Below are 115,343 nucleotides of genomic sequence, written 5' to 3'. Positions count from 1 at the left end.
TCGGCAATGGTCCGATCGTCGAACTGCCGTTGTTCGGCACTTCCAACAGCCGCGACGCCGCCGGGCGCGTGCTTGGTTTTGTGATCGATCCGTTTGGCAGCAACAGCGATACCGTGGACACGCTGTCCACTATCAGCACGGTCGGCGGCTTCGTCGATGGCCGCGCAGAAGCCTTACCGCTGACCGACAGCCTGCAAAAACTGCCGGACTACTACAGCGCGTTACGCAACGTGGTCGCCGAGCATCGTGCCGCCTACGTGGCGGATGGCAAACAAGGCTCGCCGACGAACACCAAAACACAATGCACAGGAGCACCGGCCGATGGTTTCTGAAGGCAATAGCCTGATTCTGCAGCAACGGGTCATCCAGCAGGACCCGGCCACTCTGCACTGTCGGGAAATTACCCTGCGCCTGTCAGCGGACTGTCGCCATCTGGTGCTCAGCCGCTACACCGAACACTATGGCCCGGCGCTGGTGCGGTGGATCGAGCGTAGCCACACGGTGTCGGTGGCAGAGCTGTTTCGCTGGCTCGTGGCCAATGGCGAGACGGACGTAATGAAGGCGGACAGCGAGCTGTTGCCTTGACTGTCAGATTCGAGCCACTTGCATTTCATTGACCTCAGCTGCGTTATCATCCCGCGCTTCTCTGTTCCAAAAACCCGGATGTCCATGTCTTTGCCGCTGCCTGACGATCATCAATCCCTGCCCCCTGTCCTGGTCGGGCCGCTGTTGCGGCGTCTGGAGCCCACACGGCTGGTGATGTGGCTGGTGGGGTCGCGGGCGTTGACGATGACGTTGCGTCTGCAAGATCGCGACGCCATCCACCTCGACGCGAGTCAGTGCACGGTCATTGCGGTGGGCACCCAGGCCTTTGTTCATTTGATCGATGTGTCGCTGGACGCCGCCCTGCCCTGCGACACGTTAATCGAATACGACCTGCTGATTGACGACGCTGGCACAGGCATCGCCGATTGGGCCCCGCACTTGCTGTACGGCGACGCCCGTTGCCCAAATTTCGTCCTGCGTAAACGGGCCGATCACCTGTTGCACGGTTCCTGCCGCAAACCTCACCATCCGGCCCCGGACGGTTTGCTGTGCGTCGATCGTTTGCTGGAGGCCGAGCCGGACGCACACAAACGTCCGGCGCTGTTGATGATGAGCGGCGATCAGGTTTATGCCGACGATGTCGCGGGGCCGATGCTGCGAGCCATCCATGCCTTGATCAAACGGCTTGGGCTGTTCGAAGAGCACCTCGAAGGCGCGGTGGTCAGCGACAGCGCCAAACTCTACGAGCACCCCGCCAGCTACTACCATCGTGCGGATTTGTTACCGGCGCTGGAGAGCAACGAAACCCTGCGCGAGCGATTTTTCGGCGGGGCGCGTAAGCCGATTTTCACCAGCAGCAGTGCCGACAACCATCTGGTGACGTTCGCCGAAGTCATGGCCATGTACCTGCTGGTCTGGTCGCCAATACCCTGGACATTGATCGCCCCGCAACCACCGGCACTGACACCTGCAAGACGCGAGCGTTATGCGCTTGAGCAGACGCGCATCGATGGCTTCAAGGCCGGGCTGGGAGGTGTCGCCCGAGCGCTCGCGCACCTGCCGTGCCTGATGATTTTTGATGATCACGATATTACCGATGACTGGAATCTTTCCGCGCAATGGGAGGAAACGGCCTACGGCCATCCGTTCTCCAGGCGCATCATCGGCAACGCACTGATTGCTTACATGCTGTGCCAGGGCTGGGGCAACAACCCGGACGCGTTCGGCGCTGTGCTGAAGAAGGCCGGCGGATTGAGCGCGACCGGGCATGACCGCTACCTCGACAGTGACATTCAGGACGGGTTGATTGACGAGCTGCTGAGATTTCAGAACTGGCATTACGTGCTGCCCACTAGCCCGGCCATCGTCGTGTTAGACACCCGCACTCGGCGCTGGCGCAGCGAGATGAACCTCAAACAGCCATCGGGTCTGCTGGACTGGGAAGCCCTCAGCGAACTGCAACAGGAACTGCTCGATCACCCTTCGGCCATCATCGTTTCGCCGGCTCCGATCTTCGGCGTCAAACTGATCGAAACCGTGCAGCGCGTTTTCAGTTGGTGCGGTTATCCCCTGCTGGTGGACGCCGAAAACTGGATGGCCCATCGCGGCGCGGCCCAGGTGATCCTGAACATTTTCCGACACTCGCGCACGCCCGGTAACTACGTGGTGCTGTCGGGCGATGTGCATTATTCCTTCGTCTACGAAGTACTGATCCGACACCGCAAGGCTGGCCCGCGCATCTGGCAGATCACCAGCAGCGGCATCAAAAACGAATTCCCTCCCGCACTGCTCGAGTGGTTCGACCGCCTCAACCGCTGGCTCTACTCGCCCCGCTCGCCACTGAATTGGCTGACCAAACGCCGACGCATGCGCATTGTTCCGCATGTCCCGGAACATGCTGAAGCGGGTGAACGGCTGTGGAATTCGGCGGGGATCGGGCAGGTGTTCTTTAATGAAAAAGGACAGCCGCAAGAGATCTATCAGCACAACTCGGACGGTTCGCCGAAGACGCGGATGGTTGCGCCTGAGAATGACGACTGAAGGCTGATCGTTCCCACGCTCTGCGTGGGAATGCCTCAAGGGACGCTCCGCGTTCCAGCTCTCGAAAGGGACGCAGAGCGTCCCGGGCTGCATTCCCACGCAGAGCGTGGGAACGATCGGAGGGGAGTAGCCACTTCATTATTTGATCGGTGTCGCTCATGAACTTCACCCGAACCCTGATCATCGGCAACTCCGGTTCCGGCAAAAGCTGGCTGGCCGGACGACTGGCCAAGCACCTGCAAGTGCCGTGGGTCGATCTCGATTCGATTCACTGGTTGTCCGACGAACACAGCATCGCCCGCCCCCGTGCCGAGGCGTTGGGCATGGCACGGGTGGTGGCCAGTGAAGAGCGCTGGGTGATCGAAGGCGTTTACGGCTGGATCATCAGCGAACTCTTGCCCCGGGCGACAGCACTGATCTGGCTGTGTGTTGAAGATGAGGAATGTGTTGCCAATGTTCGTCAGCGAGAGGCGCAGCGGGACAAGAGTGACGAGTTGTTGATTGCATTGCTCGACTGGGCCGGCAGCTATCGTACGCGCGAAGAGTCCAGTGGATTTGCCGCGCATCAGCGTCTGTTCGAAGGGTTTGGCGGTTCGAAACTGCAACTGATGGAGCGGGCGCAAATGACCGACTTCATCAACTCTCTACCCCACACCTGGCGCATTTGAGAGCACTATGTCGCTCCTCCCTTTCACGGCTGCGGACCTGAACCATGAGAGCTCCGAACCACCTCAATGCCCTGCGGGCCTTCGAATCAGCGGCCCGGCACTTGAGTTACGTGCGTGCCGCCGAAGAGTTGAACGTCAGCCCGGCCGCCATCGGCCAATTGGTCCGTGGCCTGGAGGACACCCACAACGTCGTGCTGTTTCATCGTTCACGCAGCGGCCCGGCGCGGCTGGAGCTGACGGATGAGGCGCGGGCCGTGTTGTCTGACTTACAGACCGGGTTCGACTTTCTCGCCTCGGCGGTGGAAAAACTCAAGGCTGGCGGTGCGCCCACGTCCATCAGCGTGACAGTGCCGCCAGCCTTTGCCGACAAGTGGTTGCTGGCACGGGTTGAAGGGTTTCAGGCGCTGTACCCGCAGTACGAATTGCGCCTGGACACCAACGGCAAACTGGTGGATTTCACCACCGAGCGGGTCGATCTGGGCATTCGTTTTGGCAATGGTCAATGGCCGGGCCTGCTGACCACTTTCCTGTTGGGTGATGAGTTTTTTCCAGTGTGCAGCCCTTCCCTGCTGACCGGTGAGCACCCGCTGACCGGCATTGAACAACTCCAACATCACTCGCTGTTGCACGATGTTTCGATGCGCGGCACGTCTGCGTTTCCGACTTGGAACGTGTGGTTGAAACAGTCAGGACACGGATCGGTAGAGGCCGGACGCGGTTTGCAGATCAATGATTCGGCGGCCGTGTTGCAGACGGCGATCTCGGGCAATGGTGTGGCATTGGGCAGAAGCAGTCTGGTTGCAGCTGATCTGGCGGCCGGGCGACTGATCCGACCGTTCGGTGAGGCTCAGCCCTGCGAACTGGCGTATTACATCGTTCAGCGCGAAGGCATCGAGCCTACGCCCGCCGCCGAAGCCTTCAAAGCCTGGTTACTGGCCCAGGCCAACGAAAAATGACCCGTCGGGCGCGAGCCCTTCGGGTCTTTTTTTACTTAAGGTATTCAGCGCGTCGCGTTACCGATCACCTCGACAATCCGTTCGGCGATGTAATCCACATGGGTTTCCAGCGCAAAGTGGCCGGTGTCGAGTAACTCCACCACCGCGTTCGGATTGTCCCGCGAATAAGCCTCTGCACCCGGCGGAATGAAGAATGGATCGTGCTTACCCCAAATGACCAATGTCGGCAGCTTCGTATCCCGGAAGAACTGCTGGAACGCCGGGTAAAGCTTCAAGTTGTTGGCGTAGTCCAGGAACAGGTCCAGCTGGATCTCTTTGTTGCCCGGACGCTGCATCAGCAAGTCATCTAGCAGATACGATTCCGGCGCCACTGAATCCGGGTTGGCCACGCCGTGCAGGTACTGCCAGCGAGTGCCTTCCAGGTTCAGCACATTGTCGTGAATCACCTGGCGATTGGCCGCGATCGGCTCGGCCCAGTAAGTCTTGATCGGCGCCCATGCATCCCCGAGCCCTTCCAGATACGCATTGCCGTTTTGCGAAACCAGCGCAGTCACGCGCTCCGGATGAGCCAGGGCCAGACGCAAGCCAGCGGGTGCGCCGTAGTCGAAAATGTACATCGCATAGCGCTTGAGATTCAGCGCATCGACGAAATCGCCGAGGGTCTTGGCCAGTGCATCAAAGGTGTACACATAGCCGCGCGATTCAGGCACTTCGGTAAAACCAAATCCCGGCATATCGGGCGCGATGACGCGGTAATGCTTAGCCAGCAGCGGAATCAGGTGACGGTATTGATGTGACGACGATGGGTAGCCGTGGAGCAGCAACATGACTGGTGCATTGATATCGCCGGCTTCGCGGTAGAACACCCGCACGCCGTCGGCTTCGATGTATTGAGTGGTGACGCTATTCGACGTTTTCATGATTCGAGCCTCTGAGTATTGAACATTCAATTCGATGGTTTAATCCCGCCGGCTTGCCTCGAAACACCCACAATTCATCGTCAAAACAACTCTAGAGTTGTTTCAAAGTACGCTTGTCAGTTCGAGACAGCCGGTGGTTGAACGTGGATCAGAAGTGCGAGATGCCGCCGTCGACGATGATTTCCGAACCGGTCATGAAGGAAGAATCGTCACTGGCGAGGAACACCACGGTGCTGGCAATTTCACTGGCTTCGCCGAAACGGCCCAGCGGAACTTGTGCTTCGATACTTGCCGCGACGGCGGTGAGGTCCGCATCTGACAGGCCCAGTTTGCTGTGGAACGGCGTGCTGATCGGGCCCGGGCTGATGGCGTTGACACGAATACCTCGTGGAGCCAATTCGGCGCCCAATGTCAGGGCCAGTGAGCGAACGGCAGCCTTGCTGGCGGAAAGGATGGACAAGCCCGGCGCACCGACGCGATTCAGGAATGAAGTCGTCAGAATCACGCTGCTGCCTTTTGTCAGCAGAGGTGATGCTTTCTGAACGGTGAAGAAAATGCCTTTGAAGTTGAGGGAAAACTGCTCGTCGATCTGCTCATCAGTGACCGCTTCCAGCGGCGCGGCAGTGCCGGCACCGGCGTTGGCAAACAACACATCGATATGATCGTAGCGGGTGCGAATCGCGGCGATGACCTTGTCCAGATCCGCCGTCTTGCGCAGGTCTGCCGAAATCACCATCGCATCCGGGCCCAGCACCTGAGTGGCCGCTTCAAGCCGTTCCGGATTGATCCCGGTGACGATCACATGAGCACCCTGATCGCGAAATTGCTTGGCTGTTTCCAGGCCGATACCGGAAGTCCCGCCGGTGATTAGAGCTACTTTGTTATGCAGTTTCATGGTCGTTCTCCAAGGGATCGTCGATTGAGTGAAGCTGCCGAGGCTGATGCCTGGGCCGTGCATTCACTATCGCGATTGGCCGATGGGGTCACAACGCACAAGATCTGTGGGGGTGGGATAGAAAAACTTGGGTGCCGGGGGATGTCGAGTAAATCGGATTCGATCGTTCCCACGCTCCGCGTTCAATGGTGTATCAGGCCGCGCTCACTGCCCGGTAAACCCCTCTCACAATCATCTCTACTTCCCGCTCATCAATCGTCAGCGGCGGCAGCAAGCGAATGGTTTTGCCCCGTGTCACGTTGATCAGCAAGCCGTGATCCCTCGCGGCGATGAGGGTCAGGTCGCGAATCGGCTGTTTGAGGTCGATGCCAATCATTAAACCCTGGCCGCGGATCTCCAGGATATTCGGATCGTCCGCCAATTCGATGCGCAATCTGGCCAGCAAGCGCTCGCCCTGAAGCTTGGCGTTTTCCAGTAGCCCTTGTTCTTCGATGATCTCCAGTACGGTGCAACCGACCCGGCAAGCCAGTGGATTGCCGCCGAAGGTGCTGCCGTGACTGCCGGGGGTGAAGAGGTCGGCGGCTTTTCCCCGGGCCAGGCAGGCGCCGATGGGAATGCCGTTGCCCAGGCCTTTGGCCAAGGTCATGACGTCCGGAACGATGCCTTCGTGCTGAAAGGCAAACCACTGGCCGGTGCGGCCGATACCGGTCTGGATTTCGTCGAGCATCAGCAACCACGAACGCCGAGTGCAGAGTTCGCGAATGGCTTTCAGGTAACCGGGCGGGGCCATTTGGACACCGCTTTCACCCTGAATCGGTTCCATCAGGATCGCCACGATGCGCGGGCCGTGGGCTTGCTGCACCTTGTCCAGCGCCTTGAGGTCACCGAATGGCACTTTGACGAAATCCCCCGGCAACTCGTTGAAACCCAAGCGTACGGCCGGGCCATCACTGGCGGACAAGGTGCCCAGGGTGCGGCCGTGAAAGGCGTTTTCCATGACCACCACCAACGGTTGTTCGATGCCTTTTTGCCAGCCATACAACCGAGCGAGTTTCAGCGCCGTCTCGTTGGCTTCGGCACCGGAGTTGTTGAAGAACGCTCGCTCCATGCCTGCCAATTGCGTCAGTTTCTGCGCCAGTCGCTGTTGCCAGTCGATGCTGTAGAGGTTGGAAGTGTGCAACAGCAACCCGGCCTGTTCACTGATGGCCGAGACTATTTTCGGATGGGAGTGACCGACGTTGGTCACTGCCACGCCCGCCACCGCGTCCAGGTATTCACGACCGGCCTGATCCCACAGGCGTGTGCCCAGTCCTTTGCTGAAACTCAAGGCCAAGGGTTGGTAAGTGGTCATCAGGCAGGCGGCGGTCATGACATCAAGCTCCATCAATGGTCGGTGTTTTTGCAGTATGGTTAGCCACCTGAGCTAGATAAACGCTGCAACACTTCAATCATTTTAAAGCTGAGCTTGATAATGGATTTGTTCCAGGCAATGACCGTTTACGTCAAAGTGGTGGAAACCGGCAGCATGACCGCTGCCGCGTTGCAGTGCGAAATGTCCACCACTATGGTCGGCAATCACCTACGGGCGTTGGAGCAACGCCTGGGTGTGCGCCTGCTCAACCGTACGACGCGACGCCAGCGGTTAACGGAATTCGGCACTGCTTATTACCAGCGTTGCCTCGAAGTGCTGGGGCTGGTGGCCGATTCCGAACGGTTGGCCGAGCAGGCCCTCGATGAACCGAGCGGCACCTTGCGCATCACCGCACCGCTGACGTTCGGCACCGAAAAACTGGCACCCGCCCTGAGTGATTTCGCCCTACTGTGTCCACGCGTCAAATTGGATGTGGTCCTCACCAATCGCCGTCCGGACCTGCTCGAAAACGGTTTCGACGTAGCGTTTCGCCTGGGCAATACCGAGGAGGCCCACCTGATCGCCCGTCCACTCCTCGACTACAGCCTGACCATGTGTGCATCACCGGAGTACCTGGCGCGCAAAGGCACACCGCAGAAACCTGATGATCTGCAACACCACGACTGTCTATCCTTTGCCTATCCGGCCGGGGATGACTGGCAGTCGGTGGAAAAACACTGGCGCCTGACCGGTCCCGAGGGCGAAGTGGCGGTAGCAGTCAATGGACCGATGTTGATCAACAGTTCGGCAGGACTGCATCAAGCGGCGCGAACCGGTATGGGCATCGTGGTGTTGCCTGATGCGTTGATGGAGCAGGATCTCAAGGACGGAAAACTGGTGGCATTGATGCAGAATTACCTGCCACCGAGCCGGCCGATGAACCTGATGTATGCCCAGGATCGCTACCGTTTGCCAAAACTGCGTAGTTTCGTCGACTTTGCCTTGCAGAGATGGGGCAAGCACTAGCCGGCTCAATACGCCATCGACTAATCTCCTCGACAGGCGGGTCACTTAGACATCAGGGCGGCAAGGAGTGCGGAGATGGGTGAGGCGTCGAATATCGAGCCGTTGAAGTTCAATCTGCAGGATTTGAACGAAGACATGCTGCACACCATTCTGGAGCTGGTCAGCGACGGCATCTGGGACTGGAACGCCAATACCGGGTTCGTCTATCGCAACCCCGGGTGGTACGAGATGCTCGGCTACCCGCCTCATTCCCTGGATAACAACGTGTTGACCTGGGAAAACGTGATCCATCCCGACGATTACCAGCAGGTCATGACGCTGTTCGATGACTACCTGAATCAGCGCGCCCCCGGCTATCAGGCCGAGTATCGCTGCCGCATGCAGGATGGCAGCTACACCTGGATCGAAGACCGTGGCTACGTACTGGCACGCAATGCCGACGGCTCGGTGGCGCGGATGGTCGGCGCGCACCGCAGCATCGAAGACAAGAAACGCCTGTACGAAGCGCTTGAACGGCGCAACCAATCCCTTGAAGCGATCGTTGAAGAACGCACCCGAGAGTTGTCTCGCGTCAATCAGCAACTGCAAATCCAACTCGAAGAAAACCGCAAACTGGCGGAAACCGACACACTGACCTCAATCGCCAATCGCTATCTTCTGGAAAAAGCCCTGCCCCAGGAATGCGAACGCGCCCAGCGCTTTCGACAACCGCTGTCGCTGATCGCTATGGACATCGACGACTTCAAGAACATCAACGATCACTATGGCCACGCGCTGGGCGATGCGGCATTGGTGCAGGTAATCGATAGCGTGAAGCACTGCGTACGCGAGGGCGATCTGCTCGCGCGTTGGGGTGGCGACGAGTTCATCCTGATCCTTCCCAATACACCTCTCGCCGATGCCCGGGCCCTCGCCGAAGGTATCCGCCATGGTCTCGCAATCCTGCTGCCAGTGGGGGACTTCCAAGTGACCATGAGTTTTGGCGTGGTTCAGCGCTTTGACGAAGAACAACAGACCGGGTTGCTGGCCAGGGCCGATCAGGCGCTGTATCGGTCGAAGATCGCGGGCAAGAATGTGATTTCGGGGTAAGGGTTATGCCCTTCACTTCTCACATCCCCGCCTTCACCAACACCGGCTTCTCCTGATACCGATCCGGATACAGCTGCTTCAACTGCGCGACCTTCGGCAGATCGTTGATCACGATGTAGGGATAGGTCGGGTGCTCGGTCAGAAAGTCCTGATGCTCCTCCTCGGCCGGGTAGAAACCGTTGTAGGTCTCCAGCTTGGTGACAATGGGTTTGTTGAACGAACGGGCAGCGTCCAGCTGGGCGATGTAGGCCTGGGCGATACGCTGCTGCTCGCTGTTTTCCGGGAAAAGCACCGAGCGATACTGAGTGCCGCTGTCAGGTCCCTGACGGTTGAGTTCGGTAGGGTTATGAGCCACCGAGAAGTAGATTTGCAGCAAGCTGCCGTAGCTGACCTGACGGGGGTCGAAGGTGACTTCGACGGACTCCGCATGACCGGTATCGCCACCGCTGACCCGCTCGTACTGAGCAGTGTTGGCTGCACCGCCGGCGTAACCGGAGACCGCTTTTTTCACCCCTTTGACATGTTGGAACACGCCTTGTACGCCCCAGAAGCAACCGCCGGCAAACACTGCGGTTTCGTTGTGGGCCTGGGTGGTTTCGTCGAGGGTGGGGGGAGGAATGATGACCGCGTCTTCCGACGCACCGAAAGAGAACGCCAGGCATTGGCCGATGACGCCGGCAGCGGCCAAGCCCAACAGGGTGCGGCGCCAGGTGAATAGGGTTTTCATGAGGCTGATTCCTGAATAAATAGAATGACGATCAACCGAACGTAAACGCATACGCTGACACTCCGGGATCGAGAAACTCGATGCTGAAGGTCCGATCCGTCACGCCATCGGTTTGGCGCACTAATTGGTACAAGCGTTGTTCAGTCACGCTGCCGTTGCCGTCGGGCGCCACGTCGGTACCGTGGGCATCGCCGGGTGCTTTTCCGTCAATCAACACTTTGAAACGCACCGGTTTACCGTCAGTGCCAGGCCCCAACACCAGATGCAGATCGCGGGCATGGAAGCGGTAGACGATGCGACTGGCCGGCGCGCTTGAAGTCGCCCGCTCCGAGCCGACATTCCATTGACCGTCCAGGCTCCAGTCGTTGAGTGCCAATTGCGATGGAGCGCTATAGGCCGACACCTTGTTCGGCACCAGGCTGGTTTCAGGCACGAAATGCTCGGCACGCTGGTAGCCGACATAAGTTTCCGGCGATTGCACTTCGTTCATGTCCGGGGCCAGTTGAACACCTTCGGCACTGGCATTGATCAGGCCGTCCGCGACCTTCGCGGCACCCGCTTCGCGCAGCAGTTGCTGGATCACCCGCTCCGATTCGGCGTACTCGCCCTCGCCAAAGTGGTGATAACGGATGCGACCCTGAGCGTCGGCAAAATAGTGGGCTGGCCAGTATTGGTTGTTGAAAGCTCGCCAGACCTTGAAGTCATTATCGATGGCCACCGGGTAGTTGATGCCCAGGTCCTTCATGGCTTTGGTGACATTGCCTACGTCTCGTTCGAAAGCAAACTCGGGCGCATGCACGCCAATCACCACCAATCCCTGATCGCGGTACTTCTCGGCCCAAGCCTTCACATACGGCAGCGTGCGCAGGCAGTTGATGCAGGAGTAAGTCCAGAAATCCACCAGCACGACTTTGCCTTTCAAGGCCTGCGCAGTAAGGGGTGGCGAGTTGAGCCATTGCACCGCGCCATCCAGCGGTGGAAGGTTGCCTTCAATTGGCAGTGCGCCCGGCGTTTTGTCAGCCGCTTTCATTGCACTTCCCGAGGCCGGAACCTGCGCCATCATCGCCCCGCTAACGTTCGGTGATTGGCCGGCCAGCCGTCCCACCAACGCCTGCTCGATACCGCCGGTGGACGCCGTCGAAACCCGCGCCAGAATCCCGGTGTCGAGCCCCAGGGCGATCGCCGCGACACCGGCCAGCATCGCGGCGCCCAAACCTCGACGCAGCCACTCGCCAGCGCCGATGGAACGCTTCATCGCCGCGAAGACTTTACCGCCCAGCAGCAGCGCCACGGCGAGCGAGGTTGCGGCACCCGCGGCGTAGGCCAGCAACAACAAAGTGGTTGCGATGCTTGCCCCTTGCAGCGCTGCCCCTGTCAGCAACAGACCCAGAATCGGCCCGGCGCACGGAGCCCAGAGCAGGCCCGTGGCCACACCGATCAGGAATGAAGCGCCGGGACGCGGCCGGGCATCGGCGCCCGCAGCTTCCGACAGCCGGCTGCCGGCCGCCACCAGTGGGCGGGTCAGACGCTCGGCCAATTGAGGCAGCAACAGCGTCAGCCCGAACAGTGCAACGAACAGCAATGCGAGCCAGCGACCGTACTGATTGACTTGCACCACCCAACCGCCGCCCACCGCTGCCAGCGAGGCGACGAGCGCGAAGGTCAGCGCCATGCCCGCCAATAGCGGCAACCCGCTCTTCATAAACGGCTGTCCGGTGCGAGCAAAGACAAAGGGCAGCACCGGCAGGATGCACGGGCTGACAATCGTCAGCACACCACCGAGATAAGCGAGGACCAGAAGCCACATAACGTCGACCTGCAAAAATGAGTGAATGGGAGTACCCGCGGATCAAGCCGTCTTCGGCACAAAAGTCATCGCCAGGCCGTTCATGCAGTAACGCAGACCGGTGGGTTTGGGCCCATCGTCGAAGACGTGGCCCAGATGACCGCCACAACGCCGACAGTGGACTTCTTCGCGCAGCACTCCGAAGGAGCGGTCCTGACGAGTGGCCACAGCCTTGTCCAGCGGTGCCCAGAAGCTCGGCCACCCGGTGCGGCTGTCGAACTTGGTCGCGGAAGAAAACAGCGGCAGGTCGCAACCGGCACAGGCAAACGTACCGTCACGGTGCTCGTTGTTCAGCGGGCTGCTGTAGGCCCGTTCGGTGCCCTCTTCGCGCAGGATTTCGTACTGCTCGGCGCTGAGCATCGCGTGCCATTCGCTGTCGCTGTGAGTCACCTCGAACACCTCCGCCGCGCTGGCATCACTGACCAGTGCAGAACTGGCGGCAAATTTTGGCAATACACCGATGACCAGGGCTACAGCGCCTAGCCCGCCGCTTGCTACGAGAAACTGTCGCCGTGAAAACATGGTCGTCTCCGAAAATTCCAGGTACCTGTCATGGAACACAGCCTAGGCTTGGGTTGATCGCCAAATCCTCACGAGAAGTTAAACAATTCGTGATAACTCAGGCCCCGGAAAACCCGCACAATGCGCTCATTGCGCCGAAGGATTGAGCTTGATGGAACAGACCAAACGCGTCCTCGTGGTCGAGGACGACCTGCATATCGCCGACCTTATCTGCCTGCATCTACGTGATGAGCAGTTCGAGGTGGTGCACTGCGCCGATGGCGATGAAGGCATGCGCCTGCTGCAGCAAGGAAGCTGGGACGCACTGATCCTCGACCTGATGCTGCCCGGCGTCGACGGCCTGGAAATCTGCCGCCGCGCCCGCGCCATGGCCCGCTACACACCGATCATCATTACCAGTGCGCGCTCCAGCGAAGTGCACCGGATTCTCGGACTCGAACTCGGCGCCGACGATTACCTGGCCAAACCCTTTTCGATGCTCGAACTGGTGGCCCGGGTCAAAGCGCTGTTGCGACGGGTCGACGCCATGGCCCGCAACCTGAAGATGGACGCCGGCAGCCTGATCACGGACGGCCTCTCCATCGACCCGATCACGCGCGATGTGTCCCTTGACGGTCGCCGCCTCGACCTCACGCCACGGGAGTTCGACCTGTTGTATTTCTTCGCCCGTCAGCCCGGCAAAGTGTTCTCGCGCATGGACCTGCTCAACGCCGTCTGGGGCTACAGCCATGAAGGCTACGAGCACACCGTCAACACTCACATCAACCGCTTGCGGGCAAAGATCGAAGCCGATCCGGCTCAACCGGTGCGCATCCTCACGGTGTGGGGACGAGGCTACAAATTCGCGCCCAGGGAGGAGCAGCCGTGAGACTGACCCTGACTCAGCGCCTGTCCCTGGTGTTCGCCGTGTTGCTGCTGGTGTGCTGCGGCACGTCGGCCTGGATGCAGGTGCAATCCAACAAAATGCATGAGCTGGAAGTGGTGCAAGGGTTATCGCGGGATCTGGCCCAGCACATCGCCCATGACACCGTGCTGATGGACACCAAAGGCCTGATGCCCGACGCCGTGCGCGACCTGTTCAGCCAACTGATGCTGGTCAATCCCAGTGTCGAGGTCTATCTGCTCGACCCCGAGGGCCGGATTGTCGGCAGTGCTGCGCCCGAGGGTCGGATACGCCGGGAGCGGGTCGATCTGGCGCCGATCCAGCGCCTGCTCAAGGGCGATGCCCTGCCGGTTCTCGGCGACGATCCGCGCAGCGTCGATGGCCGCAAAGTGTTCAGCGCCGCGCCCTTGCAGGTCAATGGCAAACCGGTGGGTTATCTCTATGTGGTGCTGCTGAGCGAAGAGCACGACCGCTTCGCCGAACGCGGCGCCACCAGCGCCGCCCTGAACACCGCGCTGTTGTCCATCGGGTTGGTGGCGTTGCTGTGCCTGATTGCCGGTCTCACCGCATTCGCCCTCATCACCCGACCTTTGCGCCGGTTGACCGAAACCGTCAGCCAGTTCGACATTGATGGTGCTCCGGTAACGCCGCCGGCATCCGTCCCGGCGGAAAAAGCCGCCAGCCACGATGAAATTGCCATACTCGACGCCACCTTCCGGCAGATGCAGGCACGCCTCGGTGAGCAATGGCGTTCATTGACCCGCCAGGATCAGGAACGCCGCGAACTGGTGGCCAACATCTCCCATGACCTGCGCACGCCTCTCGCCTCGCTGCACGGTTACCTGGAAACCTTGTCGTTGAAGGACGCCACGCTGTCACCCGCCGACCGCCGCCGTTACCTGGGCATCGCGCTGGATCAAAGCCGCAAGGTCGGTGGACTGGCGCAATCGCTGCTGGAACTGGTGCGCCTGGAACATGGTTTCGTGCAACCGGTGCTGGAGCGTTTCTCGCTGACCGATCTGGTGCAGGACATTTTCCAGAAGTTCGAACTGACAGCCGAGGCGCGCCAGGTCGAACTCAAGGCCACCTTCGCACCCAATGTTTCGGCGGCCTGCGCCGACCTTGGATTGATCGAGCGGGTACTCACCAACCTGTTCGACAACGCCCTGCGCCACACCCCGCAAGGGGGAGAAATCGAGCTCAGCCTGCGCCCTCAAGGAGCTTTTATCGAAGTGACCGTCAGCGACACCGGCCCCGGCATTGCTGCCGAATTGCGCGAAGGTCTGTTCCTGCGCCCGTTCAACATTGGCGGCGCACGACGTGATGGCGGACTGGGATTGCGGATCGTGCACCGGATCCTGCAATTGCATGGCCGCGAGATCCAGCTGATTGACGTTCCCGGACGCGGCGCGACCTTCCGCTTTTCGTTGGCGGTGGATCAGCAAACGGCCGAGCAATTGGCGGTGCGGTCGATGAATCTGAATTCGCTGGGGAAATAGTCGACTGCCTGGGCCACAGCAACGGCTAATATCCTGACACCATTTTCGGCAAGGACGCTGCGCGATGCTCAACCCCCTGCAAAACACCCCATTGTGGGTTTACGCGATATTTCTGCTGCTGTGCTACTTCGGCGTCAAAGCCCTGTCCCCGACACGTGAAAGCAAAACTTCATTGCTCGTCACAGCGCCGATATTGCTGGGCTGGTCACTCTATTCGCTGAACCTGACGCTGAATCCGCAGCTATCGGTCAGTTGCTGGTTGACCGCCGTCATCCTGGGCAGCCTCGCGGCGCTGCTGATTTTCCCACGCAAGGGCATTGAGCTGGATGATCCACAAACCGGCCTGATCGTGCCGGGCACAGCAAAAACCCTGGTGCTCTACCTGCTGTTTTTTGCGGTGAACTATTACTTCGGCTACCAGGATGACGTTCACCCGGAAATGGCCGCCACCTTGGAGATGTTGCTGCTCAAGGCATCGGCGTCCGGTTTTGTCTGTGGACTGATCAGCGGTCGGGCGTTGAAGCTTTATCGGCTACTGCTGACACTTCAGGCAAAACGCCCCCCGATAGCCGCCGGTTAAAAGCCGCTGTACCAAAAATGATGACCAGCCGCCTGTTCATCCGTGACAACGCCGCCTCGGTCCAATAGATTAGGCGGCCTGAAAAGGCCCAGAGCTTTCTCGCCTCAACCCAAGTTAAAAGAAGTAGTGAAATTTCAATGTCCGATTCCAATACCGCTGAATCCGTAGTCACCTTGTCGTCCAAAGCGGAATACGAAAACTCCATCAATCTTTCACAGCACGTGCCCCAGGCCAAGACCATCAGCGAGATGGTCCTGGACGCTTTCCAGTCCACCCGGGAAAGCGACCAGATCCGCGAGCTGCGCGCCGCGATTCGCCACGCTCACGACAGCTTCGACGACGATAAAGCCTACCAATTGATGGGCGAACTCAAGCAGCTCAAGGACGCCGAGGCTGCCGACATTGCTGCCCTGGAAGACTTGAGCAGCAAATTTCCGATCAGCCGGATTCTCTCCAGTTTCAAGGACGACCCCGCATTTCAGGAATTGGTCTATGGCCTCGCACTGAAAGTGCTGAACCAGACCCACCAGGCCATCAGCAACCCGAGCAGTGGCAAAAGCAAGGCTGCTCGCGCCAAGAAAGATGTCGAAGTGTTCACCATCAGCAAAGACGGTATCAGCGTGACGTTGCCGCTGCGCACCCCGCGTTCGCGTCTGAGCGTTGACCGTGAAGCGCTGGAGTTCCTGGGCTTTACCTTCGTCGGCGAAGGCGAAGAAGCGGAGCTGGAAAGCGAAACCTTCCTGGACAATGCCGGGGCCGAACAAGCGGTTAACCGCAAGAACATCATCACCGCGCTTCAGCAGCAAACCGCGTTCGATGGCTACAGCATCGCCGCGCAATAATACGATCCATCAGCAGCGCTTCGGGCGCCACTGACCCAAGAGCCCCGCCCTAGAGCGGGGCTTTTTATTGCCCGCGATTTTATAAAACCCACCATTTCCCTTCCTGTCGTCGTCGCCCACACCGAGACAGTTGCAAAGTGCCACCTCATTCGGCAATCAATGCCCAAAAGCACTCATGCCACGGTGGTTCGGCGCCAGAAAAACACTCTTCCTTAACCCTTCAGCACCACGGGTCCGCCTGCAGGGAGCGTCAACTCACTTTCCAGCCCAAGACTTCAGTGGTGCGATTGCTGAGGTCATCATGAACACAACTCCCCTTTACCGTCAGTTGGCCAACCACTACCTCGACGCGATCCGCAGCGGCACCTTGAAAACCGGTGAACGATTCCCCTCCATTCGGTTGATGATGGAAAAACACGCCGTCAGCCTGTCGACCGCGGTGCAGGTTTGCCGGGAACTCGAGGACTGTGGAGTCCTGGAAGCCCGGCCGCGCTCCGGCAACTACATTCGCCAGCCCGATACGTTGCGCAAACCCGTCCCGATCGCGCCTCCCCCGCCGCTGGACACCGGCGTCTACGTCGGCATTCACGAGCAGGTGTCATCGGTCCTCAAGGCCAGTCAGCGCGCGACGATCAAGGTCAATTTCGCCAGTGCCTTCTGCGCGTCGGAACTCTATCCGTTGAAGATCCTGCAAGATCATATGATCAAGGCGCTGCGTCACGATCCGCACTTGCTCGGCGCGGCGGGTTCCACCTGCGGCAACAGCACATTGCGCAGTATTCTTGCGCGACGGGCGCTGACCGCAAAGTCCAACCTGCCAGCGGAAAAGATTGTGATCACCAACGGTGCGACCGAAGCGATCAACCTGGCCTTGCGCGCGGTCACCCAGCCAGGCGACACCGTGGCCGTGGAGTCGCCGACCTTTTACGGTTTGCTGCAAATTCTTGAAAGCCTGAACCTGCGGGTGCTGGAGGTTCCGGCGACCTCGCATGCCGGAATCAATCTGTTCGCCCTCGAACAATTGCTAAAAGGCCCCGAACGAGTTCAGGCGCTGATTGTCATTCCCAACCTGCAAAATCCGCTGGGCAGCATCATGCCCGACGCCAACAAGGCGCGGCTGGTGCAGCTGTGCGCCGAGCACGCCACGGTGCTGATCGAAGACGACACCTATGGCGATCTGGTGGATACCGAGCAGCCGCTGTCCACGCTCAAGCACTGGGACCGCACCGACAACGTGATCTATTGCGCATCCCTGAACAAAACCCTGGCACCGGGCATACGCCTGGGCTGGATCAGCGCGGGGAAATGGCACGACCGCGTGGAAATGCTCAAACACACTCAGTCCCGGGGATGTGAGGCGTTGTCGCAACTGGCGGTCAGTGCGTTCATGAAGACACCGTCCTACGAACGTTACCTACGCCGCTTGAGGAAAATCCTGACTCACCAACGCCAGCAAATGAGCGCGGCGATCATTCGCTACTTTCCCGCCGGCACCTGCGTGACCTCCCCTCGGGGCGGTACGTTGTTATGGGTGGAACTGCCGCGCCAGCATTCGTCCATGGCGTTTTTCCATGAGGCGTTGAAGGCCGGTATCCAGATTTCGCCTGGGGATATCTTTTCCAACGCCCAGCGTTTCAATCACTTTGTGCGCATTGGTTGCGGCGCGCCGTATTCACCCCGCATAGATGAAGCGCTGGCGACCCTCGGCCAACTCCTCAAGAACCAGCGCTAAACACACCCGTGTAGCAGCTGCCGAGCCTGCGAGGCTGCGTTCGGCTGCGGAGCAGTCGTAAAACCATCCATCGCGGTGTTTCAGGTAGACCGAAGTGGCAGGATTGACGACTGCTTCGCAGCCGAACGCAGCCTCGCAGGCTCGGCAGCTGCTACAAGGGTTCAGTGTTGGGTTCAGATCGGGTTTTGGTGCAGACAAATGATGTGCGGATCGTCATTCCAATGGGGAAAACGCTCGGCAATCAGCGGGTCATGGCCGGGAATGACATGGTCTTCGCCGTCGGCCAGGCTATCGATGAGACTGAACGCCTCAAGCGTCTGCGCCAGATCATCCAGAATCGGAAATGGACTGCGCTGACGGATGTTGGCCCACAAGTGCGCGGCATCCGAGGCCAGAACAATCCACCCGCGCTCGGTGTTCACCCGCACGACTTGGCTACCCGGTGTATGCCCGCCCACCGGGTGCAACGTTACACCGGGAATCACCTCGACCGTGCCGGTGTGCAAACGCATCCGGCCCTCGAACAGCGGTGGAAGCGCCGACATCACGTCGTCGACCTCGTAGGTTTTGTTCACCGTGTGATGGGCCATTTTCGGCCCGGTGCAGAAGCGCAGTTCCGCTTCTTGCAGATGCACCGTGGCCTTCGGAAAAAGCCCCAGGTTGCCGGCGTGATCCCAGTGCAAATGGGTGAGGATCAGGTTGTCGACCTGTGCCGGATCAATATCCAGTTGGCGTAGGGATTCTTCCGGCAGGCGATACATCTGACGGTTGCGCCGGTCTGCCGTGGCCGGTTGGAAACAGGTGTCGACCACGATCACCTGCTGCTCGTTACGAATGACCCAGAAGTAGTAATCCAACGGCATCGACGCATTGGGATCGCCGCAGCAGGCGTCGTAGAGAAAGTTCTCCCGGGCGGTGCGCTGGGCATTGGCGCCGACACGGATCGCGAACACTTCGTACACAGGAACGGACATATTCACCTCCTGGTTCAGGCCGCTGCGGTGGCTTTGAGGGTCGGACGGAAGTCGAAATCGATCTCGTCGCTGATGCCCAGATCCTGGGCCAGACGATGCAGACCACTGTAGTCCCGCATGATCGTGGCGTTCTTGTTGCTCTCCCGGGTGTCGGCGATGATCAGCGCGGCATCCTCGACCCCGAGCTGCGTAAGAATTGCCTCCCACATCGAGTAGTCCTGGGCGACAAAAGCACTCAGCGCCACCGACAACGTACGAGCGAAAAACGCCCGTTGGGTCGGCTGCATGTTCGCGTACATGACCTTCGCCACTTCGGCGAGAATTTTGCTGTGGGCATATTCGTCGCGGTTATGCAGTTCGGCCACGCGGCGGTTTTGCGGTTGAATGCTTTGATCGTCGGCCAGCAAATCCAGATAGGCGTTGACGCTGATCTCGGCCACCACCGCAAAGGTGATCGCCGCCAGGTCGCGCTGCCACTGCTCCGGCAGTTCTTCGCGCAGGGCGATCAGCCGCAGGTAGGTGACCGACGGTGGTAGATCCAGATCCTGATCGAGCGCTCGCTCCAGCTTGGTCCGTTCGATCGCCCGCAGGTGCATGAGCGTGTGGTAGTGCTCGTCGATCAACGTCTGTTGCATGGCCTCGCGAAAATGCCAGTCATCCTTGCCCAGGTATTGATTGGCGATGACGCTCAGTGCCGGGTTCACCACATGCTCTTCGGCGGTCACCGTGCGCAGGTTGTAGCCGATCCAGCCCCAGGTCACCACGGTGCTTTTGAGTTCATCGCTCAGGGCCTGGAATTTCGGATGATGGAAAAACGGCACCATGCACTCCGGGTAATCCGGACGTGCCGGATCGAACGCTTCGCTGGCCTCGGCCCTGTCCGGTGCACACACCGTGGCTCTTTTGGTCCAGGCCTGATTGAGCCGCACGACCAGTTGATGATCGACCTTGGCGATCTCGATTGCTGTTTGCATGACGCGATACCTGTAGGACGCGTACCCGATGACGGGTACGCCAATAGAATTAAGGGCGACGGATGATTCAGGCCAGCCAGTAGCGGGTCAGGTTTCGCGCCGGGTCAGTGTATCGGCTGCGGGCATGGATCATTCGCCAGTTGTCCCAAATCAGCAGGCATCCGTCGGGAATCAGCACCGGTGTGTTGTGCTCAACGAAATACGCTTCGCCCAGGACTGCAAACCTGGCCAGTGGCGACGAGCTATTGGCGACTTGCGAGTGCAGCAGCGCTTCCTTGGAAGGATTCACATCGCCGTAGTGAAACTGGTTGTAGCTGAAGCGGAAAATATCCCCGTCTTCTGTAGGCGTCAGGATGTATTCCTTGACCCGGCGTTGTGCGGCTTCACCTGGTTTGGCGGTGGCGACGAACTCCACAGGCGTGTCGTCGATCCATTCACGCAGCTCGGGATCCGTGCGTTCAAGGAACGCCAGCAATTCATAACCGTCCACCAGCCCTGTATGCCCGCCACCGCACGTGGCCTGTTGATGACAATGCAACGCCAGGTAGCGCGGCGGCGGTCCGTAAACCGGCGCTTCGGTGTGCGGGCCGATGCCGTTCATGCTCTGAGAATACGGCAAGTCTTCGTACCCCGGCTTGCGGGTGATGGCGAACGCGGTTTGCCCGTTGAATTGCGGAATGACCGGGCCGAATTCCTGCAGCGTGCCAAGCACGTCGTCGGCGAACTCGTCCGGCGTCAACACCGTCCAGCCTCGCGCCGACAATTCTTCATGGCGGTGGCCCAGTGAAACGTAAGGTTTAGACGCGACAATCCCTTGATCTGACATGGTGAGATTCCTGGCTGTTTATCAGGCGTTGACGGTTGAGGTGTAGGCGGCAATGAATTCGCGGCAGGCGTTGCCCGGTCGATAGCGATGTTCATCAATGCGCTGCACGGGTGTGATTTCGGCAGCGGTCCCGGTGAGAAAACACTCGTCGAAGTCGCCAAGCTCCGTAGGAACAATGGTTCGCTCGACCACTTGGTAATCCAGCGCCCTGGCCAGTTCGATGACGGTCTGACGGGTAATACCGTTGAGGAAACAATCCGGCACCGGCGTGTGCAACGTCCGACCTTTGACGAAGAACACGTTGGCGCTGGTGGCTTCGGCAACGTTGCCGCGCCAGTCGAGCATCAAGGCGTCGTGGTAACCGTTGTTTTCAGCATCGTGCTTGCTCAGCGTGGCGATCTGATAATGCCCGGATGCCTTGGCTTCAAACGGGCTGCAGCTCGGTGGCGGACGACGCCACTCAGCGGTTTTCAAACGAATGCCGGCCATGTGCCCGGCCGGGTCGAAATAGCTCGGCCATTGCCAGCAGGCGATCGCCACATGGACGCTGTTGAAGCGAGCCGAGGTGGAAATCATTTCACTGCCGCGCCAGGCCACTGGCCGCAGATAACCGTCGACCACGTTGTTGCGTTGCAGCAGCTCATGGCTGGCCGCTTCCAGTTCGGCAAGCTCATAGGGAATGACGAAATCCATCAACTGAGCCGAGCGATACAAACGCTCGCTGTGTTCGCGCAGTTTGAAGATCTTGCCGTTGTAGACACGCTCTCCCTCATACACCGTGCTCGCGTAGTGCAGACCATGGGTCAGCACATGCAGCCGCGCCTGGGACCACTCGACGAACTCGCCGTCGAGCCAGATGAAACCTTCTCGCTGATCAAACGGAATACCGCTCATATCCATATCTCCTGATGAATCGTCCTACGCCGTTTCGAGCAGAACCGGTATCAATTCGGGCGCCGGAGCAACCACAAGATCAGGCTCGGGCTGAAAGAAGAACAAGCGCTCACCGAACGCCGGCCGCAACTCATCGAACCAGGTCGCTTGCGGATCGAATCGCGCATAGAACGTGCGCAACACCCATTGCGGATCGCGAGCCTGGAGGAACTGCAGCACGAAGACTTTTTCCCCGGCCACGGTTTCGATGCCGTTGATCAACACCTTGCCGTAGAAGGTGCTCATGGACGGACCACGAACCGTGCGCGCCAATCCGGACACCGTGCGATACGCCGCCTGAAAGATCTCGAATGCCCGGGCCAGCGGCATCGCGAAATAATGGCTGGGGCCGGTATCGCGCTCGACAAACATGTAATAAGGCACCGCGCCGAGCCGCACGCCTTCGGTCCAGAGCGCCGCCCAATCAGCGGGGTTCTCGTTGATGTGCCGAATCACCGGCGCCTGCATGCGCAACGTGGCGCCGCTGGAGCGAATGCGTTCGATGGCCTGGCGGGCAATGTCCTGACGGATCTCCACCGGGTGGTTGTAGTGCCCCATGATCGAGAGGTTTTTCCCCGCCGCGACGATCCGCTTAAACAGCTCCAGCAGTTCGGGCGCATCCTTGTCGCTGACAAACCGTTGCGGCCAATACGCCACGGATTTGGTGCCGATACGGATGCTTTTCAGGTGAGGCAAGTCCAGCAACGGCTCGATGTACCCCGCCAGCGAACGGGTATTCATGATCATTGGATCGCCACCGGTGATCAGCACATCGGTGACTTCGGTGTGCACCCGCAGGTAACTCACCAACTCCTGGGATTCGCGCGCATTGAACTTGAGTTCTTCTTCGCCGATGAACTGCGCCCAGCGGAAACAGAACGTGCAGTAGGCGTGACAGGTCTGGCCGGCACCGGGGAAAAACAGCACGGTTTCGCGGTACTTGTGCTGAATACCCGGCAGGACTTTTCCGTCGAGAGTCGCGCCGTTATGCGTCAGTTGCCCGGCCGGATGCGGGTTCATCCGCAACCAGATCGCCTCGATCCGCCGCTTGATGGCGACACTGTCATCCCGTTCGATCAGTTGCTTGAGCGACGCGTACTCGTCCGGCAGCAGCATGTCCTTGTGGGGAAAGGTCATGCGGAAAATCGGATCGTCCGGGATGTTGTTCCAGTCGATCAACGTGCCCAGTACATATTCATTGGTGCGAAACGGCATGACCCGGGCCACGACGGTCATGGCTTCCTGCAACGCTGGCGTCAGTTTCTGCCAGTACGGCGTGTCTCGAATGGTGCGTGAGTTATAGGGCTTGTAGCGTTCCTGCTCCGACATTCCCTGCATGGCAGCGCTCCTGGTGATTGGCTGGCAGTTCTTACTGGATGGCCGGCGCTGCGCGCTCTATGTCCATCCATGCCCGAACACTGTCGCGATCCCACTGGCGGCGGACATACGCGGCGAGTCGGGAGGGAACCTGATCACCATTGGCGACCAGTCGGTTGAGCATGATTGCCAGGTCGGTGTCGGCAATGCTCCAGTCACCGAACAGATGCTCGGCGCCCCCCTCCAGCAATCGATCGGCGACAAAGAACAACCGGTCGACGGCGGCCAGGGCATCGTCGGACAGCGGGGTATCTTTTTTGCCGAAATAAATAAGATCCGCCGGGCGTTCTTTGCGAATGACCAGCAAATCGCTGCGCAACCAGGCCTGGAGTTGACGGGCGCGAGCGCGCTGCTTGATGTCCAGCGGCAATAGTCTGTTATGCCCCGGCGCTACTTCTTCCAGGTATTCGGCAATGGCCGAAGATTCCGACAATGCGAAACCCTGGTGAATGAGCGTGGGGATCTTGCAGGTGAGAGACAGATCACGATAACTCGCTTGATAGTTATCCCGCGCCTTTAAATCCAGCGTGACCAGTTCAAACGAAAGTTGCTTTTCCTTGAGCGCCACAAAAGCCGACATTGCAAAAGCACTGACAAAATCTGCGCCGACATAGAGTTTAAGCTTTGTACTTTCCATAGAACGCTCCCTTGCATTAACCACATTAATCCGTTGCCTTGGAAGTGATCGTAGTTAGTTGATCAAGCGCTGAACAGATACAGAAATTATCTGTTTCTATCGATACAGAAAGTTCAAAAACGCAGATCGCCGGGAGGATTTTGCAGGGGTCACAGAAAAGAAAAAGGGAGTCAGCGAACGCTGACTCCCTGGTGTGCAACGAAGGGAACATGACGGTTGGACAGTGATCAGGCCTGGCGATCGCCCAGATTGGAGAGCGACGCCATTTGCGGCATGTTGCTCATGTTCAGCATCACCAGCGGCTCGTCGTCGCTGGTGTTGACGAAGCCGTGCCGGGTCCATGCCGGCACCAACAAAACATCGCCCATGCTGACGCTCACTTCATCGGCATCGCCCAAGGTCAACGCGCCGCGGCCGGACTGAATGATGAACAGGTGCCACCACGAATGAGCATGCCCGTTCAACACCGCGCCCGGTTTCAACCATTGCATGGACACCGCCATCCCTGGCGTCAACTTGCAACCTTCGATGCTGTTGTCGTGGGCCAGCGCAACAATATCGACTTCGCTGGCCTCGAGGCTCTGACGCATGCCTGTCAGTTCACCCCTCCGCCAAACCTGTGCACTGACCGGCGGCTGGTGCAAACTCTGGCGAAAGTCCTTATATGAAAAAAACGCACCTTGAACGTTATTCATCGCGAGTTCCAACTTATGTTGTCGACTTTAATGACCGAACCTTAGGCCAACCATTCAGCGCTGTAAAGCCGAACAACTAACACTTATAACGCTGACGGTTTCAGCGCTGCAATCATGTCGACTTCTATCGCAGCATTTTTCGGTAACTGATAAACACCCACGGTCGTTCGGGTATGTTTACCGGCGTCCCCCAATACATGACTGAATACATCCGACGCGCCATTGGCCACTTCGCTGAGATCAACAAAGTCTGCCGTGGATTTCACATAGACCGTTATCCGTATCAGCGACTTTATTTTATCCAGCGAACCAATGGCATCAACGATCAGCGCCAGCCCGCGCATCGCACTGATGCTGGCTGCCGTTTGAGCATCCGCCATGTTCAATTCCAGGCCGACTCTGCCGGGGTACTGGATTTTGCCGTTCATGCGCGGCACCAGACCGCTGATGTACAGCTCATCATGATGCCGAACCAGCGGGGCATAATGCCCGCCGGCGGTGTTCTCGCCGTAGATGTCATAGCCGAGCTCTTTTGCCAGGTCGATGAAACGCTCATCACAGCTCTTTTGCTCAATCATTTACCAAACCCTCTGAATCAATAATGCAAAAAAACGCAGGTCCCACCGCTCAGCCACAGGCCCTCGTCGCCGGGGCCAGACAGGTGACCTCGACGCGTGACTCGATCGCTTCTGCCAGCCGCAACAGGTTGTCGCTGAGTTGTCCGTAGTCCTTGCTGAACAACACGATGTGGCCGATGAATGAGGTGTTGTCTTTCACCAATGCCGTGACCGAATCACCGACGCGCTTGGCATACAGCGCTTCCACCAGTTCGATGTTCAGTTTTCGGGCCAGCGATTCGATGTCTGGCGTGGCGCGCAAAAGACCGTCAGCCGGCGCTCTGAGCAGACGGATGCCGCAGTAACCCCGGGCGACGGGATCATGGTGTTCGGTCTTGCCTTCCACCGCCCATCTGACCCAGCTTTCCCACGGATCGAAATCCACGAACGCCAGACGGGCCAGGTCCCAGATGTGCATGCCGCCGGGGCGCATGTTGGTTTCCACTGCCGAGGTCAGGCCGTCGGCGCGCAGGAAAACTTCGTTGTGGTAGGCGCCGTTATCCACCGAGACCAACGCCGACATGTGCCGACCCGCTGCCGACAATCGAGCCTGCACATCGGCCGTCAACGGCGCGGGCACCACCTGCTGGATTTCCGCGCGATAGGCGCCTTCAGTGGTGGTTTTCTCGGTGACCCAGGTGCTGCCGGCCACGTAATCCCAGCTGTATTCCCGGGCGTTCTGGATCAGCTCTTCGAGGACGATGCCACCTTCGCGATACGGCTTGAGTGCGTGCCAGGCCTCGTCGCATTCAGACGGATGATGGATGACCCGACAACCTCTGCTCGCCCCTTCACAAGCCGGTTTGATGAATGCTTTGCCGCCCAGTTCGATGACCCTCTGGCGCAGTTCGGGCAGGCTCTCGATGCGTACGGAAAACACCGGGCGGTAATGCTCCGGTGAAGTGCTGGCAGCCGCTTCCAGTTTGCGAAAGATCTGCTTGTCCAGCCCCGCCCGCGCCTCGCCCGGGGTGATGCCGGGCAGGCCGAAATGCGAAGCCAGCGCGGCACCGAGCAACACGCCACGGTCGGAGAAAGGCAAAACCCCGATCAGCTTCCATCGATCGGCGTTCAGACAGCCCACCACCAGTTCCAGGGAGGCCGCTACCGCTTCGGGCGCCAGTGAAGTGCTGCAGACGTGATCGGCCACTTGCTCGTCATCGGGCTGAATCTGATCGACCAGCAAGATGAGCCGGGCGTCATAGAGCGTCTTGCAGAGCTCGCGCAGTTTCTGGATGTCGTGAACCCGATTGCCGTTGTACCCGACCACGACTACGCATGATGTCGTATTCATGAAGCCTCCGACCTGTGAAGTGAATAGCGCAACCGCGATGACTCAGTCGTGCAACGACGCATTGGATTTACGGTTGAGGTAGTACCAGGCCAAGATCCCGCCCGCGCCAATGGCGGCCAGCACCAGTGCGTTGTACGGCGGCGGCACGACCCGCATGATCAGCACCGTCAGCCCGGCGCCAACGCCGAGGGACACTTCCTTGACGAACATGTTGTTTTGTTTGACGGAGAAGTAATCGAGGTAGCTGAACGCACATTCGGCGAGGGACAGCAGCGCCACCCAGATCAACGCGCCAGCGAGGGTTTCGACGTGAAAAGCGGCCGGAGACGAGAGCACCGCAAAACCACCGACGATGATCCCGATCACGGCGACCACCTTGAAGCGCCCGGTGCGTTCGATCAGTTTCATCATCGGCACCTGAGCGAACACCACCACCGCGCTGTTGAGGATCAGCATCAGGCCATACCAGGCCGGTAATTCACCGGTTTCGAGCAGGATGGCTTGCGGCAGGATCGAGAACACGCCAAACAGTTTGATCCCCATGATGATGCCGGCGATCACCCACGGCAGTTTGTTACGCCAGCCGCTGCCGTCCTGGGTCACCGGGTGGGCAACGACCGGTTGAGTGGTGAACGTTGCGCCCATGGCGATGGGCAAACAGAGCAGCACGAATGCGGCGGCGCCGAGGAAAAACATCGTTGGGGTCAACAAGGGCGAGAGCAGAATCAGCCCCGCCAGCAGGCTGCCCATGTTCATGGCGACGCGGTTGTAGGCCGCGCCCTCTTTGGTCTGCGCTGCTTCGCTCTTGATCAGGTAACCGGCAATCGCAATGCCGTAGGCAAACAACGCGGCGGCGAACATCACCATGCCCTGGTTGCTGGTGACCGCGAGCAAGACCAATCCGAGGGCGGCGCACAGCAACGTGACGCTCAGCGAACGCCGGCCCAACACCAACAAGGTCAACGGCAACAGCAACAGCAAGGCCCGATAGCCGAGGGCAAGGATGCTGTTGGTGGCAGTGTCGAGCCAGACGTTGGCCTTGCCCAGCACGGCAAACAGCGACACGGCCGTGATGATTCGGATTGTGAACAGCCGAATGTTAATCACTGGTTTGGCTATGGCGACCGTTGTTTCTACACTCATGTAACACCTCTGGAACCGAGCGATTGCCAAGGCCACAGGCGCCGACAATCAGGAAAGTCTGTAAGGTATGGTAGAGAGAGACGCTTATTTTCATCAGAGCAAGTTCGTATAGAATCCAACGAACTTTACTGCCGGAGAGACCAGTAAAATGCAGGTTCAGCGCGCAGTGATCGCCGCCATCGAGTTCCAGCAGGGTGTACCGCTGGTTCAGCAGATCGTCGATCAGTTATCGGAGGCAATCAGCCACGGAGGCTTGCCTCACGGCTCCCGGTTGCCGCCGATTCGCGAACTCTCCGAGATGATGAACGTAGGCAAATCCACCGTGGTGGATGCTCTGGACCGCTTGCGGGCCAAGGGTTTGGTGGTTTCACGCCAGGGCTCGGGGCATTACGTGCACCGTTCCAGCACCACGATCAAGACCGATGCCGGCCCGGACCTGCAACCTCAAGACACGCTCAGCGTGGTTCGCCGAGCGGTGCTGCTGGACAATGGCGCGCTGCGCCCTGGGGCCGGTTTCCTGCCGTCCTCGTGGCTGCCGGCTGACGAGTTGCTGAAAGCCGTGCGCGGCACACTGCGCGCAACTTCCCTGCGCATGGGCGAATACGGCGTCGCCAGCGGTTACCTGCCGCTGCGCGAGGCGTTGCGGGTCAAGCTGTCGACCTTGGGCATCGAAGTGCCGGTGGACCAGATCATCACCACGGCCAACACCGTGCAGGCCATCGACATGCTGATGCGCCTGCTGGTCAAACCTGGCGACACGGTGCTGCTCGACGATCCGTGTTACTTCACCATGCACACCAATCTGGCCTTGCATGGTGCCAAGGTCATCACCATCCCCCGCGGGAGTGACGGCATGGACCTTGAGGTCTTCGAGCAACTGCTGATTGCCCATCGTCCCGTGCTTTACATGACCAACAGCACCCTGCACAACCCGACCGGGCATTCGTTCTCCCCGGCGCAGGTTTATCGCTTGCTGGAGTTGAGCCACCGCTATGGTTTCCACATCGTCGAAGACGATTTGTACTGCGACTTGCAGCAACGAAGCACGCCACGTCTGGCGGCGGGTGGGCTGGACAACGTCAGTTACGTGTCCGGTTTCTCCAAGACTCTGACGGCTAACAGCCGCGTCAGCTACGCGGTGCTTTCACCGCAACTGGCCGCACGGCTGGTTGCGCTCAAAATGGCCGCCGGTGGCATGACTTCGGAACTGGCGGAGCAGATTATCTGCACGATGCTCAGTGATGGCAGCTATGCCAAACATACCCGGCGCACCGTGGATCGGCTTTATGAGTCGAGCAGTCGGGTGACGAGTTGGCTGGAGGAGGCAGGTTGCTCAGTGTCTTCGCTGCCGGGGGAAGGGTTGTTTATCTGGACGCGATTGCCCGAAGGGCTGGATGCCGAAACGCTGGCAAGGAAAGGCCTGGAAATCGACCTTGTACTGGCCCCCGGCACCCTGCTCAGCAAAGCGCCGAGCGCTAGCCACTTCCTGCGTTTCAACGTGGCGCACAGCGATAACAGCCAGGTGCGGGAGCGGTTTTTCCGGTTGCTCGATAGCTGAGTTTTCCTGATAGACCGCGGTGCGGCCTTCGCGAGCAAGCTCGCTCCCACAGGGGTTCAGCCTCGTACTCAAAATTGGCAGCAACGCCGATCCAATGTGGGAGCGAGCCTGCTCGCGATAGGGGCGACGTGGTCTACCAAAAGAAACCCAATAAAAAGCCCCGCGCTTCTCTCGAAGGCGGGGCTTTTCAATGCAGCCTCTGAATCTTAAGGCGCGTAAGTCAGCAACAGCTCACTCGGCACTTTAAAGTCCAGCGACATCATCACGCTCAACGCGGTAATGGTGAAGATCGAGAACACGAACAGCTTGCGTGCCCAGACCGTGTCATCCACTGCCTTGTAACCGGTCCAGGCCATGTACAACCAGTACATGCCCATGGCCGCGGCGACGGCGAGGTAGCTCATGCCGGCGTAGCCGCTGAAGGTCAGCATCAAGGTCGCCACGAGGAACGCCAGGATGTAGAGCAGGATGTGCTTCTTCGCCACTTCAATCCCGCGCTTCACCGGCAGCACCGGAATCGATGCGGCCAGGTAATCGTTGAAGCGGAAGATCGCGATGGCGTAGGAATGCGGCATCTGCCACAGGCTGAACATCACCAGCAACGTCAGTGCGGCCATGTCGAAGCTGTTCGTCACAGCGACGTAGCCAATCACCGGCGGCATGGCGCCCGACAGACTGCCCACCAGCGTGCCGTGAACCGACTTGCGCTTGAGGTACAGGCTGTAGAAGCCGACGTAGATGACAAAGCCGATCACCGCGAACAACGCGGCCAACGGGTTGGCCACTTTGTACAACAGTGCAACGCCGAAAACACCCAGGACGGTCGCAAACGCCAGGGCCAGTTTCAGGGAGATCAAGCCCTGGACCAGCGCCCGGTTCTTGGTGCGTTCCATCTTCAGGTCGATGTCGCGGTCGATGCAGTTGTTGAACACGCAACCGGAAGCCACCACCAGCGACGTGCCGATCATGGCGGCCAGGAAAATGGCCAGATCGACATGCCCTTTCGAGGCCAGGAAAAATCCGCCCGCCACAGAAAGCACGTTACCGAAAATGATCCCCGGTTTGGTGATTTGGATAAAGTGCTTAAAGGACATCCGGACTTTCCTCAGTGCGCCATCATGTTGGTGTGGATGCTGTACATGATCCACAGCGACAGGCCTACCAACAGGACGATGACCAGTGCAGCGAAGACAAACGCAATCACGTTGTTACGCTGGGCAGCGGAGCGGTCCAGGTGGAGGAAGTACACCAGGTGCACGAGCACCTGGATGACTGCGAAGGCCAGTACGATCCACAGGGTCAGGGCTTTCGGCAGCGATGGGTACATCACCAGGCCGAAAGGAATGACCGTCAGGATTACCGACAGAATGAAACCGATAGCGTAAGACTTGACGCTGCCGTGGCTGGCGTCGTGGCTATCGTGGGAATGAGCGTTAGCCATTTACATAGTCCCCATCAGATAAACAACGGTGAATACGCAGATCCACACCACGTCCAGGAAGTGCCAGAACAGGCTCAGGCAGCTCAGACGAGTCTTGTTGGTCGCCGTCAGGCCGTTTTTCTGCACCTGGTACATCATGATCGCCATCCAGATCAGACCGCTGGTCACGTGCAGACCGTGGGTGCCGACCAGGGTGAAGAACCCGGACAGGAAGCCGCTGCGGCTAGGACCGAAGCCTTCGGAGATCAGCATGTGGAACTCGTTGATCTCCATGCCGATGAAGCCGGCACCGAACAGGAAGGTCATGCCCAGCCAGCCCAGTACCTGGTTCTTCTTGCCCTTGAACAACGCCAGCATGGCGAAGCCGTAGGTGATCGAACTGAACAGCAGCAGAGCGGTTTCGCCCAGTACGTACGGCAGCTCGAAGATGTCGTGGCCCGACGGGCCACCCGCTACGTTGTTAACCAGTACCGCGTACGCCGCGAAGATCGACGCAAACAGAATGCAGTCGGTCATCAGGTAGAGCCAGAAACCGAATACGGTCATCTCGCCCGAGTCGTGGTGATGGTCGTCGTGCCCATGGTCCGTGCCATGGGCGTGTCCAGCAGTGGTCACTAAGTTCGACATGGTTTAAGCCTGTTCCAACGAGGTTTCAACACGGGTGGCGGTGGCTGGAACTTTCCCGGCCGCTACCAGACGCTTGTGCTGCTCGGCTTCGATGCGCTCGATCACGTCGACCGGCACCATATAGCCCTGATCATCGCGGGCAGCGTGGATCACGAAGTAGCCCACGGTGCCAACCAGGCCAACGATGGCCAACCACCAGATGTGCCAGATCATCGCGAAACCGAACACGGTCAACAGAGCACCCATGACCACACCGGTCGCGGTGTTGTTTGGCATGTGGATCGGTTCGTAACGGGCCGGAGCCTTGTACGCGGTACCGTTTTCCTTGGCTTCGGTGAACGGATCGATGGTGTCTGCTTTTGGCAGCACGGCAAAGTTGTAGAACGGTGGTGGCGACGAGGTCGACCATTCCAGCGTGTGTGCATTCCACGGGTCACCGTGTTCGCACATGTTTTCCGGCTTGTTGCGATCACGCACGCTGACGTACAGCTGAATCAGCTGGCAGGCGATACCGACCGCGATCATCACCGCACCGAACATGGCGACGTACAGGTACGGCACCCACTCAGGGTTGGTGGTGGCGTTCAGACGACGGGTCATGCCCATGAAGCCCAGTGCATAGAGCGGCATGAACGCGACGAAGAAGCCCGAGATCCAGAACCAGAACGCTGCCTTGCCCCAACCTTCGTGCAGCTTGAAGCCGAACGCTTTAGGGAAGTAGAAGCCGAAGCCGGCGATGTAGCCGAATACCGCGCCGCCGATGATCACGTTGTGGAAGTGAGCGATCACGAACAGGCTGTTGTGCAGGACGAAGTCCGCACCCGGGATGGCCAGCAGTACGCCGGTCATGCCGCCGATGGCGAAGGTCACCATGAAGCCCAGGGTCCACAGAACCTGGCTGGTGAAACGCAGACGCCCTTGGTAAATGGTGAACAGCCAGTTGAATAGCTTCACTCCCGTCGGGATCGAAATCAGCATCGTCGCCAGACCGAAGAAGGCGTTGACGCTGGCACCCGAACCCATGGTGAAGAAGTGGTGCAGCCAGACCATGAAGCCCAGGATCGAAATCGCGCCCGATGCGTAGACCATCGAGTGGTGGCCGAACAGACGCTTGCCAGTGAAGGTCGAGATGACTTCGGAGAAGATCCCGAACGCCGGCAGAATCAGGATGTAAACCTCGGGGTGACCCCAGGCCCAGAACAGGTTGACGTACATCATCGGATTGCCACCAAGTTCATTGGTGAAAATGTGGAAATCCATGTAACGGTCAAGCGTCAGCAGTGCCAGGGTAGCGGTCAGGATCGGGAACGAGGCCACGATCAGGACGTTGGCCCAGGTGCAGGTCCAGGTGAAGATCGGCATGTCCATCAGTTTCATGCCCGGGGTACGCATTTTCAGCACGGTGGCCAGGAAGTTAACCCCCGTCAGCGTCGTGCCCAACCCGGATAGCTGTAGCGCCCAGATGTAGTAATCCATCCCCACGCCCGGGCTGTATTGCAGACCCGACAGCGGCGGATAGGCAACCCAACCGGTCTTGGCGAATTCGCCGACGCCCAGGGACAGGTTGATCAGCACCACGCCGGACACCAGCAGCCAGAAGCTCAAGGAGTTCAGGAACGGGAAGGCAACGTCACGCGCGCCGATCTGCAGCGGCACTGCAAGGTTCATCAGGCCGGTGAAGAATGGCATCGCCATGAAGATGATCATGATCACACCGTGAGCGGTGAAGATCTGGTCATAGTGTTCAGGCGGCAGATAGCCAGGCGAACCCTCGGTGGCCATGGCCAACTGGGTACGCATCATGATGGCGTCGGCAAAACCGCGCAGCAGCATGACCATGGCAACGACGATGTACATCACGCCGATTTTCTTGTGGTCGACCGAGGTCAGCCACTCGGACCACAAGTAGGTCCACTTCTTGAAATAGGTGATTGCAGCGAACAGCGCCAGACCACCGAGCGCGATCATGGCGATGGTTATCATCACGATCGGTTCGTGGAACGGGACCGCTTCCCAACTTAATTTACCAAACATCGTTTACTCCTCTGCCCCGGCAGCTGAATGCGAACTCATGTCCATCCCTTCCATGGCGGCCATTTCGTGCTCTTTCTTCTCGTGGTGCATCGGCTTGCCCGGATTCATACCTTCGTACTTGTCGACGATGATCTGGAACAGGTTCGGCGTGACCGAGGAGTAGAGCTCGACTGGGTTGTTCTGGCTTGGCTTGGAAAGGGCTTCGTATTCAGCTTTTTCAAGCTGTTTAGGTGCCTTTTTGACTTCGCTGACCCAGGCGTCGAAATCTTCCTGAGAGGTGGCGATAGCTTTGAACTTCATACCGGTGAAACCAGCGCCGCTGTAGTTGGCGGAGATACCGTCCATTTCAGCGTTCTGGTTGGCGATCAGGTGCAGTTTGGTCTCCATGCCGGCCATCGCGTAGATCTGGCCGCCCAGGGCCGGGATGAAGAACGAGTTCATCACGGAGTCGGAAGTGATCTTGAAGTTGATCGGCGTGTGCGCCGGGAACACGATCTTGTTGACGGTGGCGATGCCTTGTTCCGGATAGATGAACATCCACTTCCAGTCCAGCGCGACCACTTCAATGGTGATTGGCTTGACGTCGGATTCCAGCGGCTTGTAAGGATCCAGCGCGTGGGTCGACTTGTAGGTGACGTAACCCAGGGCAATGATGATCAGCACTGGAACAGCCCACACCGCGATTTCGATCTTGGTGGAGTGCGACCATTTCGGCGTGTAGACGGCGTCGGTGTTGGACGCGCGGTATTTCCAGGCGAACAGGAAGGTCATGATGATGACCGGAACCACGACCAACAGCATCAGCAGCGTTGCGGTGATGATCAGGTTTCGCTCGTCCAGGCCAACCTGGCCCTTGGGATCGAGCAAGGTCATGTTGCAGCCTGACAGCAACAACGTGCCGATCAGCGGCAATAAGCCTAGTAGTCTGGGGTACCTGTTTTTACTCATCTCACGACCTCTAAAGCAGCTTGCGCAATGCAGTTGGGTTTTGATCGCCAACACTTCACCCTGCCAAGGGTTGGCATTTTTCTTGGATTGAATAAGTGGCTGCCCGTCGCGCGTCAGACGCTGTTCGACAAATCCTGGGCCAGCGTTGAGTTCTTATTCGAATTCGTGGTCAAAGGCCTTGTTACAGACCAATTCCATTTGGTGCGGATAGTTGGAAGGCACCGACACCTGGGAGTCGCATGAAGCCAACCGGCCTCTCGACGCCCTATTCCTGCTCAGGGATGAGCAGTGCCGGGAATTCAGTGCGGGCGATTGTAGATATGTAACGTTTTATAAACCATGTCTCATCCCGAAATAATTTTTATCCATTCCAGCAACAATCATTCACGGTATTTGCAAAAGTGCGCCATGGTATCGAAATAAATTCTCAACAAAAACACCAAAAATTGTAGGTCTACCTCAGGCAGTTCAGACAGTATCGAAGGCGCTGCACCCTCCTTCGACCCTGCCAAAGCCCCCATGTGACAAGGGCTTCGGCAATTCGCCAAGGCCTGTTAAAACTGCCTGTTCCGGATTTTTTGGGTTGAAGTTGCCAGACACTAAAACAGGCCAATTTTGTTGCGTAGTCATGTACCAATTCGGCGCCCTGAAATGCCTTGCGACACTCCCGCTGTGACAACATGTCGCACACGTGCCACACCCATACTTGTCGCGCATCAAGGTCATTTAACCTGTGCCCTGAAATGCAAAACGCCCCGGCCCCCTCAACGAGGGCCCGGGCGTTTTTTTGTGTGCAGCGATGCGGCGGATGACTTCAGCGCAGGGCTTTGCGGTTACGCGAAGTGAGCAGCGGCACCAGCACCACGATCAGCACAAAGGCTAGCAGCGCCCATTGTGCAAGCGACAAACCGAGGATCGGCGGGTATGGCGTGGAGCAGAAGCCGTCGACCTGGAAGCCCAGCGGGAAGATCTTCGCCAGTGGCAAACCGTCGACAATCGGTTGCAGCACGTCGATGCCGCAGCTGACCGCCGGATAGAACTGGGTATAGACGTGATGCCCGGCCACCCCGACGCCTGCAAGTGCGCAGATCACCACCAGGGTTTCAAATACTGTGATGCTGCGGCGGGTGCGCATGGCCGCGCCGATGAACGCGAAGAGCGCGATCAGCAGCAACGCATAACGCTGCAGGATGCACAGCGGGCATGGCGCCTCGCCCAGAACAATTTGCATGTACAGCGCACCACCGATCAGCCCCAGGCAGATGATGCCCAGCAACACCAGATAGCGCCGTTCACGGCCCAACCGCATCGTTTCCTCGCTCATTGCGTTTCCCTTCTAAATATCGATTGCCCAGAAGTCTACACGCTGACCCTGACCTTTGAGAGTCCGGCGCGCACAGCGGGGTATCGGGGAATAGACGACGAGCCGGTTAAGAAGGGATTAAATTCGGGCTATTTCCAGAGATTTGCATGATCCCACGACCGCATCGCCAGCAGGCTGGCTCCCACAGTTGAATGCATTCCAAAGTGGGAACCAGCCTGCTGGCGATGCGTTTGCTCAGTCGCCGTAGATATCAGACTTGAAGTACTTCTCTGAAATCTTCTGGTATTCGCCACTGATGCGAATGCCGTCGATGGCCGTGTTCAGCTCGTAGACCAACTCAGTGTTGCCCTTGCGCACCGCAATCCCGGCGGCCTCGCCCACGTATTTCGGATCCTTGAGCTCCGGCCCGACAAAGGCATAACCCTTGCCACGCGGCATCGTCAGGAAGTCATTCAGCGGGATGGTGTCGGCAAAGATCGCATCGAGGCGACCGGCAGCCAGATCCATGTAGATTTCTTCGTTGTTGCCGTAACGCTTGACGTTGATACCCTTCGGCTCGAAAACCTCAGTGGCGTAACGGTCAGTGGTGGTTGCGCGCTGCACGCCAACCGTCTTGCCCTTGAGGCTGGCGTACTGGTCATCCACGACCGCGCCGTCCTTCATCACCAGACGCGACGAGGTGAAGTAGTACTTGTGGGTGAAATCCACGGACTTCTTGCGGTCTTCGTTGATGGTCATGGACGACAGCGCCATGTCGATTTTCTTCACTTTAAGGGAAGGAATCAGACCGTCGAACTCACCTTCGACCCAGACACACTTGACCTTCATCTGCGCGCACAGGGCATTGCCGATGTCGTAGTCGAACCCGACAATCTCACCTTTATCGGTTTTGGACGCGAACGGTGGATAAGCCGCTTCGATGCCGATGCGCAGGGTTTTATCGGCGGCGAACAGGCTGCTGCACGCCAACAGGCTCAGGGCCAGACCGGTGATGAGGGGGAATTTCTTCATGTTCGTTCTCTCGCGGGTTGTTGTTGGTTTGGCAAGACAGAAGAAAGAGCAGAAACGGGGAAACGCTTTTTTGTACTTATAATTCCATACTGGACTTTTATGTATAGGCCGTCAATCAGGGCAGGTGGGGTTTCGGCGGCCGATGGTCGGGAGGGAATCAGAGGGGGAAGTGGGTGTTGCAGATGGCCTCTTCGCGAGCAGGCTCGCTCCCACATTTGATCTCCATGTACACAAATGCTGTGTACGACATAGATTCCCTGTGGGAGCGAGCTTGCTCGCGAAGGCGGACTGACAGCGGACAAAAAAACAACTGACTATCTACTGCTTCCAGCGATCCGCCGCCGCATGATCGCTGTCGCGCCCTTCAACCCAACGCGCCCCGTCAGGGGTATTTTCTTTCTTCCAGAACGGTGCGCGGGTTTTCAGGTAGTCCATGACAAAGGCGCAGGCGTCGAACGCCGCCTGGCGGTGGGCGCTGGCGGCGCCGACGAAGACGATCGGCTCCCCCGGCTCCAGGGCGCCGATGCGATGCAGCACTTCAAGCTTTAGCAGCGGCCAGCGCTGCTCGGCCTCTGTGGCGATCTTGGCGAGGGCTTTTTCGGTCATGCCCGGGTAGTGCTCAAGGAACATCCCGGCGACGTCGAGTCCGTCATTGAAGTCGCGAACATAGCCGACAAAACTCACCACAGCACCGACGCCCACATTGGCGGCATGCATGGCGTTGACTTCAGCACCCGGATCGAACGCCGTGGATTGCACGCGAATCGCCATGGCTCAGCCTCCGGTCACGGTCGGAAAAAAGGCCACTTCATCGCCATCGCTCACCGGCTCATCGAGCTGACACAGATCTTCGTTGCGAGCGCACATCAGGTTTTGCTCGCTCAACACTTCGGCACCGTCTCGCTGGGCCAACAGTGCACGCACATCGTCGACGGTGGTGAAGCTGCCTTCAACCTTCACCGAATCAACGCCGAGCGCTTCACGGTAACGGGCAAAAAACTTCACGGTGACGTTCATGGTTGATCCGCCTGGAAATGGCCGCTCTTGCCGCCGAGTTTCTCCAGCAGGCGCACGCTTTCAATAGTCATGCCGCGATCCACGGCTTTGCACATGTCGTAGATAGTCAGCGCCGCGACGCTGGCGGCGGTCAGGGCTTCCATCTCCACGCCGGTTTGTCCGGACAACTTGCAGCGCGCGACGATGCGCACGGTGTCGTCGCCTTCGGCACTGAGTTCGACCTTGACGCCGGTGAGCAGCAGCGGATGGCACAGAGGGATCAGATCGCTGGTTTTCTTCGCCGCTTGAATGCCAGCGATACGCGCCACGGCGAACACATCACCCTTGGGGTGACCGCCGCTGACGATCATCTGCAGGGTTTCGGGCAGCATGCGCACCAGCGCTTGGGCCGTTGCCTCACGGAACGTCACGGCTTTTTCAGTGACGTCGACCATATTGGCGCGACCTTGGGAATCGAGATGAGTCAGCACAGGGATACTCCTGATCAGGAGCCCCGATTGTAAACCTGTGGGTCAAAATTCCGCACGTTTGATTGCAAGATTGCCACGCTCCCACATTTGATTTATGTCGGGCATAAAAAACCGGACGGCTTTGGGCCGCCCGGTTTTGATGAGGTTTACAAATGCGATTCGGCGTATTCGGCCAGAATCGAACGTGGCACCCCTTGCAGGGTGATGTGCACACCGTTGGGGAAATCCTTGAAGCGCTCTGTCAGGTATGTCAGCCCGGAACTGGTCGCGGACAGGTAAGGGGTGTCGATCTGCGCCAGGTTGCCCAGGCACACCACTTTGGAACCGGCGCCGGCACGGGTGATGATGGTTTTCATCTGGTGCGGCGTGAGGTTCTGGCATTCATCGATCAGGATCAGACTCTGCTGGAAGCTGCGGCCTCGAATGTAGTTGAGGGATTTGAACTGCAACGGCACTTTGCTGAGGATGTAATCGACGCTGCCATGGGTGTTTTCGTCATCCATGTGCAAGGCTTCGAGGTTGTCGGTGATGGCGCCTAGCCAAGGCTCCATTTTTTCCGCTTCAGTGCCGGGCAGGAAACCGATCTCCTGGTCCAGGCCCTGCACGCTACGGGTCGCGATGATCCGGCGATAGCGTTTGCTGACCATGGTCTGCTCGATCGCCGCCGCCAGTGCGAGGATGGTTTTACCGGAACCTGCAGCCCCGGTCAGGTTGACCAGGTGGATATCCGGATCGAGCAAGGCGTACAGCGCCAGGCTTTGATAGATGTCACGCGGTTTCAGGCCCCAGGCTTCCTGGTGCAACAGGGGTTCCTGATGCAGGTCGAGAATCAGCAGTTTGTCTTCCTCGATCTCCTTGATCCAGCCGACAAAGCCCTGTTCGTCGATGATGAACTCGTTGACGTGCACCGCCGGCAGGTTGTCGATCAACTGTACCTGGTGCCAGGTGCGGCCATGGTCCTGACGGGTGTCGACATTCCTCACACGGTCCCAGAAGGAACCGGTCATGTTGTGATAACCGTTGGGCAGCAGCGACACGTCGTCAACCAGTTGGTCGGTGCTGTAGTCCTCGGCCGCGATCCCGCAAGCCCGGGCCTTGAGGCGCATGTTGATGTCTTTGGTCACCAGCACTACGGGCAGCTTTGGTTCGCGCGCGTGCAGGTCGATCAACTGGTTGATGATGATGTTGTCGTTCAGGTGCTCGGGCAGAATGATGTTCGGTTCGGCACGTTTGCTCATCAGAATTGACAGCAAACCCTTGGGCCCACTTTTGCCACGCTGGATCGGCACACCGAGTTCGACATCTTCGGGGCTGGCATCGCCCAAGGTCTTGTCGATCAGGCGAATCGCCTGACGGCATTCCGCAGCCACGCTGTGATGCCCGCTCTTGAGCTTGTCGAGCTCCTCAAGCACGGTCATCGGGATGGCGACGTGGTGTTCTTCGAAGTTAAGCAGGGCGTTTGGATCGTGAATCAATACGTTGGTATCGAGTACATAAAGGATTGGCTGGTTGGAGGAAGAACTACGTCCGTGATCATCCATACTCGGTCACCTTTGTGGGAGCCAGTCGACGCAATACCGTTACAGTGCTGCGCCTCGAAGTGGCCACCGAATTCACCTGCGGGGACTCAAGTGAACTGCATCCATAGCTGGGTCTTGGAAGACGCCACCTGTGTTGCAGGTTTCGGCGGTCTGTCTTCGTAATACTCCAAAACCTGTGACAGAAAAAAGTACTTTGACGTTTTTTTGAAGTTTATTTTTCAGAGTGACCAATAGCACTAGGCGGATTGCCATCACCCCGTTAAAGTCGGAAGTCCGCCTGCACCGAACTCTCGCCCAAAATCATCCCTCCCCCAATGTTTACGGCCTTTCGCCGTTTTCAGCGAAATGCGTCCTGACAGTCTTCCCAGCCGATTCCGCTTTGCGCCGTTTGCGTGATGAGCCAGGGCATCGCCGTTTTCAGCGCATCCTGCTTCACGTTGAAGTTGATCACCCCGTGGCGCCACAACAACATCAGGCTCAACACCCGTTGCGCGCTCTGATTGGCTTTTAGCTTGCCCGCACCGTCCTGGGCATCGATATCCCACAGCGCCACCTGCAAGCCCTGGGATTTGAAAAATCCCTCAGCGTCAGACCGACGCTGACCATCGGGCGGCCGAAACAATGGCACGTAGTTCTCGGGCAGTTTGCTTTTGACCAGTTCGGCGCTGCGTCGTACCGAGTCCTGCCAGTCCTGCCAGTGGCTGTGGGAGCGAAATTCCCAGCCTTGCACGCCAATGCACTGCTTCGAGTACGTCGCTTGCAGGCTGGCTACCGAACGATCGACCAGACGGGCCTGAATGTCCTTGCCGAGGACGAAGAACGTGCCGGTCATGTTCGACTTGCGCAGGTATTCCGTGGCCCAGGCGGTGTTATCCGGCGCGGTATTGGCGGCACTGTCGAAGGTCAGCAAAAACAGCCGGTCATGCATCTGATCACCGTTGCGCTCATAGTCGCCAAAACGATCGACTTCGCTGCTGGTTTGCGGAAACAGCGCTGCCTTGCGTAATTGCTCGTCCAGGTACTGGGCGTGGAACAGTCGGCTCGGTTCGGCCCACTTTATGTAGTAGCTCTCATCGCTGACCTGAAACTTGGCGGCTTGCTGGCGCAGGGTGTCCATGTCCTCGACCAGGAAACAGAAGGAGGCATCCTGATCGCAGCTCTGCTGGGCGTAGTTGTAGTTGGTCAGCAGTCGCTGCCACATGCGCTGGCGCAGGTTGTTGATCGATTCCAGATTGACCGTGCGCAACCCCAGGCGCTGGGCCAGGCTCACTTCATCCAGGGATTCGCTGGCCAACAGGACGCGAGAAAACATGAGGATCTCGGCCCGTGATGCCACATCAAACAGGGTCGGGCTGTTGAGCTGTTCAGGCCAGGTGCTGCGATCAAGCGTCGCCACATCGCCCGGCGCCGCCATGGCGCCAAAGCTCAACAGCCAGGCCGAGAATAGAAAAACGATACGCAATGGGATGTCTCCATAACAAAACCCGCGCGGCACTATATCGCGGGAAGATCAAAAGATCGCAGCCTCGCTTCGCTCGACAGCTCCTACAGATGTACGCGCACTGTAGGAGCTGTCGAGCGAAGCGAGGCTGCGATCTTGTTCCATGACACCACCGATCACCTATGACGCTCATAGCTGGAGTCAACAAGGACAACCCCCTAGAATCGCCCCCACGATTAAAGGAGACGACTTCATGCTGATGGTGATTTCCCCCGCCAAGACCCTCGATTACGAAACACCGCCGGCGACCCAGCGCTTCACCCAGCCACAATACCTCGACCATTCCCAGGAGCTGATCCTGCAATTGCGCGAGCTGGCCCCTGCACAAATCAGCGAGTTGATGCACGTCTCCGACAAGATCGGCGGGCTCAACGCCGCGCGTTTCGGCAGCTGGACGCCCGCGTTCACTCCGGAAAACGCCAAACAGGCACTGCTCGCCTTCAAGGGCGACGTCTACACCGGGTTGAATGCTCAAACTTTCAGCGAGGCCGATTTCGATTACGCCCAGCAGCACTTGCGCATGTTGTCCGGCCTGTACGGCCTGCTGCGCCCACTGGACCTGATGCAGCCGTATCGACTGGAGATGGGCACCAAACTGGCGAATGCCCGCGGCAAGGACTTGTATGCCTTCTGGGGCACACGGATCAGCGAATGGCTGAACGAAGCCCTGGCCGACCAAGGCGATGACGTGTTGCTGAACCTGGCCTCCAACGAGTACTTCTCGGCGGTCAAACGCACCGCCCTGAACGCGCGCATCATCAATACCGAATTCAAGGATCTGAAGAACGGCCAGTACAAGATCATCAGCTTCTACGCGAAAAAGGCCCGCGGCATGATGACTCGCTTCGTCATTGAAGAGCGCATCAACGACCCGCAAGCCCTCAAGCAGTTCGACGAACAAGGTTATCGCTACAGCGCCGAGCAGTCTAAACCGGACAATCTGGTGTTCCTGCGCGATCACGCACCCGAGTAAACACCCGGTTGGCGCACGCCTCATTAACGGTCGTGCGCCACGTCCAATCGTCCAACAATTCCCCGCTCCATTCGTCACTTTACTGACGTCAAAAATCAATCACCCGAATTTCTAACTTTAGTTTCACTCGACTTTGCTGATTTTTTTCAGTAGTGGCACTGAATTTTTTTATCGGTAGTGGCAAATAACTATCTAATCCGACAATAACCCTATGTATCAAGGGCGAAACAGGTGTTGCTATCAATATGAAAGCAGTGCCATCTTTTTCAATATTTCAAGAAATTTCAGAAATCGCGATGGGCGGACTGGAACTATGTCCAGATGCGTCGCTCATACCACCGGTAACCATTCTCTCTGAGCTTGTACGAGATAACTTACGCAGAGAAGAGATTCACGTAGCAAAGTTGTCACATTAACTTCTGCCTACTGATCCCTGATTTGGGCAACACATGAAGGACAGGAGATTAAGCATCATAAATATCCCCTACAAGGCCAAGGCAGCGCCCCTATAAACGTGCTCACCTGAGCACCCAACCGCTTGATTTACGGGCTTCTGGCCTGGCATTGAGCGCGCAAGACCTTTGCACGAATGTCTTCTGATTAGAAGATCTGCTGCATAACAGGGCACGCCATAACAATAAAAGCCTAGTTGCGCACATCTTGAGTGCACTTATTTAGACACTCGGAACTTATATGCCTGCACGCGGCATTGTGACGCCTTTAAGGCGCACTTCCGAGTGCACTACAACCGCTGAACACCATTAACTCCGGCCATGTAATGGCTTGATAAACACAGAGGTAATTGCGATGCGCATCAGCATATTTGGTTTGGGTTACGTCGGCGCAGTATGTGCCGGTTGCCTGTCTGCACGGGGCCATGACGTCGTTGGCGTCGATGTTGCCAAAGACAAAATCGATATGATCAACGCCGGTAAATCGCCGATCGTTGAACCGGGTCTGGGCGAGCTTCTGCAGAAGGGTATCGAGACGGGCAAATTGCGCGGCACGACCAACTTCGCCGAGGCAATTCGCGACACCGACCTGTCGATGATCTGCGTCGGCACGCCGAGCAAGAAGAACGGCGACCTGGAACTGAACTACATCGAAGCCGTGTGCCGCGAGATCGGTTTTGTCCTGCGTGACAAGACCACCCGTCACACCATCGTGGTTCGCAGCACCGTACTGCCAGGTACTGTGGCAAACGTAGTGATCCCGATCCTCGAAGACTGCTCCGGCAAGAAAGCAGGCACAGACTTCGGCGTTGCAGTGAACCCTGAGTTCCTGCGTGAAAGCACCGCGATCGCCGACTACGACCTGCCGCCAATGACCGTTATCGGCGAGTTCGACAAGGCTTCGGGCGACGTTCTGCAATCGCTGTACGAAGAACTCGACGCTCCGATCATCCGCAAGGACATCGCAGTGGCCGAGATGATCAAGTACACCTGCAACGTGTGGCACGCCACCAAGGTGACCTTCGCCAACGAGATCGGCAACATCGCCAAGGCCGTCGGCGTCGATGGTCGCGAAGTGATGGAAGTGGTCTGCCAGGACAAGACGCTGAACCTGTCCCAGTACTACATGCGCCCTGGTTTCGCGTTCGGCGGTTCCTGCCTGCCGAAGGACGTTCGCGCCCTGACCTACCGCGCCGGTTCCCTGGACGTGGAAGCACCGCTGCTCAACTCGCTGATGCGCAGTAACGAGTCCCAGGTGCAGAACGCCTTCGACATCGTCACCAGCCATGGCAAACGCAAAGTCGCCCTGCTGGGTCTGAGCTTCAAGGCCGGTACTGACGACCTGCGCGAAAGCCCGCTGGTTGATCTGGCGGAAATGCTGATCGGCAAGGGCTACGACCTGAGCATCTACGACACCAACGTCGAATACGCCCGTGTCCACGGCGCGAACAAGGATTACATCGAGTCGAAGATCCCTCACGTCTCGTCCTTGCTCAACGCCGATTTCGACGAAGTGATCAACAACTCCGACGTGATCATCCTCGGCAACCGTGACGAGAAATTCCGCGCCCTGGCGCAAGAAGCTCCACACGGCAAGCAAGTGATCGACCTGGTCGGTTTCATGTCCCAAGCCACCAATGTGAGTGGCCGGACTGAAGGCATCTGCTGGTAACAAGCGGCATCGGGAGGGTTTGCGGGGCTCACAAAGCCCGCAACCCTCCCGGCTTTTTCGCCTGCCTTAACCCCATCGGGCCACCCCACAGGCTCGCCCGAGATAGAGACGGATGCAGATTATGCACAGGCTAAAGCACGGCCTACTACAGGCCGCCGGTTGGCTGTTTTACTTAAGTATTTTGATGGGCATCGCCATGGCGTTGCCTGCGTCCACGTTCGACTCCGAGTCGAAGGACTTCATCTTCCTGATCGGTATCGTCGGTATCTGGCGCTACTCGATGGGTGCCACGCACTTTTTGCGCGGCATGCTGTTTCTGTACGTGGTCTACCCGCACCTGCGGCGCAAAGTGCGCAAGCTGGGTAAAGCGGCAGACCCGTCCCATGTGTTTCTGATGGTCACCAGTTTTCGTATCGACGCGCTAACCACCGCCCAGGTCTACGCCTCGGTGATTCGCGAAGCGATCGACTGCGGCCTGCCGACCACCATGGTCTGCTCCATCGTGGAAATGTCCGATGAGAAGCTGGTGAAAAGCCTTTGGGCCAAAATGAATCCACCGGCTCGCGTCAAGCTCGACTTCGTGCGCATTCCCGGCACCGGCAAGCGCGACGGCCTGGCCTATGGTTTCCGCGCCATCTCCCGCCACCTGCCGGACGACCGCGCAGTGGTTGCAGTGATCGATGGCGACACCGTGCTCGCTGAAGGCGTCGTGCTCAAGACCGTGCCGTGGTTCCAGATGTTCGGCAATGTCGGCGGCCTGACCACCAACGAGTTCTGCGAAGTGCGCGGCGGCTACATCATGAGCGAGTGGCACAAACTGCGCTTCGCCCAACGCCACATCAACATGTGCTCGATGGCCCTGTCCAAGCGCGTGCTGACCATGACCGGGCGGATGTCGGTATTCCGCGCCACTGTGGTGACCAACCCGGACTTCATCGCCGACGTGGAAAGCGACTCGCTGCAACACTGGCGCCTGGGTCGCTTCAAGTTCCTCACCGGTGATGACAAGTCGAGCTGGTTCAGCTTGATGCGCCTGGGCTACGACACGTTTTATGTGCCGGACGCCGCCATTCACACCGTGGAGCACCCGCCGGAAAAAAGCTTCATCAAGGCCAGTCGCAAACTGATGTTCCGCTGGTACGGCAACAACCTGCGGCAGAACTCCCGCGCCTTGGGCCTGGGGATGAAACGTCTCGGCCTGTTCACTTCGGTGGTGCTGTTCGACCAGCGTGTGTCGATGTGGACGTCGCTGCTGGGCCTGACCGTCGCGCTCATCGCCAGCTTCAAGTACGGCATCGCGTTCATCCTGGTTTACCTGCTGTGGATCGGCATTACCCGCCTGATCCTGACCGTGCTGCTGTCTTTGTCCGGTCACACGATCGGCCCGGCCTACCCGGCGATTCTCTATTACAACCAGATCGTCGGCGCGCTGGTGAAGATCTACGTGTTCTTCCGCCTCGACAGACAGTCCTGGACTCGCCAGCCCACTTCCCTGACCCGTGATCTCGCCAGCTTTCAAGGTTGGTTCAACACTTGGTCGTCTCGGACCATGACCTTCTCCGCCGGCAGCATTTTTGTTGCTGTGCTGCTGATGATGGTCTGACCGAACTCGCCTGAATTAACTAGGAAATCGTCCATATGAATACCGCCGTCAACGCCAACGTAGTGCATGAATCAGAAGCCCAGCGCCAGCACGCCCGGGTAAAAATCCCGGCCAAGCTGCGCTTCTACGGTCCTGACCGGACCCCGGTAGAAGCTCGGGTCATCGACCTCTCCGCTGGCGGCCTGGCTTTCAACGCCGGTCAGCTGCCATTGAAGATCGGCGATGTGTACAAGGCTCGCCTGCAGTTCGTTATCGATAACCTCGGCCTGGCCATGGACGTCGAGTTACTGGTGCGCTCCCACGACCGCGAAACCGGTCGTACCGGTTGCCAGTTCCAGAACCTCGAATCCCAGGACATTTCCACCCTGCGCCACCTGATCACTTCTCACCTGGCCGGCGACATCGTCACCATGGGTGAAGTGCTGGCCACCCTGCAACGCGACAACTTCACCAAGGCGCGCAAGAACAAGGATGGCGGCCACGGCATGACCCCGTTCGGTCGCCTGCGTGCAGTGACCTTCAGCTTCGCGATTTTCCTCGTCGGTCTGACGGCATTCGGTTTCATCTTCAAGTCGGTGTACGGCATGTACTTCGTCAGCCACGCCCAGGCAGGACTGGTCAGCGTGGCGGGCATGAACATCACCATGCCGCGCGACGGCACGGTGCAGAGCCTGATCAAACCCGACGGCGTTGCGGCCAAAGGCGCCCCGCTGGCGACGTTCAGCACCAGCATGCTCGACGTACTCAAGGGCCATCTGGACGACAACCAACTGCAACCGGCCAAGGTTGAAGAACTGTTCGGCAAGCAAATGACCGGCACCCTGACGTCGCCGTGCGATTGCACCGTAGCGCAGCAAATGGTCGCCAACGGCCAGTACGCCAGCAAGGGCGACGTGATCTTCCAACTGGTGCCGCGTAACAGCGAAGCCAACATTGAAGCGCGCTTCTCCTATCGCCAGTTTGGCGACGTGCTGCCAGGCAGCTCGGTCAGCTTCCAGATCGCCGGCGAAGACAAAACCCGTTCCGGCACGATCACCAGCAGCACCAGCCTGAAAAGCGCCGACCTGTCGTCCGACATCCGCGTGCTGATCAAGCCTGACGAGCCGCTGGACAGCAAATTCGCCGGTCGCCCGGTTGAAGTCAACGCCACCCGTGGTCCGAACCTGAACTGGCTGATCGACAAAGCCATGGCCGCCGGTCGTTAAAAACAAGAGGACATGCCCGTGACTAGCCCACTCAGAATCCTGCCAGTCCCGCTGACTCTGGCCATGGCAATTGCCCTGGCCGGATGCGCCGGCCTGCCCGACCAGCGTCTGGCCAACGAAGCCCTCAAGCGCGGTGATTCCACGCTGGCGGCGCAGAATTACCAGCAACTGGCAGACCTGGGCTACAGCGAAGCACAGGTTGGCCTCGCCGATATCCAGGTCAACAGCCGTGATCCGGCGCAGATCAAGAAAGCCGAGGCGACTTATCGCGCTGCGGCCAGCGTCTCTCCGCGGGCTCAGGCTCGCCTGGGTCGTCTGCTGGTGGCCAAACCCGGCTCCACCGAAGCCGAACAGCACGAAGCCGAAGGCCTGTTGAAAAAAGCCTCGGCCAATGGTGAAGGCAACACCCTGATCCCGCTGGCGATGCTGTACCTGCAATACCCGCACAGTTTCCCGAACGTCAACGCGCAACAGCAGATCAGCCAATGGCGCGCCGAAGGCAAGCCGGAAGCGGGCCTGGCCCAAGTGCTGCTCTATCGCACCCAGGGCACTTACGACCAGCATCTGGACGAAGTGGAAACAATCTGCAAAGCCGCGTTGAACACCACCGACATCTGCTACGTCGAACTGGCCACGGTCTATCAGAAAAAAGCCCAGCCAGAGAAACAGGCCGAGCTGATCAAGCAAATGCAAGCCGCTCAGGCTCGCGGCGCGGTTTCCGCCCAGCGGGTGGACAGCGTGGCTCGTGTACTGGGCGATGCATCCCTGGGCACGACCGATGAGAAAACCGCTCAGTCGCTGCTGGAAGGCATCGCACCCGGCTACCCCGCTTCCTGGGTCAGCCTGGCGCAACTGCTCTACGACTTCCCGGAACTGGGTGACGTCGACAAGATGATGAAGTACCTGGACAACGGCCGTGCTGCCGACCAGCCGCGCGCCGAACTGTTGCTGGGCAAGCTCTACTACGAAGGCAAAATGGTCCCGGCCGACGCGAAGGTCGCCGAAGAACACTTCAAGAAAGCCGTCGACAGAGAAGTGGCCGCCGATTACTACCTCGGCCAGATCTACCGTCGCGGTTACCTGGGCAAGGTCTATTCGCAAAAAGCGCTGGACCACCTGCTCAAGGCTGCGCGTAACGGCCAGAACAGCGCCGACTTCGCCATTGCCCAACTGTTCTCCCAAGGCAAGGGCACCCGGCCCGACCCGCTTAACGCTTATGTCTTCAGCCAATTGGCCAAGGCCCAGAACACCCCGCAAGCCACCGAACTTGCGCAAACACTCGAAGCCCAACTGCCGCCTGCCCAGCTCGCCGAGGCCCAACGCCTGTTGAAACAAGAACAGGCCGTTCGTGGTGCCTTGAGCCAGAACACGCTGGAACTGCATGCCCTGGAAGAAGAAGACGGCGAGGAATCCCTATGAAGTTGAATCCATTCGTTAAGGCCGGTATTGGCCTGTCATTCGCCCTGCTGTGGTCGTGCCCGACCCTGGCGGCCCTGACTGAAAGCAAGAACTACGGCCTTGACGTCAAAGTCACCGCCCAGTCCGAAGACGACGCCGACCTCGGCACTGCCAAGGGCGGTGACGTCAATGGCGTCGGCCTCGACTTGCGTCCGTGGATCTATGGCGAGAGCGGCGCGTGGAGCGCCTACGCCATGGGCCAGGCGGTGACGTCCACCGACATCATCGAAACCGACACCCTGCAACAGGCCGACGACGCCAACCAGACCACCAACAGCGGTGATCGCACGTCCAAGAAAAACTACCTGGCGATGCGTGAATTCTGGGTCGGCTACAGCGGCCTCACGCCTTACCCCGGCGAGATGCTCAAACTCGGTCGCCAGCGCCTGCGCAATGACGACGGCCAATGGCGCGACACCAACATCGAAGCCTTGAACTGGACCTTCGACACCACCCTGTTGCGCGCCAACGCCGGTGTTGCCGAACGCTTCAGCGAGTACCGCACCGACCTCACCGAACTTGCGCCAAAGGACAAGGATCGCCTGCACGCTTACGCCGACGCGGCGTACCAGTGGACGCCGGGCAACTGGGTCGGCATTCGCGGTCATCACACCCACGATGACGGCAAGCTCGACTACCCGCAACCGGGTGTGGCCGGCGACTCGCTGGACAAGAAAGAGAATGGCGATATCAGCTGGATCGGCCTCACCGCCGACAGCGATGCCTACAACTGGCGCAACACCAACACCGTCAATTACTGGGGCAGCGTGACCGGCATGAGCGGCGACCGTGACAAGGTCAACCCGCTCAACGCCGACGGCACCGCTCCGGCACAAGCCAAAACCAATGGCAATGTTGATGGCTGGGCCACCGATTTGGGTGTGCGTCTGCGCCTCGATCCGCAATGGCAAGTCGGTGCAGCCTATGCCCGTGCCAGCGCTGATTACGAACAGAACGGCCTGGAAAGTAACCGCTCGAACTACACCGGTACTCAATCGCGGGTTCACCGTTTCGGCGAAGCCTTCCGTGGCGAAATGAACAACATGCAGTCCGCTACCTTGTTCGGTTCGTGGATGCTCAACGACGAATACGACGCCAGTGTGATTTACCACAAGTTCTGGCGCGTCGACGGCAACAAGCCGGTCGGCAGCAACGGTATCAACGCCGTCGAGAACAACACCGATGACGCGACCGGCGCGATTCTTTCCAGCACGTCCCTGCCGCTGGAAGATGGCAACAAAGACCTCGGCCAGGAAATGGACGTGGTCGTCACCAAGTACTTCAAGCAAGGCCTGCTGCCCGCAGCCTTGAGCCAATCGATCGATGAGCCTTCGGCCCTGGTGCGGTTGCGTGGCGGTGTGTTCAAGCCCGGCGATGCGTATGGCAAAGGCGTCGACTCGTACATGCACCGCGCGTTTATCGACGTGATCTGGCGCTTCTGATGCGAACCGCTAAGGGAGTTCCTGACATGAACAGTCCGAAGAGAGGCTCGATAACCTTGCTGGCCGGCGCGATGTTGCTGGCCAGCACGGCAGTCTTCGCCACTGTGGAGCCGGCCTCACCCGTTCAAAAAGGCCAGCCGGCGACCATTGCCAAGGGATTGCAACAAGCCAAGACCTACACCGTCAGCAGCGCACCGACCGCGCCGCTGGAGCTGGCCAAGCCGAAACTGCCGGACACCTCCGGCTATACCGCCGAAGCCATCGCCGCGAAAGTCGTGCGCACCAAGCCCGGCAAAATCAGCGTGCGCCGGATGATGCAGGAAAACGCCCTGAAGGACTTCATCGGCGGCGATAACAAGATGGCCGAATGGGTCGTGCGTCAGCACGGTATCCCGCAGGCGATTTTCATCGACGACGGCTACATGAACCTCAAGGATCTGGCCAATAAAGTACCTAAGCAGTACTTCAGCGAAACCTCGCCAGGTGTGTTCCTGGCGAAGTTGCCGATCGTGGTGGGTGAGAAAGGCATCCTGGAAATCGACAAGCAGACCCAGGAACTGCGCCTGTCCCAAGAGGGCGGTTCGTTCCTGGTCAACGACGGCCAGCTGTTTGTGCGCGATACCAAAATCACTGGCTGGAGCGAGAAGGCAAACGGCCCGGCGGCCTTCAAGTCGCCGAAGGAATTCCGTCCGTTCCTGCTGTCCTGGGGCGGCACCCAGACCTACATCGCCAACAGCAAGATCGCCAGTTTCGGCTACGCCAACAGTAAGTCCTACGGCGTGAGTATTTCCCAATACACGCCGAACATGGCCAAGGTGCTCAAGCGCCCTGAACCGAGCGGCTGGATCGTCGGCTCCGAGTTCTCGGACATGTGGTACGGCTTCTACTGCTACGAAACCCGCGACTTCGTGGTCAAGGGCAACACCTACAAAGACAACATCGTCTACGGCATTGACCCGCATGACCGTTCCCACGGTCTGATCATTGCCGACAACACGGTGTTTGGTACCAAGAAGAAGCACGGGATCATTATTTCCCGTGAAGTGAACGACAGCTTCATCTTCAACAACCGCAGCTACGACAACAAGTTGTCGGGCCTGGTGATCGACCGTAACAGCGTCAACAACCTGATCGCCTACAACGAGATCTACAAGAACCACACTGACGGCATCACCCTCTACGAGAGTGCCGACAACCTGATCTACGGCAACAAGGTGATCAGCAACCGACGCCACGGCATCCGGATTCGTAACAGCGTGAACATCCGCCTCTACGAAAACTTGTCCATGGCCAACGGCCTGACCGGTGTCTACGGGCACATCAAGGACCTGAGCGACACCGACCGGGACATCAAGCTCGACCCGTTCGATGCCGAGGTATCCCTGATCGTGGTCGGCGGCGAACTGGCCGGCAACGGCAGCGGCCCGCTGTCCATCGACTCGCCGTTGAGCGTCGAGTTGTATCGCGTGTCGATGCTCGCGCCGACCAAATCCAGCGGCATCAGCTTCTCGGGGATTCTCGGCGAGCGCCAGGACGAAATTCTCGACCTGCTGGTGCGCCAGCAGAAAGCCGTGTTGATCGACCCTGTCGAACGCCAGACCAAAGTACGGGACTGAGGATAATTTTATGCACTCACACTTGATCAAATTACTCAGCCTGTCGGCCCTGACCGTCGGCATTTTCGCAGCCAGCGCCGGCGCTCGTGCCGATGAAGCCAAAGCACCTGCCTTCAGCGCCGAGCCGTGCTGCAACCTGTGCCCGGAAGCCCACGACGCGAAGAACTACACCACGCGCTATCAGCAGAACTTCACCACGCTGGTGCAGGCTCAGGGCGATTGGCTGTTCCGTACGCAAGAAGACTTGCGCACCGAGTTCGACACCACACCCGGCGGCTACAAACGCATGAAAGAACTGCACGATGCGTTCAAGAGCAAAGGCATTGAACTGGTCATCGTTTACCAGCCGACCCGTGGTCTGGTGAACCGCAACAAGCTCAACCCGGAAGACAAGGCCAAGTACGATTTCGACAAGGCCCTGAAGAACTACAAGACCATGCTCGGGCGTTTCGCCGCCATGGGCTACACCGTGCCGGACCTGTCGCCGCTGACCAATGAGTCGCTGCCTGACACCCTGCCGGCCCACGATTTCTACTTCCAGGGCGACCAACACTGGACGCCGTATGGCGCCCAGCGCACGGCGAAAATCGTCGGTGAGCAAATCAAGAAAATGCCGGCCTTCGCCGACGTGCCGAAGCGCGAATTCGAGAGCCATAAGTCGGGTCGCATGGGCAAGACTGGAACGTTACACAACATGGCTGGTCAACTCTGTGGCACCAGCTACGCGATCCAGTACATGGATCAGTTCACCACCGAGCCGAAAGGCGAAGCAGCTGATGGCGATCTGTTCAGTGATTCCGGCAATCCGGAGATCACCCTGGTCGGCACCAGCCACAGTGGCAAGAACTACAACTTCGCCGGTTTCCTCGAAGAGGCCATCGGCGCCGACATCCTCAACGTGGCGTTCCCCGGCGGTGGCCTGGAAGGTTCGATGCTGCAGTACCTGGGCAGCGAAGAGTTCCAGACCAAGCCGCCGAAGATTCTGATCTGGGAATTCTCGCCGCTCTATCGCCTCGACCAGGAAACCATCTACCGCCAGATGATGGCGCTGCTGGACAACGGTTGCGAAGGAAAGGATGCACAGATGACCGGCAGCACCACGTTGAAACCGGGCAAGAACGAATTGATGGTCAACAGCAAGAACCTGAACCTGCAAAACAGCAGTCACCAGGTTGATATCCGCTTCGCCGATCCGTCGGTGAAAACTCTGCAAGCCACCCTCTGGTACATGAACGGTCGCCACGAGGACATCAAGATCGAAAAGCCGGAAACCTCCGACACTGACGGGCGTTTCGCCTTTGAGTTGCGCACGGACGAAGACTGGGCCTCGCAGAATCTGCTGGCCGTCGAAATCCAGGGCCCTGAAGCAGGTGCCGCGGGACAGAAAGTCGAAGCGAAAATCTGCAAACGCAACGTGTTCCCTGGCACTGGGCAGCGTACCGCTCAGACCGGGCAATGAGGCAACTATGCAAACCCGAACTTTGAAAAGATTGATCGCACCGTCCCTGTTGAGCCTGGCCATGTTTGCCGGTGCGACTCAGGCCGCCGCGCCACTGCGCCCGCCACAGGGGTACTTCGCGCCGATTGAAAAAGTCAAAACCGGCGACAAGAGCGAAGGTTGTGATGCGATGCCGACGCCATACACCGGCTCGCTGCAATTTCGCAGCAAATACGAAGGTTCCGACAAGGCCCGTTCGACCCTGAACGAGGTATCGGAAAAAGCCTTTCGCGACAGCACCGCCGACATCACCAAACTGGAACGCGGCACCAGCAAGCGCGTGATGCAATTCATGCGTGACGGTCGTCCGGAACAACTCGAGTGCACGCTGAACTGGTTGACCGCCTGGGCCAAGGCCGATGCGTTAATGTCCAAGGACTTCAACCACACCGGCAAGTCGATGCGCAAATGGGCCTTGGGCAGCATGGCTTCTTCGTACATTCGCCTGAAGTTTTCCGACTCCCATCCGTTGGCGAATCATCCGCAAGAATCGCAGTTGATTGAAGCCTGGTTCAACAAAATGGCCGATCAGGTAGTCAGCGACTGGGACAACCTGCCACTGGAACAAACCAACAACCATTCGTACTGGGCCGCCTGGTCGGTGATGGCAACGTCCATCGCCACCAACCGCCGCGACCTGTTCGACTGGTCGGTGAAAGAGTTCAAGGTCGGCGCCAATCAAATCGACGCGCAGGGTTTCCTGCCCAACGAACTCAAGCGTCAGCAACGCGCCCTCGCCTACCACAACTACGCCCTGCCGCCGCTCGCGATGATCGCCAGTTTCGCTCAGGTCAACGGTGTGGACTTGCGCCAGGAAAACAACGGCGCATTGAAACGCCTGGGTGATCGAGTGCTCGCGGGTGTCAAAGACCCGGAAGAATTCGAGAACAAGAACGGTAAGGAACAGGACATGACCGACCTGAAAGTCGATTCGAAATTCGCCTGGCTCGAACCGTACTGCTCGCTCTACACCTGCTCGCCGGATGTGCTTGAGAAAAAGCACGAGATGCAGCCGTTCAAGACCTTCCGCCTCGGGGGTGACCTGACCAAGGTCTACGACCCGGCGAATGAGAAGGGCAAAAAAGGTTCCTAGAGCCAAACGCAAGCCTCTGTAGGAGTGAGCCTGCTCGCGATTGCGGTCTGACATTCAACATTGATGTCGACTGAAATGCCCTCATCGCGAGCAGGCTCACTCCTACAAGGGTCAGTGCAAGATTTGAGTTGAGTGATATTCCCCCGGTTTTTTCGTGGGGGGTTTGGGGGGGCCGTTGGCCCTTGACTGTTGGTTAAACATGGAGAGACCGGGATGGTATTTTCATCCAACGTGTTCCTGTTTTTGTTCTTGCCGATCTTTCTCGGCATGTACTACTTAAGCGGAATACGCTATCGCAACCTGCTGCTGCTGATCGCCAGCTACGTGTTCTATGCCTGGTGGCGTGTGGACTTCCTTGCGCTGTTCGCAGCCGTCACGCTGTGGAACTACTGGATCGGCCTCAAAGTCGGTGCCGCAGGCGTTCGGACCAAACCGGCACAACGCTGGTTGCTCCTGGGCGTGGCCGTCGACCTGTGCATTCTCGGCTACTTCAAGTACGCCAACTTCGGCGTCGACAGCATCAACGCGATGATGACCTCCGTCGGTCTGTCGCCGTTCATCCTGACCCACGTGCTGTTGCCGATCGGGATCTCGTTCTACATCTTCGAGTCCATCAGCTACATCATCGACGTCTACCGTGGTGACACGCCGGCGACCCGCAACCTGATCGACTTTGCCGCTTTCGTGGCGATCTTCCCGCACCTGATCGCCGGTCCGGTGTTGCGCTTTCGCGACCTGGCCGACCAGTTCAACAATCGCACCCACACCCTCGACAAGTTCTCCGAAGGTGCGACGCGATTCATGCAGGGCTTCATCAAGAAGGTCTTCATCGCCGACACCCTGGCGGTCGTGGCCGACCATTGCTTCGCCTTGCAGAACCCGACCACGGGCGATGCCTGGCTCGGCGCGCTGGCCTATACCGCGCAGCTGTATTTCGACTTCTCCGGTTACAGCGACATGGCAATCGGTCTGGGCTTGATGATGGGTTTCCGCTTCATGGAAAACTTCAAACAGCCGTACATCAGCCAGTCGATCACCGAGTTCTGGCGTCGCTGGCACATCAGCCTGTCCACCTGGTTGCGTGACTACCTGTACATCACGCTGGGCGGTAACCGTAAAGGTACGCTGATGACCTATCGCAACCTGTTCCTGACCATGCTGCTCGGTGGTCTGTGGCACGGCGCGAACATCACGTACATCGTCTGGGGCGCCTGGCACGGCATGTGGCTGGCGATCGAAAAAGCCCTCGGCCTGAACACCTCGCCGCGCAGCATCAACCCGATCCGCTGGGCGCTGACCTTCCTGCTCGTCGTCATGGGCTGGGTGATCTTCCGCTCGGAAAACCTGCACGTCGCCGGTCGTATGTACGGCGCGATGTTCAGCTTCGGCGAATGGTCATTGTCGGAACTCAACGCAGCCAGCCTCACCGGCCTGCAAGTAGCGACCCTGGTGGTGGCTTACATGACCCTGGCGTTCTTCGGCATTCGTGACTTCTACAGCAACCTGCCGCCTGAGAAGACCAAGCCTGTTGTGAACGTCGAGGCCGATGGCCCGGCTGCCGCGACCCCTGGAATGATCAAAGCCGTACCGGGCGACAACCCGGGCAGCATCCACCAGCCTGGCTACACCGTCGGCGTTGAAGCGACTGTGCAACCGGCCTACTGGACTGCGGACTGGTCTCGTTACGTGATGCGCACGCTGGTACTGGTGCTGTTCATCGCCTCGATTTTCAAACTCTCGGCGCAAAGCTTCTCGCCGTTCCTTTACTTCCAGTTCTGAGGGATCTGACTATGACCCGCTCATTACGCATCCTCTACATCGCCCTGTTCATGGTGACGCTGTTGGTCCTTGGCGTGTGGTCCACGCGCAGTTTCCTCGGCTTCAGTACCTCTGCCGAAACGACGGTGCTCAACGGCCGCTGGACCAAAGCCGTGGAAACGCATTACGACGACGAGTTTCCGATCAAGCGCCTGGGCACCAACCTTTGGGCTGCGCTGGATTTCAAACTGTTCAACGAAGGTCGTCCGGGCGTCGTGCTCGGCCGCGATCAGTGGTTGTACAGCGATGAGGAATTCAACCCGATCGTCAACGAAGAGCTGAACCTGCAAGGCAACTACGCGCTGGTTGAAGGCGTGCGCCAGGAACTGAAAGCCAAAGGCGTGAAACTGGTCATGGCAATCGTGCCGGCCAAGACTCGCCTGTACCCGGAACACCTGGGTGAAGTGAAGCCTTCGAGTATCCACGCCAACCTCTATGACGACTTCCACGCTCATGTGGCGGCCAACAAAGTCCTCGCGCCCGATCTGTTCGGCCCGATGCTGAAAGCCAAGTTGGACGGTCAGCAAGTGTTCCTGCGCACCGACACCCACTGGACCCCGGAAGGCGCACAAATCGCCGCCGAGACCCTGGCGAAATCCATTTCCGACAAGTACCCGCTGAGCGGCGAGCCGCAACACTTCGTCACTGAACCTGCGGAGAAGGTGACTCACAAGGGCGACCTGCGGTTGTTCCTGCCGCTGGACCCGCTGTTCGAAAACCTGATGCCCAAGACTGAGCCGTTGCAGAAGCGCAACACCGTTGCGGCGCAGGACCAGCCTGCCGCTGATGACGCCCTGTTCGCCAACACTGAAGTGCCGGTGGCCCTGATCGGCACCAGCTACAGCGCCAACCCCAACTGGAACTTCGTCGGTGCGCTGAAACAAGCGCTGAACAGCGACGTGGTCAATTACGCCGAAGACGGCCACGGCCCGATTCTGCCGATGCTCAGCTACCTGAAAAGCGATGCTTTCAAGAACAGCCCGCCACAGGTGCTGATCTGGGAGTTTCCTGAACGTTATCTGCCTGTGAACAACGAAATCGGTGACGCCGACCCGCAGTGGGTCGCAGAGCTCAAAGAAGCCGGCGTTCGCCAACAAAACGTAGCCGCAAACACTAAATCCGAGACGCCCGACCGGGCGCAAAACTGAAAGAGAGGTACACCATGACTTTCACTACTACTCCTCGCCGTCTCGCCAAGACCTTCGCTCTCGTTGCTGGCATGAGCGTGTTGTCGATGTCCGCCTTCGCTGGCGACGCCGCACTCTACGGCCCGACTGCACCGAAAGGTTCGAGCTTCGTACGTGTCTACAACGCCGGTAACGCTGAAGTCAGCGCCACCGTCGGCACCACCAACCTGGCCGAAGTCGCGCCGCTGTCCAGCACTGACTTCAGCTTCATGCCGGGCGGCGACTACAGCGCCAAGGTCGGTAGCCAGTCCCTGCCGGTGAAACTGGCCGGTGACCACTATTACACCCTGGTCAACAACGCCAGCGGCGCACCGCAACTGATCGAAGAACCGCCGTTCAAGAACAAGCAGAAATCCCTGGTTCGCGTGCAGAACCTCAGCGACAAGGCCCTGACCCTGAAAACCGCTGACGGCAAGACCGAAGTGGTTCCGACCGTGGCGGCCAAAGGCCGTGGCGAGCGTGAAATCAACCCGGTCAAAGTCAGCCTGGCACTGTACGACGGCGCCACCAAGGTCGGCGACGTGAAGCCGGTTGCCCTGGAACGAGGCGAAGCCGCAGTGCTGTACGTCACTGGCAGCGGCAGCAGCCTGTCGCCAGTCTGGGTAAAACGCCCGGTTTCGACGCGCTAATCATTTTGTCGGGTAGCCCACGGGCTACCCGGACACGGAATAAGAACAAGAGTGAAACGACAGAACGCAGTAGCTCTGACCCATTCGATTTTAAGGAGTAACAACATGATTCCGGTGATCTTGTCAGGTGGTAGTGGCTCACGTCTTTGGCCGCTTTCGCGTAAGCAATTCCCTAAGCAATTTCTCGCCCTGACCGGCGAACATACGCTGTTCCAGCAAACCCTGGAACGCCTGGTGTTCGAAGGCATGGACACCCCGATCGTGGTCTGCAACAAGGACCACCGCTTCATCGTCAACGAACAACTGAGTGCCCGTAACCTGGACACCCAGCGCATCCTGATGGAACCGTTTGGCCGCAACACCGCTCCGGCCGTTGCGTTGACCGCGATGATGCTGGTCAACGAAGGTCGCGACGAGTTGATGCTGGTGCTGCCGGCCGACCACGTCCTGGACGACCAGAAAGCCCTGCAACGCGCACTGGCCCTGGCCACGGTCGCAGCAGAAAACGGCGAAATGGTGCTGTTCGGCGTACCGGCCACCAAACCGGAAACCGGCTATGGCTACATCAAGTCGACCAATGATTCGCTGCTGCCGGAAGGCGTCAGCCGCGTCTCGCACTTCGTCGAAAAACCAGACGTGAAGCGCGCCACCGAGTTCGTCGAGTCCGGCGGTTATTTCTGGAACAGCGGCATGTTCCTGTTCCGCGCCAGCCGTTTCCTCGAAGAACTGAAGAAACACGATCCGGACATCTACGACACCTGCCTGCTGACCCTGGAACGCAGCGTACAAGATGCCGACACCGTCGACTTCGACGCCGCCACCTTCGCTTGCTGCCCGGACAATTCCATTGACTACTCGGTGATGGAAAAAACCCAGCGCGCCTGCGTTGTACCGCTGACCGCGGGCTGGAGCGATGTCGGCTGCTGGTCGTCGTTGTGGGAAGTGAATGAAAAAGACGCCAACGGCAACGTCACCAAAGGCGATGTGATCATTCAGGACAGCAAAAACTGCATGATTCACGGCAACGGCAAACTGGTGTCGGTGATCGGCCTGGAAAACATCGTGGTCGTCGAAACCAAGGACGCCATGATGATCGCCCACAAGGACAAGGTCCAAGGCGTGAAACAGATGGTCAACACCCTCAACGAACTGGGCCGCAGCGAAACCCAGAACCACTGCGAAGTCTATCGTCCGTGGGGCTCCTACGACTCGGTAGACATGGGCGGCCGCTTCCAGGTCAAGCGCATCTCGGTCAAACCGGGTGCGTGCCTATCGTTGCAGATGCACCACCACCGCGCCGAACACTGGATCGTGGTCAGCGGCACTGCTGAAGTGACCTGCGACGAAAACGTGTTCCTGCTGACTGAGAACCAGTCGACCTACATCCCGATCGCCTCGGTCCACCGCTTGCGCAATCCGGGCAAGATCCCGCTGGAAATCATCGAAGTGCAATCGGGTAGCTACCTGGGCGAAGACGATATCGAGCGGTTTGAAGATATCTACGGTCGCTCCAACCCGATCGAACGCGGCGTGTCGGTGAAAACCATCGCGCAGTAATTGATCTGTAACACAAGAAGCCCCTGTCCGACCCGCTGCGTTTTCCCTATCCGCAGCGGGTTGGGTGGGGGCTTTTTTTGTCTGGATTTTGTGTTGCCTCGGCTGGCCCCTTCGCGAGCAGGCTCGCTCCCACAGGGGTTTGGTGCACGCCGCAGATCCACTGTGGGAGCGAGCCTGCTCGCGAAAGGGCCATCACATCCACCACACCCATCAAGCCCATCGCCAACCGCACCCACGCTTAGGTAGGATGACCTTCTCCCCTCCCGAGGTTTGCGTCATGTTCATCGGCGTCCTGCTGGTCATCACCTGGTTGATTTTGTTGCTGCGCTACCCGGCCAAGGCATTGCCGGTTTCTCTGGCAGCCGCCGTTGGTTTGGGTCTGGTGGCAACCTGGGTGATCTGGCTGGATAACCGCGAGGTCAAGCAACTGGCGCGCCTGGAATTGCGCATCACCTACGCGCCCGAACACTGCCCGGCGGACCGGCCGTTGCAACTGAAAATGAACAACGGCAACGACGTGCCGCTGACCGAACTACGCTGGCGCATCGCAGCCTATGCACCGGGCGACACAGTCAACCTGGCCGACAATCAATACGCCGCACCGCGCTATCGCGGCCCCGGCGAACTGCAGGCCGGTGCGAACTGGGAAGACTGCTTGCCCCTGCCGCCGCTGCGCCCTGGCTATCGCCCGCAAACACTGGAGTTTCGCGCCGAGCGTTTGCAAGGTAGTTTCTCCGACTAATCCCCTTCTTCTTTTTGCACAAGGACCGCGCCATGCCCGTTGCGTTAATTACCGGTTGCTCCAGCGGCATTGGCCGCGCCCTCGCCGATGTGTTCAAAAATGCCGGATACGACGTCTGGGCCAGCGCCCGCAAGGCTGAAGACGTTGCGGCGCTGGCCGCTGCCGGTTTCACCGCCGTGCAACTGGACGTCAACGACGGCGCCGCACTCGAACACTTGAGCGAGCGCATCAACCAGCAACATGGCGGCCTCGACGTGCTGATCAACAATGCCGGTTATGGCGCCATGGGGCCGTTGCTCGACGGCGGAGTGCCGGCCATGCAGCGGCAATTCGAAACCAATGTGTTCGCCATTGTCGGCGTCACCCGCGCCCTGTTCCCGGTACTGCGTCGCGCCAAGGGTCTGGTGGTGAACATCGGCAGCGTGTCCGGGGTTTTGGTCACGCCATTCGCCGGCGCCTACTGCGCCTCGAAAGCGGCGGTGCATGCCTTGACCGATGCGTTGCGCATGGAACTGTCGCCGTTTGGCGTACGGGTCATGGAAGTCCAGCCGGGCGCCATCGCTTCCAGTTTTGCCAAGAATGCCGGTCATGAGGCGGAGCAGTTGATTACCGAACAATCGCCGTGGTTTCCACTGCGTGAAGGCATTCGCGCACGGGCCAAGGCCTCCCAGGACAACCCGACCCCGGCGAGTGAATTTGCCGCCGGGTTGCTCAAGGCCGTGCAGCAGAGCAAACCACCGCGCCTGATTCGTCTGGGCAATGGCAGTCGGGCGTTGCCGTTGCTGGCAGGGTTGTTGCCTAAAGGGCTGCTGGAAGCGGGGTTGATGAAGCGGTTCGGACTGAAGGGGCAACTCTAAGACCGAGTCGACTTCATCGCGAGCAGGCTCGCTCCCACAGGGTTCTGCTGCGTGGCATAAATTGCATTCACACCAAAGATCCCTGTGGGAGCGAGCCTGCTCGCGATGGCGTCAGAACTAACGCAGAAAATTTCAGGAAACACTTCCATGACTGACTACACCGAATACTTTGACGAAGTGATCCAGGCCCACGTTGCCATCGAGCAATGGTTGGCCGAGGAACAGGACGAGCCGGCGCTTGAACGGTTGCTGACGCGTTTTTCTCCGCAGTTTTCCATGGTCTCGCCGTTGGGCCGGGTGCTGGATTTCGATGCGTTGAGCGAATTGTTTTTGATGGCCGGCGGGAAGAAGCTCGGGTTCAGAATCGAGCTCAGCGAGTTGCGCGGCATCGCTCTGCACGACGGTGGTGCAACGGTGAGTTATCGCGAGCAGCAGACCGATGCGACGGGGCTGCACTCGGATCGGCGCTCGACGGTGGTGTTTGAGAAGCAGGCGGATGGCAAAGTGGTTTGGCGGCATTTGCATGAGACGTTTTGCAAGGAATGAACCTTTGCCTTATGTCTGATAGACCGAGTCGCTTCATTCGCGAGCAAGCCCGCTCCCACAGGGGTTAGCGTCGTTCACAAAATCTGCATTCGAACTCGGGCCAATGTGGGAGCGGGCTTGCTCGCGAAGGCCGTGACTCGGTCCAATGGCTAGTTAACCACAACGGTGCAAGTAATCCCCGCCGCCAACAGCACCCCTTCCGGCACTTCATCAATGTGAATCCGCACCGGCACCCGCTGCGCCAGACGCACCCAGTTAAAGGTCGGGTTCACATCGGCAATCAGCTCGCGACTCTCCGGGTTATCACGGTCGTAGATGCCGCGAGAAATGCTTTCCACATGCCCCTTCAACACTTCCCCACTCATCAGCTGCATGTCGGCTTTATCGCCGACCCGCACATGGGGCAATTTGGTTTCTTCGAAGAAGCCGTAGACCCAGAACGAGTTCATGTCGACCACGGCCATTTTCGCTTCGCCGATGCGCGCGTAATCGCCGCGATGCACATTGAGGTTGGTCACGTAACCGTCCACCGCTGCGCGGACCTCTGTGCGCTTGAGGTTCAGTTCGGCGGCTTCGAGCTGCGCCTGAGCGTGCTGATAATCGGCCAGGGCCGAGTCGGCGATGTTGCTGGCGTCGTCGCGGTTTTCCCTGGAAATAACCAGGTTGTCCATGTCGGCGCGGCGATGGGCGTTGACCTTACGCATCTCCCACGTCGACTTGCGTGAGGCCACCAGCGCCTGCGCCTGTTTGACCGCGATGCGATAGTGCTCGGGGTCGATCTGCATCAGCAGGTCACCCTTCTTCACCAATTGGTTGTCGCGCACCGGCACGTCCACCACTTCACCAGTGACATCGGCAGCGACGTTGATGATATCGGCGCGCACCCGGCCGTCGCGGGTCCATGGCGTGTCCATGTAATGCACCCATAGGGTCCGGCCGATCCATATCGCGAGGGCCAGCACCAGGAGGGTGGCGAGCAGGCTGAAAAGCTTTTTCATCAGGGCCTTCTTCAGTGATAGAGAGTCAACGGTAGACAGTCAGCGCCAGGGCGCCGAACAGACAGGTAAACAGACTCAGGCGCAGCAGCGCCGGGTGCCAGAAGAAACGGTACAAGTCGAACCCGGACAAGAACCGATCAAGTGCCCAGGCCAGCGCCGCCGCAATGAAAAACATCAGGGTCATGGTCGGCATGTACACGCCGTGGAAGGCGATTTCACGAGGCATGTTCAAGTCCTTGGGGCGTAAGCCGCGAGTGGTGATTGCGGGTCCAGCAACGAAGTGCGGATGAAGTGCAAATAGCTCTTCACCCGACGCAAGGCCGAGGTGTCGAAATGCGGCGCGAAAGGTTCGTCGGTGGCTTGCACGCGGCTGATCGCGTGATCGACAGCGATCAGGCCGCGCTCCAGATTGCTCTGGCTCGGTTGCAGAAACAGCCGCACCAGCGAGCGGCCCATCACCCGGATCGCCTGACGCCACGGTTGGGATTCGGCATAGGCCGGATGCACCGGCAGGATCGCCTGTTCCTTGCGCAACTCGATGATCGCGTGGCCGACTTCCAGCACCACGAACATCCAGCGCAGCAAGTCCCGTTGCACTTGCGGCTGCCCCGCGGCGAGACCGTAGGCCTGATGCAACAAGTCCCGCGTGCTGCTTTCGAAACTCGACGCCAACCCCTTGAGTTTGCCGCTGATGGCGTACACCACCTGACCACGCAAATCCTGCTCCAGCCGACGCCACAACCAGCGGCTGTTGGGCGGCAGAATGATCGCCCCGGCCGCCGCGCACACCAGCATGCCGAGCACCATGGCGATGTAGTCGTTGATGAAGGCGTATGGGTTGTAAACGGTGAGGTTGTCCGGCACCGAACCGGTGCTGAAGAAGATCAGCAAGCCGAGCCCTACGCCCGCATATTGAGGCCGTGAAGTCAGGAACGAACCGAGCACGATCACCGGTGCGAGCATCACGCAGAGCAACGGAAAACCGTCGATCCAGGGGAAGATGAAAAACATCTCGACGAAGCCGATCAGGGCCCCGAGGAACGTCCCGCAAGCCATCTGAAACGCCATGCGTTTGGGATTCGGTGTCGCCGCTGAAAGGCCCACGGTCGCGGCGGCAATCAGGGTCATCGTCGCCCCGCTTGGCCACGCGGTGGCGACCCAATAGCTGCCCAGAACCACCAGAATGAACGCCGCGCGAATCCCCGAGGCGGCCGACGCCATCCAGTTGGTTTGCGGGGTGAACGGCTCATCCCATTGCTCGCGCGCATGGCTGTGATCGGCCAGCGACGCGTGGGTCTGTGCATAACTGTGCAGGTCATCGACAAAGCGATAGAGCAATTCGTACGCGGTATGAAAATCCAGCTGCTCGGCGTCGCTCGGATTGCTCTCCTGAAAAATCGCCCGCAAGCTGCGAACGCGTGCCGGCAAATCTTCTTTATAGGCGGTCAACGCGATCACCAGACGCCCCGCATCGGCGTTGGTCAAGGCACGACCGCTGAAGCCGTCGAGCAGTTCGGCGAGGTCCTGCAAACCCGGTTTGATCGCCGCAACCACGTGATCGGTGCCGCTGCCGCGCAAGCGTTCGAGCAACTGGTGCAAGGCGTTGAAACGGGTGGTAATGCCCATGAACTCGCTGTTCAAGCGGCTGAGCCGACCGTTGCGTCGACGCATGTGCGGGTCTTCAAACACAGTGACGCTGCGCAGCCCTTCCAGCCCCACGGCCTCAGCAATGAAGCGCACGTTGCTCGCCTCGAAAGCCTCCCGTTTGCTGCGACCACGCAAGCCATCGGTGACGAATAGCGCAAACACGCCGAAGCGCTGATACAAGGCGTTGCGCATGGCGGCGCTGGCGGATTGCGGCAGGATCGCGGCGCTGACCAGCGTGGAGCAAATGATCCCCAGGGAGATTTCCAGCACCCGCCAGACTGCCGCCATGAACGCGCCGTCCGGGTGCGCCAGTGCGGGCAAACCGACCATCGCGGCGGTGTACCCGGCGAGCACGAAACCGTAAGCGCGGAAGTTGCGATAGCGCGCCGCGCCGGCCGAACAGATGCCCACCCAGATCGCCAGCGAACCGAGGAACAGCTCGGTGTTCTGCGCAAACAAGGCAATCAACGCGACCATCACCGCCGATCCGGCCAATGTTCCAAGAAAGCGATAGAAACTCTTGGCCAACACGTGGCCGCTTTGCGGTTGCATGACGATAAACACGGTGATCATCGCCGTGCGCGGCTGCGGCAACTCGAGGCGCATGGCCAGCCACAGGGTCAGAAACGCCGCGAACAAGACCTTGAAAATGTAGACCCAGGTCACGCCATCGCTGCGCGCCCAGTCGAAGAACCCCCGGCGCCATTCAAGGGAATACAGCCAGCGCAAAGGTGCGGGCAAGGGAGTCATGAAATCCTGCTCAATGAAATTAAGGCCGGGCGCGGCACCTGTGGGAGCGAGCCTGCTCGCGAATGCGATGTGTCAGTCACTGCTGATTTCGCCTGACACACCGCTATCGCGAGCAGGCTCGCTCCCACAGGTTTTGTGTTCAATTTGAGAGGCTTTTAAGCAGTGCCGGGGTTTTCGGTGCCGCGGTCTGGCTGTCTTTCGGCACGTCGTTGCCCGCACCGAGCCCGCCGCCGAGTGCCGTCACCAGTTCAGCGTGCGCACTGAGGCGCGCCGCCTGCACCTGCTGCTGAACCTGCTGCTGTTTGAACAACAAGGTCTGGGCGTTGAGCACGTTGAGGTAGTCGGTGAGGCCGCGCTGGTAGGCGATCATCGCGATGTCGTAAGTCTTCTGGGCGGTGGCTACCGACTCGGCGGCGAAGGCCTGCTGCTTGTCCATGGACTCGCGGCGGATCAACTGGTCGGAGATGTTTTTCAGTGCGTTGACCAGCGTCTGGTTGTACTTGGCCACGGCGATGTCGTAACCGGCCGAGGCTTCGCCCAGCTCCGAACGTAAACGGCCGCCGTCGAAGATCGGCAACGAGATGGCCGGGCCGACGCTGTAGTTGAGCTTCTTGCCGGTCAAAAACTCCAGTGCTCCACCGCCGGTGGCCATGTAGCCGAGGCTGCCGACCAGGTCGACGTTGGGGTAGAAACCGGCATGAGCGACATCAATACCCCGTGCCTGGGCCGCCACTTGCCAGCGACTGGCGACCACGTCCGGGCGTTGACCGAGCAACTGCGCGGGCAACGACGACGGCAGTTTCAGCGCCGCGCCCAACGACAACGTTGGCCGCTGCAACTGCGCGCCCTCCCCCGGACCTTTGCCCGCAAGGGCTGCGAGTTGATTGCGACTCAGGGCGATTTCTTCGTCCAGCGCATCGATCTGGCGGTGGGTTTCCGGCAGCGGCGTTTCAGCCTGACTGACTTCGAAATGGGTGCCGATGCCACCGTTCAGGCGCTTCTGCGCGAGGTCGAGAATTTGCTGTTGCTGTTTCAGGGTCGCTGCGACGATGTCCCGTTGCGCGTAATGCAACGACAGCTCGATGTAGGCGCGCACGATATTGTTCTGCAATTCGAGCTGGGCCAGACGCGCTTCCGCGGCACTCATGTGCGCCATGTCGACGGCGCGCTCGGTGGCGTTGCTTTCGCGGCCCCAAAGGTCGAGGGCGTAGCTGAAGCCCAGCGCGGCGTTGTTGTCCCACGTCGTCGTGTTGGCCAACTCGCCCGGCCCGTAGAACTGATCGGTGGGCCAGTTGTGGCGTTTGAGGGTGGATTCGCCATTGATCTGCAAAGACTCGGCGGACTCGGCGATCCCGGCCATGGATTTGGCCTGACGCACTCGCGCCGCCGCCATGGCCATGGTCGGGCTGCCTTGCAGGGCGAGGTCGATCCAGCGGTTCAATTGCGGGTCGCCATAGGCCTGCCACCATTGCGCGGTCGGCCAGTGTGCGTCCTGTGCAGCGTTCTGGATGGCTTCGTCGGTGGCCAGTGAATTGGCCTCGAGTGCCTTGCCCTGAGGGGCAATACCTCCGGTACCGATGCAGCCGCTGATTGCCAGGGTTAAAGCCAAAACACTGAGCGTCTGAAGCGCTCTGTTGATGCGACGCGGCACTGCTGCGATTTCCTGAGGTGGGGAGTTGTTCCTGAGGTGGGCAATTCTAGGGGTCGGCTTTGTTGGCGATAAGCTGGGAATCCTGTGAATCTTTGTTACCGTTAGCGCGATAATCCCTTGGTCGGGGTCTCAGCCCCCGTAACTTCGTGTCACAATTTGCCATCGCCTCCGAGAGCACCCCATGGACACTTTGCAAAACATGCGCGCCTTCAGTTACGTGGCCGAGGCCGGCAGCTTCACTGCCGCCGCCGTGCAACTCGACACCACGACGGCCAACGTTTCGCGCGCGGTCTCCAACCTGGAAGCCCACCTGCAAACCCGCCTGCTCAACCGCACCACCCGACGCATCGCCCTGACCGAGGCCGGCAAGCGCTATCTATTGCGCTGCGAGCAGATCCTGGCCTACGTCGAAGAAGCCGAAGCCGAAGCCAGCGACGCCCACGCCCGCCCGGCCGGGCAGCTCAAGGTGCACACCATGACCGGCATCGGTCAGCACTTCGTGATCGACGCCATCGCCCGCTATCGCAAAACCCACCCCGACGTCACCTTCGACCTGACCATGGCCAACCGCGTGCCGGACCTGCTCGACGAGGGCTACGACGTGTCCATCGTGCTGGCCAGCGAGCTGCCGGACTCGGGCTTCGTCTCCCAGCGTTTGGGCATCACCTACAGCATCGTTTGCGCCTCGCCCGCGTATGTGAAAGCCAACGGCTGCGCGCAGAAGCCCAGCGATTTGCTGAACCACGCGTGCCTGCGTTTGGTGAGCCCGGTGATTCCGCTGGAGAAATGGACCTTCGACGGCCCGGAAGGCCAGGAAATGGTGACGATTAATAGCTCGCCGTTTCTGGTGAACTCCGCCGATGCGATGAAGACGGCGATCACCAGCGGCATGGGGGTTGGGGTTTTACCGGTGTATGCAGCGATTGAAGGGTTGCGCAACGGGACGCTGGTGCGGGTGATGCCGAATTACCGGTCGCAGGAGTTGAATCTGTATGCGATCTACCCGTCGCGGCAGTATCTGGATGCGAAGATCAAGACGTGGGTCGAGTATTTGCGCGGGTCGTTGCCGGAGATATTGGCGGCGCATCAGGCGGAATTGGTGGCGTATGAATTGAGCGGGAGCATGGGTGGGGTTCGGGTGGCGAACTGATTTCCAGCCCAACTGATTGATCGTTCCCCCGCTCTGCGTGGGAACGATCAACGGCGTACACTCGGCAATCCGGGTGCTCGCATAAAAGCTCGGAAGAATGTTAGCGTGCTTGGCATTCACCTGCGCCGAGAGCCCTCCTCCCATGAAAAAGACCGTCCTCGCCTTCAGCCGCGTCACTCCCGAAATGGTCGAACGCCTGCAGCAAGACTTCGACGTCATCGTCCCGAACCCGAAAAACGGCGACATCAACGCCCAATTCAACGAAGCCCTGCCCCACGCCCACGGCCTGATCGGCGTCGGTCGCAAACTCGGTCGCGCACAACTGGAAAACGCCGCCAAACTGGAAGTCGTCTCCAGCGTCTCGGTCGGCTACGACAACTACGACGTCGCCTATTTCAACGAACGCGGGATCATGCTCACCAACACCCCCGACGTCCTCACCGAAAGCACCGCCGACCTGGCCTTCGCCTTGCTGATGAGCAGCGCCCGCCGCGTCGCCGAACTGGACGCCTGGACCAAGGCTGGCCAATGGCAAGCCACCGTTGGTGCGCCGTTGTTCGGCTGCGATGTACACGGCAAAACGTTGGGCATTGTCGGCATGGGCAACATCGGTGCGGCCATCGCCCGACGTGGCCGACTGGGCTTCAACATGCCGATTATCTACAGCGGCAACAGCCGCAAGACCGAGCTGGAGCAAGAACTCGGCGCGCAGTTCCGCAGTCTTGATCAACTGCTGGCCGAAGCCGATTTCGTTTGCCTGGTGGTGCCGCTCAGCGAAAAAACCAAACACCTGATCAGCCATCGCGAACTGGCATTGATGAAGCCGAGCGCGATTCTGGTGAACATTGCGCGCGGTCCGGTGGTGGACGAACCTGCCCTGATCGAAGCCCTGCAAAACAACAGGATTCGCGGCGCCGGGCTGGACGTTTATGAGAAAGAACCGCTGGCCGAGTCTCCCCTGTTCCAACTGAAAAACGCGGTGACGTTGCCGCACATCGGCTCAGCAACTCATGAAACCCGCGAAGCCATGGCCAACCGTGCCTTGGCTAACTTGCGCAGCGCTTTGCTGGGAGAGCGACCGCAAGATCTGGTGAACCCACAAATTTGGAAGCACTAACTAAAAAGGGCAGACGCTTTAAACGTCTGCCCGCTCCATACACAACTTGAAATTCAGTCTGCCGACGAAAACAAGTTCGACAAGTTAGACTCTTCACTACTGACCCGACCCACGGATTATTAGTTATGGAGAGTGCCTACCTTGAACAACATTACAACTGACAAGATCATCAGATACAGCAAAGTAATACTGATGATTTACATAAGCTTCTTTGGCCTGCTAGTGATGTACAGCAACTTCACCGACTACGCATCAAACTATGAATATGTCGGTCACGTCCTTAGCATGGACACCACCCGAGAAAACCTGAACCTGAGCTACAGGGCAATTACCTCGCCCATGCTCCACCACCGAATCTACTGGATCATTATTACCCTTGAAGTCATTTATACCGCTTTCTGCTTGCTAGGCGCCTATCATCTTTACCGAAACATAAACGCCTCTTCCAAAAACTTTCATGAAGCGAAGAAGTTTGCAATTATTGGATTATTGATCGCCATGTTTGTTTATTACATCTGCCTGCAAGTGGTCGGTGTCGAATGGTTCAACATGGATGAGTCACAAACCTGGAACGCGAAAGACTGGGCTCGGCATATCGTCGATTTCATATTGCCTTTGCTGATATTTATAGCCATCAGAACTGAGCGCTGAGTGGCTTCAACGCTCAACCATCATGCCTCTCAGGCCAGCTTGCCGTTCCCCTGCACCATCGGCGCCTTGGGCTTACGAAACACCAGCACATTGCCCAGCATCACCAGTACCAAACCCACCAAGGCGGGCGCGGTCCATTGATAGCCTTCGGCAAACGCCGACACATTCAGCGCCACGATGGGGAACAGTACGGTGCAATAGGCTGCGCGCTCTGGCCCCATCCGCCCGACCAACGTCAAGTAGGCTGTGAAACCGATCACCGAACCCGGAATCACCAGGTACAGCAGCGAGCCGATGTAGCGCGCGTTCCATTCCATGTCGAACGGAATGCCTTTGACCAGGCACCACACTGACAACATGGCCGCACCATAGGCCATGCCCCAGGCGTTGGTGGTCAGCGGTTTGAGCCCGGCTTTCTGTTGCAGGCTCGACAGCATGTTGCCTGCCGAGAAACACAGCGTCCCGAGCAATGCCAGGCCCAACCCGAGCAAGGTTTGCGGGCTCGCGGTGTGGCCCGCCAGCTCAGGCCAGAACAACAGGCCAAGCCCGAACAAGCCCAGCGCACCGCCCATCAGCACATTGCGAGCAACTTTCTGGCCGAAGAACACGCGTGCATTGAGCGCGTTCCACAACGTGGCGGTGGAAAACACCACCGCAACCAGACCACTGGGGATCCACTGACTGGCGGTCAGGAAGCACATGAAGTTGATGCAAAACAGGCACAGCCCCTGCGCCAGGCAAATCAGATGCCCGCGACGGTTCATCACTTGCAGGCGGCGACTCAGCAGCAGCATGACAAACAGCACCAGCGCCGCGAGACCAAAGCGATAAACGATCGACACCGGAATCGCCACCACGCCCAGTTGCCATTTCAAGGCAATCCAGGTGGTGCCCCAGATCAGCACGGTCAGCAAATACAACGACAGGTTCATGGCAAAGCTCCTCAATAGGGGCTCAGTGTCCTGCGCCAAGCCTCGTCGCACTTGCATAAACTTGCGCTTTTGTCGGGCCACAGGCTGGCAGCCGAACGGCTACGGAGTAGGATGCAAGGCGTTGGAGAGAAGCCATCATGCCCGCACTGGAATCACTGCAAGTTTTTCAAGCCCTCAACCGCTCGCCCAATGCTCGCCTCGAGCACAGCGCCGAGCTCGGTGACGGCATGGCTGCAGCCTTGTGGAGCAATCATCACGACGCCCAGGATTACGAAGCGCCGAGTCATCACACCCTGTCCTGCTACATCGCCGGTGGCACCGGGACCTTTCGTCGCGACCAACCCGGCACCAAGGGCGGCCCCGACAAGTTGTGCATCCTGCCGGCCGAGCATCAATCAGGCTGGGTGATCAACGGCGACATTCGTCTGGCCCATGTGTATTTCAGTCCCGAACAATTCGCCCTCGGCTGCGTCACGCTGCTGGACCGCGAACCTCGCGAGCTGCAGTTGCGCGAAGCCACTTTTCTGGACGACCCGGCACAAGCCCGGCGCTTTCGGCAAATGCTCACACTCAACTGGGACGAACCCGGCGAACGCGTGCTCACCAGCAGCCTGGCCCATGAAATGCTCAGCCACGTGTTGCTCGGCCAGGTCGGGATGCGTGAGGGGTTGCGGCTCAAGGGTGGATTGGCTGCGCATCAGCGGCGGCAGTTGGTGGAGTTCATCGACAACCAATTGGCCGAGGCGATCAGCCTGGGGCAGTTGGCGGCGCTGTGTGCGCTATCCGAATACCACTTTGCGCGGATGTTTCGCGAGAGCTTTGGGTTGCCGCCGCATCAGTATGTGCTGTCGCGACGACTGAGCCGGGCGCGGGAGTTGTTGCGTGCGACGTCGCAGCCGTTGGGGGAAATTGCATTGGCGTGCGGGTTTGCCAGTGCGAGTCATTTCACCAATCGATTCAGGCAAGCTTTAGGCGGAACGCCCGGCGAGTATCGCCAGGCGTTTTTGCGGTAATCCTGAAGTCTTCAGTGTCTGGCACGCCGCCATCGCGAGCAGGCTCACTCCCACATTTGGAATGCATTCCCCTGTGGGAGTGAGCCGGCTCCGGGCGGCGTTCCGACGATGAACGATGACTCGGTTTCCAATCAGAACTCCAGCGTGCTTGAAAGCGACACCTGCCGCGAATCCCCCATCGACACAAAGAACCGGCTCGCCGCCGAGGTGTAGTAGGTGCGGTCAAACAGGTTCTTCACGTTGAGCTGGAACTTGACCTTCTGCCCTTCGACTTTGGTGTCGTAGGTAGCGAACGCATCGGCCACGGTGTAGCTCGGCAGGTCGAAATCGTTCACCGCGTTACCCGCTCGCTCACCGACATAACGCGCGCCCGCGCCGACCCGCAGCTGATCGCCACCGACGATAGTGCCGAAGTCATAAACCGCCGACAGCGAGCCGCTATTCTTGGCGACGTTTTGCAGTTTTTTGCCTTTGTAGGTCGGGTCTTCGGTGACTTCGGCATCGGTGTAGGCATAGCTGCCGATCATGCTCCAGCGATCAGTCAACTGACCGCTCAGGTCCACTTCCAGACCACGGGAACGCACTTCACCTGCGGCGCTGTAGATCGTCACCGGACCTTCGGAGTTGGCCACCAGCACGTTGCGTTTCTTGATGTCGAACAGCGCGACGTTACCGGTGACACGGCCCGGCATGTCGAGCTTGGCGCCGATTTCCCAGGACTTGGCTTCTTCCGGCGCGATGCTGCCGTCCAGCACGGTGCTGCTGCCGCTCAACGGCGCGATGGTCGAGTTGGGTTTGAACGACTCGGTGTAGCTGCCGTAGAACGACAGTTCATCGGTGTAGCGATACACCAGGCCGGCGCGAGGCACCCATTTCTGGTCGTTGCTGTCGGTGTTGGCCTTGAACGGTACGCCTTTGCCGGCGTACTGGTCGTATTCCTGGAAGCGCCCGCCAGCGACGAAAATCCATTGATCGGTCAGGTGGATCGAGTCCTGGAGGAAGATCGAGTCGCTGCGCAGTTCATCGGTCTGCGCGCTGTCCGTCGGGCTGACGGTGGTGCCGGCGACTTCGCGGCCGTACACCGGGTTGATGTAACTGAAGGTGCTCAGGCTTTTCTGGCGGATCAGGTCTTCGCGGTAGATCTTGCGGTATTCGTCATCGACGCCGAACACCAGGTCATGTTTCATCCCCGCGAGCTGGACATTGCCTTCAAGGCTGGCGGTGGTGAAGCGGTCGGTGCTGATAGCGTTTTGAGTGCCGTCCATGCTGCGGGTCAACGTGCCCTTTTTGGTGTCGATGGCGGTGATGCGCACCTGACTGGCGTCGTAGGTTTCGCGGTTCCAGCTGTAGCCGAAGTGGGCTTTCCAATTGTCGTTGAGCTCGTGATCGGCCTCGAAGTGATAGAGGTCCGAGCGGCCTTCCATGTTGTTGAAGGGCTCGTCGAGGCGACGCTCGCGGGAGATGTCAAGCGGATGGTTGTCACGCGGATCGATGATCGTGCCACGGTCGAACGGGGTCAGAAACTCGCGGTGTTCGTAGGAGAACAGCAGCTTGGTGCTTTCGCCGAACCAGGCCAGTGACGGTGCTACCAATGTCTCGCGGTGAGTGCCGAAATTGCGCCAGTAGTCTTCGTCTTCGTGGTCCAGCACCATGCGATAGGCCAACCCGGATTCGCCGAGCGCACCGGTGCTGTCGAGACCGCCACCGCTGCCGTTTTTACCGTCGCCATAGGTCGAGCCACGCAGGGTCAACGCGTTGTACTGCTCAAGCTCGGGCTTTTTGCTGACCATGTTGACCACGCCGCCCGGGTCTTGAATGCCGTAAAGAAGCGAGGCCGGGCCCTTGAGCACTTCGACCCGGTCCACGGTCGCATTCATGCCACGGCCCTGCACGATCGGCATGCCGTCGCGCATGATCGAGCCGTTACGGTTGTCGCCGAAACCGCGGGTCATCACCGAGTCCTGAGTGCTCGCGAGCGTGTTGCCCTGGGTGATGCCGCTGACGTTGGCCAGCGCGTCGTCCAGATTGCGCGGCGCTTGATCGCGAATGACTTGAGCCGGAACCACGTTGACGGTCTGGGGGATTTCCTGAAGCAAGGCCGATGAGCGCATCACCGAACTGGTGGGTGGCGGCTGATAGCTCATGGATTGATCGGCCACCGAGGTGATGGTGGTCGCGCCCAGGTTCAAGGCGCCATCGGTAGGCAACGGCTCCAGCACCAACGTGTGGCCGTCGGTACGGCGGAAGGTAAAACCCGAACCGCTGAGCAAACGCTGCATTGCTTGCTCGGCACTCATCTGTCCGCTGAGCGCTGGAGCGTTGATGCCGTAAGGCGCCTCATCGGTGTAGACCACGCTGATGCCGGTGATCCGACTGAAGTCGCTCAAGGCCTGAGGCAGTGGTTTGGCGGCCATTGCGAAGCTGAACGGCGCACTCTGTCGGACACTGCCGGCCTCAGCCGCCACCGCCACACTCAACGGCAGCAATGCCAACGCCGAAAAGCTCAGGGCACACGTACCCAACCATTGTTTGACCGAACCCGATTTCGCCCTGGACTTCATTGCTCATGACCTGTGTAGAACCGCTACGGAATGCGAATGACTCGCAGTTTCAGTCACTACACGGATGGCGTCGGTATTTACCTCACCAGAAAGTTGAAAATATTTTTATTCGGGTCATGCGGTGTTTGATCTGACGCGTTCGCGAGCAGGCTCGCTCCCACAGGGGAATGCATTTCAAATGTGGGAGCGAGCCTGCTCGCGAAGAGGACATCTGCCTCAACGCAAAATAATCAGATGCCCCAAAACCTTGTGCTGCTCAAACCCCAACACCCCTTGCAACGAACTCAACACCGCCTGCGGGTCCTTGCTCGGAAAGCTGCCACTGACCCGCCGCGCCGCCAGTTCATCGTTGAGCAGCACAATCCGTCCCGGGTAATAACGCCCAAGGTCTTGCACCACGTCGGCGAGTGTCGCCTTGTAGTAATTGAGCCATCCCTGACGCCACGCCAATTGCGCTTCGCTGTCGACGCTGTGGAGTTTTTCCGCCAAGCCATCGCCATAAGCCACTTGCTGGCCAGCCGTCAGGATTTGCTGCGCGGCGTTTTTGTCCGCCGTCACACCAACCCGCCCGGACAACACGGTGACCTGCGCGCCGTGCGGTTGCAGACGCACTTCGAACTGAGTCCCCAGCACCCGCGCCTGGCCCTTCTCAGCGTCCACCACAAACGGATCGCCGGTGTGGGTCACGCTGAAAAATCCAGCGCCGCGCCGCAGCTGAACGTGCCGCTCGCCACGACTGAAATCCACGGCGATTGCACTGTCGGCGTCCAAGGTGACTTGTGACTGATCCGCCAACGTGACGGTGCGAATTTCCCCCGGTGCAGACACATAGTCCGCGCCCAGATCATCGACCCAGCGCGACGGTTGCCAGCCGGCACCGAAGCCGATCATCAGCACCATGCACGCGGCCATCGCCAACGCACCGGACCAACGCCGAACGCTGGTACGGCGCGAGCGATTCATGGCGTTGAGGTAACCCTGCAAGGCAAACGCGTCTTCATCGGCCAACGTTCGGGCCGGTGTTTCGGTCAACTCCCACACCACTTGCGCCTGGGCGTAAGCCTCGGCATGGGCCGGGTCGGCCTGTAGCCAATGGCTGAAGGTGGCCTGATCGCCGCTGCTGGGCTGATCATGCAACAGACTCAGCCAGGCGAAGGCCGCCTGTTCCTGAGCAGGCGTCGGGGTGACGCGTTCGGTGTTGTTCACGGTGCTTTCCCTGGCGTGCGCGGTTCGGGTTCCCGCAGGCTGGCCTTGCAAGCCTCGAGGGCGCGCATCATATGTTTTTCCACGGCGCTTTGGGACAAACCCATGGCCTTGGCGATTTCGGCGTATTTGCGCCCGTGAATACGGTTGAGCAAAAAGATCTGCCGCGTGCGCTCAGGCAGCGCGCGCAACGCCGCCTCGACGTGACGCAAGTCATTGCCCGCCTCCAACGCCGCTTGCGGTTCGCTGCCGTGACTGTCGGGTTGATCCGGCATCCACCCCTCGTTAACCCGCACCCGGGTGCCTTCGCTGCGCAAATGGTCGATGGCGATGTTGCCGGCGCAGCGCAACAGGTAAGTGCTGAGCTCTTCAACCTGCACCAGTGGCCGACGCCAGAAACGCAGGAACAAGTCCTGCACCAGATCCGCGGCCGTCGCCCGACACCCGACACGACGGCTCACCAGCGCTTCCATTTGCGAACGCTGGGAAAGGAACACCTGCAGGAAATGCGCACGCGCACCGCGATGTTCGTCGTCATGGGATTCCGGGGGGCTGGTGATCATCAGGTCAGCCCTGCGCAAACGCGGCAACGGGACTGGCGAGCACGCTCAACCCGGCCAACGCCAAGGCCAGGCGCGGGCGATATGGCATCAACCACACCAGCACCAGAGCGCTAAGCATCAACACCGCAAACCACTCCACCAATCCAAGCCCCCACCCCGTCGACGACACCGCGGCCCACAACGATAACGCCAGCAACAGCCAGCCACTGAGTTTCATCCCCTGGCGGCGACGGGCCGAGGGCTTGCGTCCCAACAATTCGGCGTGATGCCGATCCATCGATAAACACAGCGCGGTGAAACCGCCGTAGCACAGCAACAAGGCCAGGAACATTCAGTGCGCCTCTTGCTCAAGCATTATCGATTTCGCCCGCGGTCGGGTGACGATTCTGGCCTGCCCCGCGCGCTGCATTTTCCACGCAGCCCACGCGAAAAACAGCCCACTGCCCAGGCATGTCAGATCGAAACCGGCCATGGCCCAATCGCCCTGCATCAGGGTGACGCCCAAGTGATCAGGCGTGGTCAGCGCGTTCAGCAGCGGCACCGCACAGAACAGCAACGCCGCCAGCGCCAACTGCTCGACCCAGGCTGCGCGACCACGGCGGACCCTGGCGTGCAACACACTCAAGCCCCAGACGATGAAGAAGCTGTTCACTTCCCAATCCGCCCGCCCGGCCATCCCGACCGGCAACAATCGATTGGCCCAGAAGAACGCCGCCACTGCGACCATCAACCCCGACATGCTGGCGATGTTCAGGACTTCCACCAGTCGCAATTCAAACGGCATCACACCGCTCTTCGCATGTTTTAGCTGACGCTTGCCGAGCCAGATCACCAGCCCGGTACCGATCATCGCAGTGCCCGCCAAACCACAAATGAAGTACAGCCAGCGCAACACCGGTCCGGCAAAATGGCCCATGTGCAAGCCATAGAAACTGCCGGCAATCGCCATGGGCAGCGCTTGCTTCGGCGTTGCGCTGAGTAGCTCCCCGGTCACGCCGTTGAATGTCACCGCGCTGCCAAAGTCGTGGACCACTCGGTCGGCGCCGTCACGCGCAAGAATGACCGAGGCATTCGCATCGCCCGGATTGTTCACCGTCAGCCGCCCCGCACGCCCGCCCGACCATTGCTCGCTGGCCCGTTCCAGCAGCGGTGCCAACGGTGCCAACTGGCCCGGCTCACCGGCAAGTTCGGGGACACTGGAAGCAGGAAACACCTCATCGTAAAACGTATCGAAGTCACTGCCATAAGAGGCGACGATGCTCGCCGGCATCACCATCGACATGAAAATCACCAAGCTGCTGTAAGTGATCATCAAATGAAACGGCAACACCAGAACGCCCACCGCGTTGTGCCCGTCGAGCCAGGAGCGCTGGCCCTTGCGCGGGCGGAAGGTGAAGAAGTCCTTGAAGATTTTCTTGTGGGTGATGATCCCGCTGATCAGCGCGACGAACATCACCATCGCTGCGATCGTCGACAGCCAGCGCCCCCACGGATAGGGCATCTGCAGCTGAAAGTGGAAGCGGTAAAAGAATTCGCCACCGCGTGTGTCCCGGCCCTGCACTTCTGCGCCAGTTTGCGGATCGAGGAGTTTTTCGGTGAATTGACCGCGCGTGCCGGGCTTGGCCGGTGCTTGCTGCCACCTCACCGACAGCCCGGGTTCGCGAGCATCCGGCAAATCGATGAGCCATCGCGAGGCGCCGGCAGCGTGCTGCTCAAGGTAGAGCTGGGCCAGGGTCAGACTGGCTTCGGAGGACACCGCACGGGCGGGAATTTCCGGCTGCATCCAGTGGCTGATCTCATCCTTGAAATAGGCGAGCGTGCCGGTCAGGAAAATCGCGAACAGCAGCCAGCCGAAGATCAACCCGGCCCAGGTGTGCAGCCAGGCCATGGCCTGTCGAAAGCCCTCTTTCATGCGTGGCCCATCCAGTAGGCCAGCCCCGCCACCGCCGCCAAAATCACGCTCGGCACGATCAATCCAAACCAGGCTTGCCACGCACTGCGACAGGCAAAGCACCAGAGTACGGCGACCAGATAGACCAGAAACGAGGTCATCATCCCGGTGACCACCGCTTCGCCGCGAGCCATGGGCAGCCACATCGTCAGGCTGACACTGGCCAATGCCGCGACGAGGTACCCCCCAAGCACGGCGGCCAGCACTCGGGAAGTGACGGCCAGTCGGTAGGAAACGGGGAGCGCGGTGATTTTGCCTTTCATGTTTCGACCTTGAAACGGGTGAGGCCTCGTGAACGTCACGGGACCAACAAGGTCGCAATATTAATGATAAATATTCTCATGTGCAAAAGAGATCCGACGGGATCGTTGTTACGGCAGTCCAAATGATCGTTCAGTCAGCACAAACAAGAACGGGCCTGCATAAGCAGGCCCGTTTTCAGTAGTGGAAAGGTAAAAATCAAATCAGGCTTCAACCGTTTTGCGCGGCCTGTTCGTTCTCGAGAAACTCGTCTTCCAGCAGCGCATCGGCTGCGACTCTCTCGAACGGCACCACAGCGGCACGTGGTTTGCCCCGCAGTTTGCCGAACAGGTGCTCAAGCGCATGTTCGAGTTTTTCGGCCGCCCCGTCGATCGCCAGTTCCAGGGAGTCGGCTTTATGGGTTACAGAAATCGGTTGATGGCCTTTTGGCCGCGCTTCTAACTGACAGCGCATGTCATGGGGACCGGGCTTGTCGCCGTTCTCGTCCCGCAGATGAACCTCGACGCGTGTCAGGTCCTCTTCATAACGTTCGAGCGTGCTCTCAATGGTAGTACGTACCCACTCCTCCAGTCGGATGCTGCTTTGAATATGGTTATCGCTGTTGACTTGGATTTGCATAGTTCATCCCTTATTTCAGCTAGCTCGCGAGAGGCCCTTCGGCTGGCCCTTGGGCGTCATCACCGTGACCTCTTACTTACACAATCGGTCTGCTCGCAGAACAATTCAACCCCTAAAAAAAGATAAATTTTCATACGCAAAAAAGCCGGACAAGGAGCAAAAGCGCTGTTAAGGTCGGGAGTTGGGTCGCCTGACTCTTTTGTCACAATTGCTCACATCTGCCGCTCAGCCAGCGGATGCAGGCTTCGAAATATCCCCGCCTCCTCCACCAGCCAGTCATGCACCGCGCGCACGCCCGGATGGCTCAGCGCACCTGGCGCATAGAGCAGCACGTAACGCTTGTGATTCGGCACCGCCAGGCCAAACGGCACGATCAACGTCCCTCGCTCCAGCTCATCATTGAGCAACGTTCGCCGCGCAATCGCCACGCCCATTCCGGCAATCGCCGCTTCGATGGTCAGGTGATTGCGATTGAAGGTGTGCCCGCGCCGCACGTCCGCACCTTCGAAGCCGATGGCGTTGAGGTAGAACTCCCATTCCGCGTACTCGTAACTGCCGCGCCAGGCGGTGATGTCGTGCAGCAACGGGAAATGCATCAGGTCCGCCGGACCATGTAGCGGCGGCCGGCCGCGCAGCAGGCTTGGGGAACAGACCGGGAATATCTGTTCGTCGAGCAAGGTTGTGGATAACAAACCGGGATAGCTGCCGTCATTCAGGTCGATGGCCAGGTCGAAGTCGCCTTCGTGCAATGGCACGCTGCTGTCCTCGGCCACCAGCCGTAATTGAATGTCCGGAAAGCGCTGCTGCAAACGCGGCAACCTTGGGGTCAACCACTTGCTCAGGAACGATGGAATCGAGCGCACCCGCAAAATCCCGCTGATCATTCCGGCGTCCAGTCGTCGCAACTCCGCATCGATGCTGCCGTATGCCTCGTTGACCGTAATGGCCAGTCGCTGGCCTTCGGCGCTCAATTCCACGCCGCGAGCGCGACGATGAAACAGGCGAAACCCCAACCGCTCTTCCAGCTGTCGGATTTGCTGACTGACCGCACCCGGCGTGATGTGCAGTTCTTCGGCGCATCGGGTGAACGACAAGTGCCGCGCGGCACAGGAAAACACGTGCAGCCAGACGTAAGTCTGGGCGTGCAATTGGCGACTCATTGTTTAGTCCTGCTAAAGGCTGTCTTAGGAAGTTTCGTTGGTCACGTAGGACCGAGGTAGGCAGTATCGCCGACATTGCGCTTGTCCTACAAAAATGGCAGCGATTTCTCTTCCATTGCTTGTATAGGCTTTAGCATGGCTATCAGTGTTTTCGATCTCTTCAAAGTCGGCATCGGTCCGTCCAGTTCCCATACCGTCGGCCCGATGCGCGCCGCTGCGACTTTCGCCCAAGCCCTGATTGACCAACAATTGCTGGCCGACGTACGGCGTGTAGAAATCCGACTTTATGGCTCGCTGTCGGCGACCGGCGTCGGTCACGCCACCGATCGCGCCTGTGTCATGGGCCTGATGGGCGAATGGCCGGACAGCATCGATCCGACCAGCATCGACAACCGAATCCAGACCCTGCGCGAAACCGGTGAACTGTCCCTTGCCGGCAAATCGACCATCGCCTTCAACTGGCAACGCGATCTCCTGCTGCTCGACGAGAGCCTGCCCTACCACCCCAACGCCATGTCCCTGACAGCCTTTGGCGAAACCGGTGAATTGTCGGAGCAAACGTACTACTCGATCGGCGGTGGTTTCATCATCGAAGCGGCCGAAGCCGAGTCCGGCATCGCGCCCACCAGCGATGTGGTGCTGCCGTACGATTTTTCCAGCGCCGCCGAACTACTCAAGCTCTGCAACCTGCACGGTCTGCGCGTTTCCGAGTTAATGATGGCCAACGAATTGGCCTGGCGCAGCGAAGCCGAAATCCGCAATGGCCTGCTGCACATCTGGTCGGTGATGCGCGAATGCGTCGAGCAGGGGCTGCGTCACGAAGGCATCCTGCCCGGCGGTCTGAATGTTCCGCGTCGTGCTGCGAAACTGCACCGCAGCCTGTTGGAAATTGGCAAACCGAATGTCATCACCTCCACGCTATCAGCCATGGAGTGGGTGAACCTGTTTGCCCTCGCCGTGAACGAAGAAAACGCAGCGGGCGGGCGCATGGTCACTGCGCCGACCAACGGCGCGGCGGGGATCATTCCGGCGGTGCTGCACTACTACATGAAATTCAACCCGGACGCGTCGGACGATGACGTGGTGGCGTTCTTTTTGGGCGCTGCGGCTGTAGGCATTCTCTGCAAGAAAAACGCGTCTATCTCCGGTGCCGAAGTCGGCTGTCAGGGCGAAGTCGGCTCCGCCTGCGCCATGGCCGCTGCCGGTCTGGCGGACATACTCGGCGCCACGCCCGAGCAACTGGAAAACGCCGCCGAAATCGGTTTGGAACACAACCTCGGCCTGACCTGCGACCCGGTCGGCGGTCTGGTGCAGGTGCCGTGCATCGAGCGCAATGCCATCGCCGCCGTGAAGGCGATCAACGCCACGCAAATGGCCCTGCGCGGCGACGGCAAACACTTCATTTCCCTGGACCGGGTGATCCGCACCATGCGCGATACCGGCGCCGACATGCACGACAAATACAAAGAGACTTCACGGGGCGGCCTGGCTGTTAGCTGGGTGGAATGCTGAGGAGCATTCCCTGACCGCCCGTAATACGTGAGCCCGAGCAAGAACAATAACGAGGCCAAACGATGACCGATGTACGTACACCTGCTGCCGATAATCCTGCTGTAGACCTGACACGCGATAGCGAAATAACCCACAAGGGCTGGAGTAAACACGACACCACCTGGATGCTCGGCCTCTATGGCACTGCCATCGGTGCCGGCACGCTGTTCCTGCCGATCAACGCCGGCGTAGGCGGTTTCTGGCCGCTGCTGATCCTGGCAGTGCTAGCCTTCCCGATGACCTTCTTCGCCCACCGCGGCCTGACCCGCTTCGTGCTGTCCGGGCGCTCCGGGGACATCACCGAAGTGGTGGAAGAACACTTCGGCATCGGCGCCGGCAAGCTGATCACGCTGCTGTATTTCTTTGCGATCTTCCCGATTCTGCTGGTGTACAGCGTCGCGCTGACCAACACCTTGAGCAGCTTCATGGAGCATCAATTGCACATCGCCCCGCCACCGCGGGCGATTCTGTCGTTGGTGCTGATCCTCGGTCTGATGGCGATCGTCCGTTGCGGCCAGGGCGTCATCGTCAAATGCATGAGCGTGCTGGTTTACCCGTTTGTCGCGGCGTTGCTGCTGCTCGGTTTGAGCCTGATCCCGAACTGGAACGGCGCATTCTTCGCTACCGCCAGCGAAGGCATGGCCATGCCGCTGTTCTTTAAAACGCTGTGGCTGGCGATCCCGGTGATGGTGTTTTCGTTCAACCATTCGCCGATCATTTCCGCCTTCTCCGTCGACCAGAAACAGCGTTATGGCGAGCAGGCCGAACGCAAGAGCAGCGGCATCCTCGCCATTGCCCACGCAATGATGGTGGTGACGGTGATGTTCTTCTGCTTCAGCTGCGTGCTGGCCCTGTCCCCGGCTGATTTGGCGGCGGCGAAGGCGCAGAACATCTCGATCCTGTCGTACCTGGCCAACCACTTCCAGACGCCGGTCATCGCTTACGCCGCACCGCTGATTGCGCTGGTGGCGATCACCAAGTCGTTCCTCGGCCATTACATCGGCGCCAGCGAAGGCTTTCAGGGCCTGATCGTGAAAAGCCTGCGCGGCCGTGGCCGGGTGATGTCTGCCAGTTGGCTGAACCGCGTCACCGCGCTGTTCATGATCCTCAGCTGCTGGGCCGTGGCGACGTTCAACCCGAGCATCCTCGGCATGATCGAAACCCTCGGCGGGCCGATCATCGCGTGCCTGCTGTTCCTGATGCCGATGTACGCCATCCGCCGCGTGCCGGCCTTGCGCCAGTACTCGGGTCAGGCCTCGAACGTGTTCGTGGTGCTGATCGGATTGATTGCACTGTCTGCGATCATCTACTCATTCATGCCCTGAAACGGGCAGGCAAAAAGAAGGCGGGCTGTAGCAGCTGGCGAAGCCTGCGTTCGGCTGCGCAGCAGTCGTCAAACCTGAGGACTCGGTCCTACTGAGGCACCGCATCGCCTGATTTCACGACTGCTGCGCAGCCGAACGCAGGCTTCGCCAGCTGCTACACGGATCGCGGCGCCCGCCTCTTTTTGCCGAGATCATTGTTCGACAGTTTTCCCGGCATGGCCCTTGCTACGTCCTATCTGAGGCAAAAGGACGTTTGAAAACCTCAGCGAGCGACGTGCCGGTGGTCTGGTGTTGCGAACTAATCCCGATCACGGTAGGTCAACAACTGCACGTTCAATCAGGCGGTAACGCATCATGGACAACCCTTTTCAGCTCATTACCGATGCTTTTGCAGCGGATTATCAGATCAACCTGAGCATTCAGGGCCTGGATGGCAGCATCATGCTGACCCTGTCCAACAGCGGTCACGTGGTCGCCAAACGGATGATCAGCGCCGAACAACGCAATGACCCCCAGCGCCTCAAACGCCTGGTGCAAAGCATTCAATTCGGCATCGCCATCGAACAGGGCCACAGCGCCGTGGCCATCCTCGAAGCCATGACCGACGGCGACAATCACAACCTGCCGCCGCCACGCGTCAAGGGCCACAGCCGGCCAGCCATGAGGCTTTAAAGCTCGCCCTTCTCCACTTCGGGATGCTCACCGGAACCCGCACCGATCTTGCGTTGCGGGTGTTCGATCTTCACCGAAGGGAATTGCGACGAGGCGTAACGCACCACCAGAATCGAGAACGCCAGCAGCAGAATCCCGCCGCACAGGTAGATGATGCCGATGTCCGGCGGGTTGTGGTGCGAGACGTTGGAGATCAGCAGTCGCGTCAGCGCAGTGATCGCCACATAGATCAGGAAACGCACCGGCATGTGGTTGGTCTTGAAGTAAATCCCGACCATCGCCCCCAGTTCCAGATAGATGAACAGCAGCAAGATGTCATCGATCTTGATGTGCCCCGCCTCGATCATCTGCAAAAACTCCATCACCGCCGCCCACGCGGTGACGGCACCGATGGCGAACAGCGCCAGGTAGTGGAAGGTCTCGACGAACAGGTTGCCCAGGGACTCGGCCAGTTGGTGCACGTTCTGCCGCAGGTTCTCGGCCCAGTTGATTTTCACGATGATTCTTCCTTAGCTCGGTTCGAGCGGATGATGCGGGTTTGACGTGACGGTTGTTCTGCATGCAGAAAAAAGGCCAGAGGCGCCTGCCACATGATGGCGAGGTGCTCTAAAACGCGCTCCGTGGCGTTTGGTCGCACCTGCATCTCACAAACCCTGATTTCGGTCTACATTAAAAAGCCACTACCCAAAGCGCAGGGATTCGCTTATCCTTTTCGCTGTATATAAATACAGTAGTCGAATAAGACAACTTAATGTGAAGGCATGTGAGGTGGTGAATGGCCGTCGAAGTGGTATACCGCAGCAGCCGAGATCTGGAGCGCTTGTTCATGGATAAAGCCGAAGCTGACCGTCATGACAAAATGCTCGAACTGGCCGAATTGCTGGCTGAAGTGTTGCAAAAAGCCGTTCCGTCCCTGACCGAGCAGCAAGTGGAAGAAGCCGGGATCTACATGGCGAAGAACCGCGATGTGTTCGCCAAGGCGTTCAAGAGCCAGCCGGACGCGTTGTCCGAATTGCTCAATGCGCCGGCTGAAGTCGTTGAAAAGGCTGCCCCCGTTGAGGCGCCTGCACCTGTTGAAGTCGCTGAGCCGACCAAGCCAGCTAAAGCGCCCAAGGCTGCCAAGTAAGCAACACCCGAATTGAATAGGCCCTGAGTCAAATGACTCAGGGCCTTTTTCATGCCTGCGAAAAACTTAAGCGTCGGGTTGCTCCAGCGCCTCGACCAGCGCCTTGAAGAAACGCGCCGCCTCGCCGCCCGTCACCACGCGATGATCGAAAGTCAGGGACAGCGGCAGGACTGGATGCACCACCACTGCGCCATCGACCGCCACCGGCTCGTCGCGGATCGCGCCAGCGGCGAGGATCGCCACTTGCGGCGGCACCACCACCGGGTTGGCGTAGCGACCGAACAAGGTACCGAAATTCGACAACGTCAGGGTCGCCCCCATCATTTCCTTGGGCGGAATCGATCGCGCCTGCACGTCGGCCCTTAATCGCATGACGCCTTCCTTCAACTCAGCCGGAGTGCGGTGACCGACATCGCGCAGCACTGGCACGAACAAGCCGTCCGGGGTGTCCACGGCGATGCCCAGATCGAGCCGTTCGTGTTGTTTGAGCGACAGGCTCTTGCCGTCGAAGGCACTATTGAGTACCGGCTCCACGGCGCACGCGGCCGCCATCGCCTTGGCCAGGCGTATCAGCGGTTCGCGCGCCTGACCCCAGCGATGCAGGTCGGCGTCACCGAAAATCGTCACGGGCACGACTTCGGCATGGGACCGGGCCATGTTCAGCGCCATGCTGCGCCGCACACCGCGCAACCGTTCGCCGCCGAAGCGATCCAGTTCAGTTTGAGCCGCGTTTTCCACATCCGTGCGGGTGATCAGCCCCTCGTGACCAGAGCCCGTCAACCCGCTCAACTCCACGCCGAGTTGCCGAGCCAGTTGCCGCACGGCCGGCGTGGCGCGAGTCGCCAGGTGTTCTCGGGTCGAGGGGGCAGCGCCGATGAAAAACGAGTCATCCTGACTGCTGCCGCCTCCTTCGAGTCGCCCGACCACGGTGCCCGCGTCCGCTTCGCCTTCGTAACCGAGCAGCGGTTCACCGACGTGAATAATGTCGCCCTCGCCGCCGTGGAGTTTCGCCACCACGCCGTCGTAGGGGGCGGGGATATCCACCAGCGCCTTGGCGGTTTCTACCGACACCAGCAGTTGATCGGCCTTGACGGTATCGCCGACCGCGACGTGCCAGCGGACGATTTCCGCCTCCTGCAAACCCTCGCCCAGATCCGGCAGTTTGAAATACTTCATCGCAGCCTCCTTGGGTTCAGGCGAAGTGCAGAACGTTGTCGCAGGCCTGAAGAATGTCCTCGACGTTGGGCATATAGAGCGATTCCAGTCGATACAGCGGCGGTGGAATGTCCGGCGCAGTGACTCGCTGAATCGGTGCCTGCAATTCCAGCAACACCCGCTCATAGAGGCTCGCGGCGATTTCCGCGCCGACGCCACAGGAGCGCGGCGCTTCATGAACGATCACGCAACGACCGGTCTTGCGCACCGAGGCTTCCATCGTGTCGAGGTCCAGCGGCTTGATACTCGCGACATCGATCACTTCCGCCGAGACACCCCGTTCGGCCAAAGCGGTGGCAGCTTGCAGGGTTTCCATCACGCTGGCGCCCCAGCTGATCAGCGTGATGTCGCTGCCTTCGCGCAGGGTGAAACAGCTGTCCAGCGGCAGGCGTTTACCGTCATCCACGAGCGTTTGCGGGTTCATGCGATAGAGCCGGGTCGGCTCGAGAAACACCACCGGGTCCGGGTCATCAATGGCCGCCAGCAACAAGCCATAGGCCCGTGCCGGCGATGACGGAATCACCACCCGCAGACCTGGAATGTGCGCGAACAATGCTTCAGTGCTTTCGCTGTGATGTTCCGGCGCGCGAATCCCTGCGCCCATCGGCGTACGCATCACCATCGGGCAGGTGATCCGCCCGCGCGTGCGGTTGCGCATGCGGCTGGCGTGGGACACCAGGTGTTCCATGGCGGCGTAGATGAAACCCATGAACTGGATTTCCACCACCGGTTTCAGGCCCTGAGCGGCCATGCCGACCACCAGTCCGCCGAGCATGGTTTCGGCCAGCGGCGAGTCGATGACTCGCTTGAAGCCAAAGCTGTCGCGCAGCCCTTGGGTGGCGCGAAACACGCCGCCGTTCACCCCAACGTCTTCACCGAGGACGATGACGTTCTCGTCTTCGCTCATGGCCCGATGCAGCGCGAGATTCACCGCCTCCAGCAACGTGACTTTGCCGTTACTCATGGCTCGAATCTCCCGCGCGGCGCGCCGCCCGTTCGAGCAACTCTTCACGCTGCCCGGCGAGGGACGCCGGCCATTGGGCGTAGACGTGATCCATGACCGATTCGGGCGCCTGAATACCCGCCGCTTCGAAGTTATCCACAGCACGCTGCACCAAGCCCTGGCATTCGCTGATCAGCGCCTGTTCGCGGCCTTCGTCCCACACGCCCTGGCCGACCATGAAACGTTGCAGGCGTTTGACCGGCTCTTCCAGCCAGGCCTGCTTGACCTCGTCCGCCGGCCGGTAGCGTGTGGCATCGTCGGCGGTGGTGTGGTCGCCGAGGCGATAGCTCAGGCATTCCAGCAACACAGGGCCTTTACCGTGACGCGCCCGTTCGAGGGCCACTTGTACTCGGTCGTAAACCGCGAGCATGTCATTGCCGTCGACCTGCTCACCGTGGAACCCGGCACCGATCGCTTTCTGTGCCAGCGTCGGGGCGCCGCACTGAATTCGCCGCGGCACCGAGATCGCCCATTGGTTGTTATTGACCACGAACACCACCGGCAACTGCCAGGCACCGGCGACGTTGAGGGCTTCGAGGAAATCGCCCTTGCTGGTGGCGCCGTCGCCGCAGGTGGTGACGGCAACCCGATGTTCGCCGCGGATTTTGAATGCACTGGCAACGCCGCAGGCATGCAAGGCCTGGGTGGCAATCGGCACACAGATCGGAAAGTCCTGGGCCGCCGCCGGTTCGGCAAAGTCGCTGCCGCGCTCGTCGCCGCCCCAGTACAGGAGAATTTCTTCCATGCGCACCCCACGCATCAACTGCACGGCGGTGTCACGGTAATACGGAATCAGCACGTCTTCGGCGTGCATCACGCTGCCGACGGCGACGCCAATGGCTTCCTGGCCCAACGTCGGCGCATAAGTGCCGATGCGCCCGGTGCGTTGCAGGGCGACGGCTTTCTGATCGAAAAGGCGGGTCAGGACCATCTGCCGATAAAGGCGCGTCAGCAAATTGAAATCGTCGGCCCAGGCAGGAAGATCGCCGAGCAATTGGCCGTCAGGGGATAAAAATCGGGTGTAAGGCAGCTCAACCTTGTGAGGCATCACAGGGGCTCCTGGCACGCCGCGTCAGCGTGCGTCAGTCAAGCCTGACGCTTGTGGCGCCAGGCCTTGGGAGCAAGTCTGCCGGATAGGCCCTCACTCCTTCATCGGTACAGCACTTTCTCCGCCAATTCGTCAGCCACTCGGGCCGGCGAGCGTTTTTCCGCCTGGGCATGGGCGAAGACTTCGGTCAGCCGGGAGCTGATTTTCGACAGGTGCGCGGTGATGGTCGATAGCTCTTCGCCGCGGTGTTTGAGCGAAACGTAGATCAGCCCGCCGGAATTGATCACGTAATCCGGCGCATACAGAATGCCCCGCCGTTCCAGTTGATCAGCGACTTCCAGATGGGTCAGTTGGTTGTTCGCCGAACCTGCCACCGCTGCGCAGCGCAATTGCGTCACGCTGTGGCTGTTGAGCACGCCACCGAGGCCGCAGGGCGCGAGAATGTCGCATGGGGTGCTGAGCAGCGCTTCGTTGGCGATCGGGTGAGCGCCGAGTTGCTCCATCGCCAATTGCACTTTGCCGTGATCGATGTCACTGACAAGCAGCTCGGCACCGGCGGCGTGCAGCTGTTCGGCGAGGGCATAGCCAACGTTGCCGAGCCCTTGAATCGCCACTCGCAGGCCTTCGAGGTTATCGCTGCCCAGCCGGGCCATGGCGGTGGCACGAATACCGGTGAACACGCCCATCGCCGCGTGCGGTGCAGGGTCGCCCGCCGAGGTGGTGCTGGTGACGTGCTGGGTCTGTTGGGCGATGCAATCCATGTCCGCCACGGAGGTGCCACTGTCGATGGCGGTGATGTAGCGGCCGTCGAGCTGATTGATGCAACGCCCGAAGGCTTCGAATAGCGCGGCGCGGTTTTCCACATGAACCGGGCGAACAATCACCGCAACGCCGCCGCCCTGAGCCAGGCCGGCCAACGCGGCCTTGTAACTCATGCCTTGGGCAAGGCGCACCGCATCCTCGACGGCTGATTCGTCGCTGGGATAGGCAAGGTAACGACACCCGCCCAGGGCAGGCCCCAGACGGCTGTTATGAATGGCAATGACCGCCTTCAACCCGGTGACCGAGTCGACGCTCAGATGCAGCGATTCAAGGCGAGTGCTTTGCATGAGAGCGAACATCGTAGGGCTCCCGAATTGCTTCTTGTAGTCGCCAGTATAGGCTTGCGCCCGAAAATTGCAGAAGCGCACCGGAATAAGCGCCGCCGCCATGCAGACTTTCGGACATAACCTGCAACCACCTATGTTCGGCACTGGACGAATGGCGGAGACGGGGCTAAAACGAGGCATTACCCGGAGATTTTGATGACCCCCCGCCAACGTTTTTTCGACTGTCTGCAACGTTCACCGCCCGCGCTGTTCGAGGCGGCGCTGTGGATTGCCGCCGAACACGACAGTGAGGTCAATCCCGAGGCGGTGCTGCAAGATTTCAAGGGCCTGCAACAACGGGTCAGTTACGGCTTGCCGATGTTGCCGGTCAGCGAGTTGGCCCAGCCGTTGTTACGGCGTATGAATGACCTGGGATTCGCTCAGGACGACTCCACGCCATTGCGTCCGCAAGTCGCGCTGGTCAATAAAGTGCTGGAACGCAGACGCGGGCAGCCGCTGAGTCTGGGATTGATTGCCCTGGAACTGGCCAAAGGTCTGGAAATCCCCATGGTTGGCGTCAACTTCCCCGGGCATTTCCTGCTGCGGGTACCGGGCGCCGATCACCTGCTCGACCCTTGTGGCGGGCGTCGGTTGTACCCCAACGATTGCCGGGAACTGCTGCAACGCCAGTACGGCCCAAACATGAAGCTTGGCGCCGAACATTTGCTCACCGCCGAGCCGGTGCAAATGCTGCAGCGGCTGTCGCGCAACCTGCGTCAGTTACACCTTTCCCACGATGACTACATCGGCGCCCTGATCGACGCCGAACGGGTGCTGGAACTGGGCAACGCCAGTGCCTCCGACTACTTGGCCCGGGCCAGCCTCTATCAACGACTGGATTGCCCGAACGCCGAGCGCTTTGACCTGGAGCATGCACTGCTGCTCAGTGACGACCCGATCCAGCGGATTCGCCTGACTGAGCGATTAGGGCACCTGCCGCCAAACTCAATCGTCCATTAAAAGCAAAAGATCTGATGTTTTTAAGGGGTGTCTGGCTGATTCGCCGGATGCGCCTTGATGAACGCCGGATGCGTCGCCGCCAACGCCGCCACTCGACGAATCCGCGGATACGCCTCAAGTGAAATGCTGAAGCGCTCGGCCGCGTACAGCTGCGGAATCAGGTAAACATCCGCCAGCCCAGGCGTCGGGCCAAAGCAATAACCCTCATCGCCGATCAACTGCTCCACCGTCGCCAATCCTTGGCTGATCCAGTGCCCGATCCACTCCACCACTTGCGGTTCATCGTGCCCCAACTGCCGAAGTTTATTGAGCACGCTGACGTTGTGCAGCGGATGCACGTCGCAACCAATCACCGCCGCCACACCACGCTCATGGGCGCGAGCGGCGAGGTCTTTGGAGAGCAGCGGCACCTGTGGATAACGCTCTTCCAGGTATTCGATGATCGCCGGCGACTGGATCAACAGCTCACCTTCGTCAGTGCGCAAGGCCGGTACTCGGCCTTGCGGATTGATGCTCAGATACGGCGGCTGTCGATGTTCGCCACCTGGCGGTGCGATCAGATTGATCGGCAGCGCCTGGTAATCCAGGCCCTTGAGCGCCAACGCAATGCGCACCCGATAGGACGAAGTCGAACGGTAGTAGGTATAGAGTTCCATGACCCGATCCTCTTAGCGCGCCGGCAACACTTTGCCACGGCATTCGCCGAAGCCGATGGAGGCAAAACCGTCACGGCTGCAACGTGCGCGCAGGATGATTTCGTCGCCGTCCTCAAGAAATTTCCGTACCTCACCCGACGCCAGTTCGATCGGCTTTTTACCGCCCTCGGTGATTTCCAGCAGGCTGCCGAACTGACCGTTCTCAGGCCCCGACAAGGTGCCCGAACCGAACAGGTCACCGGCCTGCAATTGGCAGCCGTTGACGCTGTGGTGCGCGACCATTTGCGCCACGGTCCAGTACATATGTTGGGTGTTGCTGAGGGTCAGGCGATGGGCCGGCAGTTTTTGCTCGCGCAGGCCTTCGGTGAGCAGCAGCACTTCCAGTTCGATGTCGAAACCGCCAGCGGCTTGATCGCGCTTGTCGAACAGGTACGGTAGCGGCTGCGGATCGCCTTCTGGACGTGCCGGCTGAGCACGACGGAACGGTTCCAGCGCTTCGGCAGTCACCACCCATGGCGAGATGCTGGTGATGAAACTCTTCGACAGGAATGGCCCCAGTGGCTGGTATTCCCAAGCCTGAATGTCGCGCGCCGACCAGTCGTTGAGCAGGCAGAAACCGGCGATGTGATCGGCGGCGTCACCGATGGCGATCGAGTCGCCCATCTCGTTGCCCTGACCGATCCAGATGCCCAGCTCCAGTTCGTAATCCAGACGTGCACATGGACCAAACGTCGGCTCGGTCTGACCGGCCGGCAGGGTCTGGCCTTTCGGACGGCGGACATCGGTGCCCGACGGGCGAATGGTCGAAGCGCGGCCGTGATAACCGATCGGCACGTACTTGTAGTTCGGCAGCAACGGGTTGTCCGGACGGAACAGTTTGCCGACGTTCTGCGCGTGCTCGATGCCGACGTAGAAGTCAGTGTAATCGTTGATTTTCGCTGGCAGGTGCATCTCGCAATTCGCCGCCAGTGGCAGCAATTTTGCACCTTGGGCTTCGATCTTGCCGTGCAGCGTGCTGCCTTCTTTGAACAGTTCCAGCAGGCGTTCGCGCAGGGCAACGCGAGCATCACGACCCAGTTCGAAGAACGCGTTCAACTGGCCGCCACGGGTGGCTTCAACTGCAGTTTTTGCGACGCCATCGAACAAGCCAGCGTCCAGTGCAGCTTCCAGATCAAAGATATGTTCGCCAATGGCCACGCCACTGCGCGGTGCCGAACCCTTCACGCTGAACACGCCCAGCGGCAGGTTTTGCAGAGGAAAATCAGCATGGCCGTTGGCGGAGGCAACCCAGCTACGAGTGATGGAAGTCTGAGTCATGGGTTATCTCCGGGTCGGGTCGAAAGTGGCGGGCAGCGTGGCCCAGCAGGCATCGTAGTTGTTTTGCAGTTGCGGGCAATCCAGCGCGAAACGGCTCGGGCGCAGCACCTGGCTGGTCTCGAACATGAAGGCCATGGTGTTGTCGATTTTCGCTGGCGCGAGTTCGGCGTTGATCGCCTTGGTGCAGGTTTCGCCATCCGGCCCGTGGGCGCTCATGCAACTGTGCAAGGACGCACCGCCGGGCACGAAACCTTCGGCCTTGGCGTCGTACTCGCCCTTGATCAGGCCCATGAATTCGTTCATCAGGTTGCGGTGGAACCACGGTGGCCTGAAGGTTTTCTCGGCGACCATCCAGCGTGGCGGGAAGATCACGAAGTCCAGATTGGCCAGACCGTGGACGCTGGTCGGCGACGTCAGGACGGTAAAGATCGACGGATCCGGATGATCGAAACTGACCGTGCCGATGGTGTTGAAACGACGCAGGTCATATTTGTACGGCACGTTGTTGCCATGCCAGGCGACCACATTCAACGGCGAATGATCGAGCTCACAGCCCCACAACTGGCCGAGGAATTTCTGCACCAGAGTGGTCGGTTGTTTGAGGTTTTCGTAATGAGCGACCGGGGTCAGGAAGTCCCGCGCGTTGGCCAGGCCGTTGCTGCCGATTGGCCCCAAGTCCGGCAGGCGCAGCGGCGCGCCGTGGTTTTCGGCAATGTAGCCGCGAGCTTGTGGGTCGAGCAGTTCGACGCGGAATTTCAGACCGCGTGGCAGCACGGCGATTTCCAGTGGCTCCAGTTCAAGCACGCCGAGTTCGGTGGCGATGCGCAGGCGTCCCAGCTCAGGCACCAGCAGCAGTTCTCCATCGGCGTTGAAAAACACGCGCTCCATGGAGCGGTTTGCGCGGTAGCTATAGATGCTGATCCCGGCCGGTTTTTCCGCGCCCGAGTTGGCGGCCATGCTCACCAGCCCGTCGATGAAATCGGTTGGCTCGGTCGGGATGTCCAACGGATTCCAGCGCAGGCGGTTGGGTGTCACTTCACCCAACGGGCCGCCGGCCAGTTGCCGATCCAGTTTGACGAACGCAGGGTGATTGGCCGACGGTTGAATGCGGTACATCCAGGTGCGCCGCGCTTCACTGCGAGCCATGGTGAACGCAGTGCCGGAGAACAATTCGGTGTAGAGACCGTACGGGGCTTTTTGCGGGGAGTTCTGGCCGACAGGCAGTGCGCCGGGCAACGCTTCACTGCTGAATTCGTTGCCGAAGCCGGACTGATAAGCCAGCTCGGGCGCCGTTGAATCGAGGTTCATGGAGCCTCCTGAACAGGGAGTAGGCATGGCCCGTTGCTCCATTGAAGAGGTCTCGGCACGCCTGGGTTATTTTTATCGTAATTCGATTACGCTTAACGTAATTTGATTGGTATTGACCGTCAAGCTATAAAGACGCCCATTCGTCCCGGGATCAGACCGCCTCCATGGAAACGCCGCGCAGCAACGATAAACAGAAAGTCCGCTCGGCCGAGGTCGGCACCGACATCCTCAAGGCCTTGGCCGAGTTATCGCCATCGACTTCACTGTCGCGCCTGGCTGAACACGTGCAAATGCCGGCGAGCAAGGTTCACCGCTATTTACAGGCGCTGATTGCCAGCGGTTTTGCTGAACAGAATGCTGCTACCAACCACTACGGTCTGGGCCGCGAAGCCTTGCGCGTTGGTCTCGCCGCACTCAACAGTATGGACGTGCTGAAAGTCGGCGCCCTGCCCCTGGCCGAGTTGCGTGACGATCTGAATGAAACCTGCTTTATAGCGGTGTGGGGCAATCAGGGTGCGACCGTGGTGCATATCGAACCGGCGGTGCGCGCGGTGACGGTGGTGACGCAATTGGGTTCGGTGTTGCCGTTGCTCAGCTCTTCAACAGGGCTGGTGTTCGGCGCCTATCTGCCGAAGCGTGAAACCGTCGATTTGCGCGAACAGGAACTGCAAAGCAGCGCTTCACATGCGCTGGCGGACGATCAAGCCTATGCGGCGTTGTGCGAACAGATCCGCGAACGCGGTCTGCACCATGTGCATGGTTTGCTGATGCCGGGGGTCGATGCTTTGTCAGCGCCGGTGTTCAATGCTGTCGGGCATGTTGCGGCGGTGATGACCATTGTCGGCCCGGCGTCATTGTTTCACGCCGACGAAAACGGCCCGGCGGCGCGGCGGTTGTTGGCTGCGACGCGGGCCGTGAGCTGGCGGATGGGGTATCAGCCCGAGTAACGGCTTCCCCCCGCTAAGTCAGCCTATGATTCGGGTTTCACTGTCCGAGATCACGTACTTGGACGTCATCGCAGTGACATAGTCGACGCCCACCTGAACGCCGGTCGCGGTCGACACGATTTGCGAGATGTCCGTGATCCGCGACAACAGGCCCACCGCCGAAGTCGACGTGCCGGCCCCCGCGACGATGCCCACATACAAGAGGATGGCGCTTCTCCAGGCCGAGGTGAGATGGGCTTTGCCGGCATCTTCATCGCCCAGGCTGTAAGCAATCACACCTTGAACGATCGAACGCGTGATACGCAGGACGCTGGCCACCAGAGCAACTGGAGGGACAAACAGCGAGATGACATCCACCACCAGCTCTGCACCGACCATCACATTACGCCAGAAAATTTCCCCATGCGTGCTCGTCTGATAGTCGACGTCGTAGATAAGCCGCGACACCATACTGCTGTATTCGAACTTGAAGTGGGTCACAGCGTAACTGTCTTGCAACCTTGGCGTCGGCAAGGCACTTGGAGCGTCGCGGCAGTTGTCGACATAACGTTTCACCACACCTCTGTCTTCCAACCTGACAAGTCCGACAACATGGTTGCCCAGTACGCCCCCCTTAAAGCCCTGAGTCAACGACTCAATGGGACGAAATGCCAGGCCATCCGGTGCTTTCGGAATGTAGATCAGGTATTCCAATCTGCCTGCCACATTACGCCCGAACGTATAGGCGCCCTCCAGCCGTCGCCCCTCGAGCGCCAGTGTATAAACGCCTTCGCCCGGCGCGACGCCCGTCAGGAACGGCACCGGATAGTGAGGACGATCATGATCCAGCCCCTCGATCAGCCCCTTGAGCCAATTGAAGTGTTCACCGGAAAGAGCGCCCTGCATTTTTTGCGTCAATGCCGCCCTGAGCATTTCGTTCTGCACGGTTTTGCAGTAAAGCTTCGCCTTGAGATCGTAAGAAGGTGTTGTCAGGAAATCCTGCCGCAGATATTGCTCATATTTCTCGCCCGGCAATAAATTGATCAACGCAGTGACAGCGGCCGTATCCAAGCGCCCCAGAGGCGAGTTGTCCAGGGAGCGGAACGACACATATTCATCAGTACTCCAGATCTGCCACTGAATGAACACATTGGTGAGTGTCATCCAGTCGTGTCCACGCAACTTGACGTGCACCTGATCCGGGTCGATTTCCGGATGCGGGCCGGATCGCCGCAGATAATCGTTCAACGCCTTCATGACCACTTTTCGTGAGAAGACGGCAAACGTTTCGATATGCTGTGATACTTGGTAGATGGCTTTGAAATCCGTGTTTAACCTGGTGAAAAGCTCGCGATCCTGCACAGCGGCCTTTCTGTACCAGCCGGGTGTGACTACCTGTTCTTCAGCAATTTCCCAGTCGATGATTTTATGGATGGCGCCCATGAACGGCCCGCCTTCCAACCCGCTCGCCCATTGCACCAAAGCAATGCCGTCCCACCACCTCCGTTCGAACACCGGCGCCGGCTCGACAAAGGAGAGATAGCTACTCACAAACCCCGCACGATCGGTGCTGAAAGTCTGCCCAATCAGGAAGTCACGATCGCGCTGCTCGAAACCCCATTTGATGAACTGTCGCTTCAACGCCGTCAGATCGGGAAACTCATACCATTGCTGCCCCGTCGGTGCACCGGGAGCGTAGAGTACATGCATCGAATGATCAGGCATTGCGCCTCTTGCACGATAAACGATCATGTCTTTAAACGGCCGGAGAAAGCTGCGAAAAGCAACGCCGCATGCCTCCATTCCCGGATCGCCAAACAGATAACGCTGCGAGATGTCCTGTGCTTTCGGGCTGATATGATTTTGAAGTAACGCTGCGAAGTTACTGAGCGCAGTTTGCTGCCCCAATACTTCCTGCATGGCTTCTCTAACGTGCGGATCGTTGAGGCGATGACTTCGTTCATTGGCGTATTTCAAACGAAGATCAAATTGCCGGATGGCGTATTCGATGTTGGAAACTGACAGTCGTGGATTGTTGTGGAAGGCTTCGATCTGAATCGAGTATTTCCCTGCCGCATCATGCACACCGTACATGAACAGCTGCGTCAGGGTTTTACGCTGGACATGCTCGATGTTCCTTGTGCCCATACGCACCCAGTGTTTCACAACTACCCAAACAGTATCGGGATCAACGCGATTGGCATCGCCCTGGGAGATATGTTCTGCGACGACACCCCGCACATACTCCTGAAATGAGGAGAGCCCCCCCATCGCCTCATGCAATGCCACCTGGCTTTTGAGCAACGCCTGTTCCAGAGAGGCAAATACTTCCTGATTGGTTGTGGAAGTGTCCTTCAGCCATTGCGGCCGGGCGTTTTTTGAAATCAATACGAGCAGGTTGGCGGTTCGGCCCTTGGCATCGTCGATCACTTCATTCAGGCCATGAGCCGACTCAATTGAACGTACAACGCTCTGCAGGTCCGCGCCCGGCTCCAGTAATCGGCGAAGACCGAAAGCAACGTCACGCCGTTGTTTATCCAGCAGATTGTCTATGACGTTCTGGAAAATTTCGCCATGGGTTTTCAAATACCGGATATCAGGCGCACTTCTGACGTGTTCGGCGTCCTCCAGTGAAACACCTTTGAGCAACTGCGCCCGGCTGTTAGCGTCGCTCAGGCGCTGCTCCAGCGAGCGGTGCATCAATGCCGACGTCCGGTACGTTTCCAGCCCTTTTGCGGGGGTGTAAAGGATGACCCAATCATCGCTGGCAGGTACAAGTTCGTCGCTGATCTGACCACTCAGATGCATGGCAAAACAACAGGCCAGCGTTGCGAATCGTCCACTTTCGAGTTGCAATGAAAGACTGTAAGCCGGGGTCTGGGGGATGCCCCAAAGTAAAGTTTCAAAACTGAGATCTACCTCCGTCATCACCTCTTGCACTTGTATCATTGCTTTCAACTCTTGCCAGAAAAGCGCCGCATACAAGTTGCGCAGGTCACTGCTGCGAGAGCCCAGTTCACGACCCTTGGCATCCTTGCCCACAGACGCGGCCCAGCGTCGGTCCAGGTCTTGCGTGTATTTTTGCGCCAGCGTACCCAACACATCGCCAATCAGCGAACCCAGAGCAACCACATCCAGACCGTCGATCCGGTCCCGCTCATCCAAAGAGTTGGGCCAGTCATAGACGCCGTACTGACTCGCGTCATAAACAGGGGCACGCCCACGACTCAAACATTCCATGAACACGTCCATGAACAGACCGGTCGGCTCCTGATTCGCAATGCCTGAACGTCGGGGATTGATATAAGTCTTGCTGATGTAGACCTCCGGCAACAACTGTTGAAGTTCCTTTAACAAAACCTCTTGCAGGATTTCTTTAAACGACGCGGTTTTCTTCAGCGCTGCTTCCAGCACGGTAAAACATTCAACCACCTCCCCTAGATTTTTCTGTACCAACTCTGTTTCCTGGACACTCATATACACATTCCATTAATGCACTTTAAAAATCAGACAATGAAAAACTGCCTAAACCAGTGCAATTAACTTAACGCAATCAAAACCAATAAAAACACCCACAACCCTTTGCAAAACATTAAACACCCAGGACATCAAAACAGATTCACAACATTATTAAAAATCAATTAACCGCACAAACCCAGCATTCTCGCCCGTGCTACTGCATGAGTCCTGCGTTCAACCCCTAATTTCCCATGAATTCGCCGGACATGTGTTTTAACGGTATGCAATGAGATGAACAACTTATCGGCTATTTGTCGGTTCGAATTTCCTGACGCAATCAACTCGAGCACTTCCAACTCCCTCAGGCTAAGTGGACTCTCATTAATACCTTTGTCAGAAAATGGCTCGTCATTAACTATGTGCAGTTCTGACAAGAGACCGGGACAACGCCGATTCAACTGCGCCAACAACTGCTGCAAGTTACAACGGCTCGCCTTCTCTTCGCCCTTGTCGAAAAACTGCCGGGCACTCTCCTGGTCCCCCATCATGAAGGCCGCCTCGGCCATCGCCAGCAGAAGCTCGGCTTCCAGGCTGACCATCCCGTTCGCTTGCGTGTGTTCAAACAGGGTTGTGAGCCGAGCCAAGGGATCCTCCACCCGTTGCAGTTTGGCCTCAGCCAGAATCAACAAATACTCAATCCGCGGAATCAACTCCAGTGTCGCCGGCGGTGCCTGCCGAGCATTCGACCCGCGATAGTGGCGCAACACGCGGGTCAGGGCCTCGTGTGCCAGTTCCGGACGGCCTTGTTGCAACCAGAGCTGGCTGCTGACTTGCAGCAGAACGCCGCGGTAGACCGTGTCTGGAATGTGCCGTTGTTGCATCAGCCGCTCGGCATCGCGCAACCGGACGAACGCCTGGGCGTAATCGCCCTGGTTCGCAGCCAATTGGGCCTGACCCAGAAACCCATACAACACGCGCTTGTCGTGGTTGCGCAAGCAATCGTCCAGGCCCGCCTGAAAGAACTCGGCAGCGCGCTCGTCTGCGCCCATACACAAGGCCAACCGCCCTCGCCGCAACGCAATCCGCCCCAACAAAGGTGCAGGTCGGTCCGAACGCTGGCGGAGCAATTCATCGATGTCGCAAAGCAGACTTTCGGCACGAGCCGGGGCGCCGCGCTGCTCCAGCCATTGCGCATGATCGAGCTCCATCAGGCCCTCGAACACCAGCGAACCTTGCGCCCGCGCCAGGCACAGCGCATCGCGGTTGTGGGCTTGCGCCACGTCGAGTTCGCCCCTTAGCAATGCCTGTTGCGTCAAACCGGACAAACACATCAGGCGCGCCGTCCAGCATTCGGGATCGAGCGCGCTCAACGCGTCAAGAAAGTGCGCGCGCGAAGCCTCCATTCGCCCCTGTAAATGCAGCAACCAACCCTGCAGGGCCTGCCAACGTGCAATCAGTTGACGCTGAAGCACCGTCGACGGTTGAGGCGTGAAATGCGCCAAATGAGCGATACAGGCAGTCGCCTGTTCGAAACGTCCGGCGAATAGCAGCGCAGCTGTAATCAATCCGACCAATTGCGGGCTGCCCAGCGTCAGTTCCTCGCCTTGCTGCTCATGCAAACGCAACAACAGCACCACCGTTTGCTCCTCGAACAAATGCTCGAAACTGAAGTGCTGCAACAGGCTGACCGCCACTTCGTATTCCTCGGCGAGCAATGCCTGTTCGAAGCCCGATTTCCAGTCCTGTTCGGTACAGAACCATTGGCAGGCACGCCGATGCCAGGAGCGTCCCGCCGGCCATTGCTCATCGCGCAACAACTGTGTGAACGGTGTGAATATCTGCAGCCAATCGGTGGAGTCCCCCCAAGGTTCGATAAAACAGCCCAGCGCTTGCAAGGTCCGCAAGTACTGAGCGCCCTCTCCGGCCCCGAACAGGTGATCGCACAGCCGGGCATTGAAGCGGGGCAGGTGCGCCAGCACGCGCCAGGCCTCGCTCAACTCAGGCGTCAGCGAGCTGAACAACTCATGCTCCAGGTAATCGAGCAAGGTGTCTGCCCGTCCCAGGGGTTTGTCCTGACGCGACCAGTCGCACTTGTGCAGCAATGCAATCCGCACACCGGCACACCAGCCGCCGGTGCGCTGGATGATCCGACTGGCCACCTTGCTGGCCTGCTCCGGTACCCAGGGCTGCAATATCTGCTCGACTTCACCTGGCGTGAAAGCCAGCGAAGTGCTTTCGCACTCGTACAACTCATCGTCGAGCAGCAACCTTGGCCAGTTGCAGGGCGGCCGGCGGCGAGCACCCAGCCACCAGGTCAACATCGGACTGCTGACCGCCAGCATGCGATCCAGCAGCAAGTCCAACTCGGGGTTCGGGACGCGGCAATAGTCATCGAGAAACAGCCAGGTTGGCGTCTGCAATCGTGACAGATACCCCAGCAACTCAGATTCACCTGACGTAGCCAGCCCCAGCGTCTCTGCCAGACGATGACGAAAATCCATCGCGCTCAACACCGCGCCAGACAATGGCAACCAATGCACCCGACACTGGGTTGGTGCCTGCAACAGGCATTCGGCGAGCAGCGCTGTCTTGCCACTGCCGGCCGGCGCGCAAAGTAATTTCACCCGGGCCGTGGAGGCCAGTAACGGCTCGCTCAAGCGAGCCCGTGACTGGTGGTGAGTGGACAGACGGGGCAGGAATCCAGAACGGTCCAGACACGGGATCATGGCGGTCATTGCGGCGTGCCTTTTTATAATTGTCCGGCAACCCTAGCCCTCTCTAACCCGCTTGTTGAGAAGTATTCAGCACGCTGATTGGCAGCCATAAAAAAGGCGACCACCCGGTCGCCTTTTGCACTGCCAATGTATCAAAACCCTTACCGAACGCCCTCGGCGCGCAAGGCCGATGGCGTGTAGTCGGCAGCCTTGGCTTCGAAGCCGAATTCGAAACTGTGCTTCTCTTCGTTCTTCATTCCCAGGGCAATGTATCGGCCGGCAATGATGTCGTAGAGCGCTTCGAGGGTGTAGGCCGGAGTCTGGTGATCGTAGTAGTACTGAGCGTGTCCCTCGGCCACTCGCCACAGCTGACCGCGACCGTCGTAATGGTCTGCCAGCGCTACTTGCCAACTGTCTTCGTCGAGGTACATGTGGCGTTTGGCGTAGATGTGTCGCTCGCTCGGCTTGACCGTACCGATAATTTCCCAGACCCGGTGCAACTCATAACGGGTCAGGTCCTGGTTGATGTGCCCGGCTTTCACAATGTCATCGTACTTGAGGCTCGGCGAGTCGAGTTTGTAGCTGTTGTAAGGGATGTACATTTCCTTCTTGCCGACCAGTTTCCAGTCGTAGCGATCCGGTGCACCGGAGAACATGTCGAAGTTGTCGGACGTGCGCAGGCCGTCAGCGGCAGTACCCGGCCCGTCATAAGCCACTTGGGGTGCGCGACGCACACGGCGCTGGCCGGCGTTGTAAATCCACGCCAGACGCGGCTCTTTCACCTGATCGAGGGTTTCGTGCACCAGCAGCACGTTACCCGCCAGACGCGCAGGTGCCGTCACCGATTGCTTGAAGAAGGTCAGCACGTTGGCGGCTTTTTCCGGGTCCAGTTCCTTCATCAATTGCGGTACGGCGATCTCTTCCTCAAAGCGGATCGGCGTGTAGCTGCCGTTCGTTTGCGGAGTCACCTGAGTGATGATGCGTCGCAGGTTGCCGCCGTGATAGCGGGTGATGTGGTTCCACAGCACCTCGACGCCGGTCTTCGGAATCGGGAAGGCGTAGTAACGGTTGCCGGTGAAGTTGGCCAGGCCGTTACCGTCGTTGATGCTGTTCACGTTCAGTGCGCTGCGTTTGGCCGACTCGTAAATCTCCGGGGGCAAGGCCACGGTGCGGTGGGTCGGGTAGACCGGAATCTTGTAGGTTTCCGGGTAGCGCTTGAACATCGCCACCTGACCTTCCGACAACTTGTCTTTGTACTTGTCGACCGTCGCGGCGGTGATGGTGAACAACGGTTTCTCACTGGCGAACGGGTCAGCCAGGAAGCCTTTGCTGTCCACCGCGCCGGCGTTTTTCGGGATGCCGCCGGTCCAGGCCGGGATCGAGCCATCAGCGTTGCCGGCCTTCTCGGCGCCCAGCGGCGTGAGGCTGGTGCCAAGCTTGTTGGCTTCTTCCGGCGAGACCGCCGCCATCACGTTGGCAGCCAGCAGACTCAAGGCCAGGGCGCCGCATTGCAGAATCATCTTGCGCATCAAATTCATCCTTCTCAGCCAGATCAGAAGTTCACGCCGAAGCTCAGCGCCAGGAAGTCGCGGTCTTCCAGGGTGTTGTAGTCACCACCGAAGAAATCGGTGTAACTGAGGCTCGCGGTATAGGTGTTGCGGTAGTCGGCATCGACGCCGACGCTGACGGCCTTGGCGCCTTCGTTGAACAGCCCGTTGGGGCCGTAGCCGGCGACGTCGTGGGACCAGGACAGGTTTGGTTTCAGGTTGATCCCGCCGATGACGTTGGCGTAATCGAGGATCGCCCGGGCGCGGTAGCCCCAGGAGGTCGAGGTGACGAAGCCGTCGGTATTGCCGCCAAAACCGTACTGGCCATAGACCGAGTCACGGCCGTAACGCAGTTTGGTTCGCGACTCCAGGCCACCGACATGCACCACCGCCGCTTCGCCCACCAGGGTCAGCCGCTGGGCACCCAACACTTGGTCAAAGAAGTGCGTCAGGGTGCTCTGGACCTGAGTCACTTCCTTGCGGCGATAGCCTTTGTTGTCGGCACCTGGCGTGGTCGCGATAGGCGATGCGGCGCCGCCTGCGATCGGGTTGAGCAAGGCCAGGGTCAGGTCGTTGGTGTTGACTTGCACCGGGGCGTTGGGGCGATAGCTGATCTCGCCGGTCCACGCCGTGCCGGTAGGCAAGGTGGTGGAAAAGCTCGCGCCGTAGAGACGAATGTCTTCCGGGTACTCAAGGTAATACTGGCCACGACCGAGCATCACACTCTGAGCCAGTGCAGACCCGGTACCGGGCGCGATTCTGTTGGCGGCACCGACGATGGCCGGGATCCGTGCCAGCGTTGTCAGGCCGGCAGTGGTGGTGCCGACCGTCGGAGTACGGCTGTGATAGTTCATGAAGTACAGACCGTACTCGGTGTCGTCGCCGAGCCAGCGCAGCGCCGTCCCCCACTGCCCGGAATCGCGGGCATCGCGGTCACCACCGCGCGGGACGATCACCCCTTCCTTGCTGACCTCGAAACCTTGGCCAAACGCTGCAGCGATCGGTTGCAACGGTGCAATCGCCGGGCTGGCAACCGTGTAATTCTTGTTGCAGCCGTCAGCCACCACGTCGTTGCCGAAGAAGGTGCCGCAGTTGTCGACGACGGTCTGGTCCCACTCCAGTTGATAGAAACCTTCCACCGAGAGTTGGTCGGTCAGGCTTTGGGAGGCGAACAGCATGTTCACCGGAATCAGGCCTTCCTTGATTTCGGCGCCAGGACGGCGGAACGCTGAAACGTCGATCGGGTTGATGCTGTTGATCGAGTTGCCGATGAAGGTACTTTCACCCCAACTCACCACCTGCTTGCCGGCGCGCACAGTGCCCGGCAGCTCGGCGATGGAATAGTTGTGATAGACGAAGGCGTCGAGCAACTGCGCCCCGGAGGACTTGGCGCCTTCCTTACGACCGCTGTCACTGATCGGTTTGAACTCACGATCCTCGTCCTTGAGTTCGAAGTCATACCAGTACTTGCCACGCACGAACACACCCGTGTCGCCGTACTTCAATTCGAGGTCATGAATACCCTTGAAGATCTTGGAGAAGGTTTCGCCCTTCTTGAAGTTCAGCCGCCCGTCATCCCCGGTCGAAGACTGGCCGGTCCCGCCATTGACGATGCCCACCAGAGATTTGTCGGCATCGCGCATGCCCCAGCTCGCGCCGACGGACAGCGAAGAATCAAAAGTCCCCTCGATTTCCCCGATGTTGAATGAAACAGCCTGCGCCTGGGCGCAGCAACCCAAGGCAACCGCAGCGGCGAGCGCTTGCGGCGTGAAGATGGCGCGCATTGTTGTTTTTGTCATGCGTCTTCCCCGGTGAGTGACAGAAGGCCCCACCCTACTGCCGCACGTTGGGAGCGATAAGCGCACCAAGGAGGTATTCGCGATGTACCTCCAAAGGATGAATCCCCGCATGGGACGGCGTTTTGCGCAGGTTATGGATGGGCTGGATGGGGGGTTATCAGCGCAGCGCATGTCGTGTGGGCGGGGCTTGTTGCCACTGTTACTCATGCTGCAACAGTTCATGTCATGAATCGCTATTTTTCCTTTTGGCTCAAGCGCTTATTCTTGCCGGGCTTTCACGGCAAACGGCCGGAAAGCACGAAGCAATGGCGAGTGCCCCGTCCACGTCATTGGCGACAGATTTCAGATGAATTGAAGATTTTCGACTCATCGCCCCGTGTTCACTGACGTTGATTTATAGCTCCTGATCAATCGTCTTACTTTGGCCGCTGCGTTTGCAGCGGCCTTTTTTATGGGCGAGTTTTGTCCCATTGCTGAATCCCCCTCGTTAGAGCAAGTGCTGCTCGACAACTAAAGAATGCTCTTACATAAAATAAAGACCAATCTCCCCACACACAAAACAGCACAAAACTGCGCACACTCCAAATAGAAACCACCTACAACCTTCTCGGACCCAGACTCACCCGCCCTGACGTAAGCTTGCTCAGCACCACCGATTAATTACGGTCATGGAAGATCCAAAAATGTCAGGAAAACACGGTCCCCCGCACGAATTACCGGCAACTAGTATTGTTGGACAAAGCACTACCATTGAATTACCAACAACTTATGTTGGAAAACAACCGAAACCTGGAAAGCACCCAAATGGCGGTGGGTTCAGCGTTCCACCGACACGGCCAGGAGGAATAGGCCCTGGAATTACATATAAGGAACATTTAAGAGGTCAAACTCTGAGGAACGTCTTTGCTACGGAGAAGTCAGCACAAAACGATTACGCGGCGAAATCCCAGGACTTGCCAAGAGCAACGGAGGTCGAATTCCAAAATTTTAAAACCCACTACCCCGCTGCAACAGCTACACAGACACAGGTACACCAACACGAACTAAACATCAGTAATATTTTAATTCAGCAGAAAACAGCTGAACTGCATGTACAAACAGGGCTCGCCAACGCGTTCTACGGGCACAGCCCTCTCAATGCGACAGCAAAAGACTATATCACCAAGGTAGAAACGCTGGAGAAAACTGTACAGCCTTATGGAACAGCTTATACAACATGGGCTAACGCCTACAAAGCTGCTTACTCTGCAAAACTACTGACAGAGCAAATTCAGCTTTTAAATAACAAACAAGTCCATGTGCAGAACCTTCTTGCCGCTGCGCATGCGCAAGAACAAAGGCAGCAAGCAGCGGATCAGGAAGCGCGACGTATAGCTGCTGAACAGGAGCGACTGGCGAATGAGCAAGAAACAAAACGCGTAGCTGCTGAAGAGGCGCGCATACAGGCGGAAGCTAACGCTTATGTTGAGGCTCAAGCTAAATCTAAAGCTCAGCTTCAGGCGGCTCTGGTTCAGCATGAGGCTCAAGAAAGGGCACGAATTGCAGCATTGAATACAGCTCTGGCTGAGGCTGAAGCCAAGGCAGAAGCAGCCGCACAGCATTTCGCAGCCGAGCAGGCTCGTCTCCAAGCTGACATGGAACAGCGAATCGAGCAGATACAAAAGCAACTGCAAACAGAAAGACAGAGTCTGGAGACTCGCAGGAAAGTCATTGATACAGCTACCGCCGTGGCTCAACGCCAAGCTCAACTGGCGAATCTGAAAATACAGCAGCAAAAGGAAAAGCAGGCGCAAGAGCGCGAGCGGCAACAGGCTCGTCTGGCGGCAGAGGCCGAGACCCAACGACAACTCGAGCAAGCACGCCTTCTGACGCAATGGCGCGAGGAAACAGAGGCTCGGTGGCAAAGCCCCTCGTTTGCCAATGTCGGTTCACTGGCGGCATTCGGCCCAACGTTTACCGGCACACTCGGAACTGTCGGCGTTAGTCCAGCGACGTCCTTGGCGCTCAGGACCGCGTTACGAGCAGCGGTATCCGCGGCTGTCGCAGCACTCGCGTCAGTAGCAGCGCCGGTCCTGGTCGGGTTCGCCGCTCTATTGGCTCCCTCCAGGCTGGGTAACGGTGATCTTTTCTCTGTCAGTGTTCCGCTGTCAGAACTCGCTCCTGATTCAACTGCCGACCTGTATGAACTGGCAGCCGCCGGAGGGGAAATCGACCTGCCAGTGAGACTCGGCTCGAGGACGATAGGCAACGGGGTAGAGATCGTTGTTGTTACCACTGACGGAGTGACAGTACCCGCGAGTGTGCCGGTAAGGTTCGCTCACTTTGACGCGCGCAAGAATGTTTACGTATCCGGCAGCACCGTCTCCAACGGCCCCGTCATCACCTGGACGCCGTTGGTAGAACCGCAGAATCCTTCAACGGAATTTCCGCTGATCGACACTGACCTGCCGATATATGAAGGCGCCACCGTCACCCCCGACGCGGGACGAATCGATCCGTTTCCAGAGCTGGATCGATACGGATTTGGTGGCTTTATCACCGTCTTTCCGATCGAGTCCGGGATCCCTCCGACGTTCACGATGTTCAGGGATCGGCGGCAGGATCCTGGTATTGCCAGTGGCGCCGGACAGTCGGTTTCAGGAGATTGGGTGAGTGCTGCCTCAACGCTGGAAGGGGCGCCGATCCCCAAGCAGATTGCGGATAATTTTCGAGGTCGGGAGTTTTCGAGTTTTAAAGCATTTCGCAGAGTATTTTGGAAGGCCGTGGCCAATGACCAATTTCTGATTGATCAGTTTACCCAACTCAACAAAATTGACGTGAGAGATGGTCTATCACCAAGTGCCCTCCCCTCGGAGCAAGTCGGTGGACGGAAGAAGTTTGAGATCCATCACATCAAGCCTATCAGTGAAGGCGGTGCGGTTTACGACATAGATAATCTTCGTATACTGACACCAAAGCAGCACATTGAAACTCATTCCAGAAAAGGAGAAATGTGAAATGAAACTAAAAAATAAACTCGAAGAATACACAGAATCCGAGTATCTGAATGTTATAAATCGCTTATTCCAAGGGAAATTCTCATCAGAGAAAGAACACGATGCATTTGTTGACAACATCGTAAGCACTTCAGAACACCCAAACGGCACAGGCGTTTTGTATTATCCAGAAGAAGGTGTTGAAGACGGCCCAGAAGGGGTATTAAAAGCCATTAAAACCTGGCGAGCAGCCAACGGCAAACCAGGTTTCAAACCCGAAGCACAGTAATTCAAACAAAGAAGCAAGCATTCGTGCTTGTTTCTTATACTGCCCATTCACAGCCAGCACTTAAGTGAACTCGAACGACACTGCCTACCACCTACACACTTCTCGGAAATCGACTACATCGTTCTGTAATAACACGAACCGCTTCAACGATTAAGGTTAATGACAAATCAGCCATTCATTTGTAATAGCGCACTGACTCTAACCTAATTCAATTGCGAGCAATCTTTTCATGAAACCTATTGATTACAAAAAGTACCGCCCCACTCAAAGTTCCAACACCCGCGTACGCTTTCTGATTTTCCACTACACAGCCGGCAACTTCTCCAGTTCGGTCAACGCACTGACCGGCCCGAATGTCAGCGCCCACTATCTGGTTCCCGACATCACCGATTCGAGCTACTTGAAAGCAGGTTATACCGGGCAGGAAGTGTTCAATCTCGTCGACGAATCCAAACGTGCATGGCACGCGGGCGTCAGTACCTGGGGCAACCGAAGCAATCTGAACGACACGTCCATCGGCGTTGAAATCGTCAACCTTGCAACGTTTAGCCAAGGTATTTTCAACTTTCCGCCGTATCAGCCAGAACAAATTGCCGCCATTGAAGAGCTGGCGTTGAACATCCTTGAACGCTATCCGGATATCAGCCCCACCCTCGTTCTAGGGCACTCGGATATTGCGGTCGGCCGCAAGAGTGACCCAGGGCCGAAATTCCCCTGGCACGCCCTTTACTTGAAAGGCGTGGGTGCCTGGTTCGACGATGCCACCCGAGATATCTATCTGCAGCAATACAACGAGACCGGCATTCCAGCCCGAAGCGACTTGTTCAAACTGTTCAAGACTTACGGGTATGACGTTTCCGGCGCGTCAACCGAACAAGGCTTCACACAACTGGTTCGGGCCTTTCAGCTGCATTTTCGCCCGGAAACTTACGACGGGATCATGGATGCGCAAACGGCCGCGAATCTGGCAGCATTGGTTCACAAGTACTTTCCTTGAAGACCGCTGTAAACCAGATGTCGGGACCGAATATTAAGAACCAGCAAGGTCAAAAAAACGGTGACCTTGCTGGTTTCCATCAAATCGAATACTTCTGCAAATTCGCCATCATTTCCTTCAGCGCTTCAAGGTTGTCCTGCGGGTGCGCCGCGCCTTCGAAATCGCAGATCTGTTGCCAATGTGCCGCCACATCTTCGGGGGAGAAACCAACCCGAGGATCAAACCCCGCGCCGAGGCTTCGTTCCCAGCGCACCTTGCCCATCCAGCCGCCACCGACTTCAAACAGCCCGGAGGTTTCCTGGCAGTTCTCGCTGGCGAGGTACACCACCAGCGGGCTGACCAGTTCCGGTTTGAGTTGTTCGAAGACTTGCGGCGGGATCAGGCCTTCGGTCATGCGAGTGCCGCCGGTGGGGGCGATGGCGTTGACCAGGATGTTGTTCTTGCGGCCTTCGATGGCCAGGGTGCGGGTCAGGCCGTAAAGGCCGAGTTTGGCCATGCCGTAGTTGGACTGGCCGAAGTTGCCGTAAATGCCCGACGTCGAAGCGGTGAAGATGATGCGGCCGTAGTTTTGCTCGCGCAGGTGCGGCCACGCAGCGCGGGTGACTTTGTAGGCGCCTTCGACGTGGACGCGGTAAACCAGGTCCCAGTCGCCGTCTTCCATTTTGTGGAAGGTTTTGTCCCGCAGGATCCCGGCGTTGTTGACCACTACATCGACACGACCGAAGGTGTCCAAGGCGTTCTGAACGATTTTGTCGCCGTCGGTGACGGAGTCATGGTTGGCCTCGGCGGTGCCACCGGCCTCACGAATTTCGGCCACTACTCGGTCGGCCGCCGAAGCGTTTGCGCCTTCGCCCTGAGCCGAGCCGCCGAGATCGTTGACCAGCACTTTGGCGCCCTGTTTGGCGAACAGCAGCGCGTGGGCCCGGCCCAGGCCGCCGCCTGCCCCCGTGATAATCACGACTTTATCTTCGAAGCGCACAGACTCATTCATTGGGGGACTCCAGCAGGCCAGGGGACAATAAGTTCGAGTGTCAGGCACGGCAATGCGAGTCACAATGAACAGGGGTGAGGCTGAATGGTGCGCGATAAGGCAGAGGGATAATCAGGAGCAGGCGGCCTTGCGCGGCGGTGAAACCAGCTGATCGCGAAACTCCAGATAGTGCTTGAGCACCTGCCCCGGCGCCTCGGTTTGAGGGTAGTGGCCAATTCCGGGCAACAAGACCGTGTCCGGGTTCGGGATCAGTTCCCGATAGCGCTGGACCATGTGCGCGCCGGAGATCGGATCGACCTCACCATCGATCACCCGCAACGGCACTTCACCCCGCTGCATCGCGCTGACCCAACGCTCGCGCTGGGCACGTCGCTCAGGGATGTAGGCGATCAATTTGTGCATGATCCGTGGCCCTTGATTGCTCTCGATCAAGCTCCAGAAATCATCCATCTCGCTCTCGGTGGGGCGACTTTGCGGACCGAAGATCTGCCGGAAACTCTTCACCAGACCGTCACGGGAAAAGGCTCGCCCGATCATCCAGCCCAAGGGGCTGAGCAGGAGTTTTTGCATCAGTATCGGGCGATGGGTTTCGGGAAACAGGCCGCCATTAAGGAACACACAACTGGCGATATGGATGCGCGCTTCGTAATGCCGGGCCAACAGTTCCTGGGCCACGCTGTCACCATAATCGTGGGCCAACAGGTGCACCGGCTGCTCGACCTTCACGTGCGCCAGCAAAGCCTGTTGCAGATCGGCCTGCTCCAGCAGGCTGTATTCGTGGTCCACCGGTTTGGCGGAATCACCGAAGCCGAGCATGTCGCAGGCAATTACCCGATAGCGCTGGGTCAGCGGCTGCCACAGGAAATGCCAGTCCCAACTGGCGGTCGGGAAGCCATGAATGAGCAACAGTGGTTCACCCTGCCCCGCCGTCCAGTAACGGATGGTCTGGCCACGGAAGATGAACGTCTGGCCGCGTTTGCGCCAGACACACAGGGGGATCTCGGCGAGTGCCATTAGAGTTTATAACCCGCGTCTTGTTTATCGAGTTTGCGCAGCAGCGCTGGCCAGGCCAATGCGCCGCCCATCCCTTGAGCACTTTTGGTGACGCCGGCGATCATCGCCTTGGCGCCTGCCAGAATCAGCGGTTCGATGGCGATCAACTCGGCGCCACCGTTCTGCGCCAGCACCTGGATATCGCAGGCGCGCTGGAAGGTAAACATCATCAGGAACGTGTCGGCGATGGTCGCGCCGCAGGTCAGCAGACCGTGGTTGTGCAGCATCAGGAAATTGTTTTCGCCGAGGTCGGCTTGCAGTCGCGCCTTCTCTTCATGGTTAAGCGCAACACCTTCGTAGGCGTGATAAGCCAGGCTGGACAAGACAAATAATGATTGTTGGCTGATCGGCAAAATGCCTTGTTTCTGCGCCGACACGGCGACACCGGCAGCGGTGTGGGTGTGCAGCACGCAGACGACATCGTGACGAACCTCGTGCACCGCGCTGTGGATGGTGTAACCCGCCGGATTGATCTCGTAAGGGCTGTCCATCAGCTTGTTGCCGGCCTGATCGACCTTGACCAGGCTCGACGCGGTAATCTCGTGGAACATCAGCCCGAACGGGTTGATCAGAAAGTCTTCGGTACCGGGGACCTTGGCCGAGATGTGGGTAAAAATCAGGTCATCCCAGCCATGCAGGGCGACCAGACGATAGCAGGCGGCAAGATCGACGCGGGTCTGCCACTCGGCGGCACTGACCTGGTCTTTGACACTGTGTGGCGATTGGACGGGGGCTACGCTCACGGCAAGGAACCTCTAATTTTTATTCTTGGGGTTTCTATTGTTCACCGACGTTACAACAGTCTAGTCACGCCCCGTGGATCGTGTAGTTGCATTGGCAGCCAGCTTGATGGCCTAGCGAGTCAGTACGCCAACGAACCTGGATCCATGTCAAAGTACTGCCGCCAACAATGGTGCGGCGAACAGATTCAGCAGCCCCGTCAGAACCATGACTAACCCCGCCACCGAGCCCTCTTCACCCCCCACTTCATGCGCCCGACTGACCCCGGCACCGTGCGCGCCGACGCCAAACAAGGCCCCTCGAGCCAAGGCGCTGCGCAGGGGTAACCACTTGAGCAGAATGCCGCCGAGCATCGCCCCGAACACCCCGGTGAACATCACAAACACCGCCGTCAGTTCCGGTACGCCGCCCAGGTCCTGGGCCAGCGGCATGGCAAAAGGCGTGGTGATTGAACGTGGCACCAGCGACATCGTCACCGAACTGTCCAGTGCCAGCGCCTTGGCCAACCCGAACGAACTGCCGATGGACGCCGCGCTGCCCGCCAGCATCCCCAGCAACAACGCCGACCAATGCCGCATCAGCATCTGCCGCTGCTGCCAGATCGGTACCGCGAAAGCGACGGTAACCGGCCCCAGCACCAGCATCAGCCAATGGGTGTTGCTCGAGTATTCGGCATACGCGGTGTGCAGCGGCACCGCGAGCGCCAGCAGCAAGGCTGGAACCAGAATCAGCGGCGACAGCACATAGCGCCCGGTGCGCCGATAGATCCAGCGACTGAACAGATAGGCCAGCAGCGTGAAGGCCAGCCAGAACATCGGCATCAGCTCAAGCTTCACGAGACCTCCTCAACCGCACCACCAGTTCCACGGTAAAGGCGGTCACCAGCATCACCATCAACGTGCTGACGCCGATCACCAGCAAAATTCGCCAACCGTCGCTACGCAGCAGACCGCCGTAATCGAGCAGGCTCATCAGCGCCGGAATGAAGAACAACAGCATCTCGGCCATCAACAGGCCTGCGCCCATTTGCAGCGCTGCCGGTTTGACCACACCCAAAGCGAACGCCAACAGCAACAGCACCATGCCGATGACACCACCGGGAATCGGCCAGGCAAACCACACGGCCATCTGACAGCCGAGTAGATAGATGGCCAGCAGCACGGCCAATTCGGTCGCCAGTCGGGCCAATCTTTTTAAGGTTGATGCGCTCATGTCTTCGGTCCTCACAGGTGCTCATATTAAGGAGCGGGCTGCCATACCCGAAGCGAATTGTTAGACTCGAAGCCATTCCAAAATGGAATCAGGCAGATGGAATTCAAACAGCTACGCAGCTTCGTCGAGGTCATGCATCAGGGTGGTTTTACTCAGGCCGCCAAGACCTTGCACATCAGTCAATCGGCGGTGAGCAAGCAGGTCGCTCAGCTGGAACAGAGCCTCGGCACTGCGCTGCTCGAACGGCAGGGTTCGCAGCTGCGCCTGACCGCCGCCGGCAGCGTGGTCCTGCAACGGGCCGAAGGCATGTTGCGGCTGCGCAACGAACTGCTCAGTGAGCTGGATGACTTGAGCCAGTTGGCCCGCGGGGAGTTGCGTCTGGGTTTGCCGCTACTGGGCAGTGACGCGCTGTTCGCCGGACTGTTCGCCGAATACCGACGACGCTACCCGAACATCAGCATTCAATTGCTTGAGGGCGGTAGCCTGAACATCGAACAGGCCGTTTTGAGTGGGGAGCTGGAACTGGGTGGCAGCCTGTTGACGAAGGACCCGCAGTTCGCCTTCCAGCCTTTCTGCGATGAACCGCTGGACGCCCTGCTGCCGGCCGATCATCCGCTGGCGTCGAAGACGGTGATTGGGCTGGAGGAATTGGCCGACACGCCATTCCTGCTGTATCAGCGCAGCTTCGTGCTCAATGACCGCTTGCTGCAAGCCTGCCAGCAACTGGGGTTTACGCCGAAGGAAGGTGGTCGCAGCGGCCAGGCGGATTTTCTCGCGGCGCTGGTGGCGGCCGGTCAAGGTGTGGTGCTGTTGCCGCGCGTGGTGGCACGCGGGCTGGTGCGGCCAGGCGTGGTGCGCCTGACCTTGAACGCACCGGGTTATCTGCGCTGGGATATCGCCTTCATCTGGCGTCAGGGCGCGTACCTGTCAAAAGCCGCGCAAGCCTGGCTCGCCTTGCTGCGCGAGCGGCCGGTCAGCCCCGCAGAGCGCTGACCAACTCCGCCAGCCAAGGCTCGGCGTCGGTTTCCGGCGTCACGCTTTCACTGGCATCCAGGCGCAGCATGGGCAGGACTTCGCGTAGGCCCAGTTCGCCGAACAATTCACGCATTTGCTCGCCACCGCCGCAGAACGTATCGCCGTAACTCGCATCGCCCAGACCAATCACGGCACCCGGCAAGCCACGCCAGGCAGCTGGTAACTGGTCACGGATTGCGAAATACAACGGTTGCAGGTTGTCCGGCAACTCGCCCATGCCGGTGGTCGAGGTCACCACCAGGAAGGCTTCGGGACCAAAAGCCTGAACATCGGCGAGGGTTGCACGCGGGTTGTGCCAGGTTTCGAAACCCGCAGCTTTTAAAATATTTGCGGCGTGGCGGGCGACTTCTTCAGCCGTGCCGTACACCGAGCCGGAAAGGATGGCGACTTTCATCAATCTGATCCTGAAGCTGAGTAAAAAGACGGGGGATATTAACAGCCGTGGCAAAAAAGCTGCGATTGACTCTCAATTAACGCGGGTGACCAGTAGAAAGTTCTCAGTGTTCTTTTAGAATGCATCCCACAATCAAATTGGAAAGGACTCTCCGATGATTAACGCCCAACTGCTGCAAATGGTGATCAACGCTTCCAACGACGGCATCGTGATTGCCGAAAAGGAAGGCGAGCAGGACAACATCCTGATTTACGTCAACCCGGCATTCGAACGCCTGACGGGTTACACCAGCGAAGAAATCCTCTACCAGGATTGCCGTTTTCTTCAGTCAGGGGACCGCGACCAGGAAGCTCTCCCGTTGATTCGCGAGGCGTTGAGCAGTGGCGGTTCCTGCCGGGAAATCCTCAGGAACTATCGCAAGGACGGCACGCCGTTCTGGAACGAGCTGTCCCTCTCGACGGTGAAGAACCCTGATGACGGACAGACTTATTTCATCGGTGTGCAGAAAGACGTCACCCTTCAGGTCAAGGCGCAGCAGCGAGTCGCGCAGTTGGAGGCGCAATTGGCTGAGGTCCAGGCCGAGCTTGCCGCACTAAAAGCGACGAACGGCGAAAACAAAACGAAGGATTGATTGTCATTAACTACAATCACCAGTGACTTTGTAACTTTTTCTGTCGAGCAGATTATGCAACGCGACGCACTCCTGACCCAGGATGAGCTGGATTTTATCCAGACAATGCAACACAACCCGCAACTCAATGTGCGGGATGCGACGTCGAGCCTGCTCGTCAACGGTGGTTCACAGATTCGTGACCTGCTCACGCGCCTTGCCGCTCATGAGCAAGTCACCATCCAGGCCAACTTCGAAAATCAGCAAATGACCTTCCCGCTTCACTTGGTGGAAGACGAATTTCACGCAATGCATTTACGCCTCGGCGTCCCCAGCATCTATGAAGACGGACCGATGGTCCGGCCATGGCGCCTGGTACTCGAAGAACCGGTAGCGCTGGAGAATGCCAATGGCCAGCCCGGTACGATGTGGGTGCACGAAGTGTCGTTCAAAGGGGTCTTGCTGGAAGTTCGCAACAAGACCAAACCGCCCAAACATTTCGCCTTGTGGTTCAGCCCGTCTGGCTACGAGCGCATCGCGTTGCGCGGCACCTTCGAGAAAGAAACCGAGAGCGGCTTTTTTGCCTATCAGTTGAATCAGGGTGACAAGGACGAAACCGAGCGTCTGCGCCAGTACATCCTTCAGCAGCATCGGCTGACGCATCCGGCCATGCATCTCTGATTCAAGTGTCCAGGTTGCCTGTCAGGAACTGTTTCAAACGCTGACGCATGACCAATCCTTCGTTACCCAGGCATCCAATCGACGATCCAGCCAGGCTTTCCTGCACCAGATCGGACGCATCCCCCGCCAGCATCAACTGACAATCCAGGCTCAAGGCCAGGCGCTTCAACCGCCGTGGCAACTCGGGCGCAGGCGCGTGATTGGAAAACAGCACCAGCGCCTGAGGCTTGATCCGCTCGCAGACCAGGGCCAATTCGTCGAATGGCTGACCGATAGCCAACACTTGAATAGCCGAATCGACACTGCTCAGAAACAGCGCGGTTACCAGCACTTCGAGTTCTCGACACTGATCATTCAGGCCGCAGACAATCACCCGTCGCGGCTGCAAGACACGCACCAGCAACAGGCGTTGCAACACTCGAGAACGTAGAAAACCATCCAGGAAAAACCACTCGCTGGCCTGACCGAACGCTTCATGGCGCTGCAGTAACTGCTTCCAGAGTGGAAGCAAAATGTCCTGAAATACGACAGTTAGCGGATAACTGAAAAAGATCTGTCCATAGACCTGCTCCAGTTGAACCTCGTCAAAAACATTCACCGCCGCCTGAACCTGTTGCTGCCACTGCGTGTAGTCAGCGTGTACGAGTTCATTCGGGATGATGTGCGACAGGGTCTGAAGCGGTGCAATCCTGGCCAGTATCTTGCCGACTTTACTGACAGCAACGCCGCGTTCGATCCAGCCAAGAATGCTGTGGACCCGATCGATATCAGTCATGGAATACAGTCGATGCCCACTTTCGGTGCGCGTGGGCTGTATCAGTCCATAACGTCGTTCCCATGCGCGTAGCGTGACCGGGTTGACCCCCGTCAGACGCGCCACTTCGCGTATCGGAAACAGTTCTTCCTGCTCGAGTGGAAGACCGGATTGCAACCCAGGGAAAACGTCAGTCAGCACA

102 protein-coding genes and 3 pseudogenes (2 of these 105 only partly in view) are annotated in these 115,343 nt (G+C 58.9%); 45 read left to right on the top strand and 60 right to left on the bottom strand.

Annotated elements, in window-relative coordinates:
* From AC3IUE_RS05115 to AC3IUE_RS05095, 5 genes are all read left to right on the top strand, one after another.
* Positions 1-332, top strand: partial view of an MlaA family lipoprotein gene (locus AC3IUE_RS05115; protein WP_489265952.1) — the end only. Its footprint begins 460 nt before the window's first position; 332 of the gene's 792 nt are visible here — the last part of the coding sequence; the start codon falls outside the window, past its left edge; its stop codon occupies positions 330-332.
* Entirely contained in the window at positions 322-585 is a 264-nt protein-coding gene (locus tag AC3IUE_RS05110; protein ID WP_489265950.1) for a hypothetical protein, read from the top strand. The genes AC3IUE_RS05115 and AC3IUE_RS05110 overlap by 11 nt, the downstream gene beginning before the upstream one ends.
* A gap of 78 nt (positions 586-663) precedes the next feature.
* Entirely contained in the window at positions 664-2,586 is a 1,923-nt protein-coding gene (locus AC3IUE_RS05105; RefSeq protein ID WP_489265948.1) for an alkaline phosphatase D family protein, read from the top strand.
* A 158-nt stretch (positions 2,587-2,744) separates the two neighbouring features.
* Positions 2,745-3,254, top strand: coding sequence for a P-loop NTPase family protein (locus AC3IUE_RS05100; protein WP_489265946.1), 510 nt, complete (start codon positions 2,745-2,747; stop codon positions 3,252-3,254).
* Positions 3,255-3,298: 44 nt separating this feature from the next.
* Positions 3,299-4,210 carry a LysR substrate-binding domain-containing protein gene (locus AC3IUE_RS05095; protein ID WP_489265944.1) on the top strand — a complete coding sequence of 304 codons (912 nt, stop codon included), beginning with the start codon at positions 3,299-3,301 and terminating at the stop codon, positions 4,208-4,210.
* A 44-nt stretch (positions 4,211-4,254) separates the two neighbouring features.
* On the opposite strand, the gene AC3IUE_RS05090 is transcribed toward AC3IUE_RS05095, so the two are convergent.
* From AC3IUE_RS05090 to AC3IUE_RS05080, 3 genes are all read right to left on the bottom strand, one after another.
* The gene (locus AC3IUE_RS05090) at positions 4,255-5,130 is read right to left on the bottom strand and encodes an alpha/beta fold hydrolase (protein WP_489265942.1); all 876 of its coding nucleotides are present in this window, start codon (positions 5,128-5,130) and stop codon (positions 4,255-4,257) included.
* Positions 5,131-5,278: 148 nt separating this feature from the next.
* Positions 5,279-6,025, bottom strand: coding sequence for an SDR family oxidoreductase (locus AC3IUE_RS05085; protein ID WP_489265940.1), 747 nt, complete (start codon positions 6,023-6,025; stop codon positions 5,279-5,281).
* 193 nt (positions 6,026-6,218) lie between these two features.
* Positions 6,219-7,394, bottom strand: a complete 1,176-nt coding sequence (locus tag AC3IUE_RS05080; protein WP_489265938.1) for an aspartate aminotransferase family protein — start codon at positions 7,392-7,394, stop codon at positions 6,219-6,221.
* 102 nt (positions 7,395-7,496) lie between these two features.
* Here AC3IUE_RS05080 and AC3IUE_RS05075 point away from each other — a divergent pair, with 102 nt between their 5' ends.
* On the top strand, positions 7,497-8,402 hold the full coding sequence (locus tag AC3IUE_RS05075) for a LysR family transcriptional regulator (RefSeq protein ID WP_489265936.1): 906 nt from the start codon (positions 7,497-7,499) through the stop codon (positions 8,400-8,402).
* Positions 8,403-8,477: 75 nt separating this feature from the next.
* Complete coding sequence (locus AC3IUE_RS05070) at positions 8,478-9,491, top strand: sensor domain-containing diguanylate cyclase (protein ID WP_489265934.1); 1,014 nt, start codon at positions 8,478-8,480, stop codon at positions 9,489-9,491.
* Between the two features lie 19 nt (positions 9,492-9,510).
* Here AC3IUE_RS05070 and msrA read toward each other — a convergent pair whose 3' ends face one another.
* Genes msrA through msrB form a run of 3 tightly spaced genes read right to left on the bottom strand, consistent with a single transcriptional unit; the run spans position 9,511 to position 12,586 of the window.
* Positions 9,511-10,218: a peptide-methionine (S)-S-oxide reductase MsrA gene (gene msrA / locus AC3IUE_RS05065; RefSeq protein WP_489265932.1), complete on the bottom strand. Its 708-nt coding sequence runs from the start codon at positions 10,216-10,218 to the stop codon at positions 9,511-9,513.
* Between the two features lie 31 nt (positions 10,219-10,249).
* A complete protein-coding gene (locus tag AC3IUE_RS05060; protein WP_489265930.1) occupies positions 10,250-12,025 on the bottom strand; it encodes a cytochrome c biogenesis protein DipZ in 1,776 nt (591 codons plus the stop codon).
* 42 nt (positions 12,026-12,067) lie between these two features.
* Complete coding sequence (gene msrB / locus AC3IUE_RS05055; protein ID WP_489265928.1) at positions 12,068-12,586, bottom strand: peptide-methionine (R)-S-oxide reductase MsrB; 519 nt, start codon at positions 12,584-12,586, stop codon at positions 12,068-12,070.
* Positions 12,587-12,737: 151 nt separating this feature from the next.
* Between msrB and AC3IUE_RS05050 the strand changes: the two genes are divergently transcribed.
* The 5 genes from AC3IUE_RS05050 to AC3IUE_RS05030 all read left to right on the top strand — a co-directional run bounded on the left by AC3IUE_RS05050 (position 12,738) and on the right by AC3IUE_RS05030 (position 18,122).
* The gene (locus AC3IUE_RS05050) at positions 12,738-13,454 is read left to right on the top strand and encodes a response regulator transcription factor (protein ID WP_489265926.1); all 717 of its coding nucleotides are present in this window, start codon (positions 12,738-12,740) and stop codon (positions 13,452-13,454) included.
* Entirely contained in the window at positions 13,451-14,968 is a 1,518-nt protein-coding gene (locus AC3IUE_RS05045; RefSeq protein WP_489265924.1) for a sensor histidine kinase, read from the top strand. Before AC3IUE_RS05050 ends, AC3IUE_RS05045 begins: the two co-directional genes overlap by 4 nt.
* A 64-nt stretch (positions 14,969-15,032) precedes the next feature.
* Positions 15,033-15,548 carry a hypothetical protein gene (locus tag AC3IUE_RS05040; protein ID WP_489265922.1) on the top strand — a complete coding sequence of 172 codons (516 nt, stop codon included), beginning with the start codon at positions 15,033-15,035 and terminating at the stop codon, positions 15,546-15,548.
* 137 nt (positions 15,549-15,685) lie between these two features.
* Positions 15,686-16,390 carry a hypothetical protein gene (locus AC3IUE_RS05035; RefSeq protein ID WP_461997051.1) on the top strand — a complete coding sequence of 235 codons (705 nt, stop codon included), beginning with the start codon at positions 15,686-15,688 and terminating at the stop codon, positions 16,388-16,390.
* A gap of 301 nt (positions 16,391-16,691) precedes the next feature.
* A complete protein-coding gene (locus AC3IUE_RS05030) occupies positions 16,692-18,122 on the top strand; it encodes an aminotransferase-like domain-containing protein (protein ID WP_489265920.1) in 1,431 nt (476 codons plus the stop codon).
* 173 nt (positions 18,123-18,295) lie between these two features.
* On the opposite strand, the gene AC3IUE_RS05025 is transcribed toward AC3IUE_RS05030, so the two are convergent.
* The 10 genes and pseudogenes from AC3IUE_RS05025 to AC3IUE_RS04980 all read right to left on the bottom strand — a co-directional run bounded on the left by AC3IUE_RS05025 (position 18,296) and on the right by AC3IUE_RS04980 (position 27,589).
* Positions 18,296-19,096: an N-acyl homoserine lactonase family protein gene (locus AC3IUE_RS05025; protein WP_489265918.1), complete on the bottom strand. Its 801-nt coding sequence runs from the start codon at positions 19,094-19,096 to the stop codon at positions 18,296-18,298.
* Between the two features lie 14 nt (positions 19,097-19,110).
* A complete protein-coding gene (locus AC3IUE_RS05020; protein ID WP_489265916.1) occupies positions 19,111-20,070 on the bottom strand; it encodes a diiron oxygenase in 960 nt (319 codons plus the stop codon).
* Positions 20,071-20,137: 67 nt separating this feature from the next.
* Positions 20,138-20,896: a TauD/TfdA family dioxygenase gene (locus tag AC3IUE_RS05015; RefSeq protein WP_046045964.1), complete on the bottom strand. Its 759-nt coding sequence runs from the start codon at positions 20,894-20,896 to the stop codon at positions 20,138-20,140.
* Positions 20,897-20,917: 21 nt separating this feature from the next.
* Complete coding sequence (locus AC3IUE_RS05010) at positions 20,918-21,790, bottom strand: branched-chain amino acid aminotransferase (RefSeq protein WP_095132930.1); 873 nt, start codon at positions 21,788-21,790, stop codon at positions 20,918-20,920.
* A 24-nt stretch (positions 21,791-21,814) separates the two neighbouring features.
* Positions 21,815-23,167, bottom strand: a complete 1,353-nt coding sequence (locus AC3IUE_RS05005; RefSeq protein ID WP_461997045.1) for a KamA family radical SAM protein — start codon at positions 23,165-23,167, stop codon at positions 21,815-21,817.
* A 31-nt stretch (positions 23,168-23,198) separates the two neighbouring features.
* Positions 23,199-23,843, bottom strand: coding sequence for a glutathione transferase (gene yfcF / locus AC3IUE_RS05000; RefSeq protein ID WP_461961253.1), 645 nt, complete (start codon positions 23,841-23,843; stop codon positions 23,199-23,201).
* A gap of 236 nt (positions 23,844-24,079) precedes the next feature.
* Positions 24,080-24,538: pseudogene (locus tag AC3IUE_RS04995) on the bottom strand (cupin domain-containing protein); the annotation flags it as partial.
* Positions 24,539-24,621: 83 nt separating this feature from the next.
* Positions 24,622-25,116: a RidA family protein gene (locus AC3IUE_RS04990; RefSeq protein WP_046045959.1), complete on the bottom strand. Its 495-nt coding sequence runs from the start codon at positions 25,114-25,116 to the stop codon at positions 24,622-24,624.
* A gap of 49 nt (positions 25,117-25,165) precedes the next feature.
* Entirely contained in the window at positions 25,166-26,446 is a 1,281-nt protein-coding gene (locus AC3IUE_RS04985; RefSeq protein WP_489265913.1) for a biotin carboxylase, read from the bottom strand.
* A gap of 42 nt (positions 26,447-26,488) precedes the next feature.
* Positions 26,489-27,589, bottom strand: a complete 1,101-nt coding sequence (locus AC3IUE_RS04980; protein ID WP_046045957.1) for an MFS transporter — start codon at positions 27,587-27,589, stop codon at positions 26,489-26,491.
* 148 nt (positions 27,590-27,737) lie between these two features.
* On the opposite strand from AC3IUE_RS04980, the gene AC3IUE_RS04975 reads away from it, so the two are divergent.
* Positions 27,738-29,147, top strand: coding sequence for an aminotransferase-like domain-containing protein (locus AC3IUE_RS04975; protein ID WP_489265910.1), 1,410 nt, complete (start codon positions 27,738-27,740; stop codon positions 29,145-29,147).
* A gap of 206 nt (positions 29,148-29,353) precedes the next feature.
* On the opposite strand, the gene cyoE is transcribed toward AC3IUE_RS04975, so the two are convergent.
* The 12 genes from cyoE to AC3IUE_RS04915 form a co-directional block, all read right to left on the bottom strand.
* A complete protein-coding gene (gene cyoE / locus AC3IUE_RS04970) occupies positions 29,354-30,241 on the bottom strand; it encodes a heme o synthase (protein WP_008147631.1) in 888 nt (295 codons plus the stop codon).
* An 11-nt stretch (positions 30,242-30,252) separates the two neighbouring features.
* Positions 30,253-30,588 carry a cytochrome o ubiquinol oxidase subunit IV gene (gene cyoD / locus AC3IUE_RS04965; protein WP_033061037.1) on the bottom strand — a complete coding sequence of 112 codons (336 nt, stop codon included), beginning with the start codon at positions 30,586-30,588 and terminating at the stop codon, positions 30,253-30,255.
* A complete protein-coding gene (locus AC3IUE_RS04960) occupies positions 30,589-31,215 on the bottom strand; it encodes a cytochrome o ubiquinol oxidase subunit III (protein WP_008147627.1) in 627 nt (208 codons plus the stop codon).
* A 3-nt stretch (positions 31,216-31,218) separates the two neighbouring features.
* A complete protein-coding gene (gene cyoB / locus AC3IUE_RS04955; protein ID WP_056743113.1) occupies positions 31,219-33,249 on the bottom strand; it encodes a cytochrome o ubiquinol oxidase subunit I in 2,031 nt (676 codons plus the stop codon).
* Positions 33,250-33,252: 3 nt separating this feature from the next.
* Positions 33,253-34,197, bottom strand: a complete 945-nt coding sequence (gene cyoA, locus AC3IUE_RS04950; RefSeq protein ID WP_056743111.1) for a ubiquinol oxidase subunit II — start codon at positions 34,195-34,197, stop codon at positions 33,253-33,255.
* An 814-nt stretch (positions 34,198-35,011) separates the two neighbouring features.
* A complete protein-coding gene (locus tag AC3IUE_RS04945; protein ID WP_056743109.1) occupies positions 35,012-35,521 on the bottom strand; it encodes a disulfide bond formation protein B in 510 nt (169 codons plus the stop codon).
* A gap of 234 nt (positions 35,522-35,755) precedes the next feature.
* Complete coding sequence (locus AC3IUE_RS04940; protein WP_489265907.1) at positions 35,756-36,532, bottom strand: ABC transporter substrate-binding protein; 777 nt, start codon at positions 36,530-36,532, stop codon at positions 35,756-35,758.
* A gap of 318 nt (positions 36,533-36,850) precedes the next feature.
* Positions 36,851-37,303 (bottom strand): molybdopterin synthase catalytic subunit MoaE, encoded by a 453-nt coding sequence (gene moaE / locus AC3IUE_RS04935; RefSeq protein ID WP_008153471.1) that lies wholly within the window; start codon positions 37,301-37,303, stop codon positions 36,851-36,853.
* 3 nt (positions 37,304-37,306) lie between these two features.
* The gene (gene moaD, locus AC3IUE_RS04930; protein ID WP_056743105.1) at positions 37,307-37,549 is read right to left on the bottom strand and encodes a molybdopterin converting factor subunit 1; all 243 of its coding nucleotides are present in this window, start codon (positions 37,547-37,549) and stop codon (positions 37,307-37,309) included.
* Positions 37,546-38,019, bottom strand: a complete 474-nt coding sequence (moaC, locus tag AC3IUE_RS04925; RefSeq protein WP_033061025.1) for a cyclic pyranopterin monophosphate synthase MoaC — start codon at positions 38,017-38,019, stop codon at positions 37,546-37,548. The genes moaD and moaC overlap by 4 nt, the downstream gene beginning before the upstream one ends.
* A gap of 146 nt (positions 38,020-38,165) precedes the next feature.
* Positions 38,166-39,560 (bottom strand): PhoH family protein, encoded by a 1,395-nt coding sequence (locus AC3IUE_RS04920; RefSeq protein ID WP_046045946.1) that lies wholly within the window; start codon positions 39,558-39,560, stop codon positions 38,166-38,168.
* Positions 39,561-39,897: 337 nt separating this feature from the next.
* Positions 39,898-41,022 carry a polysaccharide deacetylase family protein gene (locus AC3IUE_RS04915; protein ID WP_489265904.1) on the bottom strand — a complete coding sequence of 375 codons (1,125 nt, stop codon included), beginning with the start codon at positions 41,020-41,022 and terminating at the stop codon, positions 39,898-39,900.
* Between the two features lie 232 nt (positions 41,023-41,254).
* Between AC3IUE_RS04915 and yaaA the strand changes: the two genes are divergently transcribed.
* The 16 genes from yaaA to AC3IUE_RS04835 all read left to right on the top strand — a co-directional run bounded on the left by yaaA (position 41,255) and on the right by AC3IUE_RS04835 (position 61,409).
* Positions 41,255-42,034, top strand: a complete 780-nt coding sequence (yaaA, locus tag AC3IUE_RS04910; RefSeq protein ID WP_489265902.1) for a peroxide stress protein YaaA — start codon at positions 41,255-41,257, stop codon at positions 42,032-42,034.
* Between the two features lie 807 nt (positions 42,035-42,841).
* Positions 42,842-44,158, top strand: a complete 1,317-nt coding sequence (locus AC3IUE_RS04905; RefSeq protein ID WP_489265900.1) for a nucleotide sugar dehydrogenase — start codon at positions 42,842-42,844, stop codon at positions 44,156-44,158.
* A gap of 121 nt (positions 44,159-44,279) precedes the next feature.
* Complete coding sequence (gene alg8, locus AC3IUE_RS04900) at positions 44,280-45,761, top strand: mannuronan synthase (RefSeq protein ID WP_442965796.1); 1,482 nt, start codon at positions 44,280-44,282, stop codon at positions 45,759-45,761.
* A 35-nt stretch (positions 45,762-45,796) separates the two neighbouring features.
* Positions 45,797-46,966, top strand: coding sequence for a PilZ domain-containing protein (locus AC3IUE_RS04895; protein WP_489265898.1), 1,170 nt, complete (start codon positions 45,797-45,799; stop codon positions 46,964-46,966).
* A 12-nt stretch (positions 46,967-46,978) separates the two neighbouring features.
* The gene (gene algK, locus AC3IUE_RS04890; RefSeq protein ID WP_489265896.1) at positions 46,979-48,385 is read left to right on the top strand and encodes an alginate biosynthesis TPR repeat lipoprotein AlgK; all 1,407 of its coding nucleotides are present in this window, start codon (positions 46,979-46,981) and stop codon (positions 48,383-48,385) included.
* Complete coding sequence (locus AC3IUE_RS04885; RefSeq protein WP_489265894.1) at positions 48,382-49,866, top strand: alginate export family protein; 1,485 nt, start codon at positions 48,382-48,384, stop codon at positions 49,864-49,866. Before algK ends, AC3IUE_RS04885 begins: the two co-directional genes overlap by 4 nt.
* A gap of 26 nt (positions 49,867-49,892) precedes the next feature.
* Positions 49,893-51,482 carry a mannuronan 5-epimerase AlgG gene (gene algG / locus AC3IUE_RS04880; RefSeq protein WP_056743089.1) on the top strand — a complete coding sequence of 530 codons (1,590 nt, stop codon included), beginning with the start codon at positions 49,893-49,895 and terminating at the stop codon, positions 51,480-51,482.
* 10 nt (positions 51,483-51,492) lie between these two features.
* The gene (locus tag AC3IUE_RS04875) at positions 51,493-52,941 is read left to right on the top strand and encodes an alginate O-acetyltransferase (RefSeq protein ID WP_489265892.1); all 1,449 of its coding nucleotides are present in this window, start codon (positions 51,493-51,495) and stop codon (positions 52,939-52,941) included.
* A gap of 7 nt (positions 52,942-52,948) precedes the next feature.
* Positions 52,949-54,073: a mannuronate-specific alginate lyase gene (locus AC3IUE_RS04870; protein ID WP_056743086.1), complete on the top strand. Its 1,125-nt coding sequence runs from the start codon at positions 52,949-52,951 to the stop codon at positions 54,071-54,073.
* Between the two features lie 213 nt (positions 54,074-54,286).
* Positions 54,287-55,852, top strand: coding sequence for an MBOAT family O-acyltransferase (locus AC3IUE_RS04865; protein WP_056743084.1), 1,566 nt, complete (start codon positions 54,287-54,289; stop codon positions 55,850-55,852).
* Positions 55,853-55,863: 11 nt separating this feature from the next.
* A complete protein-coding gene (locus tag AC3IUE_RS04860) occupies positions 55,864-57,039 on the top strand; it encodes an alginate O-acetyltransferase (protein WP_056743082.1) in 1,176 nt (391 codons plus the stop codon).
* Positions 57,040-57,053: 14 nt separating this feature from the next.
* Complete coding sequence (locus AC3IUE_RS04855) at positions 57,054-57,707, top strand: alginate O-acetyltransferase AlgF (RefSeq protein ID WP_489265889.1); 654 nt, start codon at positions 57,054-57,056, stop codon at positions 57,705-57,707.
* Positions 57,708-57,812: 105 nt separating this feature from the next.
* Positions 57,813-59,264, top strand: a complete 1,452-nt coding sequence (locus tag AC3IUE_RS04850) for a mannose-1-phosphate guanylyltransferase/mannose-6-phosphate isomerase (RefSeq protein ID WP_489265887.1) — start codon at positions 57,813-57,815, stop codon at positions 59,262-59,264.
* Positions 59,265-59,541: 277 nt separating this feature from the next.
* Entirely contained in the window at positions 59,542-60,006 is a 465-nt protein-coding gene (locus AC3IUE_RS04845) for a multidrug transporter (protein WP_489265886.1), read from the top strand.
* Between the two features lie 32 nt (positions 60,007-60,038).
* Positions 60,039-60,863: an SDR family oxidoreductase gene (locus AC3IUE_RS04840; protein WP_489265884.1), complete on the top strand. Its 825-nt coding sequence runs from the start codon at positions 60,039-60,041 to the stop codon at positions 60,861-60,863.
* A gap of 147 nt (positions 60,864-61,010) precedes the next feature.
* Positions 61,011-61,409 (top strand): DUF4440 domain-containing protein, encoded by a 399-nt coding sequence (locus AC3IUE_RS04835; RefSeq protein WP_489265882.1) that lies wholly within the window; start codon positions 61,011-61,013, stop codon positions 61,407-61,409.
* Between the two features lie 149 nt (positions 61,410-61,558).
* Here AC3IUE_RS04835 and AC3IUE_RS04830 read toward each other — a convergent pair whose 3' ends face one another.
* The 4 genes and pseudogenes from AC3IUE_RS04830 to AC3IUE_RS04815 all read right to left on the bottom strand — a co-directional run bounded on the left by AC3IUE_RS04830 (position 61,559) and on the right by AC3IUE_RS04815 (position 66,455).
* Positions 61,559-62,407 (bottom strand): efflux RND transporter periplasmic adaptor subunit, encoded by an 849-nt coding sequence (locus tag AC3IUE_RS04830; protein ID WP_489265880.1) that lies wholly within the window; start codon positions 62,405-62,407, stop codon positions 61,559-61,561.
* Positions 62,408-62,432: 25 nt separating this feature from the next.
* Complete coding sequence (locus tag AC3IUE_RS04825; protein ID WP_007896379.1) at positions 62,433-62,633, bottom strand: DUF1656 domain-containing protein; 201 nt, start codon at positions 62,631-62,633, stop codon at positions 62,433-62,435.
* A pseudogene (locus AC3IUE_RS04820) lies at positions 62,623-64,804 on the bottom strand (FUSC family protein). The gene AC3IUE_RS04825 and the pseudogene AC3IUE_RS04820 overlap by 11 nt, the downstream one beginning before the upstream one ends.
* Before the next feature lie 139 nt (positions 64,805-64,943).
* Positions 64,944-66,455 carry an efflux transporter outer membrane subunit gene (locus tag AC3IUE_RS04815; protein ID WP_489265877.1) on the bottom strand — a complete coding sequence of 504 codons (1,512 nt, stop codon included), beginning with the start codon at positions 66,453-66,455 and terminating at the stop codon, positions 64,944-64,946.
* A 181-nt stretch (positions 66,456-66,636) separates the two neighbouring features.
* Between AC3IUE_RS04815 and AC3IUE_RS04810 the strand changes: the two genes are divergently transcribed.
* From AC3IUE_RS04810 to AC3IUE_RS04800, 3 genes are all read left to right on the top strand, one after another.
* Positions 66,637-67,605, top strand: a complete 969-nt coding sequence (locus AC3IUE_RS04810; RefSeq protein ID WP_008150590.1) for a LysR family transcriptional regulator — start codon at positions 66,637-66,639, stop codon at positions 67,603-67,605.
* 142 nt (positions 67,606-67,747) lie between these two features.
* Entirely contained in the window at positions 67,748-68,722 is a 975-nt protein-coding gene (locus AC3IUE_RS04805; protein WP_489265875.1) for a 2-hydroxyacid dehydrogenase, read from the top strand.
* A gap of 141 nt (positions 68,723-68,863) precedes the next feature.
* The gene (locus tag AC3IUE_RS04800) at positions 68,864-69,373 is read left to right on the top strand and encodes a DUF2165 family protein (RefSeq protein ID WP_489265873.1); all 510 of its coding nucleotides are present in this window, start codon (positions 68,864-68,866) and stop codon (positions 69,371-69,373) included.
* Positions 69,374-69,402: 29 nt separating this feature from the next.
* On the opposite strand, the gene AC3IUE_RS04795 is transcribed toward AC3IUE_RS04800, so the two are convergent.
* Positions 69,403-70,305 carry a DMT family transporter gene (locus AC3IUE_RS04795; RefSeq protein ID WP_489265871.1) on the bottom strand — a complete coding sequence of 301 codons (903 nt, stop codon included), beginning with the start codon at positions 70,303-70,305 and terminating at the stop codon, positions 69,403-69,405.
* A 137-nt stretch (positions 70,306-70,442) separates the two neighbouring features.
* Between AC3IUE_RS04795 and AC3IUE_RS04790 the strand changes: the two genes are divergently transcribed.
* Positions 70,443-71,318 carry a helix-turn-helix domain-containing protein gene (locus AC3IUE_RS04790; protein WP_489265869.1) on the top strand — a complete coding sequence of 292 codons (876 nt, stop codon included), beginning with the start codon at positions 70,443-70,445 and terminating at the stop codon, positions 71,316-71,318.
* Between the two features lie 131 nt (positions 71,319-71,449).
* On the opposite strand, the gene AC3IUE_RS04785 is transcribed toward AC3IUE_RS04790, so the two are convergent.
* The 8 genes from AC3IUE_RS04785 to AC3IUE_RS04750 all read right to left on the bottom strand — a co-directional run bounded on the left by AC3IUE_RS04785 (position 71,450) and on the right by AC3IUE_RS04750 (position 79,635).
* Positions 71,450-73,879 (bottom strand): TonB-dependent siderophore receptor, encoded by a 2,430-nt coding sequence (locus AC3IUE_RS04785; protein WP_489265867.1) that lies wholly within the window; start codon positions 73,877-73,879, stop codon positions 71,450-71,452.
* A 216-nt stretch (positions 73,880-74,095) separates the two neighbouring features.
* The gene (locus AC3IUE_RS04780; protein ID WP_489265865.1) at positions 74,096-75,085 is read right to left on the bottom strand and encodes a FecR family protein; all 990 of its coding nucleotides are present in this window, start codon (positions 75,083-75,085) and stop codon (positions 74,096-74,098) included.
* A complete protein-coding gene (locus AC3IUE_RS04775; protein ID WP_095129391.1) occupies positions 75,082-75,645 on the bottom strand; it encodes an RNA polymerase sigma factor in 564 nt (187 codons plus the stop codon). Before AC3IUE_RS04775 ends, AC3IUE_RS04780 begins: the two co-directional genes overlap by 4 nt.
* Positions 75,646-75,649: 4 nt before the next feature.
* Positions 75,650-75,976 carry a DUF3325 domain-containing protein gene (locus tag AC3IUE_RS04770; protein ID WP_056743059.1) on the bottom strand — a complete coding sequence of 109 codons (327 nt, stop codon included), beginning with the start codon at positions 75,974-75,976 and terminating at the stop codon, positions 75,650-75,652.
* Positions 75,977-77,557 carry a PepSY-associated TM helix domain-containing protein gene (locus AC3IUE_RS04765; RefSeq protein WP_489265862.1) on the bottom strand — a complete coding sequence of 527 codons (1,581 nt, stop codon included), beginning with the start codon at positions 77,555-77,557 and terminating at the stop codon, positions 75,977-75,979.
* Complete coding sequence (locus tag AC3IUE_RS04760) at positions 77,554-77,859, bottom strand: DUF3649 domain-containing protein (protein ID WP_489265860.1); 306 nt, start codon at positions 77,857-77,859, stop codon at positions 77,554-77,556. The genes AC3IUE_RS04765 and AC3IUE_RS04760 overlap by 4 nt, the downstream gene beginning before the upstream one ends.
* A 208-nt stretch (positions 77,860-78,067) precedes the next feature.
* The gene (locus AC3IUE_RS04755) at positions 78,068-78,475 is read right to left on the bottom strand and encodes an HPF/RaiA family ribosome-associated protein (RefSeq protein WP_074873857.1); all 408 of its coding nucleotides are present in this window, start codon (positions 78,473-78,475) and stop codon (positions 78,068-78,070) included.
* A 212-nt stretch (positions 78,476-78,687) separates the two neighbouring features.
* The gene (locus AC3IUE_RS04750; protein WP_223429822.1) at positions 78,688-79,635 is read right to left on the bottom strand and encodes a LysR substrate-binding domain-containing protein; all 948 of its coding nucleotides are present in this window, start codon (positions 79,633-79,635) and stop codon (positions 78,688-78,690) included.
* Between the two features lie 135 nt (positions 79,636-79,770).
* On the opposite strand from AC3IUE_RS04750, the gene AC3IUE_RS04745 reads away from it, so the two are divergent.
* From AC3IUE_RS04745 to AC3IUE_RS04735, 3 genes are all read left to right on the top strand, one after another.
* The gene (locus AC3IUE_RS04745; RefSeq protein ID WP_489265857.1) at positions 79,771-81,147 is read left to right on the top strand and encodes an L-serine ammonia-lyase; all 1,377 of its coding nucleotides are present in this window, start codon (positions 79,771-79,773) and stop codon (positions 81,145-81,147) included.
* 62 nt (positions 81,148-81,209) lie between these two features.
* Entirely contained in the window at positions 81,210-82,511 is a 1,302-nt protein-coding gene (locus AC3IUE_RS04740; RefSeq protein ID WP_056743050.1) for a serine/threonine transporter, read from the top strand.
* A 354-nt stretch (positions 82,512-82,865) separates the two neighbouring features.
* A complete protein-coding gene (locus AC3IUE_RS04735) occupies positions 82,866-83,183 on the top strand; it encodes a DUF3509 domain-containing protein (protein ID WP_008150633.1) in 318 nt (105 codons plus the stop codon).
* Here AC3IUE_RS04735 and AC3IUE_RS04730 read toward each other — a convergent pair.
* Positions 83,180-83,680, bottom strand: coding sequence for a phosphate-starvation-inducible protein PsiE (locus AC3IUE_RS04730; RefSeq protein WP_008150634.1), 501 nt, complete (start codon positions 83,678-83,680; stop codon positions 83,180-83,182). The two genes, AC3IUE_RS04735 and AC3IUE_RS04730, sit on opposite strands and share 4 nt — an antisense overlap.
* A gap of 278 nt (positions 83,681-83,958) precedes the next feature.
* Between AC3IUE_RS04730 and AC3IUE_RS04725 the strand changes: the two are divergent.
* Positions 83,959-84,213: pseudogene (locus AC3IUE_RS04725) on the top strand (YebG family protein); the annotation flags it as partial.
* Between the two features lie 162 nt (positions 84,214-84,375).
* Here AC3IUE_RS04725 and AC3IUE_RS04720 read toward each other — a convergent pair.
* From AC3IUE_RS04720 to AC3IUE_RS04705, 4 genes are all read right to left on the bottom strand, one after another.
* Positions 84,376-85,485 carry a dihydrolipoamide acetyltransferase family protein gene (locus AC3IUE_RS04720; RefSeq protein ID WP_489265854.1) on the bottom strand — a complete coding sequence of 370 codons (1,110 nt, stop codon included), beginning with the start codon at positions 85,483-85,485 and terminating at the stop codon, positions 84,376-84,378.
* Positions 85,486-85,501: 16 nt separating this feature from the next.
* Positions 85,502-86,488 carry an alpha-ketoacid dehydrogenase subunit beta gene (locus AC3IUE_RS04715; RefSeq protein ID WP_489265852.1) on the bottom strand — a complete coding sequence of 329 codons (987 nt, stop codon included), beginning with the start codon at positions 86,486-86,488 and terminating at the stop codon, positions 85,502-85,504.
* On the bottom strand, positions 86,481-87,575 hold the full coding sequence (pdhA, locus tag AC3IUE_RS04710; RefSeq protein WP_489265850.1) for a pyruvate dehydrogenase (acetyl-transferring) E1 component subunit alpha: 1,095 nt from the start codon (positions 87,573-87,575) through the stop codon (positions 86,481-86,483). Before pdhA ends, AC3IUE_RS04715 begins: the two co-directional genes overlap by 8 nt.
* A 101-nt stretch (positions 87,576-87,676) precedes the next feature.
* Positions 87,677-88,696 carry a Glu/Leu/Phe/Val dehydrogenase family protein gene (locus AC3IUE_RS04705; protein ID WP_046045910.1) on the bottom strand — a complete coding sequence of 340 codons (1,020 nt, stop codon included), beginning with the start codon at positions 88,694-88,696 and terminating at the stop codon, positions 87,677-87,679.
* Between the two features lie 183 nt (positions 88,697-88,879).
* Here AC3IUE_RS04705 and AC3IUE_RS04700 point away from each other — a divergent pair, with 183 nt between their 5' ends.
* Positions 88,880-89,683 carry a SirB1 family protein gene (locus AC3IUE_RS04700; RefSeq protein ID WP_489265848.1) on the top strand — a complete coding sequence of 268 codons (804 nt, stop codon included), beginning with the start codon at positions 88,880-88,882 and terminating at the stop codon, positions 89,681-89,683.
* Between the two features lie 20 nt (positions 89,684-89,703).
* On the opposite strand, the gene maiA is transcribed toward AC3IUE_RS04700, so the two are convergent.
* From maiA to hmgA, 3 genes are read right to left on the bottom strand one after another with little or no spacing between them, the layout of a single operon-like run.
* Entirely contained in the window at positions 89,704-90,339 is a 636-nt protein-coding gene (maiA, locus tag AC3IUE_RS04695) for a maleylacetoacetate isomerase (RefSeq protein ID WP_489265846.1), read from the bottom strand.
* Positions 90,340-90,351: 12 nt separating this feature from the next.
* Positions 90,352-91,656, bottom strand: coding sequence for a fumarylacetoacetase (fahA, locus tag AC3IUE_RS04690; protein WP_489265844.1), 1,305 nt, complete (start codon positions 91,654-91,656; stop codon positions 90,352-90,354).
* A 3-nt stretch (positions 91,657-91,659) separates the two neighbouring features.
* Positions 91,660-92,964, bottom strand: coding sequence for a homogentisate 1,2-dioxygenase (gene hmgA, locus AC3IUE_RS04685; protein WP_415757888.1), 1,305 nt, complete (start codon positions 92,962-92,964; stop codon positions 91,660-91,662).
* A 164-nt stretch (positions 92,965-93,128) separates the two neighbouring features.
* Here hmgA and AC3IUE_RS04680 point away from each other — a divergent pair, with 164 nt between their 5' ends.
* Positions 93,129-93,911, top strand: a complete 783-nt coding sequence (locus AC3IUE_RS04680; protein ID WP_489265842.1) for an IclR family transcriptional regulator — start codon at positions 93,129-93,131, stop codon at positions 93,909-93,911.
* An 18-nt stretch (positions 93,912-93,929) separates the two neighbouring features.
* On the opposite strand, the gene AC3IUE_RS04675 is transcribed toward AC3IUE_RS04680, so the two are convergent.
* The 4 genes from AC3IUE_RS04675 to AC3IUE_RS04660 form a co-directional block, all read right to left on the bottom strand.
* The gene (locus AC3IUE_RS04675) at positions 93,930-97,367 is read right to left on the bottom strand and encodes a dermonecrotic toxin domain-containing protein (RefSeq protein WP_489265840.1); all 3,438 of its coding nucleotides are present in this window, start codon (positions 97,365-97,367) and stop codon (positions 93,930-93,932) included.
* 164 nt (positions 97,368-97,531) lie between these two features.
* Positions 97,532-100,084, bottom strand: coding sequence for a LuxR C-terminal-related transcriptional regulator (locus AC3IUE_RS04670; RefSeq protein ID WP_489265838.1), 2,553 nt, complete (start codon positions 100,082-100,084; stop codon positions 97,532-97,534).
* A gap of 140 nt (positions 100,085-100,224) precedes the next feature.
* The gene (locus AC3IUE_RS04665) at positions 100,225-101,592 is read right to left on the bottom strand and encodes a DUF1329 domain-containing protein (protein ID WP_489265836.1); all 1,368 of its coding nucleotides are present in this window, start codon (positions 101,590-101,592) and stop codon (positions 100,225-100,227) included.
* A gap of 23 nt (positions 101,593-101,615) precedes the next feature.
* On the bottom strand, positions 101,616-103,409 hold the full coding sequence (locus AC3IUE_RS04660; RefSeq protein WP_489265834.1) for a DUF1302 domain-containing protein: 1,794 nt from the start codon (positions 103,407-103,409) through the stop codon (positions 101,616-101,618).
* Positions 103,410-104,077: 668 nt separating this feature from the next.
* Here AC3IUE_RS04660 and AC3IUE_RS04655 point away from each other — a divergent pair.
* The 3 genes from AC3IUE_RS04655 (at position 104,078) to AC3IUE_RS04645 (ending at position 107,670) form a co-directional block, all read left to right on the top strand.
* Positions 104,078-106,405, top strand: a complete 2,328-nt coding sequence (locus AC3IUE_RS04655) for an S-type pyocin domain-containing protein (protein WP_489265832.1) — start codon at positions 104,078-104,080, stop codon at positions 106,403-106,405.
* Position 106,406: 1 nt separating this feature from the next.
* Positions 106,407-106,673, top strand: a complete 267-nt coding sequence (locus tag AC3IUE_RS04650) for a bacteriocin immunity protein (protein ID WP_489265830.1) — start codon at positions 106,407-106,409, stop codon at positions 106,671-106,673.
* Positions 106,674-106,902: 229 nt separating this feature from the next.
* Positions 106,903-107,670, top strand: a complete 768-nt coding sequence (locus AC3IUE_RS04645) for an N-acetylmuramoyl-L-alanine amidase (protein ID WP_489265828.1) — start codon at positions 106,903-106,905, stop codon at positions 107,668-107,670.
* Positions 107,671-107,749: 79 nt separating this feature from the next.
* On the opposite strand, the gene AC3IUE_RS04640 is transcribed toward AC3IUE_RS04645, so the two are convergent.
* From AC3IUE_RS04640 to AC3IUE_RS04620, 5 genes are all read right to left on the bottom strand, one after another.
* Positions 107,750-108,661, bottom strand: coding sequence for an SDR family oxidoreductase (locus tag AC3IUE_RS04640; RefSeq protein ID WP_489265826.1), 912 nt, complete (start codon positions 108,659-108,661; stop codon positions 107,750-107,752).
* 111 nt (positions 108,662-108,772) lie between these two features.
* On the bottom strand, positions 108,773-109,675 hold the full coding sequence (locus AC3IUE_RS04635) for an alpha/beta fold hydrolase (protein WP_489265824.1): 903 nt from the start codon (positions 109,673-109,675) through the stop codon (positions 108,773-108,775).
* Positions 109,675-110,457, bottom strand: a complete 783-nt coding sequence (locus AC3IUE_RS04630) for a class II aldolase/adducin family protein (protein ID WP_489265822.1) — start codon at positions 110,455-110,457, stop codon at positions 109,675-109,677. The genes AC3IUE_RS04635 and AC3IUE_RS04630 overlap by 1 nt, the downstream gene beginning before the upstream one ends.
* Positions 110,458-110,604: 147 nt before the next feature.
* Entirely contained in the window at positions 110,605-111,291 is a 687-nt protein-coding gene (locus AC3IUE_RS04625) for an LrgB family protein (RefSeq protein ID WP_056743013.1), read from the bottom strand.
* Positions 111,281-111,667 (bottom strand): CidA/LrgA family protein, encoded by a 387-nt coding sequence (locus tag AC3IUE_RS04620; protein ID WP_046045895.1) that lies wholly within the window; start codon positions 111,665-111,667, stop codon positions 111,281-111,283. Before AC3IUE_RS04620 ends, AC3IUE_RS04625 begins: the two co-directional genes overlap by 11 nt.
* A gap of 96 nt (positions 111,668-111,763) precedes the next feature.
* Here AC3IUE_RS04620 and AC3IUE_RS04615 point away from each other — a divergent pair, with 96 nt between their 5' ends.
* Positions 111,764-112,660 (top strand): LysR family transcriptional regulator, encoded by an 897-nt coding sequence (locus AC3IUE_RS04615; protein ID WP_461996999.1) that lies wholly within the window; start codon positions 111,764-111,766, stop codon positions 112,658-112,660.
* Here AC3IUE_RS04615 and AC3IUE_RS04610 read toward each other — a convergent pair.
* On the bottom strand, positions 112,641-113,096 hold the full coding sequence (locus tag AC3IUE_RS04610; RefSeq protein ID WP_489265819.1) for a flavodoxin: 456 nt from the start codon (positions 113,094-113,096) through the stop codon (positions 112,641-112,643). The two genes, AC3IUE_RS04615 and AC3IUE_RS04610, sit on opposite strands and share 20 nt — an antisense overlap.
* A 154-nt stretch (positions 113,097-113,250) precedes the next feature.
* On the opposite strand from AC3IUE_RS04610, the gene AC3IUE_RS04605 reads away from it, so the two are divergent.
* Positions 113,251-113,727 (top strand): PAS domain-containing protein, encoded by a 477-nt coding sequence (locus tag AC3IUE_RS04605; RefSeq protein WP_056743003.1) that lies wholly within the window; start codon positions 113,251-113,253, stop codon positions 113,725-113,727.
* A gap of 54 nt (positions 113,728-113,781) precedes the next feature.
* Positions 113,782-114,387, top strand: coding sequence for a hypothetical protein (locus tag AC3IUE_RS04600; RefSeq protein WP_056743001.1), 606 nt, complete (start codon positions 113,782-113,784; stop codon positions 114,385-114,387).
* Position 114,388: 1 nt separating this feature from the next.
* On the opposite strand, the gene AC3IUE_RS04595 is transcribed toward AC3IUE_RS04600, so the two are convergent.
* A protein-coding gene (locus tag AC3IUE_RS04595) for a MerR family transcriptional regulator (RefSeq protein WP_489265816.1) crosses the window boundary here: on the bottom strand, positions 114,389-115,343 show its 3' portion. It continues 5 nt past the right edge of the window; the window shows 955 of its 960 coding nt (coding positions 6-960); the start codon falls outside the window, past its right edge; its stop codon occupies positions 114,389-114,391.

It is taken from the genome of Pseudomonas sp. GL_093, from assembly GCF_057837605.1.
Note: the sequence above shows the minus strand (reverse complement) of the source record. Positions and strands in the feature narration are given on the sequence as shown.

Coding starts and splice junctions, on each gene's coding strand:
- AC3IUE_RS05110 (WP_489265950.1), top strand. CDS start 322: ATGGTTTCTGAAGGCAATAGCCTGATTCTGCAGCAACGGGTCATCCAG.
- AC3IUE_RS05105 (WP_489265948.1), top strand. CDS start 664: ATGTCCATGTCTTTGCCGCTGCCTGACGATCATCAATCCCTGCCCCCT.
- AC3IUE_RS05100 (WP_489265946.1), top strand. CDS start 2,745: ATGAACTTCACCCGAACCCTGATCATCGGCAACTCCGGTTCCGGCAAA.
- AC3IUE_RS05095 (WP_489265944.1), top strand. CDS start 3,299: ATGAGAGCTCCGAACCACCTCAATGCCCTGCGGGCCTTCGAATCAGCG.
- AC3IUE_RS05090 (WP_489265942.1), bottom strand. CDS start 5,130: ATGAAAACGTCGAATAGCGTCACCACTCAATACATCGAAGCCGACGGC.
- AC3IUE_RS05085 (WP_489265940.1), bottom strand. CDS start 6,025: ATGAAACTGCATAACAAAGTAGCTCTAATCACCGGCGGGACTTCCGGT.
- AC3IUE_RS05080 (WP_489265938.1), bottom strand. CDS start 7,394: ATGACCGCCGCCTGCCTGATGACCACTTACCAACCCTTGGCCTTGAGT.
- AC3IUE_RS05075 (WP_489265936.1), top strand. CDS start 7,497: ATGGATTTGTTCCAGGCAATGACCGTTTACGTCAAAGTGGTGGAAACC.
- AC3IUE_RS05070 (WP_489265934.1), top strand. CDS start 8,478: ATGGGTGAGGCGTCGAATATCGAGCCGTTGAAGTTCAATCTGCAGGAT.
- msrA (WP_489265932.1), bottom strand. CDS start 10,218: ATGAAAACCCTATTCACCTGGCGCCGCACCCTGTTGGGCTTGGCCGCT.
- AC3IUE_RS05060 (WP_489265930.1), bottom strand. CDS start 12,025: ATGTGGCTTCTGGTCCTCGCTTATCTCGGTGGTGTGCTGACGATTGTC.
- msrB (WP_489265928.1), bottom strand. CDS start 12,586: ATGTTTTCACGGCGACAGTTTCTCGTAGCAAGCGGCGGGCTAGGCGCT.
- AC3IUE_RS05050 (WP_489265926.1), top strand. CDS start 12,738: ATGGAACAGACCAAACGCGTCCTCGTGGTCGAGGACGACCTGCATATC.
- AC3IUE_RS05040 (WP_489265922.1), top strand. CDS start 15,033: ATGCTCAACCCCCTGCAAAACACCCCATTGTGGGTTTACGCGATATTT.
- AC3IUE_RS05035 (WP_461997051.1), top strand. CDS start 15,686: ATGTCCGATTCCAATACCGCTGAATCCGTAGTCACCTTGTCGTCCAAA.
- AC3IUE_RS05030 (WP_489265920.1), top strand. CDS start 16,692: ATGAACACAACTCCCCTTTACCGTCAGTTGGCCAACCACTACCTCGAC.
- AC3IUE_RS05025 (WP_489265918.1), bottom strand. CDS start 19,096: ATGTCCGTTCCTGTGTACGAAGTGTTCGCGATCCGTGTCGGCGCCAAT.
- AC3IUE_RS05020 (WP_489265916.1), bottom strand. CDS start 20,070: ATGCAAACAGCAATCGAGATCGCCAAGGTCGATCATCAACTGGTCGTG.
- AC3IUE_RS05015 (WP_046045964.1), bottom strand. CDS start 20,896: ATGTCAGATCAAGGGATTGTCGCGTCTAAACCTTACGTTTCACTGGGC.
- AC3IUE_RS05010 (WP_095132930.1), bottom strand. CDS start 21,790: ATGAGCGGTATTCCGTTTGATCAGCGAGAAGGTTTCATCTGGCTCGAC.
- AC3IUE_RS05005 (WP_461997045.1), bottom strand. CDS start 23,167: ATGCAGGGAATGTCGGAGCAGGAACGCTACAAGCCCTATAACTCACGC.
- yfcF (WP_461961253.1), bottom strand. CDS start 23,843: ATGGAAAGTACAAAGCTTAAACTCTATGTCGGCGCAGATTTTGTCAGT.
- AC3IUE_RS04990 (WP_046045959.1), bottom strand. CDS start 25,116: ATGATTGAGCAAAAGAGCTGTGATGAGCGTTTCATCGACCTGGCAAAA.
- AC3IUE_RS04985 (WP_489265913.1), bottom strand. CDS start 26,446: ATGAATACGACATCATGCGTAGTCGTGGTCGGGTACAACGGCAATCGG.
- AC3IUE_RS04980 (WP_046045957.1), bottom strand. CDS start 27,589: ATGAGTGTAGAAACAACGGTCGCCATAGCCAAACCAGTGATTAACATT.
- AC3IUE_RS04975 (WP_489265910.1), top strand. CDS start 27,738: ATGCAGGTTCAGCGCGCAGTGATCGCCGCCATCGAGTTCCAGCAGGGT.
- cyoE (WP_008147631.1), bottom strand. CDS start 30,241: ATGTCCTTTAAGCACTTTATCCAAATCACCAAACCGGGGATCATTTTC.
- cyoD (WP_033061037.1), bottom strand. CDS start 30,588: ATGGCTAACGCTCATTCCCACGATAGCCACGACGCCAGCCACGGCAGC.
- AC3IUE_RS04960 (WP_008147627.1), bottom strand. CDS start 31,215: ATGTCGAACTTAGTGACCACTGCTGGACACGCCCATGGCACGGACCAT.
- cyoB (WP_056743113.1), bottom strand. CDS start 33,249: ATGTTTGGTAAATTAAGTTGGGAAGCGGTCCCGTTCCACGAACCGATC.
- cyoA (WP_056743111.1), bottom strand. CDS start 34,197: ATGAGTAAAAACAGGTACCCCAGACTACTAGGCTTATTGCCGCTGATC.
- AC3IUE_RS04945 (WP_056743109.1), bottom strand. CDS start 35,521: ATGAGCGAGGAAACGATGCGGTTGGGCCGTGAACGGCGCTATCTGGTG.
- AC3IUE_RS04940 (WP_489265907.1), bottom strand. CDS start 36,532: ATGAAGAAATTCCCCCTCATCACCGGTCTGGCCCTGAGCCTGTTGGCG.
- moaE (WP_008153471.1), bottom strand. CDS start 37,303: ATGGCGATTCGCGTGCAATCCACGGCGTTCGATCCGGGTGCTGAAGTC.
- moaD (WP_056743105.1), bottom strand. CDS start 37,549: ATGAACGTCACCGTGAAGTTTTTTGCCCGTTACCGTGAAGCGCTCGGC.
- AC3IUE_RS04920 (WP_046045946.1), bottom strand. CDS start 39,560: ATGGATGATCACGGACGTAGTTCTTCCTCCAACCAGCCAATCCTTTAT.
- yaaA (WP_489265902.1), top strand. CDS start 41,255: ATGCTGATGGTGATTTCCCCCGCCAAGACCCTCGATTACGAAACACCG.
- AC3IUE_RS04905 (WP_489265900.1), top strand. CDS start 42,842: ATGCGCATCAGCATATTTGGTTTGGGTTACGTCGGCGCAGTATGTGCC.
- alg8 (WP_442965796.1), top strand. CDS start 44,280: ATGCACAGGCTAAAGCACGGCCTACTACAGGCCGCCGGTTGGCTGTTT.
- AC3IUE_RS04895 (WP_489265898.1), top strand. CDS start 45,797: ATGAATACCGCCGTCAACGCCAACGTAGTGCATGAATCAGAAGCCCAG.
- algK (WP_489265896.1), top strand. CDS start 46,979: ATGCCCGTGACTAGCCCACTCAGAATCCTGCCAGTCCCGCTGACTCTG.
- AC3IUE_RS04885 (WP_489265894.1), top strand. CDS start 48,382: ATGAAGTTGAATCCATTCGTTAAGGCCGGTATTGGCCTGTCATTCGCC.
- algG (WP_056743089.1), top strand. CDS start 49,893: ATGAACAGTCCGAAGAGAGGCTCGATAACCTTGCTGGCCGGCGCGATG.
- AC3IUE_RS04875 (WP_489265892.1), top strand. CDS start 51,493: ATGCACTCACACTTGATCAAATTACTCAGCCTGTCGGCCCTGACCGTC.
- AC3IUE_RS04870 (WP_056743086.1), top strand. CDS start 52,949: ATGCAAACCCGAACTTTGAAAAGATTGATCGCACCGTCCCTGTTGAGC.
- AC3IUE_RS04865 (WP_056743084.1), top strand. CDS start 54,287: ATGGTATTTTCATCCAACGTGTTCCTGTTTTTGTTCTTGCCGATCTTT.
- AC3IUE_RS04860 (WP_056743082.1), top strand. CDS start 55,864: ATGACCCGCTCATTACGCATCCTCTACATCGCCCTGTTCATGGTGACG.
- AC3IUE_RS04855 (WP_489265889.1), top strand. CDS start 57,054: ATGACTTTCACTACTACTCCTCGCCGTCTCGCCAAGACCTTCGCTCTC.
- AC3IUE_RS04850 (WP_489265887.1), top strand. CDS start 57,813: ATGATTCCGGTGATCTTGTCAGGTGGTAGTGGCTCACGTCTTTGGCCG.
- AC3IUE_RS04845 (WP_489265886.1), top strand. CDS start 59,542: ATGTTCATCGGCGTCCTGCTGGTCATCACCTGGTTGATTTTGTTGCTG.
- AC3IUE_RS04840 (WP_489265884.1), top strand. CDS start 60,039: ATGCCCGTTGCGTTAATTACCGGTTGCTCCAGCGGCATTGGCCGCGCC.
- AC3IUE_RS04835 (WP_489265882.1), top strand. CDS start 61,011: ATGACTGACTACACCGAATACTTTGACGAAGTGATCCAGGCCCACGTT.
- AC3IUE_RS04830 (WP_489265880.1), bottom strand. CDS start 62,407: ATGAAAAAGCTTTTCAGCCTGCTCGCCACCCTCCTGGTGCTGGCCCTC.
- AC3IUE_RS04825 (WP_007896379.1), bottom strand. CDS start 62,633: ATGCCTCGTGAAATCGCCTTCCACGGCGTGTACATGCCGACCATGACC.
- AC3IUE_RS04810 (WP_008150590.1), top strand. CDS start 66,637: ATGGACACTTTGCAAAACATGCGCGCCTTCAGTTACGTGGCCGAGGCC.
- AC3IUE_RS04805 (WP_489265875.1), top strand. CDS start 67,748: ATGAAAAAGACCGTCCTCGCCTTCAGCCGCGTCACTCCCGAAATGGTC.
- AC3IUE_RS04795 (WP_489265871.1), bottom strand. CDS start 70,305: ATGAACCTGTCGTTGTATTTGCTGACCGTGCTGATCTGGGGCACCACC.
- AC3IUE_RS04790 (WP_489265869.1), top strand. CDS start 70,443: ATGCCCGCACTGGAATCACTGCAAGTTTTTCAAGCCCTCAACCGCTCG.
- AC3IUE_RS04785 (WP_489265867.1), bottom strand. CDS start 73,879: ATGAAGTCCAGGGCGAAATCGGGTTCGGTCAAACAATGGTTGGGTACG.
- AC3IUE_RS04775 (WP_095129391.1), bottom strand. CDS start 75,645: ATGATCACCAGCCCCCCGGAATCCCATGACGACGAACATCGCGGTGCG.
- AC3IUE_RS04770 (WP_056743059.1), bottom strand. CDS start 75,976: ATGTTCCTGGCCTTGTTGCTGTGCTACGGCGGTTTCACCGCGCTGTGT.
- AC3IUE_RS04765 (WP_489265862.1), bottom strand. CDS start 77,557: ATGAAAGAGGGCTTTCGACAGGCCATGGCCTGGCTGCACACCTGGGCC.
- AC3IUE_RS04760 (WP_489265860.1), bottom strand. CDS start 77,859: ATGAAAGGCAAAATCACCGCGCTCCCCGTTTCCTACCGACTGGCCGTC.
- AC3IUE_RS04755 (WP_074873857.1), bottom strand. CDS start 78,475: ATGCAAATCCAAGTCAACAGCGATAACCATATTCAAAGCAGCATCCGA.
- AC3IUE_RS04750 (WP_223429822.1), bottom strand. CDS start 79,635: ATGAGTCGCCAATTGCACGCCCAGACTTACGTCTGGCTGCACGTGTTT.
- AC3IUE_RS04745 (WP_489265857.1), top strand. CDS start 79,771: ATGGCTATCAGTGTTTTCGATCTCTTCAAAGTCGGCATCGGTCCGTCC.
- AC3IUE_RS04740 (WP_056743050.1), top strand. CDS start 81,210: ATGACCGATGTACGTACACCTGCTGCCGATAATCCTGCTGTAGACCTG.
- AC3IUE_RS04735 (WP_008150633.1), top strand. CDS start 82,866: ATGGACAACCCTTTTCAGCTCATTACCGATGCTTTTGCAGCGGATTAT.
- AC3IUE_RS04720 (WP_489265854.1), bottom strand. CDS start 85,485: ATGAAGTATTTCAAACTGCCGGATCTGGGCGAGGGTTTGCAGGAGGCG.
- AC3IUE_RS04715 (WP_489265852.1), bottom strand. CDS start 86,488: ATGAGTAACGGCAAAGTCACGTTGCTGGAGGCGGTGAATCTCGCGCTG.
- pdhA (WP_489265850.1), bottom strand. CDS start 87,575: ATGCCTCACAAGGTTGAGCTGCCTTACACCCGATTTTTATCCCCTGAC.
- AC3IUE_RS04705 (WP_046045910.1), bottom strand. CDS start 88,696: ATGTTCGCTCTCATGCAAAGCACTCGCCTTGAATCGCTGCATCTGAGC.
- AC3IUE_RS04700 (WP_489265848.1), top strand. CDS start 88,880: ATGACCCCCCGCCAACGTTTTTTCGACTGTCTGCAACGTTCACCGCCC.
- maiA (WP_489265846.1), bottom strand. CDS start 90,339: ATGGAACTCTATACCTACTACCGTTCGACTTCGTCCTATCGGGTGCGC.
- fahA (WP_489265844.1), bottom strand. CDS start 91,656: ATGACTCAGACTTCCATCACTCGTAGCTGGGTTGCCTCCGCCAACGGC.
- hmgA (WP_415757888.1), bottom strand. CDS start 92,964: ATGAACCTCGATTCAACGGCGCCCGAGCTGGCTTATCAGTCCGGCTTC.
- AC3IUE_RS04680 (WP_489265842.1), top strand. CDS start 93,129: ATGGAAACGCCGCGCAGCAACGATAAACAGAAAGTCCGCTCGGCCGAG.
- AC3IUE_RS04675 (WP_489265840.1), bottom strand. CDS start 97,367: ATGAGTGTCCAGGAAACAGAGTTGGTACAGAAAAATCTAGGGGAGGTG.
- AC3IUE_RS04670 (WP_489265838.1), bottom strand. CDS start 100,084: ATGACCGCCATGATCCCGTGTCTGGACCGTTCTGGATTCCTGCCCCGT.
- AC3IUE_RS04665 (WP_489265836.1), bottom strand. CDS start 101,592: ATGCGCAAGATGATTCTGCAATGCGGCGCCCTGGCCTTGAGTCTGCTG.
- AC3IUE_RS04660 (WP_489265834.1), bottom strand. CDS start 103,409: ATGACAAAAACAACAATGCGCGCCATCTTCACGCCGCAAGCGCTCGCC.
- AC3IUE_RS04655 (WP_489265832.1), top strand. CDS start 104,078: ATGGAAGATCCAAAAATGTCAGGAAAACACGGTCCCCCGCACGAATTA.
- AC3IUE_RS04650 (WP_489265830.1), top strand. CDS start 106,407: ATGAAACTAAAAAATAAACTCGAAGAATACACAGAATCCGAGTATCTG.
- AC3IUE_RS04645 (WP_489265828.1), top strand. CDS start 106,903: ATGAAACCTATTGATTACAAAAAGTACCGCCCCACTCAAAGTTCCAAC.
- AC3IUE_RS04640 (WP_489265826.1), bottom strand. CDS start 108,661: ATGAATGAGTCTGTGCGCTTCGAAGATAAAGTCGTGATTATCACGGGG.
- AC3IUE_RS04635 (WP_489265824.1), bottom strand. CDS start 109,675: ATGGCACTCGCCGAGATCCCCCTGTGTGTCTGGCGCAAACGCGGCCAG.
- AC3IUE_RS04620 (WP_046045895.1), bottom strand. CDS start 111,667: ATGAGCGCATCAACCTTAAAAAGATTGGCCCGACTGGCGACCGAATTG.
- AC3IUE_RS04615 (WP_461996999.1), top strand. CDS start 111,764: ATGGAATTCAAACAGCTACGCAGCTTCGTCGAGGTCATGCATCAGGGT.
- AC3IUE_RS04610 (WP_489265819.1), bottom strand. CDS start 113,096: ATGAAAGTCGCCATCCTTTCCGGCTCGGTGTACGGCACGGCTGAAGAA.
- AC3IUE_RS04605 (WP_056743003.1), top strand. CDS start 113,251: ATGATTAACGCCCAACTGCTGCAAATGGTGATCAACGCTTCCAACGAC.
- AC3IUE_RS04600 (WP_056743001.1), top strand. CDS start 113,782: ATGCAACGCGACGCACTCCTGACCCAGGATGAGCTGGATTTTATCCAG.